Origin of the sequence: Planococcus chinensis (assembly GCF_042681545.1) — a bacterium.
GTDB classification, from domain to species: Bacteria; Bacillota; Bacilli; order Bacillales_A; family Planococcaceae; genus Planococcus; species Planococcus chinensis.
In genome coordinates, this window is the sequence record NZ_JBHUFW010000008.1 from 1 (window position 1) to 114828 (window position 114828).

Consider the following 114828-nt stretch of genomic DNA (forward strand, 5'->3'; position numbering starts at 1 on the left):
CAGAAATTTGTTTCGGCGTCGGAACGCCTCAACAATTTTTGTTGACGTTTTGCTGTTCAGTTTTCAAGGTTCATGTTGTTCGCCGCACTCATTGGCGACTTGATTAATATACCATGCACAAAAGTCTGCGTCAACAGTTTTACGAAAAAACTTCTGCATTTAGAAATTCTTTTTCTCTAAGGAAACTTTTCAGAATTGAACGTCAGCTTGACGAGGGAAAATCTTCTGGCACAGGCAAAATAAAAACCCGCTGATTGTCTCAGCGGGTTGTGTTCTTATTCTTCGTCTTGCTCGTCGTCTTCAATAATTTCTTCGACATGATCGACTTCTTCATTGGCCACGACTTCGTCTTCTGCGAAGACATCGGCTGCAGCACTTTCTTCGATTAAGGCTGTATCCACATCTTCATCCTGCTCTTCAGCATCTTCCGGAATGTCGATGTCTTTTTTCACGCGGGCGACTGTCGCAACCGTCTCGTCTTCTGACAGACGGATCAAGCGGACGCCTTGCGTGCTCCGGCCGGTCGTCGAGATATCATTGACGTCCATACGGATCAAAATGCCGTTGATGGTGATCAGCATGATATCTTCCGATCCATTAACGGTGCGGACTGCCACCAACGGACCGTTCTTATCGGTGATCTGGCATGTCCGGATCCCCATCCCGCCTCTTGACTGGACGCGGTATTCGGATTCCTTCGTCTGTTTGCCGTAGCCTTTTTCGGTGATGACCAAAATGTTATCGTTCGGCTCCAGGATTTCCATGCCGACCACTTTGTCGCCTTCACGCAGACGGATGCCGCGGACACCGCTAGCTGTACGGCCCATGCTGCGGATATCCGTTTCAGGGAAGCGGATCAATGCGCCGTCGCGCGTACCGATGACCATTTCCTGTTTGCCGTCAGTGAGTTTCACCGAAATCAGCTCATCGTCTTCGCGGAGGCTGATGGCAATCAATCCGTTCTGGCGGATATTGGCGTAATTCGATACCGGCGTCCGCTTGCTGATGCCTTCACGCGTCGTAAAGAAGAAGAAATCGTCTTCTCTGAACTCTTCGACGCGGATGACGGCGGTCACTTTTTCGTCCTTGCTGATTTCCAGCAGGTTGACCAATGGAAGGCCTTTGGCGGTGCGGCCGTATTCCGGTATATGGTAGCCTTTTTTGCGGTACACTTTCCCTTTGCTCGTAAAGAACAGGATCGTATCATGTGTAGACGTATATAGAAGGTGTTCAACGAAATCATCGTCGTTCGTGCCCATTCCTTGTACGCCGCGCCCTCCGCGTTTCTGGCTGCGGTACGTGTTCGCCGGCAGGCGTTTCACGTAGCCATTATGCGTCAATGTGATAACGGACGCTTCTCTTGGAATCAAATCTTCATCTTCGAACATTTCAGTTCCGCCGGAAGTGATTTCCGTTCTCCGGTCGTCGCTGAAGCGTTCCTTCACTTCGGTCAATTCTTCACGGATGATTTCAATGATTCGGTATTCGTTGGCCAGAATTTCACAAAGTTCTTCAATAAGTTTGACAAGCCCTTGGTACTCTTCTTCAATCTTGTCGCGTTCGAGGCCCGTCAAGCGCTGGAGGCGCATATCAAGGATCGCCTGCGATTGGCGCTCCGACAAGTTGAAATCTTTCATCAGTCCATTGCGCGCTTCCTCTGTTGTCTGGGAGCCGCGGATCAATGCGATGATGGCATCAATATGGTCGAGCGCGATGCGCAAGCCTTCGAGGATATGTGCGCGGTCTTCCGCTTTCGTCAAATCAAATTGCGTACGGCGTCGGATGACCACTTTTTGGTGTTCTAAGTAATGGTAAAGGACTTCTTTCAATCCCAGTACTTTCGGATGGCCGTCCACGAGTGCCAGCATATTGATGCCGAAGCTCGTCTGCATCGCCGTTTGTTTATAGAGGTTGTTCAATAGCACGCTGGCGCTTGCATCGCGGCGCACTTCAATGACGATGCGCATGCCATTGCGGTCAGACTCATCGCGAAGATCCGTAATGCCGTCGATTTTCTTATCGCGCACAAGTTCAGCGATCTTCTCGATCAGGCGGGCTTTATTGACCTGGTAAGGAAGTTCGTGGACCAAAATGACTTCTTTGCCATTCGGTTTTGTTTCAATTTCGACTACGGAACGGATGAGGATGGATCCTTTGCCGGTTTCGTATGCACGGCGGATGCCGCTCCGGCCCAGAATGATCCCGCCTGTCGGGAAATCAGGGCCCGGGATGAATTCCATCAATTCTTCCGTACTGATTGCCGGGTTTTCCGCTATAGCCAATACGGCATCGATTGTTTCGCCCAGGTGGTGCGGCGGAATATTCGTTGCCATTCCGACCGCAATCCCTGACGTTCCGTTAACCAATAAGTTCGGGAAACGGCTTGGCAGGACAATCGGCTCTTTTTCCTGGCCATCGTAGTTGTCGCGGTAATCAATTGTGTTTTTGTTCAAGTCGCGCAGCAATTCCATGGAAATCTTGGACATTCTGGATTCGGTATAACGCATCGCAGCAGCCGAATCGCCGTCGACGGATCCGAAGTTTCCGTGTCCGTCCACCAGCATGTACCGGTAGCTGAAATCCTGAGCCATGCGGACCATCGTTTCATAAACAGCCACGTCGCCGTGCGGGTGGTATTTACCGATTACATCCCCGACGATACGTGCTGATTTTTTATAGGCCTTGTCCGAAGTGATCCCTAAATCATGCATTGCATATAGGATGCGGCGATGGACAGGCTTTAACCCGTCGCGCACATCCGGTAAGGCACGGGAAACGATGACGCTCATCGCATAATCCAAAAACGATGTGCGCATCTCCGTGCTTATATTTATTTCTTCAACACCACTGCTAGGCCGTTCAGCCATATCCGCAGCCTCCTCTCAACTCTACATCACTTAAACGTCCAGGTTTTTAACGTATTTCGCATTTTCCTCGATAAAGTTGCGGCGCGGTTCGACGTCGTCTCCCATCAGAATATGGAAGGTTTCATCTGCTACCATCGCATCGCTCAATGTCACTTGCAGCAAGGTCCGGACATCCGGATCCATTGTCGTGTCCCAAAGCTGGGTTGCGTTCATTTCCCCTAATCCTTTATAGCGCTGGATATTCGGCTTCGGCGTTGGAGACAATTTCTCAAGCGCTTCTTTCAGTTGCGCATCGGTGTAGACATAATCCACGTGCTTGCCTTGTTTGATCTGGAACAATGGCGGCTGGGCAATGTAAATATAGCCAGCTTCAAGCAGCGGCCGCATGTAGCGGAAGAAGAACGTCAGCAGCAACGTGCGGATATGGGCGCCGTCGACGTCGGCATCGGTCATGATGACGACTTTATGGTAACGGGCTTTTTCCAGGTTAAATTCTTCGCCGATCCCTGTGCCAAGCGCTGTAATGATGTTGCGGATTTCAGCATTTGTCAGGATTCTGTCGAGGCGGGCTTTCTCCACGTTCAGGATTTTGCCGCGCAGCGGCAGAATCGCCTGGAAATGACGGTCACGGCCTGATTTTGCCGAACCACCGGCCGAGTCGCCCTCAACGATGTAGATTTCACTGATTTTCGGATCGCGTGAAGAGCAGTCGGCCAGTTTGCCGGGCAGACTGGAAACTTCCAGCACGGATTTCCGGCGCGTAAATTCACGGGCTTTTTTCGCAGCCATGCGGGCATGCGACGCCATGATGCCTTTTTCGACAATCTTGCGCGAAACCGACGGGTTTTCAAGAAGGAAGCGCTCAAAACCGCCGGAGAACAAGTTGTTGACGATCGGGCTAACTTCCGTATTGCCCAGTTTGGTCTTCGTCTGGCCTTCAAACTGAGGATCCGGGTGCTTGACCGAAATAATGGCCGTCAACCCTTCCCTTACGTCATCGCCTGTCAAATTGGCATCCTGTTCTTTCAGCATGCCGTTTTTGCGGCCGTAATCATTGACGACGCGCGTCAAGGCCGTCTTGAAACCGGACTCGTGCGTCCCGCCTTCATGGGTATTGATATTATTGGCAAACGAAAAAATATTGGCAGCATAGCCGGCATTGTACTGCATGGCCACTTCTACAGAAATGCCGTCTTTTTCAGCCTCGACAAAAATCGCCTCTTCATGAAGCGGATCTTTGGTTTTATTCAAATGTTCGACGTAGGATTTGATTCCGCCCTCGAAATGATAGACCTTCTCTTTTTCTTCGCCTTCGCGCTCATCGCGGACAACGATCCGCAAGCCGCGGTTCAAATAAGCAAGCTCGCGCAGACGGTGGTCAAGAATATCGAATTCGTAGACCGTTGTTTCCTTGAAGATTTCGCCGTCCGCTTTGAACCGGATCGTCGTACCGGTTTTTTCGGCATCGCCGATCACGTGCAGTTCTTCAGTAACCGCTCCGCGTTCGAATTTGATGTAATGGCGTTTGCCGTCGCGGTTGACGAATACTTCCGTAACTTCCGACAATGCGTTCACTACGGAAGCACCAACACCGTGGAGGCCGCCGGACACTTTATAGCCGCCGCCGCCGAATTTACCGCCTGCGTGAAGGACGGTCATGATGACTTCTACGGCCGGACGTCCCATTTTTTCCTGCATGCCGACCGGAATGCCGCGCCCGTTGTCTTCTACACGGATCCAGTCGCCGGATTCAATCGTCACTTGGATTTCATCACAATAGCCTGCCAGTGCTTCATCGATACTATTATCCACAATTTCCCAAACGAGGTGGTGAAGCCCTTTTGAACTCGTTGAACCGATGTACATCCCGGGTCTTTTGCGGACTGCTTCCAATCCTTCCAGAACTTGAATCTGATTTGCGTCATATGATGGTTGAAGATCTTTTTCTTCCATTGCCACTGCGTTCACCTGCTCTTTCCTTACTGCATAATCTATTGACTGAGTTGCTATAGCCTTTGCTCTTGCACTTTTTTCAAGATTGACTGCGCCTTTAAGGGCGTTCCATAAATGAAATCATCCGTAACGACGAATGATTTCACTTTATCTATTGGCACAAGCAGCCGCACGAAAGCGGCGGGGGTGTAGTTTTCATGCGAAATGACAGCGATAATTTCATCGGTCCGGACGGTCTGGTCCGTGCTGATGGAAACGTACATGGAACCTCACTCCTTGACCGCGCCTTTCGATACTTCGAAAAGGCGGGCGTTCTGGATCGTTGCGTGTTCAATGCCGTCCACGCTGGTAGTGGTGACGAACGTCTGGACCGATCCATGGATCGTATTGAGCAGATGCGACTGCCGATAATCATCCAGTTCCGACAAAACATCATCCAACAACAGGACAGGGGCTTCGCCGACTTCCTGCTTGATCAACTCGATTTCCGCCAGTTTCAGCGACAACGCGGTTGTCCGCTGCTGTCCTTGGGAACCGTAGGTCTGGATATCGTATCCGTTGACGTAGAATTGCAGATCGTCCCGATGAGGCCCGACCAGCGTCACACCCCGTTCGATTTCCCGTTTGCGCACTTCCATAAGTTTCTGCTCTAAAAAAGACGCCATCTCGGTCGGCGTCCATTCGGGCTTTAAACCGCTGATTGGCTGGTAGCGGATTTGAAGTTGTTCCAGCCCTCGGGAAATGCCGTGATGGATCGGCTCGGCCCATTTCTGCAAAAGCTCCATGAACTGATAGCGTTTCCGGATGATTTTCACTGCCGCATCGATAAACTGCTCGGTGTAGACATCAAACATGACGTCATTAATCTCTTTTTTGCCGTAATGCTGCTTTAATATATGGTTGCGCTGTTTTAATAGCTTTTGGTAAATCAATAAATCGTGCAAATAAACCGGGGAAATCTGCCCAATCTCCATATCGATAAAGCGCCTGCGCACTTGCGGGCTTCCTTTGACGAGATGGAGGTCTTCCGGTGCAAACATCACCACATTCAGCTGGCCGATATAATCGCTCAGCCGCCGCTGCTCCAGATGGTTGACCTTCGCCTTTTTGCCTTTTTTTGACAAAATGATTTCAAGGGGCAATTTGCCGTATTTACGATGCACATCAGCTTTTATTTTACCATAGTCTGCATCCCAGCGTATCAATTCCTTGTCATTGGTCGTCCGGTGCGATTTAGCCATGGATAAAACATACAGCGATTCCATGATATTGGTTTTCCCCTGCGCATTTTCCCCGATAAAGACGTTGATTTCCGGTGAAAAGTCCAATTTGAGCGTTTCATAATTCCGGTAATCCGTTAACTCGAGATGGTCAATCCACATCGAAGCTCATGCCTTCAGCAACTGCAATGCGGAATTCACCCACTTCTGGAATTGATACCGTGTCGTCCGGGCGAAGCTTGCGGCCTCTGCGATCTTCCGGCTCTCCGTTGACAAAAACTTCATGTTCGCTCAGGAACCATTTGGCCATTCCGCCGGAGCTGATCGTATCGGTCATCTTCAATAATTGGCCAAGGGTAATAAATTCTGTTTCAATCCCTATTTCTCTCAAAATGCACTCATCCTTCAATTCGTAGTCTATCCCTCTATTTTACCTTACCGGGGGTAAAAAGTAAAAAGGATAGCCTTTATGGCTATCCTCGAGGGTCTTTTATGATTTTAATAGGTCCGGACAGGAAGAATCAGCTGCAAAATGGAATCGTCCAGCGCCGATTTCAAAATGAACGGGCGCATCGCTCCTGTGAACTGGATCAGGACGTCCTGGCCGTCAATCGCCTTCAGAGCATCCATCATGAATTTCGCGCTGAATGAAATCTTCAATTCTTCGCCTTCAATGCTTTGGGCCTGAAGCTGCTCTTCCACTTTCCCGACTTCCGGTGAATTGGAAGAAACTTCGATTTCGCTTCCTGAATTTGTGGAGAAGCGCACCACATTATTGCGTTCTTCACGGGCAAGCAAAGAAGCACGGTCGATTGCCTGAAGCAGCGAACGGCCATTGACGACCACTTCCGTTTTGTATTCAGAAGGAATCAGCCGCGACGTATCCGGGTAGTTCCCTTCCAATAGACGGGAGAAAAACAGAATATGCTTCGATTTGAAAAGGACTTGCTGGTTGGTCATGACGATTTCAACCGGATCCGAATTGTCGTCAAGGATTTTGTTCAGTTCATTCAAGCTTTTCCCCGGGATGACGACGCTGTACTCATCTTCCGGAAGCGTTTCAAGCTTCGTTTTGCGGCGTGCCAGGCGGTGGCTGTCTGTAGCGACACAAACCAGCTCTCCGTCTTTGACTTCCCAATGGACGCCCGTCAATACCGGACGCGTTTCCGAACTCGAAACTGCAAACACGGTTTCACGGTTAATAGTTTTCAACAGGTCGGCAGGAATTGAAAACAGCCGATCGTCCTGGATTTCAGGCAATTGTGGATAATCGAGCGCATCAAGGCCGATCAAGTGGAATTCGGATTTCCCTGAACGGATATGCGTCTGGAAATTCCCGGTGATTTCGATTTCGACATCATTTGTCGGCAATTTGCGGATGATTTCCCCAAAAACTTTCGCCTGGAGCACAATGCTTCCGCCTTGAGTGACACGGATGATCTGTTCTCCATCTTCTTCTGCAGGGATGAACGTCTGGATGGTAATATCCGAATCGCTTCCTGTCAGTCTCATGCCTTCTGAAGAAACATCCATTTTAATACCGGTCAAAATCGGAATCGTCGTTTTTGAACTGACCGCTTTCATTACATCATTTAAACCTTCGACTAATCGTTCACGCATTATCTCGAATTTCATTCTCGAACCTCGCTTATATATATATTTTATTTAATGCTTTTAAAGTAATAATAGTAGTAGGGCCTGTGATTATGTGGATAACCCCAATAAAGTGAATAAAAGCAGCTTATCCACATGTAGATAGCCTGTGTATAAACTGCTTGGGAAAATACCGGGTTATCCACATGGGGATCAACCCTTTCCGAGCGTGCTCCGGATGTCTTTGACGTCCTGCTGGAGCTGCTGGTTGTCTTTCAACATCTTCGAAATCTTCTCATGGGCATGGATGACCGTTGTATGGTCCCGGCCTCCGAACTCTTCCCCTATTTTAGGCAAAGAAAAATCCGTCATTTCGCGGGACAGGTACATCGCTACTTGGCGCGGATAGGCGATGTCCTTTGTCCGCCGCTTTGTCTTGAAATCTTCCAATTTTACGTTGAATTGCCCGCCGACCGCGTTCTGGATGTCTAAAATCGTGATGACTTTCGGCTTTGAGTTCGGCATGATGTCTTTCAATGCCTCTGCTGCAAGTTCTGCACTCATATCACGGTTGATCAAAGAGGAATACGCCACTACGCGGATCAAAGCCCCTTCAAGTTCCCGGATATTCGAATCGATCGAATTGGCAATATAGGTCATGACGTCATTCGGGATGTCGAGCCCGTCGGCTTTCGCTTTTTTGCGTAAAATCGCAATCCGCGTCTCCAGATCAGGCGGTGTGATGTCGGTGATCAATCCCCATTCAAAGCGGGAGCGCAAACGGTCTTCCAGTGTCGGAATTTCCTTAGGCGGCCGGTCACTCGAGATGATGATCTGTTTTGACTCTTCATGGAGCGTATTGAATGTATGGAAGAATTCTTCCTGTGTCTGCTCTTTTCCGGCCAAAAATTGAATATCATCTATCAAAAGAATGTCGACGCTGCGGTATTTATTGCGGAAATCGACGGTCTGGTTGTCGCGGATCGAGTTGATGAACTCGTTGGTGAATTTTTCCGAAGACAAATAAACCACTTTGGCATTCGGGTTGTGTTCGAGGACATAATGTCCGATCGCATGCATTAAATGTGTCTTGCCAAGTCCGACTCCCCCGTAGATAAACAGCGGGTTATAAGCTTTTGCAGGTGCTTCTGCCACTGCCAGTGAAGCAGCGTGCGCAAAGCGGTTGCCGGATCCGATAACAAAGGTATCGAATGTGTATTTGGGATTGAGCATCCCCGGCAAAAATTCCTGCTGCTCATTTTGCCCTGGCTTGACGCGCGGGGCCGGAAGTTGAAAATCGTCCATATCCTGATCTTTGGGCACAACAAACTTTATCAGCAGATCGTCACCCGTCAAATCTGAAAGGATCCCAGTAATTAAATGCACGTAATGGTTTTCCAACCAATCACGTGCAAACGAATTCGGCGCTGATATTGTGACTGTATCGTTCTGATAAGATAAAAGTTTTGTTGATTTTAACCACGTTTCAAAACTAGGTTTGGAGATTTTGGTTTCAACTTGGGCTAAGACACTTGACCATAGTTCGTCTAAGTGTTCCAATAGCTCTTCTCCTTTATATGTAAATATTTTTTTAGTATACCATACACAAAACCACAGCCTGTGGATAACGTTTGTAAACAAGCTCGTGAATAACTATCCACACCTTACCCACAATTTGTGGATAAGTTTTTAGAGCTCAAAATTATCAACAAGTGAAAACAAGTTAATGTTATCAGAAAAACTGAGACATTACAAGCGCTTCTTTAAGTTATCCACATTACATTTATTACACACATAAAAACTATCCACAAGGGGTTCTTATGTGCGGAACTTGTAGATAAGAGGTGTGGATAATTTTATTTGAGAAAAAAACGGCACACATCAATTTCTGCTTTTTCTGGAGGGAGTGTGGATAACTCTATAGAAGAAGAATGTCGGCGAAATAGCATCTTTTTTAATAAGGCGTTGACATTTGATGCATAGCGACTATATAATAGTCAAGACTGTCTTTGAGAAATAGTTGACTTATATAATTCAGGAGGTGTCACCATGACATTACGCACATACCAACCAAATAAACGCAAACACAGCAAAGTACACGGCTTCAGAGCACGTATGAGCACGAAAAACGGACGTAGAGTAATTGCTGCACGCCGTCGCAAAGGAAGAAAAGTACTATCAGCTTAAGTCCACTGACCGCATCAGTGGTCTTTTTTTTCTTTTCTGCCGCTTTTTCGGCAGAGATGAACCAACATAAGCAGGTGAAAACATGAACAAGCACCAACGGATCAAGAAGAACAAGGAATTTCAACGCATCTTCAAAAAAGGGAAGTCGTTTGCGAACCGCCAGTTTATCGTCTATGTCTTGAAAAGCGATCAGCCGGAATTTCGCCTGGGCTTGTCCGTCAGCAAGAAAGTGGGAAATGCAGTCACCCGCAACCGCATCAAGCGTTATATCCGCCAGGCCTTTCTTGAATGCAAGGAAGAGCTGATGCAGAATGCGGATTACGTTATCATCGCCCGGCAACAGGCGGCCGACCTCGATTACCATGAAAGCAAGAAAAGTTTGGAGCATGTGCTGAAAATTGCCCGTGCTTTGCCAAAGAAGTAGAAAGTGCCTCAGCGTGAATGTTATTATAGAAGTAATTGAAATCAGTTTGGGGGAAGAAGGTTGAAGAAACGCACAGTATTGCTCCTTTCACTGATAGCGGTTGCATTGCTGCTATCCGGCTGTACCGAGTTCGAACAGCCGATCAGTGAAGACAGTGAAGGATTTTGGAATGAATTCATAGTATGGCCGCTCGTATCGGCTATCACGTATTTCAAGGATCTGCTTGGAACGTACGGACTGGGGATCATCGCAGTGACGGTCCTGATCCGTCTGGCGCTCTTGCCGCTTATGGTCAAACAGACGCGCAGCTCGAAGCGCATGCAGGAACTTCAGCCGGAATTGGCGAAGCTTAAAGAAAAGTACAAATCGAAAGATGCGGTAACGCAGCAGAAGTACCAGCAGGAAATGATGGCGATGTTCTCGGAACGCGGCGTCAATCCGATGGCAGGGTGCTTGCCAGTATTGATCCAAATGCCGGTGCTGATCGGTTTCTATCACGCGATCAGCCGCATGAACAGCACGCCATCGATCGATCTTGGCGCTTTCCTGATTTTCCCGCTCGCTGAACCAAGCATCATCCTTGCGATCATTGCCGGCTTGATGCAATTTGTCGTATTGATGACAGGCCCGGCAATGGACAACCCGCAGATGAAGATCATGATGTACTTTATGCCAGTCATGATCATCGGATTTGGTATCATCCTTCCATCGGCGCTGACCCTGTACTGGGTAGTCGGGAACATCATTTCCCTGATCCAGAACCTGGTCATCTACCGTCCTTGGGAAAAGAAAAAAGTAAAGCCGGCAGCTCCGACACATGAAAAACAGCCGGTGGGACCGAAACAGACGAAACAAGTGAAGCAAACGAAGCAACCTGTTAAAACGAAAGCAGGAGGGGCTAAAAAGTGAAACGGATTACGCAAACGGGACTGACTGTTGAAGACGCGATATCTGCCGCCTTGGAAAAACTCCAGATTTCCCGGGAAGAAGCCACGATCCATGTGATTCAAACTGAGAAAAAAGGATTTTTCGGCTTCGGCGCCAAAGAGGCCGAAGTGGAAGTAACGGTGAACGAAGCGGCCGCTCCGCCGGCCGAAGAGAAAAAGCCGGTTGTTGAAGCGGCTGAAGCCGAACCGACAGCAACCGAGGAGCAGGCTTCCAGCAAGCCGGAAGAAATCCTTGAAGAGCTGGTGGAAGAAGCTTCCGAAGAGGTGAATGAGCGGGCGATCGAAGAGACGAAAAACTACATTCAAACGATTGTCAAAGGCATGAAGATTGATGACTTGCAGATTACGCACCAGCGCAAAGGCAAGCAAGTGAGTTTCTACCTCGAAAGCGAAAAAGTGGCGATGCTGATCGGGAAGCGCGGCAATACGCTGAACTCCCTTCAGCAATTGGCACAGCTTGTCGCCAATAAACACTCGGACCAGTTCATGATTGTTGAGCTGGATGCAGAAAACTACCGTGAACGGCGGCAGGAGACATTGGAGCAGCTGGCTGACCGGATGGCCGACAAAGCGATCCGCACAGGCGGCCGTGTCCAATTCGAACCGATGCCGTCCTACGAACGGAAAGTGATCCATCAGGCGCTTTCACGGCGGCTTGATATCGACACGTATTCAGAAGGAAAAGAACCGAATCGTTATCTGGTCATTGAACCTCTACGATAATCCCGAACAGCCTGCCTACCCGGCAGGCTGTTTTTTTTGTTTTATTTTCTGTAGTTTCTTTCGACTTATCGGGATACGGTGAAGTAGAGATCAGTAGTAGACGATATTCGGCAAAACAGCTGCGCTTGCCGCGGGCTCGCGTCTAAGCCTCCTCAGTCGCTGCGCTCCCTGCGGGGTCTCAGCCGTCTCGCTATCCCGCAGGCGTCTCCGCTGTTTTGCTCCATATCTTAGATAGTACTGCTAACTAGGTAAAGTCATTAGTTTTCAAACAACTATACCAGCGCTGGTGCGCCCATGGGCTAGGCGAAGCTATGAGACGAGCGGTCTTCTCGGCTCATGGCGTAAGCCATGCCCAAAGCGCCAAAGCGGCATATCAACCATCTTTCATTAATTCACCGTATCCCGATACGAAGCAAGATGATGTTCAGAAAAGAGCTTTTCATGTCTCTGAATATGAAAGTGCGCGGCAATGTCAAAAGCTCAAGGTGATGCAGAATAGTGAACAATTTGGTGCAGGAGTAAATTTCAAGTAAAAACCAAGCAGTCTGTCTTTCGGAATAGCGCCATTTGTGCTAATGTAATATGTTAGAAAGTCGTGTGCTTTTGTTGGTTGTCCACATGTGGACAACTTTTTTAAAGGGAAAATCCCTGATTTCAGGAAGAGAAAAGCCTGGGGACAAGTTTTTCGGTCATTTTTTATTACCAAACCACTTGAGCGTTTACGCTTTTTATAATTATTGAAGGAGGAACACCATGGAATTCGATACAATTGCTGCAATCTCCACGCCAAGCGGTGAAGGGGCCATTGCCATTGTCCGTTTAAGCGGACCGGAAGCGATCCCGATTGCGGACAAGCTATTCCGGGCGCCTAGCGGAAAGAAACTGGCCACACAAGCCACCCATACGATCCATTACGGGCATCTGGCAGATCCGTGGACGGAGGAAACAGTGGAAGAAGTCATGGTATCGTTCATGAAAGCTCCAAAAACTTTCACCCGTGAAGACGTCATCGAGATCAATTGCCACGGCGGCATCGTTTCCGTCAACCGGGTGCTCGAACTTGTGCTGCGTGCAGGCGCACGCCTTGCCGAGCCAGGGGAATTCACTAAGCGGGCGTTCCTGAACGGGCGCATCGACCTGTCGCAGGCGGAAGCTGTCATGGATCTGATCCGTGCAAAAACCGACCGTGCGATGGACGTCGCCTTAAACCAGATGGAAGGCCGCCTGTCGAAACTGATCGGTACGCTGCGCCAGGCTTTATTGGAATCCATTGCCCAGATGGAAGTGAACATCGATTACCCGGAATACGACGACGTGGAAGAAATGACGCGTCCGATCATGCTGGAAAAAGCGCAATGGGTGCGCACGGAAATCGAAAAGCTGCTCCAGACATCGTCGCAAGGGAAAATTTTGAGGGAGGGGCTTTCAACGGTCATCGTTGGCCGTCCGAATGTCGGCAAATCCTCTCTTTTGAACAGCCTGGTGCAGGAAAACAAAGCGATTGTCACGGAAATCGCGGGGACAACCCGTGATATAATAGAGGAATATGTCAATGTCCGCGGCGTGCCGCTGCGTTTAGTGGACACGGCCGGGATCCGGGAAACGGAAGATATCGTGGAACGGATTGGCGTTGAACGCTCGCGCAAAGTGCTGAAAGAAGCGGATTTGATCCTTTACGTGCTGAATTACGCCGAGCCGCTGACCGCGGAAGACGCTTTGCTGTTTGAAGCGGTGAAAGGCATGAATTATATTGTGGTGATCAATAAAACCGATCTACCGCAGAAGATAGATTTGGACGAAGTGAAAAAACTCGCCGGCGGCAAACTGCTGGTGACGACTTCTTTAATAGAAGAAGAGGGCATCGACCAATTGGAAAAATCGATTGCCGATTTATTTTTTGAAGGGGAGATCGAAGCGGGGGACATGACGTATGTTTCCAATGCCCGCCACATCGCCTTGCTCCACCAGGCGCATCAAACCATTTCGGATGCCATTGCGGCTGCTGAAATGGACGTGCCGGTGGATATGATACAGATTGATGTCACCCGGACTTGGGAACTGCTTGGCGAAATCATCGGCGATACCGCAGATGACGGATTGCTGAACCAGCTGTTCTCGCAGTTCTGCTTAGGGAAATAAAATTCGAAGGGAATGAACGGACATGCCACAATACGAAGCAGGCACGTTCGATGTCATCGTCGTAGGCGCCGGACATGCCGGAGCGGAAGCTGCTCTTGCATCGGCCCGCATGGGTGCGAAAACACTTGTGTTGACGATGAATCTGGATATGATCGCATTTATGCCATGCAACCCGTCTATCGGCGGACCTGCAAAAGGCATCGTTGTACGTGAAATTGACGCACTTGGAGGCGCCATGGGGCGCGTGATTGATAAAACACACATTCAAATGAGAATGTTGAATACCGCAAAAGGGCCGGCTGTCCGCGCATTGCGCGCTCAGGCTGACAAAGTGCTTTACCAGCAGGAAATGAAACGCCTGATGGAAGAAGAAAAGAATTTGACACTTCACCAGGGGATTGCCGAAAAATTGGTGGTCGAAGACGGCAAAGTGACCGGATTGATCACGCAAGTCGGCGGCATCTACCGGGCGAAATCCGTCGTCATCACGACAGGGACGTTCCTGCGCGGCGAAATCATCATCGGCGATCTGCGCTATTCAAGCGGTCCGAACAACCAGCAGCCGTCGATCAAATTGGCGGAAAACCTGGAAGAGCTCGGCTTTGAGACGGTCCGCTTTAAAACGGGTACGCCGCCGCGCGTCAACAGCAACTCCATCGATTACAGCAAGACCGAAATCCAGCCGGGCGATGATGTGCCGCGGGCATTCAGCCACGAAACGACGGAATTCATCATGGACCAGCTGCCTTGCTGGCTGACCTATACAAACGAAAAAACCCACCAGATCATCGATGACAATCTGCATCTGTCGCCGATGTATTCCGGAATGATCAAAGGCACCGGTCCACGTTATTGCCCGTCGATTGAAGACAAAGTGGTGCGTTTCAACGACAAGCCGCGCCATCAGATCTTCCTGGAGCCGGAAGGCCGCAATACACGCGAGGTTTACGTACAAGGGCTTTCAACGAGCCTGCCTGAACACGTGCAAAGACAGCTCCTGGAATCGATTCCGGGGCTTGAAAAAGCGGAAATGATGCGTGCCGGCTATGCCATCGAATACGATGCCATCGTGCCGACGCAATTATGGCCGACGCTTGAAACAAAACAGCTCGAGAACCTTTATACTGCAGGCCAGATCAACGGGACGTCCGGCTATGAGGAAGCTGCTGGCCAAGGCTTGATGGCGGGCATCAATGCTGCTGCCAAAGTGCTTGGCAAAGAAGAAGTGATCCTCAGCCGTTCAGACGCCTATATCGGCGTACTGATCGATGATCTTGTGACAAAAGGGACCAATGAACCGTATCGTTTGCTGACGTCGCGTGCAGAATACCGTCTATTGTTGCGCCACGACAATGCGGATATGCGGTTGACGGAACTCGGCCACACAATCGGCATGGTCTCCGATGAACGCTACGCAAAATTCCAGGCGAAAAAAGCGCGAATTGAAGAAGAGATCAAGCGCTTGAGAGGCATCATGATCAAGCCGAATGAAGCCACCCAGCAATTGATCAGGGATGCAGGCGGCAGCGAATTGAAAGACGGCATCCGCGGCGCGGACCTATTGAAGCGTCCGGAGATGACCTATGACATGATCGCTCAGCTGACGGCTTCCGAAGTGGATCTGGAAGAAGAAGTGAAAGAACAGGTAGAGATTCATATCAAATATGAAGGCTATATCGAAAAATCGCTTCAGCAAGTGGAAAAACTCAAGAAAATGGAGAACAAAAAGATTCCGGAAGACATCGATTACCATGCAATTTCGGGGATTGCGACCGAAGCGCGCGGCAAATTGGCGGAAGTCCGTCCGCTCTCCATTGCACAGGCTTCCCGGATTTCCGGTGTGAACCCTGCTGACATTTCGATTCTTTTGGTGTATATTGAACAAGGAAGAATCGCGAAAATATCAAGCTAAGCAAGACCGATAAAACGTGGGCTGGTTTGTGCCAGCCCATTTTTACATAGAAGGCGAAATAGAAGAGGGAGGCAGACGGGCATGAACGAACAGCAATTCAAAGAAGCCCTCAGCGCAAAAGGGATCGAGCTGACCGACACACAAATGGCTCAATTCCGCACATATTTCGAAGAGCTGGTCGAATGGAATGAGAAGATGAACCTGACGGCGATTACGGACCAGCCTTCGGTTTACCTGAAGCATTTCTACGATTCGATCACAGCCGCATTTTATCTCGACTTCACCAAGCCGATGAAAGTGTGCGACGTTGGTGCCGGGGCCGGATTTCCGAGCATCCCGCTGAAGATCTGCTTCCCGCAGATTGAAGTGACGATTGTGGATTCCTTGAACAAACGGATTCAGTTCCTGGAGCATCTGAGCAAAAAATTGAATCTTTCCGGCGTGCAGTTTGTCCATGCACGGGCAGAAGATTTCGGCCAGTCGGAACACCGTGAAAAATACGATCTTGTGACCGCCCGGGCAGTTGCCCGCCTTTCCGTGCTGGCTGAATTATGTGTGCCGCTCGTGAAAAAAGATGGTTTGTTTGCAGCGATGAAAGCTGCGTCAGCGCCGGATGAATTGAAAGACGCTGGAGGGGCGCTAGAAAAGCTCGGCGTTAAAAACGAGAACGTATATTCGTTTTTATTGCCGGTCGAAGAAAGCGAACGCCATATCCAAGTGTTCCGCAAATTCAAGACGACCCCGAAGAAGTACCCGAGAAAAGCGGGGACGCCGAACAAATCGCCGCTTGTTTAATCCATGCGGTGCAAGGGATGTTCCACGTGGAACATTGCAAGGAAGGTATCCAGTCATAGGGCAGCGAATACTATACAAGTGAGCTTTTAAAAGGTGGTGCTTGAGGATGAAAAGTCCTTTCTCCCGTTTCTTCGGGGGCAATGAAAAAGCGGATGAACCAGAAGAACAACAGCCAATCGAATCGGTGAAGGACCCTTCGGAAGAAGTCGTCAAATTGCCGATCGATAAAATAAGTGCGAATAAATTCCAGCCGCGGACAGTCTTCGATGAAGAGAAAATCGAAGAACTGGCCCGGACGATTCATATGCACGGCGTAATTCAGCCGATTGTCGTGCGGATGACCAATGAAGAGGGGACCTATGAAATCATTGCCGGGGAGCGGCGCTTCCGGGCAATGTCTTCATTGGGCTGGGCAGAAGTGCCGGCCATCATCCGCAATTTGAGCGACAAAGAAACGGCTTCGATTGCATTGATCGAGAACCTTCAGCGGGAAGAGCTGACGGCCATTGAAGAGGCGAATGCGTATCAGAACTTGTTGGAGATCCATGCGATCACCCAGGAAGCATTGGCGCAGCGCCTTGGAAAAGGGCAGTCGACAGTAGCCAATAAACTGCGTTTATTGAAGCTGCCGGATGAAATCCAGCAAGCGCTGCTGGACCGCCAGATCACTGAGCGGCACGCCCGCGTGCTGCTGCAGCTGAAGGATGCCGCGGTGCAGAAGAAGATGTTTGACGAAACGATTGAGCAGAACCTCAACGTCAAACAGCTGGAACTGAAGGTCGAAAAGCTTTTATCTGTAGAACCGAAGAAACCGAAGCCGCGCCGAAAAGCGTTCAGCCGGGACGTCAGGATTGCCGTCAACACCATCAAGGAATCATTGAACATGGTCAGCAAGAGCGGCATCGATGTTTCGACCGAAGAAGAAGAGCATGATGAGTATTACCAGATCACTGTGAAAATCCCGAAGAAAAAATGATAAAAAAGCCCTTTCCGACCAAGGAAAGGGCTTTTATTATGCGAATGTAACATTCTTTTCTACAAAGATTTGCTACAATGGATAAAGATGTACCAAAAAAATATGCGTTATTGATGGTATTCGTCACGTGAGCGCAGTAAAATGAGAGAAGTATGAAAGAAAGTTGGTGCAAGTGTGGGTAGAATTATTGCGATCGCCAATCAAAAAGGCGGCGTAGGAAAAACGACTTCTTCAGTAAATTTAAGTGCCTGCCTTGCTTATTTGGGCAAGAAGGTCCTGTTAATAGATATCGATCCGCAAGGGAACGCGACGAGCGGAGTCGGCGTCAACAAAGGGGACGTCGACCAGTGCATCTATGAAGTGCTGATTGATGATGTAGATGTCAAAGACACGATCATGGAGACGAAAGTGGAAAATCTTCACGTTGTGCCGGCTACGATTTCACTCGCAGGAGCGGAAATCGAGCTGGTGTCCACGATGTCCCGCGAGGTGCGCTTGAAATCAGCGCTGCAGGAAGTCAAAGAAATATACGATTACATCATCATCGACTGTCCGCCGTCACTGGGGCTATTGACCATCAATTCATTGACGGCTTCAGATGCCATCATTATCCCAGTCCAATGTGAATATTATGCGCTTGAAGGATTGAGCCAGCTGCTCAGTACAGTCCGGCTGGTCCAAAAGCATTTGAACCACGACCTGGAGATCGACGGAGTTCTTCTGACCATGCTCGATGCCCGGACAAACTTGGGTCTGCAAGTCATTGAAGAAGTGAAAAAGTATTTCCAGGACAAGGTATACCGGACGATCATTCCGCGGAATGTCCGCCTGAGTGAAGCACCGAGCCACGGAGAACCGATCATCATATACGATCCAAAATCCAGAGGCGCAGATGTCTACTTAGAATTAGCAAGGGAAGTGATTCGTAATGGCTAAAGGATTAGGTAAAGGGATAAATGCATTATTCCCTGGCGAATCATTGAGCGAAACGGAAAAGATTTCACAGATCAAAATCGGGCAGCTGAAGACCAATCCGTACCAGCCCCGAAAGATTTTCGATGATGCTGCGCTCCAGGAATTGTCAGAATCGATCAAAGAACACGGCATCCTTCAGCCGGTTGTTGTCCGGAAGCACGGACAGCATTTCGAGCTGGTGGTGGGGGAGCGCCGTTTCCGCGCCGCTAAGCTTGCCAAGCTCAAAGAAGTGCCGGCGATCGTCAAGGAATTGACCGATCAGCAGATGATGGAACTGGCGATTCTAGAGAACCTCCAGCGCGAGGATCTGACGCCGATTGAAGAAGCGGAAGCTTATCAAAAGCTGATGGAAGCCCTGAGCCTGACACAGGAGCAGCTGGCGTTCCGCCTCGGCAAGAGCCGTCCGCATATTGCCAACCATGTCCGTCTTTTGGCATTGCCGGAAACCGTGCGGAATATGATTTCGGACAAAAAGCTGACAATGGGCCACGGCCGGACCTTGCTCGGTCTGCGCTCCAAAAAACTCATTCCGGAAACCGCTGAAAAAGTGGCGAAAGAAGGGTTGAACGTCCGCCAGCTGGAAAATCTCGTCCAGAAATTGAATGAAGATGTTCCACGTGAAACAATCGAGAAGAAAAAGGACTTGTTCATCGAAGAAAAGCAGTCTGAACTCCGCGACCGCTTCGGGACGAATGTCCAAATCAAGAAAACAAAAAACAAAGGGAAAATCGAAATCGAATTTTTCTCTGAAGAAGACCTGGAACGCATACTTGAAATCCTAAATTGAGCCGCGCCTATTCCTTGGAAAAGGGATAGGCTCTGTTATGTTGTGGAAATGGGCAAGCAACTTGAATGGCCTTCTAAGCGCTATAAGACTTTTTCGATATATGTTGAAGCAAGGATCTGTAATAACCGATATTCCGCAAAACAGCTGCGCTTGCCGCGGGCTCGCGTCTAAGCCTCCTCAGTCGCTGACGCGACTTGCGGGGTCTCAGCCGTCTCGCTATTCCGCTGGCGTCTCAGCTGTTTTGCTTCATATCTCAGATAGCTCTACTAAAACGGATAAAGTTACCAGCTTTTAAAGGGCGAAACCAGCGCCGGCGCGTCCACGGGCTGGGCGAAGCTATGAGACGAGTGTCCTTCTCGGCTCATGGCGGGAGCCGTGCCCAAAGCGCCGAAGCGGCATATAAAATCTCGCTTCATTAATTCAACCTATACGGACACAAAAGCATATTTCTATCTACATATGCAAAAAGACGTCAAAACTAAATAACGAAACGCTGGCTTCGGGAGTGAGGAAGGGGAAGTACGTAACATGGTTCTCTTAGGAACGTTGATCAATGCGGTTTTAATTGTAGTGGGAACTTTAATCGGACGGGCGCTTCGGAATATTCCTGAAAAGATGAAGGAAACAGTATTGTATGCCATTGGCCTTGCGGTCGTAGTCCTGGGTTTGCAGATGGGCTTTGAAAGCAACAATTTCGTCGTGGTCATCGTCAGTTTAGTGATCGGGACGGTCATCGGCGAATGGATGGACCTGGATAAGATGCTGAACAACTTCGGACATTGGATTGAAGAAAAGCTCGGAGCGAAAGAAAGCAAAGGAAGCATCGCGCAAGGGTTTGTCACGGCAACGCTCATTTTCGTCATTGGCGCCATGGGCATCATCGGAGCGCTGGAAAGCGGCTTGGCCAATGAACATGGCGTATTGATTTCGAAAGGGCTGATTGATGGATTCACTTCCATCATCCTGGCATCGACGCTTGGCATCGGCGTATTGCTGGCAGCGATTCCGGTATTCGTCTACCAAGGATTGATTGCGCTGTTCGCAACACAGATCAGTTTGATCATTCCGGACGCTGCGCTAGATATGTTCATCACGGAAATGACAGCAACGGGCGGCGTCATGATCGTCGCCATCGGTTTGAATATGCTTGGAATCACAAAAATGCGTGTGGCGAATTTCTTGCCGGGCGTAGTCGTAGTAGCATTTATCGTCACGGTCATCTATAAGCTGAATTTGGGGTAAGGCAAGTGAGGAAGGTGAAACAATGAGTGTGAAAACAGGTGCAGAAACAGCCGCAGAGACGGCGAAGAACGTTGAAAAAGCGGCATTGGAATGGAAGAACGTCCTGCTTGATGAAGGCATGTGGCTCAGTATCGGATTCGTGTTGATCAAAGTGCTGATGATCGTCATCGTTGCAGCGATTGTGGTGAAAGTGGCCAAAGCGCTCATTCGGAAGACGTTTTCGGTGCGCATCAAAGGGCCATTGAAATACAACGAGCGGCGCCAGCAGACGATGTCTAAACTGTTGGAGAACGTTGTGGCGTATGTGGTGTATTTTGTCGCCATCATCGCCGTTTTGTCGGCGTTCACGATTGATATTACCGGGTTGATTGCAGGGGCCGGGGTGCTCGGCCTGGCCATCGGTTTTGGTGCACAGAACCTGGTGCGCGACGTCATCACCGGATTCTTCATCATTTTTGAAGACCAGTTCTCGGTGGGGGATTATGTGCGCATCGGACAGGCGGAAGGGACGGTTGAGGAAATCGGCCTCCGGACGACCAAAGTGAAAGGCTTCACCGGGGAGCTGTTCATCTTCCCGAACGGCAATGTCACCGACGTCGTCAACTTCTCGATCCACAACTCGATTGCGGTCGTCGATGTCAACATCTCATATGAATCGGATATGGCGAGAGTCGAGAAATTGATCCAGGAATTCCTGGTGGATATCCAGGATAAGTACGAACAGATCATCAAGCCGCCGGAATTGCTCGGGGTGCAGAACTTGACGACGACAGAAGTGGTCATGCGGGTCATCGCCGAGACGCTGCCGATGCAGCATTTTGCGGTATCGCGCGGCATCCGCCGGGATTTGAAGGAATACCTCGACAAGCAAGGCGTAGAAATCCCATATCCGCGGATGGTTATGGTGCAGCGTTCGCCGGAAGACACGAATCCGTCGGTAATTGCCAAAAAGTGAGTAGGAGGCAGGGCCATGGAAAAGAAAGAATACGGATTGAATGACATTGTGGAAATGAAAAAAGGCCATCCGTGCGGCGCAAATGCCTGGAAAATCATCCGGATGGGCGCCGATATCCGCATCAAATGCGAAGGGTGCCAGCACAGCGTCATGCTGCCGCGTGTAGAGTTCAACAAAAAGATCAAGAAGATCCTGGTGAAAGCCGAAGCGGCGGAATAAAAGCCGCGGCGTATAAGAAGAATATTATATTTGTATAAGTTTTGAAAAATGGACAGATGGCGCTTCTATTCCTATAATGGAGAGGTTGCAAAAAAAATAATTCGTTTCCTATAGAAGAGAGGTTGTGAATCCTATGGCATTGACTGCAGGGATTGTAGGTTTACCAAACGTGGGGAAATCCACTTTATTCAACGCGATCACAAAAGCGGGGGCTGAAGCAGCCAACTACCCGTTCTGTACGATAGACCCGAACGTCGGGATTGTAGAAGTGCCGGACGAGCGACTGGACAAATTGACGGAATTGGTCGAGCCGAAAAAGACCGTTCCGACAGCTTTTGAATTCACCGACATCGCAGGCATCGTCAAAGGCGCCAGCAAAGGTGAAGGGCTTGGAAATAAATTTCTTTCCCACATCCGTGAAGTGGATGCCATCGTTCAGGTGGTCCGCTGCTTCGCTGATGAAAACGTCACGCACGTATCCGGCAAAGTGGATCCGATTTCGGATATCGAAGTCATCAACCTTGAACTGGTTCTTGCGGATATGGAAAGCATCGAAAAACGCATCGCCCGCGCAGCGAAACTCGTCAAACAGAAAGACAAAGATGCCGTTGCTGAAGAGCCGGTATTGATGAAGCTCCGTGAAGCGTTTGAAGCCGGCGACTTGGCCCGTTCGATCGACTTTACAGAAGATGAACTGCGCATCGCGAAAAACCTGAACCTGTTGACGCTGAAGCCGATGCTTTATGTCGCGAACGTGGCAGAAGATGAAATCGCAGATGCCGATGACAACGAATACGTCCAGCAAGTCCGCGATTATGCAGCGAAGCAAAATTCGGAAGTAATCGTCGTTTGTGCGAAGATCGAAGAAGAAATGGCTGAACTGGATGACGAGGAAAAAGAAATGTTCCTGGAAGAGCTGGGCATTGAGGAATCGGGTCTGGATCAATTGATCAAAGCCTCTTATAACCTACTTGGACTGGCGACGTATTTCACTGCCGGCGTGCAGGAAGTGCGCGCATGGACGTTTAAAAAAGGTATGAAAGCTCCGCAATGTGCGGGCGTCATCCACTCCGACTTTGAACGCGGCTTTATCCGCGCAGAAACAGTCGCTTATGAAGACTTGGTTGAAGCGGGTTCTATGGCTGCTGCAAAAGAAGCCGGGAAAGTCCGCCAAGAAGGCAAGGAATACGTCGTGAAAGACGGCGACGTCATGTTGTTCCGCTTTAATGTGTAAGTTTCAGGTTTATGCAAGTGGCGGAACGGCTATGTATGACTCAGTATGAAAACACGCCACGGAATATAACCAAACTGGCTGGATGCGAAGGCATCCAGTCTTTTACAGGAGGATCGAACATGCTTTTATTTGTATATGGAACATTGAAGCAAGGCGGGAAATACCATTGTTATCTGGGGGAAGCCGCTTTAGTCGCAGAACACGCCACGGCAAAAGGGACATTATACGATTCAGGAATGGGCTATCCGGCGATGGCCGTTTCAGATGAAGGCGGGATTCAAGGCGAGGTTTACGATATTCCTGAAGAGCTTTGGCCCGCCATCGATGATCTGGAAGGATATACGGATGGAGCAGCGACCGACCTTTTCGACAAGATTGAAACCACTGTCAACGCTGCAGGCGAAGTGCTGAATACATTCGTCTACGTTGCGAAAGATCCGGCATTGCTTCAAAAGCAAGTGGAGTCAGGCGTCTGGGACGTCCGCATCCCACAAGAACAGGTGTAAAACCAAAGCCCCGATGCTTACGCGTCGGGGCTTTTTAGATTGTTGAGAAAGAGATAAAATACTTGTCTCCTAATCGATATTCCGCAAAACAGCTGCGCTTGCCACGGGCTCGCGTCTAAGCCTCCTCAGTCGCTAACGCGACTTGCGGGGTCTCAGCCGTCTCGCTATCCCGCAGGCAAGTATCGGCCAAACAGCATTTGTCCGGTACTTTGCGACGAAGCGCGTAGCGCTGCAGGAGCAGTACGGTTTTCTCCGCTGTTTTGCTGCATATCTTGGATAGCACTGCTAAATAAGCAAGGTATCAACTTTTAAAGAACTGTACCAGCGCCGGCGCGTCCACGGGCTAGGCGTAGCTATGAGACGGATGTCCTTCCCGGCTCATGGCGGGAGCCAAGGTGGTGCCGGGCACTTTCGGCAGCGCCTTGGCGACGAGCTTGCGCAGGAGCAATGCCCTTCCTGTTTCGAAGCTAGCGTAGCGATGCAGAAACAATCGTCTTTGCTCTGCCCAAAGCGCCAAAGCGGTATAACTACTTTATTCCATTCATTAATCGACCTCTGAGAGGTTTTTCGACAAACTTTAAAGCCCTGATGCTTACGCGTCGGGGCTTTTGCTATGCGGTTTTTCGTCGAAGATGTGCAGGCGCGGCAGTTCCGGGTCATCGAGCACCCAGGCGCTTTTCGGTTCTTTCAGCAACGCTTTGTACATATAGAAGTCGCCGTAGGCACCGGCTGCCAGCATCGCGGCAAGCAGGACCAGCACTTGGTCGCCGATCCAGAAGCCGATGAGCCCCGGAATGGCGGCAGTCATCCAGAAGGGCAGAAGCAGCGCTTTTTTCATCGCTTTGACCGGAATGGGCTCAGTGGTCGTGGCATAGGCGACACCCATATCCAGATTCAATCCGACGTCCAGAGAAGAGAAGGGCACTTTGGCGAACAGGATAAAGCCGATCAAATGGAACGCTTCGTGGATAAAGATCAGAACAACATATCCGATGATAAAATAAAGGATGCCGGGAATCGAAAAAGAGAAATCCAGCGGTTCGGCCAGAAAATGAAAAGCGGCTGCAAATCCAATAAGAAACAGGACGTTTGCCCACAGCGCTTTCGGGGCAACTTTCCGCACTTCCATGGTGATAATGCGGGACCTTTCCACGTCATCACTCCTTTCGGCGTCTTGCTTCAATTATAGCTGAGGAAGGGGTGAAAAACATAGTTGCGGCACATCGACGCTTGTGATACAATACATTGATGTGAGTAATAATATGAATTGCTTGCTCCTTGCCCGCTGGAAACAGCAGGGCCCAAGTCCATGAGGAGGTGACAACACGATGAGAGAGTATGAACTAATGTACATCATGCAGCCTGCAATTGAAGAGGAAGCGAAAAAAGCTCTAGTTGAGCGTTTTAACGATATCCTTACTTCAAACGGTGCTGAAATCATCGAGTCGAAAGAGTGGGGTAAACGTCGTTTAGCTTACGAAATCAACGATTTGCGTGAAGGTTTCTACCAGATCGTAAAAGTAAACGCTGGTTCTGAAGCTATCAACGAATACACACGTCTTGCGAACATTAACGAAGACATTATCCGTCATATCGCAGTACGCAAAGACGCGTAAGGCATATAACGAAAACCATGACTTAAAGGAGGTTGAATTCTGATGATTAACCGAGTTGTTTTAGTCGGAAGACTGACAAAAGATCCTGACCTTCGCTACACTCCAAGCGGAGCGGCGGTTGCCCGTTTTACACTTGCTGTAAACCGGACATTCTCCAATGCGCAAGGCGAGAAGGAAACAGATTTTATCAATTGTACTGTTTGGCGCAAACAAGCTGAAAACACGGCGAACTTCTTGAAAAAAGGAAGCTTGGCTGGTGTGGAAGGCCGCATCCAGACTGGAAGCTACGAAGGACAAGACGGGAAACGCGTCTATACGACGGAAGTCGTGGCAGACAGTGTCCAGTTCCTTGAGCCGAAAAACTCTGGAGCTAATGCAGACCGCTCGCAAGGGCAGCAGCCGTCTTATCAGCAGAACCAATCGCCGAGCCCAAGTCAGCAGAACTATACACGTGTAGACCAGGATCCATTCTCAAGCGGCAGCGGCCCGATCGAAGTATCGGATGACGATTTGCCGTTCTAAGAAGGACCGGAACTCACGATGAACGAAAATCCATTATAAAAAGGAGGTAATTCGATATGGCACCACGTCGCGGAGGAAAGAAACGCAAAAAGGTTTGTTATTTCACTTCAAACAACATTACTTTCATCGACTACAAAGACACTGACTTGTTGAAGAAATTCATTTCTGAACGAGGAAAAATCTTGCCACGTCGTGTTACAGGCACTAGCGCTAAATGGCAACGCAAGTTGACAATCGCTATCAAACGCGCTCGTATCATGGCACTTCTACCGTTTGTTGCGGAAGAAAGATAAGTACGATGAGGAAAGGCCGGGAAACCGGTCTTTTTTTATTGCCCTAAAATCAGGGCAGGCATGCCTGCGAGCCCCCGTTTTTTGTTCACATTCCTTAATCATGATACAATTACAAGGATGAAATCAACCCGAAAGAAGGGGAATCTCACTCGGATGCAAAATCAACAAACACGACAACTTACGAACGGTGCGATGATGGCGGCGATCTTCACAGTCCTGCTGGCAATCACGGTCTACGTGCCCGTTTTGAATTTAGCAGCGCTGCTTCTGCTGAGCCTTCCGGTGGCGTGGTACAGCGCCCGCTTTGGCTGGAAAGCGTCCGCCTTTTTTGCGGCGGTCTGCCTCCTGCTGGCCTTTATTGCCGGCGGCTTGCTGGCGCTGCCGCTCGCGCTCGTCCATGTGCCGCTCGGCCTGGCCATCGGCTTGTCGATCCATTATAAAAAGAGCAAGCTGTACATGTTCATGGGCTCGGGTCTGGTGTTTCTGCTGTCAGCCATGCTGCAGTACCTGGCGCTGATCTTCCTGTTCGGGATCAACATCCTCGAAGAAATGATGAATGAAACCAGACGGTCTGCCGAATGGTCGGCGGCTCTCATGGAAGATTTCGGCACGCAGACAGAAGAGTACAAGGAAACGCTCAATGCATTGATGACCACTTTTGAAATCCTGCTGCCTGCCTTGTTGGTGCTGACAGTATTTTTCATGGTGTGGGTCCTATTAGCGATCCAGCTGCCGATATTGAAGCGCCTGGGCACGGAAGTTCCAAAATTTCCGCCTTTTCGGGATATGAAATTGCCGAAAAGTATATTATGGTATTATCTAATCGTTCTGCTCGCCTCGATGCTGACGGATCTGCAGCCGGGCACCATGGCGTATATGGTGTTCCTGAACGCCTCCGTGCTGCTCCAGTTCCTGCTGTTCCTGCAGGGGATTTCGTTCTACCATTTCTATATCCGCCAAGAAGGCTGGCCGCAATGGGTGACGGTCCTGGTAACGGTGCTGGCGCTGCCGCTGCAGTCGTTTACAAGCATCGTCGGCATCATAGACCTCGGGTTCGATATCCGGGGCTGGGTGAAGCGGGCGCACGAGTTTAAAGGAAAATGAGGAGCTGAAACGGAATGTCGGCTTTTTTTAGACAAAGAAAGCTTCGTTATCCGCTCTTGGCGCTGCTCCTTCTGGGAGTGGCGGCGATTATTTTCATCGCCCTCTGGTCGGAATGGGCAGCCGGGATTTTCACGCTGCTGTTCGGCCTGGCTTTTACAGCCGCCTGGGTGACGGAAAAACGGGTATACGAAGAAACCGAAAAACATATTGAAACGCTCTCCTACCGCATGAAGAAAGTCGGGGAAGAGGCGCTTCTTGAAATGCCGATCGGCATCCTGCTGGTCAATGAGAATTTCGACATCGAATGGGCCAATCCCTATATGACGTCGACGCTGGAATACGATACGCTGATCGGCGAATCGCTTTACAGCTTATCGGATGAATTCCATACATTGGTGAAGTCGGATGAGATCTCAGACATGACCATCACACTCGGCAACCGCAAATACCGGGTTTATTACCGGGCGGATGACCGGTTGTTCTATTTGTTCGACATCACCGAACAAGTGGAGATCGAGACGCTGTATTATGCAGACCGCACCGTCATCGGCATTCTGTTCATCGACAATTACGATGAATTGTCGCAAGGGATGGATGACCAGACGCGGAGCAATCTCAACAGCATCGTGACGTCGCTCATCAATGAATGGGGAGCGAAGCATGGAATTTTCGTCAAACGGGTTTCATCTGACCGCTTTGTGGCCGTTTTCAACGAGTCCATTCTGAAAGAGCTGGAACAATCGAAGTTCGCCATCCTGGACGACCTTCGCGAAGTGACATCGAAAGACAATCTTGCACTGACGTTAAGCATCGGCGTTGGAGCCGGATCGGCTTCGCTTGTCGAACTCGGCAGCATGGCACAGTCCGGCCTGGACCTGGTCCTTGGCCGCGGAGGCGACCAAGTGGCGATCAAGCATCCGAGCGGAAAAGTGAAGTTCTACGGGGGCAAGACGAACCCGGTCGAAAAACGCACACGGGTGCGCGCACGCGTCATTTCACATGCGCTGCGCGATTTGATGCAGGAAAGCGACCAGGTCTTTGTCATGGGCCATAAGATGCCTGATATGGACGCAATCGGTGCGGCGGTCGGCGTGGCCAAAATGGCGGCGATGAACAAAGTCAAAGGGCGCATCGTCCTGGATTTCAACGAATACGACCGCAGCGTCATGCGGCTGATGGAAGAAATCGAAAGGGACGATGAATTGTTCGACCGGTTCATCACGCCGGAAGAAGCGCTGGCCGACATGACCGACAACTCGCTCCTGGTCATCGTGGATACCCATAAACCGTCGATGGTCATCGACGAACGCCTGCTCCAGCGCATGGAACGGGTGGTCTTGATCGACCATCACCGGCGGGGCGAGGAATTCATCACCAATACGATGCTCGTCTACATGGAGCCGTACGCGTCATCGACTGCGGAACTGGTCACCGAATTGCTTGAATACCAGCCGAAGCACGAAAAGCTGTCGATGCTCGAAGCGACGGCGATGCTTGCGGGCATTATCGTTGATACGAAAAGCTTTACGCTGCGGACCGGGTCGAGGACGTTTGAAGCGGCCTCGTATCTGCGCTCAAACGGCGCGGATACCGTACTGGTCCAGCGCTTGCTGAAAGAAGACCTGGAAACATATATGGAACGCGCGAAAATCGTCGAAACCGTCGAATTTGTTGCGAACGGCATCGCGATCGCCAGAGGCGAAGCCGGAAAAATCTACAGTCCTGTGCTCATCGCACAGACGGCTGATATCCTGCTGACGATGAAAGACGTCAATGCCTCGTTCGTGGTAGCGGAACGGTCAGAAGGCGGCGTCGGCATCTCGGCGCGGTCGCTCGGCGAAGTCAACGTCCAGATCATCATGGAAAACATGGGCGGCGGCGGCCATCTGACGAATGCCGCAACCCAGATGCCGGGCACGACAATCGACGAAGCGATCGGCCAATTGAAAACTGTAATAAAGGAACAATACGAGGAGGGCAAATCCGAATGAAAGTTATATTCTTGAAAGACGTAAAAGGCAAAGGCAAAAAAGGCGAAGTGAAAAATGTGGCAGACGGTTATGCACATAACTTTCTGCTGAAAAACAACTTGGCGAGAGAAGCGGACCAGGCGGCGATCAGCCAACTGGCCGGCCAGAAGAAAAAGCAGGAAAAAGAAGCAGCGCAAGAATTGGAAGAAGCGAAAGCGCTGAAAGAGAAGCTCGAAAGCCTAACCATCGAATTGAAAGCGAAATCCGGTGAAGGCGGCCGCCTGTTCGGCTCGATCACCACTAAACAAGTGGCGACGGAATTGGAAAAGGCGCACGGCTTCAAAATCGACAAGCGCAAGATGGAATTGGATGATTCCATCCGTGCACTCGGCTATACCAACGTGCCGGTCAAAGTGCATCCGGAAGTCACGGCGACACTGCGGGTCCATGTAACAGAAGAAGCGTAAGGTGATGAACTCCATGAATGAAACATTGGACCGCACCCCTCCGCATAACCACGAAGCCGAGCAATCGGTCATCGGGGCGATCTTCCTGGAGCCGCAAGCGCTTATCACCGTAGCGGAAATCGTCATGCCGGAAGACTTCTACCGCCTTGCGCACCAGAAGATCTTCCAGACCATGATCGACCTTTCCGACCGCGGCAAAGCGATTGATGTGGTGACTGTAACTGAAGAGTTATCGGTCAAGAAAGAGATTGAAGACGTCGGCGGGCTGTCGTATTTGGCGGAAATCGCCAATTCGGTGCCGACTGCGGCGAACGTCGTGCATTATGCGCGCATCGTCGAAGAGAAAGCGCTGCTGCGCCGTCTGATCCGGGTCGCGACCACGATTGTGGAGGACGGCTTCACCCGCGAAGACGAAGTGGAAGCGTTGCTTGCAGAAGCGGAAAAGAAAATGATGGAAGTGTCGAACCGGAAAAATGCCGGCGACTTCACCCACATCAAAGACGTCCTGGTGAAGACCTATGACAACATTGAACTCTTGCATACCCGCAAAGGCGACGTCACAGGTATCCCTACAGGCTTCCGGGACCTCGACAAGGTCACAGCAGGGTTCCAGCGGAACGACTTGATTATCGTGGCTGCACGGCCTTCTGTCGGTAAGACGGCATTCGCTTTGAACGTTGCGCAGAATGTGGCGACGAAGACCGACGAAAATGTCGCGATCTTCAGTCTGGAGATGGGCGCCGACCAGCTAGTCATGCGGATGCTCTGTGCCGAAGGCAATATCGACGCACAGGTGCTCCGTACGGGAGCCCTTCAGACGGAAGACTGGCGCAAGCTGACAATGGCGATGGGCAGCCTGTCGAATGCCGGCATCTTCATCGACGACACGCCGGGCATTCGGGTCAACGACATTCGGGCGAAATGCCGCCGCCTGAAACAGGAATATGGCCTGGGCATGATCCTTATCGATTATCTGCAGCTGATCCAGGGGCCGGGGCGCGCCGGCGAGAACCGACAGCAGGAAGTATCGGATATTTCCCGTTCGTTGAAAGGCTTGGCGCGTGAACTCGAAGTGCCGGTCATTGCACTTTCCCAGTTGTCCCGTGGCGTAGAGCAGCGGCAGGACAAGCGCCCGATGATGTCGGATTTGCGTGAATCCGGATCGATTGAGCAGGATGCCGATATCGTATCCTTCCTGTACCGCGAAGATTATTACGACAAGGAAACCGAAGACCAGAACATGATTGAAATCATCATCGCCAAGCAGCGTAACGGCCCGACCGGAACGGTGAAACTGGCGTTTGTGAAGGAATACAATAAATTCGTCACCATTGACTGGAGCCAGCACGAATCCGGCGGGGACTTCTAAACACGAACGTTGAATGTTGAGATACATTCATACGTTCGTGTTTTTCTCTGTTTTTGATTGACGAAGCGGCGTTTCGCTGATACAATGAAGACTGTTTGAAACAAGGGCATAAGCCTAACGGAGGTGCGGACGATGACATCAGTCGTAGTAGTAGGAACGCAATGGGGAGACGAAGGAAAAGGCAAAATCACGGATTTTCTATCGGAACACGCAGAAGTGATTGCGCGTTACCAGGGCGGCAACAATGCCGGCCATACCATCATTTTCGGCGGCGAGACGTATAAACTGCATTTGATTCCATCAGGGATTTTCTATAAGGACAAGATTTCGGTAATCGGCAACGGCATGGTCGTGGACCCGAAAGCGCTGGTCACAGAGCTGAAGGCGCTGCACGCACGCGGCGTGACGACGGAAAACCTGCGCATCTCGAACCGCGCACACGTCATCCTGCCATACCACATCAAGCAGGACGAAGTGGAAGAAGCAAGACGCGGAGCCAATAAAATCGGAACGACTGGTAAAGGCATCGGGCCTGCTTATATGGACAAAGCAGCGCGTGTCGGCATCCGCATGGCGGATCTTCTGGACCACGTTGTGTTCGAAGAGAAGCTGCGCATGAACTTGAACGAGAAGAACCGCATGTTCGAGAAGTTTTATGAAACAGAAGGCTTCACTGTGGAAGAAATCATGGAAGAATACTACGAATACGGCCAGGAAATCGCGAAGTACGTAACCGATACGTCGAAAGTGCTCAACGATGCCATCGACGACGGCCGCCGCGTCCTTTTTGAAGGCGCACAAGGCGTCATGCTGGATATCGACCAAGGTACATATCCATTCGTCACGTCCTCCAACCCGGTAGCGGGCGGAGTGACAATCGGTGCCGGCGTCGGCCCGACAACGATCCAGCACGTCATCGGTGTATGTAAAGCTTATACATCACGCGTTGGCGACGGTCCGTTCCCGACGGAATTGTTTGATGAAGTCGGCAACCGCATCCGCGAAGTCGGCAAGGAATACGGCACGACAACAGGCCGCCCGCGCCGCATCGGCTGGTTCGACAGCGTTGTGGTGCGCCATGCACGCCGCGTCAGCGGATTGACGGATCTGACGGTCAACTCGATCGATGTATTGACCGGCCTTGAGACGGTGAAGATCTGTACGGCTTACCGCTACAACGGCGAGCTGATCACCGAGTATCCGGCGAACCTCCGCATGCTTGCGGACTGCGAACCGGTCTACGAAGAGCTGCCAGGCTGGTCGGAAGACGTAACCGGCTGCAAGTCATTGGACGAACTGCCGGCGAACGCACGCCATTACCTCGAGCGCATCGCCCAATTGACAGGCGTCCAGATCTCCATCTTCTCGGTGGGGCCTGACCGCAACCAAACCAACATCGTCACAAGCGTTTGGAGATAAGCTTCAGAACTAATTGAATAAATGCGAAAAGAGCCGGAATACACCTTATTCCGGTTCTTTTTTTGGTTGTGGAGCAATCGATATTCCGCAAAACAGCTGCGAAGCTATTGGCCGAAGGTAGTTCGGCCGATAGCTTTGCGACGAAGCGCAAAGCGCTGCAGGAGCATATATTTTATCTGCGGGCGAGCGCCAAGCCTCCTCAGCCGCGCTGCGGCTTGCGGGGTCTCGGCTGTCTCGCTGTCCCGCAGGAGCAGTACGGTTTTCTCCGCTGTTTTGCTCCATATCTCAGACAGGACTGTTAAATAAGTAAGTTATCAGCTTTCAAAGATCTATACCAGCGCCGGCGCGTCCAGGGGCTAGGCAATAAAATGGCCCAAAAGCAGTTTGGGCCATTTTATTTGCGACGAAGCTAGCGCAGCGATGCAGGAGCAGAAGGGTTTTGCAATGAGACGAGTGGTCTTCTCGGCTCATTGTGGGAGCCATGCCCAAAGCAGCGTAAATAGGTTTTTTCGTTTATTAAATGGTTTATAAAAGATTCTCGATAGCCCAAAAAGAGCTGGAATAAACATTATCCCATCTCTTTTTTGTTGTTTTTTTTGCCCTTTTAACAAAATAGACATATTTAAAATGGGGAATATGGATGTTTATATGACAAATATGACAGGAATACATCGTGTAATTATCGATTTTATTGCATAAAAGGCTCAAACAAAGGCTTTTTCCTTACTGAAAATGCCCGGAAATCTCGGCTCTCTGGCATGTATTGGCAGCAATAAGACAGTTGGGTTACGGGGTCGGCGGCGCTGTCGCAGCCTAGGCGGAATATGCTAGAGTGGGAAAAGTTGAAGGAACAGAAAATGAAAAGCGGCAAGCGCTTTACGATAATTAAAGGAGTAAACGATGAAAAATATCCATACCAAAGGCCTCGCAGCAGGAGGCAGTGCCGCACTCAAGGCAGCTGCCGCGTCTGCCATGCTGCTGACAGGCCTGACGTTCAGCCCTGCATTCGCCAATCCCCTGGAAATGGACGGCCTCAAGCCGGTCTACCATCTGTATGATGGAGAAGAATATCTCGGTGCAGTCACCGATAAAGGCGCCGTCGATTCACTGGTTTCAGCCAAAATCGCCGAAGCCCAGCCCGCATTTGCCGGCATGGAGCTGGAAGCGGACAAAGACTTCCAAGTGATCAAAGAGCAGGTGTTCAAGCCGGCCGTCAATGACGAACAGGAAACTCTTTCGAAAGTGACGGACAGCCTGGAAGTGAAGACGCCGGCCGTCGCCTTGTCGGTCAATGGAGCCGTTGCGGTACACGTCGAAGATGAAGCGGCGTACCACGAAACGCTGCGCGAGCTGAAATTGGCTTATGCGACGCCGGAGGAATTGGCGCAGTGGGAAGAATCCGGGGATGCGGAAGAAGAAGCGGAACTGAAAGCAGGCGAGTCCCGAATCACGGACATTTCCATAAAGGCGAACCTCTCCGGAAAAAGTACACAGGCCGATCCGGAAGCTGTCATGACGGCCAAGGAGGCCGCCCATTACTTGTTGACCGGCGAACGCATCTACACGGCTTCGGACGGAGACAGCGCCCGCAAGATCGCTAAAACGTTCAGCCTGGAATCAGGGCGCCTTGCGGAGTGGAACAACGAAGCGGAATTCTCTAAGATCAAGGAAGGCACCAAGCTCGTTGTGGCAAAAGATGAGCCGCGCGTTGCGGTGGAAATCGAGAAGCTCCAGAACAAGGCAGAGCCCGTTGCGTTCCAGGAGAAGAAAGAGGACGACGCGGCGCTTTTGATCGGCAAGACGAAGGTGAAGCAGCAGGGCAAAAAAGGCGAGAAGCACGTTACGACGGCGATACTTGCCGTCAACGGCAAAGCGGTTTCGGAAGAAGTGGTCGGAGAAGAGACCGTCCGTGAGCCGGTGGACAAGATCATCGCCAAAGGCACGAAGGAACTGCCATCTATCGGCACCGGCCGCTTTGCCTGGCCTGCAGAAGGCGGCTATATTTCAAGCGAGCGCGGCCAGCGCTGGGGACGCCTCCATAACGGCATCGATATCGCCCAGCCGGACGGGCCGGCAATCAAGTCAGCTGACCACGGCGTCGTAAAAGCGGCAGGGGCAGCCGGCACGTTCGGCAACCGCGTTATCGTCGACCACCAGAATGGCTATGAAACGATCTACGCCCATTTGTCCTCGATTGACGTCAGGCCGGGCCAGAAAGTGCCGAAAGGGACCAAGCTTGGAAATATGGGGAACACAGGCCGTTCTACTGGCGTCCACCTCCATTTTGAAGTATCGTTAGATGGTAAAACAAAGAATCCATTAAATTATCTCAAATAAATGCTCAACAGATCGGCCTTCCGCAAAGGCCGGTCTTTTTCGATTCATTGCCGATTATTTCCCGGGAAATAAGGTCCGGGGAATGAGAGGTGCGAAACCTTCTTAACAGTGATAAAGTAATGGTAGAAAAGAATGTGCATCTGAACAATTCCACCGAAAAAAAGCTGGGATATGAAGGGGAGAAAATGATGAGTAAAACGATTTTGGTTGTAGACGATGAGAAGCCGATTGCAGACATTCTGCAATTCAATTTGAAGAAAGAAGGATTCAACGTGGTTTGCGCTTATGACGGCGATGAAGCGGTGAAGATCGCTGAAGAAATCCAGCCGGATCTGATGCTTTTGGACATCATGCTGCCGAACCGCGACGGCATGGAAGTGTGCCGCGAAATCCGCAAGAAATTTGATTTCCCGATCATCATGCTGACGGCGAAAGACTCGGAAATCGATAAAGTGCTCGGACTTGAATTGGGTGCTGACGATTACGTGACAAAACCGTTTTCGACGCGCGAATTGATTGCGCGCGTCAAAGCGAACCTGCGACGCCAGAACGTCGTGCCGCTTGAAGAGGATGGCCCGAATTCGAATGATATCGAAGTCGGTGCTTTGACGATCCAGCCGGACGCCTACCTAGTCCAAAAGCGGGATGAAACGATTGAGCTGACGCACCGCGAGTTCGAGCTTCTCCATTATCTTGGAAAACATATCGGGCAGGTCATGACCCGCGAGCATTTATTGCAGACGGTATGGGGCTATGACTATTTTGGAGACGTCCGCACTGTGGACGTGACCATCCGCCGCCTTCGTGAAAAAATTGAAGACAACCCGAGCCACCCGGCCTGGATTGTCACCCGCAGAGGAGTAGGCTATTACCTGCGGAACCCTGAACAGGAGTAGGTTGAATGCACAAAGTAGGTTTTTTTAAATCGATCCACGTAAAGTTCGTGGTCATTTACATCCTTCTGATCTTGCTGGCGATGCAGATCATCGGGCTGTATTTCGCACAGCAGCTTGAAGATACACTCATCGAGAACTTCACCGGTTCGATTGAAGACCGCATGAATATCGTGGAGTTCAGCGTCAGGGAAGAAATGATCAAAGAACGCACGGAAGACGACTTGACGCTGGAACAAAGCCTGCGCTCGGTCCTTTACGGTTTCCAGTCGGAAGATATCGACGAGATCCGGGTCATCGATTCACGGTACCGGATCCTTGCTTCTTCCGCCGTCGACAACCAGTCGCTCGTCGGCCAGCGTTCGACGGAAGAATTAGTGACGCAGTCCGTGACGAGCGAAACGCCGCTGGACCGGACGAAAGTCAATGCCCAGAAAAACCGGGTATGGGTCCGCACGCAGCCGATCATGGCTGAAGGCGGGGAAGTGCTCGGCACGCTTTATATGGAAGCGGATATCGAAAGCGTCTATAACCAGATGGATGACATCAACTCCATCCTGGCAGGCGGAACCGCCATCGCATTGGCCATCACGGCCATCCTCGGCGTTTTGGTCGCCCAGACCATCTCCAAGCCGATCTCCGATATGCGCCGCCAGGCACAGGCCATGGCCAAAGGGAATTTCTCGCGCAAGGTGCGCGTCTACGGGGACGATGAAATCGGCCAGCTGGCCAAGTCGTTCAACAACTTGACGAACCGCCTGCAGGAATCCCAGCAATCCACGGAAAGCGAACGCCGCAAGCTCGCATCGGTCCTGTCGAACATGACGGACGGCGTGCTGTCGACCGACCGCCGGGGGCGGGTGATCCTGATCAACGATCCGGCGCTCCGGCTGTTGAATGTTTCACGTGAAACGGTCATCAACCGGCCGATCACGTCTGTCCTGAAGCTCGAAAATGAATATACCTTTGAAGATCTGATCCATTTGAAAGAAGCTGTCACGCTTGATTTCAGCAGCTACGACGAAAGTGCGCTCCTGCGCACCAGCTTCTCGGTCATCCAAAAGGAGACCGGCTTTGTCAACGGCGTCATCGCCGTCCTGCACGACAACACGGAGCAGGAGAAGATCGATGCCGAACGCCGCGAATTCGTCGCGAACGTCTCGCATGAACTGCGGACGCCGCTGACGACGATGCGCAGTTATCTAGAAGCGCTCGCAGACGGCGCGTGGGAAGACCCGAACTTGGCGCCGAATTTCCTGAACGTGACACAGACGGAGACCGAGCGCATGATCCGCCTTGTCAACGATTTGCTGAAGCTGTCCAAGATGGACGCCAGCGAAACGGAGATCAACAAGGAGATGGTCGAGTTCAATGTCTTCTTCAATCGCATCATCGACCGCTTCGAAATGTCGAAGTCGCAGAATGTGCGCTTTGAACGCCAGCTGCCGGACGAACCTTATTTCGTGGAAGTCGATCCGGACAAGCTGACCCAAGTTATCGACAACATCATCTCCAATGCCTTGAAGTATTCGCCGGAAGGCGGGAAAGTCCGCTTTACGGTGACGGTCGAAGACGGTTTCCTCTTGATACGCATCAAAGACCAGGGCATGGGGATACCGAAAGAGAACGTCGAGCGCATTTTCGACCGCTTCTACCGGGTCGACCGGGCGCGTTCCCGTGAAATGGGCGGCACCGGACTGGGCCTTGCCATTTCAAAAGAAATGATCAACGCCCATGGCGGCGCCATCTGGGCCGAGAGCGAATACGGCCGCGGCACGACCATTTTCTTCACGCTGCCATTCGAATTGGATGACGGAGGTGAATGGGAATGAAGTATGTTGAACACATCAAAACAATCGCCCTGTTTCTGCTGATTTTCCTCAGCCTGGCACTGACGTTCAGCGTCTGGACATTCACGCCTGACTATGATGAAATCGAGGCCACGCCGGCTGTCGAAGTGGCGCTCGGCGAAAGCAAGTCCGTCGAGCGGGTGGTCAAGCCCCATAAAGTGATTTACCACGGCGAAGAAGAAACCAAAGGCACGATCAACCAAAAGCAAGTGGATCTCCTGCTCAATACTATGAAAGAATGGCAGATCAACGAAATCATGGAAGTTGAGGAAGATGCCTCTCCAGCGCTTCTAAAGTCTTATATGCATGACCCGAACCGCGCGGTCGTCTATTATCCGGCGCCGCTGCCGTTCCCTGTTTTGGGCTCGATCCTGCAAATTACAGACGAAAGCCTGCTCGAGGCCTCGTTCGACCGCATTGTCCTCGTTTGGGGAAAAAGCGAACAGCCGGAGATGACGCTGTATTTCATCAACTCCCGGTCCGGGCGCATCCATAAAGGCAATGTGGTTTCCGCAGAACTGAATCAGTTTATTCCGAGAATCGTCGAACCCGCGCTGTCGGATTTTGACACATACATCACCGAGGAAGGGGTCGGCCAGATGCCGATCTACTTGCCGGAGAACAAATTGACCGTGGATACGTACCGCTACTTGCTGGAAGACATTCCGGACAAGAAATTCGTCGACGGGCTCTTTGAAAACCCAGGGCAGGTGGAATCTTCCGGAGAGCTGACCAACGAGGAGTACAGCGATGCTTCGGAAGCGCTGATGAAGTTCGACGACAGCAAGAAAAGCATCCGCTACGTCCAGCCGCAAGCCCAGACATCGGATCCGGCAATTCCGTCCGAGCTGATTTTCGATACGGCCGATTGGATCAACAGCCATAGCGGCTGGACGAACGATTACCGGTATTTCAGCATGGAACCGCTAAGCCAGCAGATCAACTACCGCCTTTACTTGAACAATCTGCCGGTATTTAGCACAGCGCTGGCCGATAGCCTCGAGTTGACGTGGGGCATCGATGGCGAAATGGAACAGATTTTCCGCTATTACCGCCCGTATTACGTACTGGAATCCCTCGGGGAGCCGCAGCCGATGGAACTGGCTTCCGGCAGCTCTGCGCTCCACGCCGTCTCGCATACGAAAGGCCTCAAACCGGAGGCTGTGACGGACGTGATGCTGGGCTACCAGATGACGCGCGATGAAAAAGATCCGGACCGTCTCGTGGTGCTGGAGCCGACCTGGTTCTATAAAGCCAATGGAAAATGGACGCCGCTTTCAGCAGAAGAGTTAGGGGGCGATCAATTTGGATTGGAATAAAACCAAATCCATTTTCATCATTGTTTTTTCCATCCTGAATGTCTTCCTTTATTCGCTGTATCTGGACCGGTACAACGAGTCGCAGGAATACGATTTTCTGGTGGATCCCACAAACGAAGAAAAACTGAGTGCCGATGACATCACGTACGACGAACTGCCGAAAAATGTGGAAGATCAGCCATACGTGACCGGAAAGGTTAAATCATTTGTCGCAGCGGACGTACCGGGTGTAGACTTGAAAGAGAACATCCAGGAAGAGAGTTTCCTGTCGGTGAAATTCACCGAACCGCTGCCGCTCGACGGCAAAGTGAGCACCGAGACGCTCGAGGAATTTGTCGCGAAAACCGTCTACCAAGGCAAGAACTACAGTGTCTGGAAAATTGACGAGAAAGAGCGGCAAGCGGTGTTCTTCCAGAACATCAACGATAAGCCGCTGTACTACAGCGAGCGCGGTAAGCTGACGCTCTATTGGAACGAAGAGTCTGAAGTCACCAATTACGAACAGACCATTTTTGACGAGATCGAGCTCAGTGAGCAGCAGAAAAAGCTGGTCCCGGCCATCCAGGCCGTGCATACCTTGTACCAGAAGCGGATGCTGCCGACCGGCACGCATATCGATTCTGCGGAAATCGGCTACACCGAATATGTCACGGTATCTGAAGGGACCCAGATGTTTGTGCCGACCTGGCGCATCCAGGCAACACTCGAAGACGGCACAGAAAAGGAATTTTTCGTGAATGCCGTGAAAGGCGACGTCATCGAGCTGAAAGGCAAAACCGAGTCAGAAGTTACACCATAAGGAGTTTTTCACATGCGTTTTAGCGTATTAGCAAGCGGCTCAAGCGGCAATGCGATTTATATAGAAAGCGGGCAGCATTCCTTTCTAGTGGATGCGGGCCTGAGCGGCCGGAAGATGGAGGAGCTGTTCGCCGGCATCGGCAAGAATATGGCGGACCTCGACGGCATCCTGGTAACGCACGAGCACAGCGACCACATCAAAGGGCTCGGCATTGTCGCCCGGAAACACAAGGTGCCGGTCTATGCGAATGCGAAGACGTGGGACGCAATGGACGGCCTCGTCGGGGCGATTCCGGTCGAGCAGCGCTTCCATTTCGACATGGGCACCGTAAAAACGTTCGGCTCGGTAGATATCGAGTCGTTCGCGGTCTCGCATGACGCGGCGGATCCGATGTTCTATGTGTTCCATGAGAACGGGCGCAAGCTTTCGCTCATCACCGATACGGGATATGTCAGCGACCGCATGAAAGGGGTTATCGGAGCTTCGGATGCGTACGTGTTCGAGAGCAACCACGACGTCGGCATGCTGCAGATGGGCAGATACCCTTGGTCGGTCAAACGGCGCATCCTGAGCGACGTGGGACATGTTTCCAACGAAGATGCGGCGGTCGCCATGAGCGAAGTGATGGCGGAGAAGCCGACGCGCATCTATTTGTCGCATTTGAGCAAAGATAATAACATGAAGGCATTGGCGCGCATGAGCGTCGAGCAGACGCTGCAGTCAAAAGGCATCATTGTCGGCGAGTACGTCGACCTGCTCGATACGGACGCCAACGTGCCGACGCCGCTTGTCTTGGTATAAAGAAGAATGAAGGCCGGAAGCTTATGCTTCCGGCTTTTTCTATGTAAAAAAAATGAAGGAGGGATCATGAAACGGGGAAACCTGCCCTAACGGGCGTGACTAAAATAAACCGCTTGGCGCTTAGGGCATAGCTTTCGCAAGAAGCCAGGCAAAGAACGCCAGTCTTCTTGCTTCGCCTAGCCCACGGACGCGCCGGCGCTGGAGAGGTCTTTAGGAGATGATAGTCAACTTCGTCCTCGTTGATAGGGAGGGTAGAATTTGGGATGCTGCTTTGGCGCTTTGGGCATGGCTCCCGCAAGAAGCCAGGCAAAGAACGCCAGTCTTCTTGCTTCGCCTAGCCCACGGACGCGCCGGCGCTGGAGAGGTGTTTAGGAGATGATAGTCAACTTCGTCCTCGTTGATAGGGAGGGTAGAGGTTGGGATACCGCTTTGGCGCTTTGGGCATGGCTTTCGCCATGAGCCGGGAAAAACACCCGTCTCCTGGCTTCGCCCAGCCCGTGGCGCGCCTTCGCTGGAAAGGGGTTATTAGGAGATGATAGTCAACTTCGTCCTTGTTGATAGGGAGGGTAGAAGTTGGGATGTCGCTTTGGCGCTTAAAGAGGTTTGGGATCTGACACAAATCAATTTTTTAGGTAAGAAAGAAAGGGTCTCCTGCTTGCCAATCCTGTTTGAGCTTTTTACACTTAGGCTATAGAGAACTAAAGAGGAAGAGAGGATGAGCGAATTGGGATATTACAATCAACCGCCGGAAGGCCGGCAGCGGCCGAGAAGAGGTAATTCGTTTCTGGCAGGTCTAGCGGGCGTGTTAGTCGGTGCCTTGCTGGTGTGGCTGCTGTTTGAGACAGTGCCGCAGTTGCTGCCGGGTGCCAATAATAGAGCAGAGACGGGCCTCCAAGCGACGGAAGGGAACAGGGAAGGCCAGCAGCAGGAATCGGTGTCGGTCGATGTGACGACGGACGTCACGGCAGCGGTCGATGAAGCAGCAGATGCCGTTGTCGGCGTATCGAATTTGCAGGAGACCTCTGATTTTTGGTCCCAGCCGCAGCAGCAGGAAGCGGGCACCGGTTCCGGCGTCATTTACAAAAATGAGAACGGCCGGGCATTCGTGGTGACGAACCACCATGTAATCGATGGCGCGACTAATATTGAAGTGACTTTGTCGGACGGGACGAAAGTGCCGGCAGAACTCGTCGGTTCGGATATCTGGACCGATTTGGCCGTTGTGGAGATGGATGCCGCGTCGGTCCAGGATGTAGCGGAATTCGGCGATTCGGATGCATTGAAACGTGGGGAAACGGTGATTGCAATCGGCAACCCGCTCGGTCTTGATTTCTCAGGTTCGGTGACGACCGGCGTCGTCTCCGGCAAGGATCGTGCTGTGCCGGTCGACCTTGATGGCAACGGTTCGGAAGACTGGCAGGCGGAAGTCCTCCAGACGGACGCTGCCATCAACCCCGGCAATAGCGGTGGTGCATTGGTCAATCTGGCGGGCCAGCTGATCGGCATCAACTCGATGAAGATCGCCACTTCCAACGTGGAAGGCATCGGATTTGCCATCCCGATCAATTCGGCTATGCCGGTCATCCAGTCGATTGAGGAAAACGGGGAAATGATCCGTCCGGCAATGGGTGTCGCTTTGCTCGATCTTGCCCAAGTCCCGCAGGCGCAGCGCGAAGAGTCGCTGAACCTGCCGGCCGACATTAAAGAAGGCGTTGTCGTCAACTCGGTCGTCGAAGGCTCAGCAGCCGAAAAAGCGGGCATGGAGCAATTCGATGTCATCGTCGAAATGGACGGCCAGCCGATCGGCGACATCATCGACCTCCGCAAGCATTTGTACAACGAGAAGAAAATCGGCGACACGATGGCGGTCAAAGCGTACCGCGACGGAGAACCTTTGGATTTCGAACTCGAGCTTGTGGACAACTCGGCACTATAGAATGGATCCAAAACCGGAGGTATATCGCTTCCGGTTTTATTCGTTGGAGCGGAATAAAACCAGCGCCCTTCTGCAAAAGCGGTCCTGAGGCAGGAAAACGTTCTTATGCGGCGAATAGACCAAAGGAGAAAGAAAATGGAGGGATCGATCGTGTACAGAAAACTGAATGATTTTTTCAAGGATTGGAAGCGTGAAGAAGAAGCCACCCAGAAGATTCTGGATGCGCTGACAGACGAATCACTCAGCCAGCAGGTCACAGATGAACACCGGACGCTTGGTCGGCTGGCATGGCATCTGGTAACCACGCTGGATGAAATGGTCGGACATACCGGGCTGCAGTTTTCAGCAGCTAAATTCGGCAATCCGGTTCCGGATACCGCCGAAGAAATTGCAGAAGCCTACCGGTTTTCCAATCAATCGATGATTACGGCAATGAAAGAAAACTGGACCGATGAAACCTTGGAAGAAGAGCATAATATGTATGGCGAGATGTGGAGCGTGGCGACGCTCCTGCAGGTGCTGATCACCCACCAGGTCCATCACCGGGGCCAGATGACGGTCCTGATGCGCCAGGCTGGATTGAAAGTTCCCGGCGTCTACGGCCCAGCAAAAGAAGAATGGGCAGCAATGGGAGCCCAGCCGCCTGAAATTTAATAAAGTCCGATAGACCGGAATACAGCTGCCCTGTATTCCGGTCTATTTTTATGTAACGCTCCTGTAATTTTTGTAAACAATCTGTCCAAAAATAATAAGCAATGTTCGTGAAAGCAAAAAACTATTATGTGGATAACTTATTTCGATGCAAGAAGGAACAGACTATCCACAGGTCTTCTGAAGCTTGGCTATTCGGGAAGATATTCTTCTGTTAAAATAGGGTGTGGATAAACGTGAACGAAATGTGTATAACTGTGTGGAATATTCGGAAATCGAAAGGAATGAGTATTATGAAAATTTATTGCTGCAAAACCCACGTGGAGCATGCGTTAGACATGTTTGTGGCAGAGGCAAAAACTTATCCGATTCTTACAGAATTGTCAGAGCAAGAAAAGTTATCCACAAAATGCGAGTACTGCGAAGAGGCTGCTTTGTATCTTGTGGCGAACACCTGAGCGGACACAAGATGTAGAAACTTCTGTGGATATGTGTATAACATTTGTGGGTAACTTGTTTGTAAATTTAGCGTAAAGGGGGATAAGGTGTGAATATCTCAATTATCAGTGTCGGTAAACTGAAAGAGAAATACCTGAAGGCGGGTATCGAAGAATACACGAAACGGCTCGGAAGCTATGCGAAAATCACGGAAGTGGAAGTAGCGGATGAAAAAGCGCCGGAGCAATTGAGCGAAGCGGACATGGAAATCGTCAAAAAGAAAGAAGCGGAGCGGATCATGGCCAAGATTTCTCCTGACGCCTACGTCATCGCCCTGGCAATCGACGGCAAGATGAAAACATCCGAAGGGCTGGCAAAAGACATCGAATCCCTCATGACCTACGGCCGCAGCAAAATCGTTTTTGTAATCGGGGGATCATTAGGCCTCCACGACGAGGTATTGAAGCGGGCGGATGAGAAACTGTCGTTCTCGAAGATGACGTTTCCACACCAGTTGATGAAGCTGATCTTGGTGGAGCAGGTATACCGGGCTTTCCGGATAATGAAGGGTGAACCGTACCATAAGTAAATGAGGTTTTTATGGTTATATTTATTGCATTTTATCAAAGGATTTTGAGGAGATAAAAATGAAATTAAAAAATCCATACAGTCGTAATAGATTAAATTTAAAAGAAAAGTTCAATAGAAAGTTTACTGACTTTGTAGTTCCACATATAAAAAAGATATCTTTAGATGAAGATTGGAAAGTAAAGTCGAAATATATCCCCAAGGTATTAGAATCTGCAAGAATTAGTATTAAAGGGTTAGAGAGAGATAAAACTGATACAGTAGAACCTCCTCAAGATATTGATGTAGATTTTCTGTCTATATATGTGGCTGAGTATATACCTATTGAAAATGTTGATAAGCTAAATAAAGGACTAAAAAAATTAGTAAAAAATTATCCATCTCCTTTTAACCATGGACAAACTGAACGAATAGATGAATTTTGCACTAGTGTAAAAAAGAGTATTCGAGCAGGACGTTGGAGTAACTTTGGTTCTATAGATTTTACTAAGGAGAGAGAAATTTCAGGATTTGTAAAAAGCATTACAATACAAGGTACACACTTATCTTCTTCATCAATTATTTTACAATTTGTTATAAATCCTTCTGATAATTTCATAAATAATTATAAGGAGTTAATTAAAAGTGATATAAAGGAAGGATTTTCATTTGACCTAAATTTGAAAAACCTGTTTAAATTTTGGGGAGGCAAGAGTTTATCCTACGATATTGTAAAGAATCAGATGGTAGAAGATTTGATTATGGAATTAAAATGGAGGACAATGAAAGAAATTAATAAATACTTTCCTATGTATTTTACGAAAAATAAACTGATCCCTCCGAGTATTGAAGTATATAAATTGGATCAATCTTCTTGTATTTTTAAATATGACGAAAATGAACTAAGAAGTTCATTCTGGAACTCTGTAGGAATGGATAGCCATCTTAGTGATATTTCTAAGGATGGATACTGGAAACTATTTACTGAAGGAAGAAAACCGTATTTTATTGATAGTTCAATAAAAGTTACTTGTAACTCAGCAATTAAACAAGAACCTATGTTTCATTCGCTTAATTTTCAAATTGTGTATATGACAGAGAGATTTGCGAATTTACTTCTACCAATTATGGTAATGAGGGAATATGCGGTAAATACCAGTGAAAAGGTAGCCATGCAACAAAATAAAACTTTTTTATCAATTCAAAAAGCAAAACCTAAGTACCACAAATTGATTAATATAAGATACGAATTAGAACGCGACCTTCAAATACTTAAAAGATTTAAAAATGAAATAGGCAGTAACTATTTTAATAGAGTAAAATCTGAAATAAAAAAAGTAATGGATTTTGAACCATCAAATCCTAAGTATGTTGATATAAGCGCTGTTGAAATGATTGTCGATAATACTAATTATATTATTGATAAAACATACGATCATTCACAAAATTTCGCAAAAATTATAGATGATACGGTACAGTTACTTGAAATTAAAACAAATAATTCTTTAAGAAGAAGATCTTTTGGACTTACAATTACTACAGTCGGACTTACAATTATTACTGTCACGCTTTCTTTAGCAGCAACTATATTTGCTGGAATGTCATTATTTTATCAGTTAAACGATGATAGAAGAAATGAGATGATGAGTTTATTTAATCCTATTGTAGATATTTGGAAATACTTCTTTTGAAAATATGAAAAAGTGTATAAATAGAGGAACAATTTGTTTTGAGTAGATTCTTTCAACTCTGTTTTTAAGTAAAATAATTTAATTTTTGTAGCCTTATCCTTTATTACTTATGAGTAATAAAGAAGTAGATTGATTATAATATTTCACCTATGAACAACGAAAGCAGCTGTTACATCTATTGATCGACAAAATTACCATTTCAGAAACGCGAAAGATCGATACCATTCAAATAATACTCAATAGAGAAGTCGTCAAACACTTCACTACTAAGGGCCGAGAGAACTCTACTATTGCAGAGTTCTCTCGGCCCTTTTCTGTTCTTATTGAACTGGTAAAGGGACTTGATGAAAGGAGGTAATGAGTATCTACTAAGAATATACAAAACATCTATTTGTTTTTAGATTTTTGTGATAATATCTATTTAGTAATATTTACCTATTAATTCAGAATTTGAAGGGAGCCGATATAATTGACGAGAGATGATTTAGCTAAATATTTAAAAGAGATGTATACAAATGCGAAAGAGGGAGAACAGGTTCTTAATATTCACCTGTTTGGAATCAAGTATGGGCAGTATATTTTGAAGCACAATTACAAACCTAAAGAAATCGTTCAAGCCGCAGGCATGAAGGTTTCTTATGCTACTGAAGTAAATAAAGGTGTCAATCTTTCAAAGTATGTCGCATTAAAAAATGAAGCCAAGCAATGAGTATTTTGAATAACCTTTCTTCAACACATTATGATTATATAAAAGCATTATTATTGGAAGGAAATGAATTTCATATTGTAAGCCCTTTTTTAATGGAGTCTTTTGATGCGTTTATTGCCGAAGCTAAAAAAGCAGATATAAAGTATATTACCTTAACCACTACTTTGAAAGACAATGACCCAGACCTATTCCATAAAGCGAATTCACTATACTCTTTCTGTGTAAATTGTTTGAAAGAAGGAATAGACTATAGTATTTATATCGACAATCAGTTACATGGAAAAATCTATATCTCTTCCACCGATGGGGTACCTACCCAAGGAATAGTTACTTCAGCAAATTTTACAAAGGCAGGCTTAGAAAAAAACCATGAGTGGGGACTTATATTAACCGATCAAGCTCAAGTAGAAAAAATTCAGCAAGAGATTTCCAGTGTGAGAGGCATCCCGCTCACGGCAGAAGATATAGCGAATATAATCATTAAGATTGATGATTATGTAAAACAAGCAGGAATACCTCAAAAAGCAAAAATAGATTTGATGGTTAGCAATATAATTGATTCAGTTGAAAAAGTAGATAAAGCGCACAGAAGTTATTTCATAAAACCTGTTGGCTGGTTAGAAAAACCTTTTTCAACAAGTAGAGTCTTGTCTCATGATATTGAAACTCTCCACTTTTCTAGAAGAAAACCAGCTGCAGTAAAAGCAGGGGATATCATAATCTGCTATGGAGTAGGAACCACCAAACTACTAGGATATTTTGAAACGCTGGAAGATCCGGTACATTCTGGGGTGGAGGGAGCTCGCTGGCCTTGGTCTGTAAAAGCTAAAAATCTTTTGCCGAAATACAGTGGTCAATGGAATAATTACAATAATACAATCTCTAGCATTCAAGCTTCGTATAATTCGCAAACACCAATCACTCACAAAGGTGGAGGAACACTTGGAGCGTTGAACTTTGGCGCAGATAAAATACGGTTAACCAGAGAGTTTGCAAATCATGTAATAGAAACGATGAAAAGTAGCTAAGAGATCGTTTTTAGAGAGGAACATATGCATACTAACGAATCAAACGTCAAACGTATATAGTAAAGGCTATAAAAAGGTAGGAGAATTGAATTAACATAAAAAAAGAAGGAGGAGAACATTATAAAATTACCCTCTTTTACAGAACATTGGTATGAATCAGAAGATAAAGCTGTTTTGAAAGCATATAAAAAGTTTGAAAAGAAACTTCTACAAGGAGAATTTGTAGATGTTAAGGATAATATTGGATATCTATGCATGTATGCAAATAAACGTTCAATTGACTTTCTTGATCATTTGGAAGTTACTCGATTAATCGAAGAGTTAAAACCTGTAACGTCCTATTCTGCAGGAGATGAGTTCTTTTATCCTCATGCATATGCGCAAAACTATATAGAAGACGCGTATTTAATTATTCAGGACTATGATACCTATTGGAAATTAACCTATGGGAAATCTTTAAAAAAAAATGAGTACAAAATTCTTAAAGTTCTTTCCTTCTCAACTATCTTAAACTACTATTTGCCATGTAGTGATTTCAAATTAACAGGCCATCATCTTGCTGCGGTAGTGGGAATTACTGATGCGAAAATCACTAAATTTGGAAAAGAGAATGTAAAAGAATTACTTGAACTTTTTGACTCTTACCTAGAAGATTTTATTGATCGGGAAGGTGTAGATCCTTTTCATTATTTTAAAAGGAAGTATATTTTTCCTGATCTTACAGAGTCGGATTTGCTGGAATTAGAACCTTATATTAAGCCGAAGAGATACATTGCTTTGAGACAAAGTTACAAATCTATAGTGAAAAATTATAAAGAGAAGTTGAGGGAGTTAGAAAGGTATGAAAGTAAAGACCGTTCACTACTATCACTAAAACCCACCGACTTTCCAAGCAAAAAAGACTACAATGAGTATTATAAGAGTTTCCATCAAACAGCAATTGACTTTTTCAATCGAGATTACAAATGTAGAGAATTTGGAGAAAATAGTAAAGGAGAGAAGTTGACTGTTCCTTACGAATTTGTTCCTCAAATAGTCGAAGAAGCATTTGAAGGTTTTTGCAATAATCTATTAAGAGAATGCGAAAATTTATTGAGAGTAAAGAAAAAACTACCTAAGATTGGGGAAGGATGGATAGGAGAAACGCAACTATACTATTTCTTGAAAAATCTTTTTCCAAAAGAAATTATTGTTAATCACGGTCGTCCATTCTGGTTAGGTCGCCAACACTTAGACATATACTTTCCTGAGAGAAATCTTGCTATTGAATACCAAGGACTCCAGCATGACCAACCTATTGCTTTCTTTGGAGGAGAAGAATCATTCCTAGCCCAAAAAGAACGTGATGAAAGAAAAGCACTACTCTGCAAAGAAAATGGATGTAAATTAATATATGTGAGAAGTGGCTACGAAGTAAAAGAACTTGAAATTCAAATCAATGAGTATTTATCTTCTCAATAAGGACATAACCATAAGTAAATTCTAAAGTAATTGAATTTATTAGTAATATGAATAAATGAAACAAAAACCTCATTTAGAGCCATTACGGTGAGCCTTATCATAAGTAAATATGAATAAAAAACCACCTAAAATAATGCTAATACAGCGTTTTAGGTGGTTTAAATTTACCCAAATTCAATAACCTCTGTTTTAATAAAGGACGGCAACCGCTTTTGAACCTCATCTAATTTTGCATATTTCTCCTCGTTTGAAAAAATGTCTGTACCATGAAAGTCATGGCCAAACCAGAAAACAGTAGTCGGCTGATTGAAATTAATGCAAATTGTATCGGAGATTTCTGGGTATTCCTTAGCGTCCCAGATTTTTTTCTCGATCGTAAAAGCATGTTTGTGAGGAGACCAGAAAGTGCTCATATAATCGTTGTGCTGCCAAATTAGCGTAGGTATAAGATGCGCCAGCTCCGAACGATTAAAGACGGTTACCAGCAGGTGGCTGCTTTCCAAAGTGCTGTAAAAAACTTCAAAAGTAAGTTTGTCCTTGCTCAATTGCTGCTCTATTTCTTCAAAAGCACTCTCACGTGCTTCAAATAAATAATAGAGGGGATATTGAGCCAGGCTTTCAGTGAATAAAACAAGCTGCTCGTCAGGAATGCCCGGATAATACATTTCCCCGATGCTCAAAGCATATAGGAGTTTTTCAGATACGAAAAAGGGATAGAGGCCAGTAGAAGGCCCATCTATAAAATATTTTTTTGGTAAAAAACCGATTGTTAAATCCATTTCCGTACGTCCTTTGCATTGGAATTTTCAGTTTGTCTAAACTTCTTTGACTGTATCCACTTTTGGGATAAAGCCTAATGGATAAATATAAAGTTATATCTTTAGAGTTGCTCCGCCAACTGTTCACGCACAAACTGCACTTCTTCGTCCGTTATTTCATGCCCATGGTCAAACAGCTTGAACGTGGTTTGCGGAAAATGCGCGGCGAGGGTTTTGGACAATTTCAAGGATTCACCTGGACTGGAAATGGCATCGCGTGCGCCAGCTGTCAAAATAAGCGCTGTAGTTGAAGTCCCGGAAAACTGGTACGTTAGATTGGAAGGGTGCAGGAGGACGACTGCGTCTGCGAGATTCGGCTCTTTCTCCAGCAGTGCTAGCAGAAAGTTGGCGCCATTTGAATAGCCCAGCATAATCACCTTGCCTTCAGGTTTTTCCAACGGCCAGTCTTTCAAAAACTTTGCTGCTCGCGCATCAAGATCTGCGCGGTCCACTTGGCCGTTTTGCAAAGGGGCGAAAAAGCGGCGCTCTTTTCCTGTGCCGGTGTCCCCGATATAGGCGCGGATACTGGCCGCCGGATCGATATCGCCTACAACTTGCAGCAGGGAATACTCGTTTCCGCCTGTGCCATGGAAGAGAATAAACGATGTATTTGATTTTCCGGCTATGTTAAACTGTTCCATAATTCATTCTCCAATCTGAAGGAAGGTTGTGTGCTATGGCTAGCCCGCTTATTCACCATGTGTCGGTCATCAACCGTGACCGGTATGTGACTTTTGATTTTTATCATAAGCTACTTGGTCTGGAATTTCTATTGAAAACCGTGAACCAGGATGAGGTGGAAATGCTGCATCTGTTCTTCGGCGACAAAACCGGCCGCCCGGGAACCGAATTCAGTGTTTTTGAAATGCAAAATGCCCCGCAAAAGAAATTCGGCACCAACAGCCTGGAACGCACGGTTTTTGCCGTGCCTTCTGAAGCGTCGCTCGAATTCTGGCTGACCCGTTTTGAAGCGTATGGCGTATTTAATTGCGAAATTGAGCATTACCAAGGCCGGAAGTATCTGCATTTTGAAGACCGCGACGGCATCCAGCTGGCATTGACGTCTCTAAGGAAAGGCGATGCATCAGAGCACTCCCCGTATCAGGAAGCTGATATTCCATTGGAGCATGCCATCTTGGGCATCGATTCGTTCCAGTGCCGCGTCCGCTACGCGGAAGCCTCTGCCCGCGCTTTTATGAAAATGCATAGTTTGCAGCAACTAGAGACTTATGAACACAACGGTGAACAGGTGACGGTTTTGGGAGGAGAGGATGTCCTGTTCGGGCAGCAGCTCCATCTCATTGAAGACCGGACGCGCGATATTGAAACACAGGGGATCGGTTCTGTTCAGCATATTGCACTGAATGCCAAAGACCGTGCCGATCTGCAGGAAATCGAGAAAAAGATTTTGGATACCAACTTCAGGTATTCCGGCATCAAACAGCGTGATTTCTTTGAGTCGCTGTATTACCGTGAGCCAAATAATTTATTGATCGAAGTCGCGACGGAGCAAACCAACTTTGTCAAACCGGCAATGGAAACCGACGGCTACGACGCCATTCCGCTGTTCCTGCCGGAGTTTCTGGAAAGCCGGCGCAGCTATATCGAAAATCAGCTCAAGCGTTAAAAAGAAGAGAACCTTAATTATTGTTATAATAAAAGAGCACCAAAAGCTGAACGCTGGCTTTGGATGCTCTTTTTTTGTGCCTTGCACGGATTTTATTTAGCCAGGGAGTTGGAATTGGACATGAACAACAAAGATATAGCAGATATTCGCAAGCGCTTTAAGCTCGATACCGATCTACTCAAGATCGCCGAGATTTACAACGTCTACATACAGCAGGAAAGCACAGAAATCTTCCACGAGGAAAGCCGCCCGTTTTCGATGTTGGACCGGGAGCAGCAGGAGCTGTTCCTCGCCAATTTCAAGAAGGTGCTGGGCGGCAAGATGGACGTAAAGCTGTTTGAGGTGAAGTTCCAGCCGCAGGAAGAAGGGCAGGTGGACCATACACAGCGGCTCTTGTACGAAGGCCTGGAGACAGAGGACGCAGCGGAATGGAAAACGAATATGCAGCGCATCGCCTTGAAGACGGTGGAAGAGAAGCCGTACGAGAAGGATATGGTGATTACGTTCATCCGCGGAACGTATTTCAAAACAACAAAGCGCCAGGCGGATGAAACGGAAATCGACATGCGCGATGAGGTGTACACGACGCCGTTCATCCTTTGCAGCATGAACCAGACCGAGCTGCCGAAAAGTTCGCTGGTGTTTGATTTTGTCGAGAAGGAGTTCAAGTCGAATGTGCTGATGGACCCGGTCATCAAACTGGCATCGCCAATCGGCGGCTTCCTGTTCCCGAGCTTTACGGACAACGCCGCAGACATCCACCACATCGTCTATGCGTCGGGCAAGGCGAATAAACCCGATTTCGGATTTATCGAGAACGTCTTGAACGGCAATGAAATCATGACGGCCGAGGAAGACAAGGCGGTGTTCGAGGAAATCGTCAAAGCGGTGATCGGCGAAGAAGTGAATTCGCGGACGCTTGCCGGTCTCTATGATGAAATCAATATTATGCTCGAAGTGGAAAAAGAAGCCGAGAATGAAGACGCGGAAGCGCCGGTATTGGATACAGTGGAAGTGACCCGTGTGCTGAAGGCGAGCGGCGTCAAAGACGTCAGTGAGGAAAAAGTGGAGCGGGCGTTCCAGCAGGTGGTGGAAGACCGCAACTATGAAATGAAAGCAAGCCACGTCGTCCCGAGCTACGCCTCGAAATCCATCAAAATCAGCACGAAAGTCGCGGACATCAAGATCAGCCCGCAAGACTTACGGTACGTCAAAGAAGTCTATTACAACGGCAAGCGCTGCATTTTGATCGAAGTGGAAGAAGACACGATGATCGAAGGGTTCAAGCTGCTTGCGGAAGAAGAGCTGGAATAGGAGAGCGTCGGAAGGGTCTAATGAACAACACACGAAGGAGGAGCTAATATGATCAGTGAAACAGATTTGAAGCATTTGCAGCGTTGTGTGGAATTGGCGGAAACGGCTTTGGAAAAAGGGGACGAGCCATTCGGGTCGGTCCTGGTTTCGGGGACCGGAGAAGTGCTTTTTGAAGATCATAACCATGTGGCAGGCGGCGACCATACGCAGCATCCGGAGTTTGCTATCGCCAGGTGGGCGGCTAATAACATGGCTCCCGAGGAAAGAAGCCAGGCGACGGTCTATACGTCCGGGGAACATTGCCCGATGTGTTCAGCGGCTCACGGATGGGCTGGCTTGGGGCGGATCGTCTATGCAAGTTCTTCTGAGCAATTGGCAGGGTGGCTGAGTGAACTGGGCGCTCCACCCTCGCGCGTCCGGAATCTGGCCATTGAGGATGTAATCAAGGATACAGAGGTAGACGGCCCTGTCCCGGAACTGGCGGAGCGGGTCCACGAACTCCATCGCCGGCTGCATGAAGCGAAGGGGTAAACAGGCGATATTTTATGTAAGTTGAAATTAAGGAGCAAGCTGTTATAGGCCGCTTCGGCGCTTTGGGCATGGCTCTCGCCATGAGCCCGGAAGGACACCCGTCTCATAGCTTCGCCTAGCCCTTAAACGCGCCGGCGCTGTTTATGCTCATTAACTTTAAGCATCTCCACCTTTTTTTGAAGTGCTATCTAAGATATGGAGCAAAACAGCGGAGACGCCTGCGGGATAGCGAGACAGCCGAGACCCCGCAAGCCGCAACGCGGCTGAGGAGGCTTGGCGCTCGCCCGCGGCAAGCGCAGCTGTTTTGCGGAATATCGACAATACAAGAAGATGAAAGAGCGGGACTTTATTCCAACAAACAAAACAAAAGGACTGTGGAAGAGAGGCAATCTCTTTCCACAGTCCTTTTCATTTTTTATGCCATAACAGGGACTTCGCTTCGGATGAGGTGATCGAACGCACTCAATGAAGCAGTGGCGCCAGATCCCATCGAAATGATGATCTGTTTGTACGGGCTGTTCGTGCAGTCGCCTGCAGCAAAGACGCCCGGGATGTTCGTTGCACCGCGGTTGTCGATGACGATTTCGCCGAATTTATTGCGTTCGACGGTGTCGCCGAGCCAGTCGGTGTTCGGCACAAGGCCGATCTGGACGAAGACGCCGGACAGTTCGACATGCTTTTCTTCGCCTGTTTGCAGGTCGATATAAGAAATGCCGTTCACTTTGTCCGTGCCGGTGATTTCCTGTGTGCGGGCGTTTGTCAGAACCGTAACGTTCGGCAGGCTCTTCAAGCGGTCCTGCAGCACAGAATCTGCTTTCAGTTCGGCATTGTATTCCAGCACGGTCACATGGTTCACGATGTTTGCGAGATCGATGGCCGCTTCGACGCCGGAGTTTCCGCCGCCGACAACTGCCACATCTTTGCCGGCAAACAATGGGCCGTCGCAATGTGGGCAGTAAGCCACGCCTTTGTTTTTGAACTCGGCTTCGCCCGGCACGCCGATGTTGCGCCAGCGCGCACCGGTGGACAGGATGACGGTTTTGCCTTTAAGGACAGCGCCGTTTTCGAGTTCAATCTCGATGAATTCCTTCTTCTCCAAGCGCTTGGCGCGCTGCAAGTTCATGACATCAATGTTGTACTCTTTCACGTGCTCCTCGAGGCTTGCTGCGAATTTCGGCCCTTCCGTGTGCTTGACGCTGATGAAGTTTTCGATGCTCAGTGTATCCAGCACCTGACCGCCAAAACGTTCAGCGACGATGCCTGTGCGGATGCCTTTGCGCGCCGCATAGATGGCTGCACTGGCGCCTGCCGGCCCGCCGCCGACGACAAGGACATCGTACGGGTCTTTGTCCGCGAATTCAGATGCATCCGGTGCACTGCCCAGTTTCGCAAGCAATTCTTCCAGGGACATGCGCCCGCTGGAGAACGGTTCGCCGTTCAGGAAGACCGTCGGGACGGCCATGATGTCTTTGCTTTCGACTTCTTCTTTGAATGCTCCGCCGTCAATCATCGTGTGCGAGATATTCGGATTGAGCACGCTCATCAAGTTCAGGCTCTGGACCACTTCCGGACAGTTCTGGCAGCTTAAGCTGATGTACGAGTCGAAATGGTAGTTGCCTTGGATGCTCTTAATCTGCTCGATGACTTTCGCGTCGGCTTTCGGTGCCCGTCCGCTCACTTGCAGCAAAGCAAGGACCAAGGACGTGAACTCATGGCCGAGGGGAATGCCGGCAAACGTGATGCCGGTGTCTTCGCCGATGCGGTTGACGCTGAAGCTCGGTGTTCTTTCAAGCTGTGCATGTTCCACTTTAATGCGGGCAGACATTGCGGACAATTCTTCTACGAGAGCCGCCATGTCGCGGGAGACGTCGTCCCTACCTGCGCTGACTTTGAGCAGCACGTCGCCTTCCAGCAGCTGCAGGTATTGCTCTAATTGTGCTTTTATATCTGCATCTAATATCATGGTCAGAACTCCTTATATTTTGCCGACAAGGTCGAGGCTCGGCTTCAGTGTCGCGCTGCCTTCTTCCCATTTAGCCGGGCAAACTTCGCCTGGGTTGTTGCGGACATATTGAGCCGCTTTGATTTTGCCTACTAGTGTGCTTGCGTCGCGTCCGATGCCGTCTGCATTGATTTCCGCTGCTTGGACAATGCCGTCCGGGTCAACGATGAACGTACCGCGCTGTGCAAGGCCGGCTTCTTCGTCCAAGACGTCAAAACTGCGTGAAATGCGTTGTGACGGATCGCCGATCATAACGTATTGGAGTGTGCTGATCGCGTCTGAATGGTCGTGCCATGCTTTATGCGTGAAATGAGTATCCGTTGATACAGAATACACTTCAACGCCCAAGCTTTTAAGCGTTGCGTATTGTTTCTGAAGGTCTTCAAGTTCAGTCGGGCAAACGAAAGTAAAGTCAGCTGGGTAGAAGCAAACCACACTCCATTGGCCTTTCATGTTTTGTTCTGATACCTCGATAAAGTCACCGCTTCCCGCGTGGTAAGCAGAAGCTGCGAATGGCTGGATTTCTTTTCCGATCAAAGACATATTAAATTCCTCCTAAATGTTTTTTTAGAATGATCAAAGCCAATAATTCCATAAAAAAATATTAATCAAAGCCGATCACCTCAATTAATATAATTATTTAACTATAATCATTCTAATTCCTACTTCTAATTGTTATATGAAATCGGATATTTGTCAAAGGAAACCCTTGGTTCAAAAGAGTTCTGTATAAAGCGCCAGGATTGAAGGGAGAGTAAGCGTTCTCATAATTTTGGCAAAACCGTTTAGAGGCGAAAGAGAGAGAGTCAGTTGTGAATACATATTTTAGAATAGCAATAATTTTCAAACTACAATCAAGTTTCTCAAGTAAGAAACCGTAATTGATAAGAACGTGCAAGGCAGTGAAGGAAAGCAGCGGCTTCCTGCAGCTAAAAGCCTTAATAATTGCTCAGGCGGCCGTTGTCATTCCACTGGCCGTACATTTTGTTCTCTCGGGTATTGGCGATGAATTTTTCCAATCGCTGCCTGTAAATTTCAGGGTCGTAATCTTTATACCCCTGGATGTTATCAATCCGGATTCTCCGGTACAGCTCGGGGAAATCCAGGAAGTTTTGATAAACCTGCGCATCTTCTTTCAGACGGGCTAAAACCTCCGGATTCACCACAAACGATTCAGGCCGCATATCGGGAAGGGCTTCAAGTCCCTGCGCTGTCATCAACCCAAGTTTTTGCAGCCTTCTCACCCGCTCTTTGTTCAATTCCGTCCAGTTGCTCTTTTTCTGCCTCGGCGAAAGCCTTTGGGCCATCTGGGTGTCCGACAGTTTCTTCTTGGTGCCGTCAATCCAGCCGAAGCACAGGGCCTCTTCCACTGCGTCCAGGTATTGGAGGGCGCCGGGCTGCTTCTTCGTACCAAGAACCACCCAGCAAAATTTCGCACTCGCTGCGTTTTCCTCCAGCCACTCCCTCAATTCCTGCCGGTTTTTGGCATCGAGCAAATTTGTGATTTCCATGCCGGCTCCGTCCTTTCAAAAGAGGATTTTCCTATACTATACCGTTTTTTTCGCAAATGTAACGAACGCTCTTGTAAAACGACAACGGTGTCGATATAATGGGGTTAATTAATAACGACACGTTTGTCGTTTTAGAGAAGAGGGAGATGGATGTAAAGAGTTTGATGAAGAACAGGCCGTATGTGACGTTGATCGGGGCGCAGGCGATTTCAAGCATCGGCGACTGGCTGAGCCTTGTTGCGATTTTTACAGTCGTCGGGCTGAAATGGAATGCGTCGCCCCTGGAAGTTTCGCTGCTTCTGCTATGCCTCGCTGTCCCGATGGCGCTGCTCGGGCCGGTGGCAGGGATTGTAGCGGACCGCTTCAGCCGGAAATCGATCATGATCCTCTCGGATGTTGTCCGGGCGGGGTTGATTCTGGTGCTGGCCGTGGCAAGTTCGCTATGGATGGTGTATGCTGCGCTGTTTGCCATCGGCCTGTTTTCCGCTGTGTTCATCCCGGCGAAAAACGGGAAGTTGAAGGAGATAGTCGGAGAAGGGGATATGAAGGCGGCCATGTCCATCACGTCGATGGTGGACTCCTCGACGAAAATTCTGGGTCCGCTTCTCAGCGGAATCCTCGTAGCGGCAGTCGGGCCGCAGCAGGTGTTCTTGATCGACTCGGCAACGTTTGCGGTCTCCGCAGTTTTGCTGCTGTTTTTGCCTAATGCATTAAAAACAGAAGACGCGCCGGAAAGCGGAAAAGGATCGGAATCGTTCAAACAGGAATTGGCCGCCGGGCTGTCTTTCATTAAATCAAGCCGTTTCATGGTCATCGGCTTGCTGTTGATGGGGAGCAGCCTGCTAATTCTGCAATTGGCAGACACGCAGCTTATCGTGCTGATCCGGGAGCTTACGGATGCTTCTCCTGATTTGTTCGGCTATCTGATTACGGGGTCCGGCCTCGGCATGTTCCTGGCAGGCTTTTTGCTGGCGAAAAAAACCGATTACCGCCCATATCCGATTATGCTGCTGGGCGTTTTCGGAATCGGTCTGAGTTTTGGTATGATGGGGATACTGGCCCATTACGATCTCAGCTATTCCGTAATGTGGCTGCCTGCGCTCGGATTTACAGGCGGATTTTCTGCCAGCTTGATTTTTGTGCCTTATCAGGCTGCTGTTCAGGTCGCGACGCCCGTCCATATGACGGGGCGGGTCTTCGGCGTGATCAATAGTGCCATGACGACAGCGACGATTGTCGGCCCATTGGCCGGCGGGTTGCTGGCTACCGCGATCGGCATTGTGCCAACCTTTATCATTACGTCAGCCTTGCTGGTGCTGGTGTCGATAGGCGGGTATTTGACGAGAAGTAAAGTAGAACGGGGGAAATTGCATGTCTCCACGAGTGAGCGAGGAACATCTGAGGCAGCGGCGGGCTAACATCATGCGCGCCGCCACTGAAGTTTTTATAGAGCAAGGTTATGAACAAACATCGATGAAGCATATCATGGACGCGGCTGGAGTGAGCCGCGGGGGGCTCTATCAGTATTTTTCCAACAAGGAGGATCTGTTCGAAGCGATCCTGGAAGATGTGCTCGATGACGAAGCCGAAACCGTGCAGGAGATGCTTGAAAAAACGGAATCGCATTGGGATCTGCTTATGCAGCTGATGTTTGGCGAGGGAGGCGATCCTGATACCGAAATGGATCCGCTCGCACCCAGCAAATTAGAGTATTTCATCACCGGGAGAAAGAACGGGCGGCGCCTGGAATACGGCAGGAAAAGATATGAAGCCGGCGTCCAGCTATATGCCGGGGTGATCCAAGCGGGACAGGAAGCTGGGGAATTTAGCGGGCGGTTCGACAGTGAGCTGCTTGCCCGTTCCATCATCACGTTCATCGATGGCCTCGCCCTCGAAGATGCCATCCTGCCGAAACAGGCTGTGCAGCTGGAAGCGCAGTCCCGCCTGTTCGTGGACTATTTGAAAATGGCCATGAAGGGAGCTCCTGAGAAGCCGGAGACAATCACCGAGAAACAGCAAAGCGGAACTTAGAAAAAGGACTTCCTAAAACGCCGTTGCTTCAACGTTTTAGGAAGTCCTTTTAGAGGCGTCAAAAACCGAAGCGCTTAAGCGAAAAGATGGAGATGTCGAGTTCACTCTGTCCTTCCAGCGCGAGCTGGCTCAAGACTTCGCCCATGACGCTTCCGAATTTGAAGCCGTGGCCTGAAAAGCCGCAGGCGAAAATGACGTGCTTGTTTTCGGGATGGAAGTCGACGATGAAATCATGGTCGCTTGAAATGGTATAGAGGCAAGTCTTCGCTTCGAGCAGTTCGCCGTTCGCTTCCGGCAGGAAGGTTTGGAGCACGCGCCTAAGGTCGCCTTCATCGGTTTCATACTGCCCGAAGTTCTGTGAATGGACGTCCGGATCAATCGGGTGCCCGCCGTCGGATCTTCCGATTTTCAGGCCGGTGCCGTCCAAGTTCGGGAAGCCGTACGCCTTGTGGTCGTTGTCCTCGATGAAAAAGGACGGAAAGTGAGCGGCATCATAAACGCTGGCAGGAGTTTCAAACCAGCCGACAGCTTTGCGGGTCGGCTGAATCGGCAGGTGCAGCTCCGGCAATAATTTTGCTGCCCATGCGCCGGCCGTGACAATCACTTTCTTCGCATAAAAGTCCGTTGTTCCGGTCGAAATTTTCACGCCTTGCGGATCGTCCGGGTCAATGTGCTGAACCGGTGTATTGGCAGCCAGGTCCGCTCCGTATTTTAAAGCCGTTTCCTTATAGGCCCGAATGGCATTTTGGCTGTAGATGAGCCCTGACGCCGCTTCAAAGCAGCCGATGTACTGGTCCGGCACGGAAAACCCTGGCCATCTTTCGTTGATTTCCCGGCCGCTTAAAATCTCTAACGATAGGTCATGCTTTCGGGCGGAAGCGATTGTTTCCTGAAGAAAAGGGGAGTCTTCCGGGCCGATGCCGAGCACGCCGGTGTTCTCGAAAATTTTATGGCCCGTTTCCTGTTCGAGCTGCTCCCATAAGTGCTGGGCACGCTTCACGAGCGTTACGTATTGCCGGCCTTCGCCGTACGCATGGCGGATCAGGCGGGTGTCGCCGTGGTGGCTCCCTTTAGTATGCGGCGGATCGAAGGCATCGATCAGCAAGGTCTTTGCATTCTGCTTCGCCAAAAAGGCGCCGGCCGCCATTCCCATCGTTCCTGCGCCGATGATTGCGACATCATAAACCTGGTCTTTTGTCATATTCAGTCCGCTCCGCTCTTTGTGGAATTCGAAAGTATGACTAGATGGTATGCAAGATTCGGATCCTTGTCAATTGTCCCAGAGGGCGCTGTAAGCCACGGACTAATGAGCGGTTAGCGCTTGGAATAAACCCTCCAGTCAAGCTGGTAAGAGAAACACTTTCCCTGAATCCCGGACATTTCCCGGGAAATAATTCACCAAAATTCGAAATAGATGAAAAATGTGTTTGACAGAAGCGGTAATCTCAAATACTATCTTAATTATGTAAAAAAATTAAATAACTTATCAAGAGAGACTGAGGGACAGGCCCTGTGACGTCCAGCAACCATCATTTTATGAGAGGTGCTAATTCCTGCAGGGCATTTGCTCTGAGAGATAAGATCTAGATTAAAACCTATTTCCTATCGAAATAGGTTTTTTTGCTTTTTTAGGGATATTCAATCATCTTTTGTTTTTAAAATCTGGAAGAAAGGAATTTTTAAATTTTTGGAGGTGTAATTAAAGATATTCTCACTTTGTTTTCAGATTCAGAACGGAAGGCGGCGACTCCAGCGGGAGAGCGAAGTGCCGAAATCCACTCGGACGCCAGTCCGAGTTAGTTCGGCGCAAGCCCGCGGAAAGCGTCCGCCTGAAGTGGAGAATCTGGACATGCTTTCATAGTGCCTTTATTCATTTAGTCAAAAAAGGTTTATATGTTTATAAGACGGATTATTTACATAAAGAAATTAAACAGCGCAAGGTTTTTCTGCAAGGCAGGAGCTTGCGACTCTCTACCAACGAAGGAGTTTTAACATGAAAAGAAAAAATTATTTAACCCTCTCCCTGGTTTTATTGATCGGCGCAGGCGGCGTGTTAAGCGGCTGTTCGTCAAAAGAAGCGACAGCCACGGGCGACCAAGTGATCCTAGTGGGAACGCAGAATGATTATCCGCCGTTTGCCTTTGCGGACGAGAAAAACGAATTGACCGGCTATGATGTGGAAGTGGTCAAAGCGGTCGATGAGAAACTGGACGGTTACACGTTCGAATTCACCGCCGTTCCTTGGGACAGCATGTTCCTGGCGCTCGAGTCCAATAAAATCCAGGCGATCGCCGACCAAGTCGCGAAAACGCCGGAACGCCAGGAAAAGTATCTGTTCACCGATGAATCCTATTTTGCGGCCGAAACGGTCATTGCCGTGAAGACGGGACGAGAAGATATCCAGACGATTGAAGACCTGGAAGGCAAGAAAGTCGGGGCTTTGGCCGGCGACTCCTATACCTTGCTCTTGGAGGAATATAATAAAGGCGCAGCGACGCCGATCGAGTTGAAATACAGCGAAAGCGGCAACCCTTCCGAGATTCTGCAGGACGTGCAAAACGGCCGAATCGACGCTTATGTCAACGATCCGATCATGATCGATGCAGTGTTAGAGAAAAACGATCTGGGCGTGGAAATTGTCGGGCAGCCATTGGTCAATGACGACATGGGGATCGTATTGAAAAACGGGGAAGAAGGCGAAAAGCTGAAGGCGCTGATCGACCCAGTCCTGGAAGAGCTCAAGCAGGACGGAACGCTCGCGGAACTGTCGAACAAGTGGACCGGCGGAGAGTACATCCCTGAATAGGTTTGTGGAGGGGAAGAGACAATGGAGAATTTACTGGATATCAATTTTTTAATCGAAAGCTTTCCCGCAATCGTTGCGCGGCTGCCTGTCACGATAGGCATCGCAGTGGGTTCGCTGGTTATCAGCTTGTTGATCGGCGTGGTTACCGCCCTTATCAAAATTTATAAAGTCCCGGTCTTGCGGGTGATTTCGTCCATCTACGTATCCTTTATCAGGGGAACGCCTTTACTGGTCCAGATTTACCTGGTGTTTTACGGGATTCCGAAAATCATCTACTTTCTGCAGATCGAATACGGCTGGCTCCAGTCGGCGGACGTCAACAGCATCCCACCTGAAGTCTATGCGCTGGTGGCGTTCTCCGTGAATCTGGGCGCCTATCTTTCCGAGACGATCCGCTCGGCGATTGAATCGGTAGACCGCGGGCAGTTTGAAGCGGCCAAATCGATCGGGATGAGCCCGTCGCAAATGATGATCAAGATCATTTTCCCGCAGGCGCTGGCCACAGCGATACCGAACCTTGGAAATATGTTCATCAGCACAATCAAGGATACATCTTTGGTGTTTATCATCGGGGTCATCGACATCATGGGACAAGCGAAAATTCTCGGTTCCCGCGGCTTGGCGTTTTTTGAAGTGTATATTGCGGTATCGATCGTCTACTGGATCCTTTGCATCGCAGTGGAGCGGCTGCTGGTAAGAGTCGAGAAGCGGGCACGCCGATATGAAAGAAGGATTGCGTGATGATCAAATTGGAAAATATCCATAAGTATTTCGACAGCCAGCACGTGCTGAAAGGAATCGACTTGAACGTCAAGAAAGGCGAAGTGGTTTCGATTTTGGGGCCGAGCGGGTCAGGCAAATCAACACTCCTGCGCTGCATCAATTTCCTGGAGGAGCCGACCCGCGGAACCGTGGAGATCGGCGGCAAACGAGTGGACGCCGAATCAGCCAAAAAAGCGGACATCGTCTCCTTGCGGAATTCGACGGGCATGGTCTTCCAGCAATACAACCTGTTCAAGAATTTCACGGTGCTGCAAAACGTCATGATCGGGTTGACCAGTGTAAAGAAACTACATAAGGAAGAAGCCGAAAAGCGGAGCATGGAAATCCTGGAACGGGTCGGATTGGCGAACCGGTTGGACCATTATCCCGCCCAATTGTCGGGCGGCCAGCAGCAGCGGGTCGGCATTGCGCGGGCACTGGCGTTGGACCCGGAAGTGCTGCTGTTCGATGAACCGACCTCCTCTTTGGATCCGGAGTTGGTGGATGAAGTGCTGGCGACGATCCGAAAAGTGGCGGACGAAGGGAACACGATGCTCATTGTGACCCATGAGCTCCATTTTGCACGTGATATCTCCGACCGCGTCGTTTTTATGGAAGACGGACAGATCATCGAAGAAGGTACCCCTGAACAGCTTTTCAAAGACCCGAAAATGGAACGGACCAAGCAATTCTTAAGCAGAGCAAACAGAAGCAACTAAGGACAGTCCTTTGAAGTTGGACATGGAAAGGATGAGGCTGCATGAACCCGATTGAACAGATTTTAAAGGACTTTCCGGTCCTCATTCTCGACGGCGCGATGGCGACAGAACTTGAGAATTACGGCTGTGATTTGAATGACCGGTTGTGGTCGGCGAAAATCGTCATGGAGAACCCGGAAATGATCAAAAGAGTCCATCTGGATTATTTTGAGGCAGGGGCGGACTGTGCGATCACGGCCAGCTACCAGGCGACGATCCAGGGGTTTCAGGAAAGAGGGCTTACAGAAGAAGAGGCGGCCGGCTTGATCCGGAAGTCGGTCGGGATCGCCGTCGAGGCCCGCGATGAATTCTGGGCAGGCGTTGCAGACAAATCCGCAAGGCCGAAACCGTTAGTGGCGGCTTCCGTCGGACCCTACGGCGCTTTTCTCTCGGACGGCTCCGAGTACCGCGGGAATTATTCGCTGACCGAAGAGGAGCTCGTGGCTTTCCACAAAGACCGCATCCAGGTGCTGGTCGAAGCGGGCGCCGACATCTTAGCGTGTGAGACCCTGCCATGCCTTGCGGAAGCGAAAGCTATTGTGAAGGTGTTGAAGGACTTTCCGGAGGTTTACGCCTGGTTCAGCTTCAGTGCGAAGGACGGGCTCCACATCAGTGACGGAGAAAAGATTTCCGCCTGTGCGGAATGGCTGGACGGCGAAGCGCAGGCAGCAGCCATCGGCATCAATTGTTCAGCACCCGCCTTTATCGAATCATTGATCGAAGAAGTGAAAAGCCGCTCTGCCAAACCGGTCATCGTCTATCCGAATTCAGGCGAAGAATACGATGCCAAAAGCAAGACGTGGAACGAAGAGCCGTCGGCAAACCCGTTCTCTGCTCACACCAAAGGATGGCACGAAGCAGGCGCGCAGGTCATCGGCGGATGCTGCAGGACCACACCGGAAGATATCGCAGCCATTGCGGCATGGGCCCGATAAGCTTACATGGATAGAGGTACAAAATGAATAAGTTGATGTACAATGCCTCTTGAGAGAAGTATCGACGCACGGGACAGAACGTTGAAAAAACAACGTTCTGTCCCGTTATTTCTTTCTTCCGGGCTTTCTGCCTATAACATCAAGTACATTCTGGATCTCCGTTGCAGGACAATTCCTGTGAAAAGAAAATTTTGGATGAAAAATAGAGGATTAAATGCTTTTACTTATTTGATAATTCTGATAACTTACAGTAGAAAAGAACAATGGAGAATAGCAGGTATTTAAAAGAGTTTGTTGCCTGAATGGCAACAGAGAGGAGGGAGAAACCATGGTAAGGGAAGAACGATTGCGCAAAGAACATGAAGTGAACCCATTCACCGCTATTTGGCTGCGCACACGTGAAACGGTCCGCTTTGTAATTGATCGGAAACCCGTCAATTTCATCATTCTGCTCATCGTGTTGACGGGTTTTGCATCCGGTCTGATCGGACTTATGAATACCCGCAGCGCGGACATGGGAGGGTGGAACATCTTTTTTCAGGTGCTGATCGGCGGACCGATCGGCAGTGCTTTCGGCTATTTCATCGGGGCCGCCATCTTGCTGCTGGTCGGCCGGCTGTTCAAGGGAACGGCTTCCTACGCGGATATGTTCAAGGCGCTGGCCACAGCGCAGATACCGCAAATCTGGCTCCTGCCAGTGCTGGTCATCTGGGCGCTGGCAGCACCGGAAACGTTCTTTGCGGACCGCATGGACGTGGAAGGGAATCCGATTGTGGTCATCATGTCGATCGTGATGGCAGTCGTTTCGATTTGGACATTCGTCATCGTCTGCAAAGCGGTAGGCGAAGCGCATCGCGTTTCGTCCTGGAAAGGATTTTTCATCGTCATCATACCGGGCATCATCATTACCATCGTTGTTTTGATAATCGTCTTTGTCCTGTTTGCCTCATTCTTCGGCCAGTTCTGGTAGGAAACTATACGGATTCAACTTAAAAAGCAGATCCTGAAGTGATGCTACCGGGATCTGCTTTTTAACATTCAACGGATTGGATTTCCGTAAATCCCCATATTGGGTGCTGGTCAAAAAATTTGCACTTGTTTGAATTCTTATTACTGTTCAGACGCACACCACTTTAGTACAATTCTAATGTAAGAATTATTATCTGCCTCTGGCAATGGCCATGGATAATAGTTATAAGTAGAAATTCGTTTTTTGCACTTAATTACGCAGGGGGTTAAAAAATGGAGAACAATGTACATGACAACAATGACAAAAAGCGCCACACAGCGGCAGCAGACGCACAATGTCCGGTAACGGGTGCAGGCGGCGGGGAGCTGCGGCACCAAACAGACGGGCACAGGGACAGTGCCATCACAACTTCGAACAAACCGGGCAAAACACAAAATAAAGACTGGTGGCCGAACATGCTGAACGTAGGCATCCTGCATCAGCATGACAAGAAGTCGAATCCGCTAGGGGAAGAGTTTGATTACAAAGCTGAGTTCGAGAAATTGGATTATGAGGCATTAAAGCAAGATCTTCACGCGTTGATGACCGACAGCCAAGACTGGTGGCCAGCGGATTACGGCCATTACGGCGGGTTGTTCATCCGCATGTCCTGGCATGCTGCCGGTACTTACCGGACAACCGACGGACGCGGGGGCGGCGCTACAGGAAACCAGCGATTTGCACCGCTGAACAGCTGGCCGGATAACGTCAACTTAGACAAGGCCCGCCGATTGTTGTGGCCGATCAAGAAAAAATACGGCAACAAAATTTCCTGGGCTGATTTAATTGTCTTGACGGGCAACGTGGCACTTGAATCCATGGGCTTCAAAACGTTCGGATTCGGCGCAGGCCGTGAAGATATTTGGGCACCGGAAGAAGACGTTTATTGGGGTAATGAAAAAGAGTGGTTGGCGGACAACCGTTATTCAGGAGACCGCGAATTAGAAGAACCTCTGGCTGCAGTTGTCATGGGCTTGATCTATGTCGATCCGCAAGGGCCGAACGGCAAACCGGATCCTCTAGCAAGTGCTTACGATATTCGCGAGACCTTCGGCCGTATGGGAATGAATGATGAAGAGACCGTTGCATTGATTGCAGGCGGGCATACATTCGGCAAGGCCCACGGAGCAGGAGACGCTTCTAACGTAGGGGACGATCCGGAAGCCGCTGTTATGGAAAACATGGGGATGGGCTGGAAGAGCAGCTACGGCTCAGGAAAGGGCCGTGATACGATTTCAAGCGGCATCGAAGGCGCATGGACGGCCAACCCGATTAAATGGGACAACGGCTATTACGAGCAATTACTGGGCTACGAGTGGGAATTGACGAAATCTCCTGCCGGTGCCTACCAATGGACGGCAAAAGATCTGCCGGAAGACCATATGGCGCCTGACGCAGAAGATGCATCGATCAAAGTGAAAACGATGATGACGACGGCAGACATGGCGCTGCGCATGGATCCGGAATACGAAAAAATTTCCCGCCGTTATTACGAAAATATGGATGAATTCCAAGATGCTTTTGCCCGTGCGTGGTTCAAGCTTCTCCACCGCGATATGGGGCCGATCGAGCGCTACTGGGGACCAGAAGTTCCAACAGAAGAATTGATCTGGCAAGATCCGGTGCCGGAAGCACCCGGTACGTTAAAAGACAAGGAACTGGATGAGCTGAAAGTGAAGATTCTTGAAAGCGGGCTAAACCCGCAGCAATTGGTCAAAACCGCGTGGGGTTCTGCCAGCACGTACCGTGATTCCGACAAGCGCGGCGGTGCCAACGGAGCACGCATCCGATTTGCTCCTCAACGCGACTGGGAAGTAAATGAGCCGGAAGAATTGGCGAAAGTCCTTTCCTTCTACGAGCAGCTGAAAGCGGAAACCGGTGACAAAATCAGCATCGCGGACTTGATCGTGCTTGGCGGGAATGCTGCCATTGAACAAGCTGCAAAAGCAGCCGGCTTCGACCTTGCCGTTCCTTTCACGCAAGGACGCGGAGATGCACTCGAAGAACAAACGGATGCGGAAAGCTTCAAGGTGCTGGAGCCGATTTCAGACGGTTTCAGAAACTACCAGAAGAAAGAATACGCAACAAGCCCGGAAGAAATGCTGCTTGATAAAGCGAACTTGCTTGGCCTGACTGCGCCCGAAATGACGGCATTGATCGGCGGCATGCGCGCATTCGGTGCAAATCACCAAGGGGCTACAGAAGGGATCTTGACCGACAAAGTCGGCGTGTTGACAAACGATTTCTTCGTCAACTTGCTGGACATGAACATCGAATGGACGCCGGCCAAGTTCAATAAATACGAAGGCAGATACCGCGGCACGGAAGAAGTTGTCCGCACAGCCACACGTTTTGACTTGGTGTTCGGCTCGAACGCGATTCTGCGGGCAATTGCCGAAGTCTACGCACAAGATGACAACAAGGAAAAATTCGTCCGTGACTTCATCAAAGCCTGGAACAAAGTAATGAATGCCGACCGTTTTGATGTTGTAAACTGATCAGGAAAAATCGGAGCTTCCAGAGAGTTAGATGGTATCTATAAATTAAAAAGGCATGAGCCCATGATATTTCCGGGCTCATGTCTTTAATTTTGCCTTCATTCGTTACCGGTGAATGCCCGTGAAAAATGATTCTATCCTAAATTTGGAGAGGGGAAAAAGCGGTCATCTTGAATATCGGCTCACCTGTTAAGTTCTATGTCCATCAATGTTCCGGTCGCTTTCAAGTATGTAGCTTTACACTGGATGTTTTCTTCTAGCAAGAAAGGAAATTCGTCGGCAGCTGCTGTCAGGTTCAGCCCGTTTATGTGCACCGTATAATAGCTTGGATGACCGCCCCGGGCACTGTTATTTTCCTCGAAAAAGACAATTTCACACATCCCTTCTGCGGTATGAAAATTGTTTGTTTTGAAACTAACGATGGCCGCAACTCCAGTAGAAAAAAGATACAAGGACAACAATCCGAAAAAGCCGCAGACAACTACGGTGAGATAAAAATCTTTATGGTATCTGTTTGTGGTCAGGAAATGAAAAATGATTAAAAGTAAAACCACCAGGAAGATGCCGGAAAAAATGGTGTTCGAATAGATTTCATTCAATAGTATTAGCTCCTTTTCTCTTACTCTACAGTAATCCAAGGCATTCACCAATGCCGGGTTCATTGCTTTTTCAGGTTAGACAGAAGCCATACTTCAAAATGGAATACCGGTTCAGGTTGTTGCCAATTAAACAGAGTCCTATTTTTACAAATTATAGTAGATAACTGCATTTTATACTTTATAATTAAGAAAACAGAAATTTCCGGGATGTGGACAGCATGAAGTTTTGGCTAAGGAATACTTATCACTCAGATCATGCGCTTGAAGTCATCTTTTCTTCTCTGCGCTGGTTTTTCCTTGTGATGTCAGTGGTTGTTTTTTACGTGCAGTATATAGAAAAGCCAGATCAGTTCAAACTCGTGTTGTTTTTGTCGCTGGTAGCTTTCGGCATCCTCTATATGGGGGTTTCCGAGTATTATTTGCGGAAGTCCCCTGAAGGGTCGAAGATGTATACGCTTATGACGAAATGCGGACCGTTGTTCGATTTCATTTCTTTTTCTGCCCTAATCCCGTTGACGGGAGGCATCGAGAGCCCGCTGTTTCCGGTGGCATACTTAATCATTCTGCACATTACGGTGTATTGGCGGTTCCTCGGCGGGGTCATTTCAGCCTTCCTGTTTGTCCTGACCTATTCACTCATTTTCTTTATGCAGGTTCCAGATGCAGCAGCAGACACGTATGTCATGTATGCGAGCCGGGTGATCTTCCTGCTGATGATCGGCGGTTTGGGCGGCATCATCGTGTCGAGGGAACGGAAGCACCACACTGAGAAGAACGTCTTGGCCGAAGCCGCAAACCGGGATTACCTGACAAATTTATTGAATCACCGGTCATTTCAGGAATGCCTGCGGAAAGACCTGGAGCGCGGGACCGAATTTTATCTGGTCCTGACGGACATCGACAAGTTCAAGGCGGTCAATGACAAATACGGGCATGTCATGGGAGACGAGGTGCTGCGGGAGATCGGCGCGATCCTCTCGGACATGGTCCCGGCAAAGCAGGGCCGGGTTTTCCGGTATGGAGGGGAAGAATTCGCCCTCATTCTGCATACGGACAACCAAGAGGAAGTGGACAAGCTCTTGATCCAAATCAAACAAGCCGTTGCGGATCATGTGTTTTACAGCAACGGGGAGGCTTTTTCTGTGACGATGAGTTTTGGCAGCTGCCGGCAAAATGGAGAAGCGCCGGACCAGTTGGTGAAAAAAGCCGATAAATTGCTTTACGCAGCTAAAAACATGGGAAGAAACCGGATTGTCTATGCACCGGCAGGGTAAAAGGGAAAACAGGAATTCATGAACCAAAAGCGGTCGTTTATTCACCGAAAAGCCGGCTCCGGAAGCCTTTCCTGCGCCGGCTTTTTCATGCATGAACGAAATAAAAGGGATTTTATGGCGGATGTGGAAATAGGTTATGTAAACGCTGAAACAAAGGGGAGAGGCTGCTTGAAGACAGTAGCTGCTTGGTCGTGTGTGGTGGGCGGAATGTTGTGGGGGCTGAAGCCGTTGTACGACTGGCTGGTATTGGGCAGAAGGGCCAATACCGGCTATATTGCCAGTGATTTCACTGATTGGATCAAGTTCCTGTTCCCGTTTCTTTGCCTCGGAGGGCTGTATGTTCTTTTCGCGCTGTATAAAGGGAAGGTAAGGAAGTCCGTCGTGATCCTTGCGGCTGCGTTGGTTTTCAATGGCTTGTTCCACTTTTTTGAAATTTATTTCACCGGTTCCGGAATTCCGTTCGGCCTTCTGTTCTTGTTTTCCGGGACGCTCCTGCTCTTGGCCGGCGCAGGTTCCTTGATGATCCAGCTGCGTGGCAGCCAGGAGATTCCGCGCGCCTTGGGACGATCGGCCGAAGCCTTGTTCACCGTTACGCTCCTGTTCTGCCTGCTTCCGTTCCTTTCGGGAAGTCTGCCGGAAAGGAACCTGACGCCGGTCATGGTGTTGCTGATGCTCCTCACCGGGTTTATTTGGGCAGCCATGGGCGCTGTGCTTGCCGGTATCGTCAGGAAAGAAGCTTCGGTAAAACTTGGGAAGTCCGAGGTGTAAGCAAGCAGGTTTTTATCCAAGCACAAAGGGGGAAATCAGATGAAACAATTCTACATCAAGCAAAAAGTATTCAGCTTGAGCGGCAAATTCACCGTGAAAGACCAAGAGGAGCAGGATGCCTATTTTGTGGAAGGCAGCTTTATGCAAATCCCGAAGACGTTCACAGTCATGGACGCCGAGCGGAATGAAGTGGCGCTGATTACGAAAAAGACATTCAGTTTTTTGCCGACATTTTTTGTAGAAGTCAACGGACAGGAAGCCGTGACGATCAAGAAGGAGTTCACGTTCCTGAAAGCGCGATATACGATCGAGGCGGCGGGCCTGGATGTGCAGGGCAACTGGTGGGATATGAATTTCCAGATTCTGCGCGGAGGGGAAGTCGTAGGGGAAGTGAGCAAGGAATGGTTCACCTGGGGCGACAGCTACAAAGTTCAGGTATGGAATGAAGAAATGGAGCACCTTATCCTTTCGCTTGTCATTGCGATCGACTGTGTAAAAGCTGACCAGGCAGCGGCTTCTGCGGCCGGTGCGACGTAAAAGGGAACGGCCCATAAAAAGGACGGTTCGGAAGCTGCATGCGCAGTGTGCGAACCGTCCTTTTTGCTTTGGCAGGATTTCTTACCGGTGCTGGTCGAACAAGACCGGGTTTCCGTCCGGATCTTCAATGATGAAGCTCGCTGGCCCTGCGCCGGACTCATCGGCTTCGCTGGCGAATGGGACGCCCGCAGCCTTCAGCGTTTTCTGGAGCTCGCGGATGTCGGTGAACGTGTCCAGGTTCTGTGCATCTTGGTCCCATCCCGGATTGAATGTCAGCATGTTTTTCCCGAACATGCCCTGGAACAGCCCGATAATCGTCGGCCCGTTTTTCATAATAAGCCAGTTTTGCCCGATGTCGCCGCCGAACGCCTTGAATCCGATTTTTTCATAGAAGTCTTTTGATGCGTGAATATCTTTCACGGCGAGGCTGATTGAAAAAGCGCCTAATTGCATCTTGTTGCCTCCATTCATTTTTTACGGTTGGATGGCGTGCATCCGGACTCTCCTAAACCATTCAAGAAGTTGGGGGGGAATTCCTGCATCGACCGGCTGGCCTCCTGTAAGGCGGTGCAAAGCCGGAAAATTGAAATACTGGCTGGGGCCATATCAAAAAATAGAGCAGAAACGCTGGTATTTTAGGGGAAAAGAGGCGCATAGACGGACAATTCCGGCGAAATGGCTTATAATAGAAATGTTTTGAGCTATAATTATCAATCTCACATTATGATATAGTTAGTAGTAACAAGGAAAAGATGGCCTTCCCGGAACGACAGAACGGGAAGCGCGTGCATCCTTTCTCCAAATTTCAGGTTAGAAAAGGAAGGTAATAATGAGCAATAGAGAAGCTGATACAGACGTTATCTTGATAGGTGCCGGAATTATGAGTGCGACATTGGGAATCCTTCTGAAAGAATTAGCGCCGGACTGGAAAATTTCCGTTTATGAAAAACTTTCAAGCGCTGGGCAGGAAAGCTCCAACGAATGGAACAATGCGGGAACCGGGCACGCGGCACTTTGCGAGCTGAATTACACGACCGAAAAATCTGATGGATCTGTTGATATTAGCAAGGCCGTCAAAATCAATGAGCAATTCCAGGTGTCCATGCAATTCTGGTCGCATCTCGTGAACAGACAAGTGGTGCCGAACCCGAAAGATTTCATCGTGCAATTGCCGCATATGAGCATGGTCCGCGGGGAAGACAACGTCCGTTTCTTGAGAAATCGTTTTGAAGCGATGTCGAAAAACCCGTTGTTCGAAGGCATGGAATACTCGGAAGATCCGAAACGTTTGAAAGAATGGATGCCGCTGGTCATGTATAGCCGGAAGCCGGGCGAACCGATTGCGGCCACCAAGATCGACACAGGGACTGACGTCAACTTTGGCGCCTTGACGCGCATCTTGTTCAACCAGTTCCAGCGTGCCAATGTGGACGTCAACTACAACCACAGCGTCGAAGACCTCAAGCGCACGAAAGATGGTCTGTGGGAAGTGAAAGTAAAAGATCAACAAAGCGGCAAAACGAAGCGCCAGACGGCGAAATTCGTCTTTATCGGCGGCGGCGGCGGAAGCATCCACTTGCTGCAGAAATCCGGCATCCCCGAATCGAAGCATATCGGCGGATTCCCGGTAAGCGGCCTGTTCATGGTCTGCAACAACCCGATCGTCATCGACCAGCACAACGCGAAAATCTACGGCAAAGCGGCGATCGGCGCTCCGCCAATGTCCGTTCCGCATTTGGATACCCGCTTCATCGACAACAAGAAATCATTGCTGTTCGGGCCATTTGCCGGCTTTACGCCGAAGTTCCTGAAAACCGGATCGAATCTCGACTTGATCACTTCCGTGAAGCCGAGCAACGTCCTGACAATGCTGTCGGCAGGCGCGAAAGAGATGGCGCTGACCAAATACTTGATTCAGCAAGTCATGCTGACGAAAGAACAGCGCATGGAAGAATTGCGTGACTTTATTCCGGACGCGAAAAGCGAAGATTGGGATCTGATTGTAGCCGGACAGCGTGTCCAGGTCATCAAAGATACGGAATCCGGAAAAGGCACATTGCAATTCGGAACCGAAGTGGTTACGGCTTCGGACGGTTCGATTGCAGCGCTGCTCGGCGCATCTCCTGGTGCATCGACAGCCGTGAACGTCATGCTTGAAGTCATCACGAAGTGCTTCCCGGACCGCATCGTCGAATGGGAATCGAAAATCAAGGAAATGATTCCTTCGTACGGATTGGCATTGATGGACAACCCGGAACTGCTCCGCGAAATCCATGAACATACAGCCCGGACGCTCGGCTTTCCCGAGAAAAAACCTGTAGCCCGCTGATTGAAAGCTGATTAGTGCAATGCTAAAATTTGAACCACCCATCCCGAAACGGATGGGTGGTTCTTTTGCTATCGAGAAATCTTCTTTAGATAAGTTAATAAAAGAAATAAACTTATTATCCCGCTTCGGCCGCTTTGGGAATAGCTCCGCCTAGCCCGTGGTCGCGCCGGCGCTGGTTATGCTCTTTAAAAGCTGATAACTCTATCCGTTTTAGTAGTGCTATCTGAGATATGAAGTGAAACGGCAGTGACGCCCGCGGCTAAAACATATGCTCCTGTCCCTGCATCGCTGCGCTAGCTTCGGGACATGAAAAACCGTTGCAGCGCTACGCGCTTCGTCGCAAAGCTATCGGCCGAACTACCTTCGGCCAATACCTTCGAAGCTGTTTTGCGGAATATCGGTTAAGAGTCAAGAATTTTGTATCTTTCTTAACAAGATAAGAACCGCCCATCGAAAAACGAATGGGCGGTTCTTTTGGATTCGCCAGGGGTTATTGCCATCGAGCGGCTCGGGAGTGGAGGGAGGAGCAGCCATCCAAAAGAGCCTTCTGTCCAGGAATTTCCGGACGGAAGGCTCTTTTTCTAGTGGTCAAAAACCCGAAAGGTTTCGAGCCCCTGACTATTCATGTTTTTTGAAGAACGCCAGCGTTTCATCGATGATGCGCTGCTGGTCATTGTCGAGCGTGGCCACATGGTAGCTTTCTGGCATTTCGATAATGGATTTTTCTTCGGAAGCGATACCGTCATAAATGATCTGCGCATTTTCAGGTGGAACCACATGGTCTTCGGGCGACACGAAAATCAGCGCCGGGCACCGGACATCAGACAAGCCGCCGCGCACTTCATCCATGAACGCGAGGATCTGTTTGACGGAGGCCACCGGCGTCTTTTCGTAGGCCAGTTCCACAATGCCCGGTTTTTTGATATCCGAACCGATGGCATCGAGGAACCGGATATCCGCCTCCATGTCGTGCACCGACTTCATTGCCGGAACGGCTACTGCCGCGTTGATCAGAGAGATGGCGCGAATTTCAGGGTGCTGCTGCGCCATATAGAGGGCGAGCGTTCCCCCCATCGACAGGCCGGCCATGAAAATGGTGTCGCACCGTTCCTTCAGCCAGGCAAACGCCTCTTCAACAGATGCAATCCAGTCCTGGTACGTCGTTCCTTCCATCTCTTCGTGGTGGGTGCCGTGCCCTTTCAGGCGCGGGACCGTCACCGTATAGCCTTCCCGTGCAAATGCTTCGCCAAGCGGCCGCATGCTCTGTACGGTTCCTGTAAAGCCGTGCGAAACGAGTATGCCGGTACGGCCGCCTTCTGCTGTATATGGCTCTGCACCGCTTAATACTTCAAAATCTCTTGTCATGGATTGCCCTCCTTTTCGTCGTCTTGTTTACTTCGATAGAAGCCCGCAGAATCCTTTTTCTCTTTGATACCTGCTACTCCTATGATCTTCTTTGGAGGGCAGAACACAAAAAAACAAGGAGCGGATGGTCCGGTCCTTGTTTTACAGGTGAATAAAATAGGTTATTTCTTATCATTTGAAGAACGGTGTTTTTTTCAAAGCGGCCGCCACTGGAATAGCTACCAGGAGCCCGACGACGTTTTGGACGATATTGCCCGGGATGGAAGCGGCCGGCACCACGAAGTTGCCGAAGATGATCGCTTCGCCGACATAATAGACCGCCAGCATCACCGGAATCGATGCGATGGCTGCGAGGATATTGAAGCTGAAGCTGTTTCCGTTGCGGCCATTCGACCAGGCGATTTTCCCGACGAGGTAGCCCTGCAAACCGCGAGCTACGATGGTGATCGGCGCCCACAATGTCCAGCCGGAGACCAAATCGAACAATCCCATGCCGACAGCGCCGGCAATGGCCGCTTTTTTCGGGCCGAAGACGAGGGCGATGATGAAGAGCATGGCTGTTCCGAGGTGGACCAAGCCGCCGTTTGCCGTGATCGGCAATTTGATGTTCAAGAGGAGTGTGGCCACGAATACGAGTGCGATGGCCATGGACGTCAAAATCAGGTCAAAAGTGCGTTTGTTCGAATATGTCGCAGTAGTTGTTTTTTGCATAGCCAGAACCTGCCTTTTAGTTTATTTTTTTATGGCTAAAGAAAAGCCGGTCGAGAGGGGCCTTCTGCACGCCGTTTATAATTTCTTGCTAATACTAGCAGAGGGGTGGCCTAGTGGAAAGTATCAATAACGAACAATTCTTAAGGGTCAGTTTAGGAAGTACGAGGAGCCTCGGTTCTCTTTCCTAAGCGGCACCCATTGACACAATGGGCGCCATGCCTTATTGTTAAAGACGCGATGAGCTCGTTTGCGTAAGACGGACCAATACCCCTTTAATTAGGAACACGTTGTGAACCGTGATTTGGACGCCGCAATACACAAGACACTTTACCTTCGGGTAAGGTGTTTTTTTTGTTTTCATGGACAGTTCTATCCATTTCGGCAACAGGGCTTCCATCTCCTGAACAACTTCACTTTCCGAAACATTGCCCCTTGCGCTATTAGATTTCCCCTCCGGCATGTAAAATAAAAGGAGACAGGAATTTATTAGAAAAAGCATGCAGGCTTTTCTGCTCGGCCTGGTGATAGGAGACTGCGCGGATGATACAGGAACAAACAAGATATTCTAGGCTAGCCAATATAACAAAAGTCATCAATACGAAACTGGAGCTTCGCGAAGTGCTGCAGCATGTCACGCTGGCCATCTCGGAAGAAATTATGCAATGCAGTTCGGTCGGCATTTTCCTGCCTTACAAAGACGGGAAATACAAAGCGTTTGCCGGAAAGCCGGAAATTCAGAGCGGCCAGTCGCTGGACTCGCAGATTATCGACCCGAAAGTCGATCTGTTGGCACGCGAAGTGATTGAGACGAGAAAAACCATCTACATTCCGGACACGTCAAAAGACAGCCGGCCCGATACCGGACCGGTCAAGTCATTTGAGATCAAGTCGTTGTTGGCCCTGCCCATTTCATTTGAACAGGAGCTGTTCGGGCTCGTTTTCCTGTTTGACTACGGGACGCCGATGAATTTGACAGAATCGGAGATTCAGAGCGTCGAAGCCTATGTCAACATGGCGGCGGTGGCGATCCAAAATGCGAAAAACCTGAAGCAGAAGGAAAACCTCATCGCCCAGAAGCAATTGCTGCTCAATGTGACGCGGGACTTGTCGATGTGCTCGTCAATCGAGGAAAGTCTGGAAAAATGCTTCTACTATCTGGAAAAGATTTTGGAGACGAAAAACCTGGCGGCCCACTTGCTCGACCCGGTCGGAAAAAAAGAGATTCGGCTGACGAAGTTCGGCAAAGAATGCGAATGGGCGGAAGAGGAATGGGGTGTGCCGGAAGGGTGCTTGGAAACTTATGAAGGGCTGATCCAGCAGGTCATCCGCGAAAGGGAGATCCTGTTCATCCCGGATAAAGAACGGACGGACCTGCTCATGATTCCACTGGTTTCCCGTGGCCAGGTGCTGGGCGTTATTACCGCGGCCGGTTTGATCGGAGGAGCACCGAGCTATGAGGACTTCCAGATTCAGCTGGCGCAATCGATTGTCGATGCGACAGCACCGACTTTTTCGAATTTGATGTACATGGATGAGCTGGAAAGCATGGTGGATGAACGGACGAGCGAACTCGCCGCTGCCAACGAACGGGTGACCAGTGTCATTGAGAGCATCACCGACGGATTTTTTGCATTGAACAAAGAATGGCAGTTTATCTACGTCAACAAGCACCAGTATTTGCCGGAGGAAAAAAAGGCGAAAGAAGTATTGGGCAAAAGCTTCTGGGACATCTTCCCGGATACGGCCGGCACCATCATGCAGACGGAGTTCGAGCGCGCTATGGTGGACCGGATTCCGGTGCACTTTGAAATGCCTTCGATTTCCGAGGAGCATTGGCACGAAGTGGTCGCATACCCGTACGACGAAGGCATCTGCTGCCTGTTCAAAAACATTTCCGAGAAAAAGAAATACGAAAAAGAATTGAAAAGGCTGGCGAGTTTGGATTTGATCGGGCAAATGGCGGCCGGCATCAGCCACGAAATCCGGAATCCGATGACCACCGTTCGCGGGTTTCTCCAGATCCTGCAGCAAAAGGACGGGCTGGAAGAGCACAGCGAGCATTTCAAGCTGATGATCGACGAACTGGACCGGGCGAATTCCATCATCACGGAATTCCTTTCCGTGGGGAATACCCGGACATCGCCGCTGCAGATGCTCGATCTGAACTCCATCATCCATGACATCGCTCCGCTCATCAAAATCGATACGTTCAGCCAGGACAAGCTGATTGAATTCGAGACAGCGGATATTCCGGAACTGCTGCTGAACCGCAACGAAATCCGGCAATTGCTCATCAACCTGTACCGCAACGGTTTGGAATCGATGGAAGCAGGGAAGGTCCTGACCATCGGCACTTATACCGAAGGCGACCATTGTGTGGTGTTGGCCGTGAAGGACGAAGGGGAGGGCATCAAGCCTGAAGTGCTGGAAAAGCTCGGTACGCCGTTCTTTACGACAAAAGACAATGGCACCGGACTGGGCCTCGGCATCTGCTATGCCATCGCCGCCCGCCACAATGCTAAAATCGAAATCGACACCAGTCCGAAAGGTACGACATTTTTCATCAAGTTCTATACATGAGGCACGGCGCCGGATGGATAAAATCTTGAAAAAGCTGAAGGGGATTTTATTTTCAAGCGGCGCCGCATCGTTTCAGCGGAAGGAGGGACCGTTTTGTCTTCACTATCCTATTGGTTCAAAGAGAAATTCTGGGTCACGCCTGCAATTTACAGCATTCTAGCTGTGCTGCTGTCGGTCGGTTTTTTCTACGTCGACTTGCTGCTGGTTGAACGCTATAAGGACTTTATCCCGTCGATCCTCCTCACCAAAGTGGATTTGGCGAAAACGATCATGGGTACCTTGTCGGGCGCCCTGCTGACCATGAGCACGTTTACCTTTTCGACAATCCTGGTCGTATTGACGATGTATTCTTCCCAGTTCTCTCCGCGCGCATTGAAGAACTTTGTCCACGATCCGGTGACATGGCGCGTGCTCGGTGTTTTTCTGGGCGGGTTCATCTACAATACCTTGTCGCTGCTGTTCATGCGGGAGCATCTTTATACGCATGACGTGATTTCTACATTTGTCGGCATTTTGATCGCGTTTTTCTGCCTGGCGACATTCGCATTCTTTATCCATAAAATCGCGACGACGGTCCAGGTCGGGAAGCTCGTCGACGAACTGGTCAAAGACACAGAAGAAGTCATTGCCCGCAGCAAGAAGCTGGAGGAAAAAGAAGCGGACGCTCCTGCACCGGGCTCATGGGCTCCCACCGGCATCAAACAGGAGATCAAAGGGGAACGGGACGGGTACCTGCAGTTTGTCTCGCTCGAAAAGGTCAAGCAGTATGCCAAAAAGCACGAGCTCGAAATCGAGATCCTGGTTTCCGTCGGCGATTATATTTACGAAGGCATGCCGATCATGAACGTGTATTCGAAGGAGCAAACGGACTTTTCGTTGAAAGAGTTCTACGCTATCGGAAGCGAGCGGCTGTCGGGGCAGGACATTCCTTACGCACTGCAAAAACTGGTCGAAATCGCGCTCCGCGCCATCTCGCCGGGAATCAACGACCCGAACACCGCAAACGACATCCTCCTGCGTACCGGCAGTCTGCTCGGGAAGATCGGATCCATCCGGACCGGGACGCTGATCCTTGCGGACAAAGAAGGAACGCAGCTGGTCAAATACCAGTTCCCATCCTATCAATCGATTTTGTACAGCGTGTTCTTCCAGCTGTCGCATTACGGAAAAGAGGATATCTCCGTACTGTATTCCATGACGGATTCTTTGAAGGTGGCGGCTAAAATCGCTCCACAACACCAGCACGAAACCATCTGGAACATGCAGCTGTATGTCCTTGAAGTACTGGAAGGGCAGAAGTTGAAATCGTTCGACCACCAAGCGCTCCAGAACAAAATTGACGAACTTGCAGCGGCGACGAATCAGCGCTCCATCGTGCTCGATTCTTTCGAAGCATAAGTTCCACGTGGAACATAAAAAAGCTCCAGCCCTGCAGGCAATGCCGCAGGGCTGGAGCTTTTTTGTCCGTTAGGGGAAAAGTAATTTCGCCGAATAAACGACTACAGTGACCGTCACGATGCTGAAAACGGTCGACATCAACACCGCCTGTGCAGCATAATCGGGATGGTTTCCGTATTCCAGCGCAAAAAGCGAGCTGTTGCGGGAAGTCGGAAACGAACTTGCGATAAAGAGAGCCTGGGCCGTCGTGCCTTCGAGGCTCAGTGCTGTAATCACCAGGATGGCGATGGCCGGAGACACTACCAGCCGGCCGAGGATGCTGAGCGTAAGCGGCAAGGAAAACCGGATCAGTTTGAGGGAAGCGCTTTGTGCGCCGAGCGTGACCAAGGCGACGGCTAAAAAGGCATCGGCCGTATTATCGATGGGCGTCCAGATGGATTGGGGGATATCGACCGACAGCAAGTGGAGAAGCAAACCGGCCACGAACGCATAAATCACCGGATTTCGCAGAAACACTTTCATCGCCTGCAGTCCGCGGTTGTTGACAGAGACGGAATTATACAGGCCGTATGTATAAGTCAACAGGTTCTGAAAAATCATGACGATGATCTGAATCGACAGCCCAAGGGGGTTCTGTTGGAACACCAGCTGGCTCACCGGCAAGCCGAAATTGCCGGAATTGATGAGCACGACGCTGTTCTTGAACGTCGCAGACAAGCCGGGTTCGAACTTGGCCGCCCGGGAAATGGCGGTGCTCACGAGCATGAGCGCAGCGCTTTGGACGACCAGGAAACTCAGGACATGGAGGAGCGTATCGGCGCTCATAGAGCTTTCATACACATTGACGAAGCTCAAAGCGGGCATCAGGAGATAGGTGTTCAGCTTGGCGAGCGTCGTCAGGTCCAGCGCATATTTAAGGTGAAGAACCGCTCCTGCCCCGATCAGCAGGAATACCGGCAAAATGACGTTGAGGATAATGAGGGACAGTACATCCATAAGGGCCAACTCCAATTCGGTAAAAGGCAGCAGGATGGTACCTGCTGTTCCTCCCATCATAGAACAAGCCGCTTCCGGGGTGAAATAGCAATTTTGCATGTCCGGCCATGCCGAAAGCGAATGGCATCAAAAAGAACGCGGGCTCCAACAGAAGCTCGCGTTCTTTCATACGGTAGACAAGATTTGATTTGAATGAACAGAGATGTATAAGCCCGGCCGGGCTGGCCACTTCGCTTTCCGTGGGCTCGGCTTCAGCCGCTTCCCTTGCTCCTGCGATTACTCGTCGCAAATTGAAAAACATTCGCTTCGCTCAGTCCAGGGTCTTCAGCTCGAGTCGCTTCGCTGCTCCCACAGGAGTCTCGTGGCCAACTCGTTCGGGAGCGTCACCTGTATCTAAAATATGAGGTGAAGATATTACTTCTACTTTGACTTGCTAGGAACAAGCCGCTGACTTCAGGATCCGAAACGGAAGGCGGCGAGCAAGTTGGCCGAAGGCAGTTCGGCCGACTTGTTTGCGACGAAGCAGCGAAGCGATGCAACGCCCTTTCATGTCTCGAAGCTAGCGCAGCGATGCAGAGACAGGAGCACCGGTTTTCCCAGTGGGATAGCGAAGTGTCGAAATCCACTCGGACGCTAGTCAATGCTTGACCGAAGCTTGCGAGGGCAAGTATTTGCGACGAGCTTGCGCAGGAGCACAAGTCCTTTGTTAGTTCGGCGCGAGCCCGCGGAAAGCGTCCGCCTGAAGTGGAGGATCCGGTATTTTTTCATTTCATGTATAATTATAAAATTTAAAACTCATTTATTTTTTCTACAAGCTTAAATGCAAACTTATCACTAGCCTGCGTTCTTTTATAATTGATTCTTGAAATCCAGCTCGCCGACGAAATGGACAAATTCTTTGACGGCGCGGGATTCCAGGGAATCTTCCCGGTAGAAAAGCCACGTCCGCCGGACCAGGGGGTCGCCGTTTCCGTCAATCAGCGGGATGAGATGGAGGCCGGGAGCATTTTCAGCGAGGACGCCCGGCAGGATGCCGTACCCTAAGCCGTTTTGCACCATTTCCTTGCACGTGTCGGCTTTATCAACTTCCATTCCGATCCGCGGTGCCTGCGAGAAGGTGCCCGTCCACCAATTGTCGATCATCGTCTTCAGCAAAGCATCTGTCTCGTACTCGATCCGCGGGAGGCGGGGAAGTTCATCCAGTTCGATCGCCTCCTTGGAAGCGATGCACAAATTCTCTTCAAACAATAAAAGCTTCGGCCCGACCCATTGGTAGTCGCCGCGGACGATTCCGACCTGGACTTCCTGGTTATAAGTGAGATGGAAGACGTCGCGGCTCCAGCCGGTTGTCACTTTGAAATTCACTTTCGGGAAGCGGTCCTGGAACAACTTCAGCAGGAGCGGCAGCTTATGGCGGGTGATGAAATTCGAAACCCCGAGCCGGAGCGTACCGGCAGCCTCCTGATCCATATTCTGCACATGGTCTTTGATGTGGTGGAGGCGCTCAAGCATCTCATCTGCGCAGCGGGCCAAATATTCCCCTTCCGGAGTGAAGCGGATGCCTTTGGTTCCGCGCTGTAGAAGAGGGCGCTCGTATTCCTTCTCGATCTGCTGAATCCTTTTCGTCAAGGAAGGTTGCGACAAGTACAAGCTTTCGGCCGCCTTGGTAATATTCTTTTTTTCATAAAGCGTCTTTAAAATGAGCCAGTCGCGTTCGTTCATTGCTTTTCCTCCAGTACCTGAGTAGCGGTGCGGCAAATGCCTATAGCAAAACCTTACCACAGAAAGGAACGGGAAGCCGCAGCCTTACCCCGAAAAAGTGCTGGATTCCATCCGTTCAAATTAGGTATTTCCGCAGATTCTTAGTATATTAAGAGGGAAATCAACAGAACCGGATCTTGCCGGGAAAATATAGGGGATTCCGTGCAATCGGCTGGGAGGAAGAATGATGGAAGCGATCTTGCTGGAATATGCCTGGGTGCTGCTGGTCCTTGTGGGGCTTGAAGGGGTTTTGGCTGCAGACAATGCGGTAGTGATGGCTGTCATGGTCAAGCATTTGCCGAAAGACCAAAAGAAAAAAGCCTTGTTCTACGGGTTGGCGGCTGCGTTTGTCTTCCGGTTTGCCGCACTTTTCATGATCACGCTGTTGGTCAATATCTGGCAGATTCAGGCGCTCGGGGCCGCGTATTTGCTTTTCATCTCGATGAAACACATTCTGGACGGCAATAATACAGTTGAGGAAATCCGCCGGGGCGGATCAGAGAAGGGATCGGGCTTTTGGGTCACGGTGCTGAAAATCGAATTGGCGGACATTGCCTTTGCCGTCGATTCGATGCTCGCTGCCGTCGCGCTGGCTGTAACGTTACCGCCTGTCGGCGATTTCCAAATCGGCGGCATCAACGGCGGACCGTTTTTGGTCATGCTCGCCGGCGGGCTGATCGGGGTGGTGCTGATGCGGTTTGCGGCGCATAAATTCGTCCAGCTGCTGGAGAAATACCCCCATCTGGAGACGACCGCCTTTATCGTCGTCGGCTGGGTAGGCGTCAAGCTCCTCGTGATGACGCTCTCGCATGAAAAAATCCACGTGCTGCCGCATGAATTTCCGCATTCCTTGGAATGGTCAATCGCTTTTTGGGGAGTGCTGATCGCCATCATCGTCACAGGAGCTGCCATCGGATTGAAAAAGAACCGGCAGTAGGACAAGCTGTGGAGCAGCGAAACGGTTCGGATAGAGGCTGGAAACAATCTGCAGGGAGGGAGAGCGATGGATACAGTCTTGCTGGAATATTTATGGGTTCTGCTGGTGCTGATCGGACTGGAAGGCATCCTCGCTGCAGACAACGCGGTGGTGATGGCGGTAATGGTCGACCACTTGCCGAAACATCAAAAGAAAAAAGCCTTGTTCTATGGCTTGGCCGCCGCTTTCGTTTTCCGGTTTGCCGCACTTTTCGTCATTACGCTGCTGGTGGATCTCTGGCAGATCCAAGCATTCGGAGCAGTGTTTGTCCTATTTGTCGCTTTTAGAAACCTTTTTGCCAAAAAACGCAGAGCGAGAGGCCGCAACAAAGCAAAACCGGCGAAGGGCTCGGGTTTTTGGGTCACGGTGCTGAAAATCGAATTGGCCGACATCGCTTTTGCCGTCGATTCGATGTTGGCTGCTTTTGCGCTCGCCTTAACGCTGCCGCCGGTCGGAGATGTTCATCTGGGCGGCCTAAATGGCGCACAGTTTTTAGTCATGCTTGTCGGTGGGTTGACCGGAGTGGTGCTGCTGCGCTTTGCGGCGCATAAATTTGTCGGGCTGTTGGAGAAGTCCCCCTATCTGGAGACCACCGCTTTTGTGATTGTGGGTTGGGTGGGAGTGAAATACGTGGTGATGACACTCTCACATGAGGAAATCCAAGTGCTCCCGCATGTCTTTCCGCATTCCCTGGAATGGACGCTCGTTTTCTGGGGAGGGATGCTGATCTTCGCGTTTACCGGTGTGTTTATCGGTTGGAGGCGGAACCGCCTCTGAAAGAATGGGGAAGCGCATGGGTCTATTTGATCACTTAGACGTTTACAAACGCAAAAGAAAGGAATAGGGGGAGTATAGAACAGTTTGAAAAGAGGCGTTTGTATTGATGACCCACCAAATACTTATTCTTTTGCTTATCGGCTACATCATCTACACTGTGGACCTGAAGAAAAAGTTCTTTCCGGTCCCCGTTATCTTGGTCGTGATCGGGTTGGCGCTATCGTTTGTCCCTTATTTTTCTGAGGTCCACATTTCAAAGGATATGGTTTTCGAGCTGTTCCTGCCCGCGCTCCTATTTACAGCGGCTTACCAATTTCCATTGAAGCAGCTGAAAGAGAACTGGGGCATCATAGCTGTCCTCAGCACACTCGGTTTAATCGTGACAGCGGTGCTGCTGGGAGCTTCCATCTACTGGATCAGCGGATTTTTTGTATCCCTTTCTTTTACCGGCGCCTTGTTGCTGGCCGCCATTCTGATCCCTACAGACCCGGTGTCTGTCACCTCCATCCTGAAAGAAAGCACCGGTGCAGAACAGATCGCTGACGTGGTGGAAGGGGAATCGATGGTGAATGATGGGACCAGCATCGTGCTGTTTACCGTTTTCCTGGCGATGTTCCAGACCGGTAACGGATTTTCCGTCGGGAAGTTTTTGGGTGAATTCCTGCTGGTGTCCGCTGGCGGAGTGGCAATCGGCCTCCTATTTGGCTGGATATTGAGCAAGATCGTCCACATCACGCACCATAAGGAATACCAGGTGATGCTGAGCATCGCCGTCGCTTATGGCGGCTTCTATATTGCCGAAGCCGTCGGTGTATCGGGCGTATTGGCTACGGTCGTGACCGGCATTATGCTGTCTTATGAAATCGAAAAAACAAAGGAAGACCATAATATCCGGGAATACTTGGACGGCTTCTGGGACATCATCACCCCGACGCTCTTGTCGGTCTTGTTCCTCCTGATCGGCATCCAGGCGGCAGGCTACCTGGCGTTTCCGGAGTGGGGCTTCGCAGCAGCCATTTTCGTCCTGTCCCTTGCAGCCCGCTTCGTCATGCTCGGCGGTTTCATCTATGCCGTCCCCGCCTGGCGCAATGAATTCCAGAACGACTTCTCGACCATTTCGCTGATCACCTGGTCCGGCATCAAGGGGTCCATGTCCGTGGCGCTTCTTCTTTGGCTGGAGGAGGCGGCATCCGGCAAAGACCAATTGCTGGTCTCGCTGTCGTTTGCAGTGATTGTGATTTCGCTGATCGTACAGAGCACCGGCATCTATCCATTGACCAAGCTATTGGCAAAAAAGGACGGCAACTAGAATCGGTCTTCCTTGGAATGGAACATGTACCGCTCAAAAAGCCGAAGGGAGGGAATCCCGATGATCGCAAGGAAAACCATGGCTTCTGCCACATTCTTGATCGCCTTCATGGCCGTGATCACTTCTTGGGGCGGCTTGTTCCTTGATGGCCTTTACCGGGATAATGCACTCGTTGTCGCGGCTTGGCAGGGAAATGACATCGTCACCTTGTTCATCGTGGTGCCGCTGCTCCTCGCTTCGCTGGCCTTTTCGCTGCGCGGCTCAAAGAGAGCGCGGCTGTTCTGGATGGGTTCGCTGTGGTATATGGCTTATAACTACATGTTCTACCTTTTCGGCGCGGCCTTCAACGAATTTTTCCTGCTCTATGCCGCGCTGCTCGTGCTATCCATCTATGCATTGATTTTTGCTTTGATCCAAACCGATGCACTTGAATTCAGCCGAAGCTTCGATGAAAAGCTTCCGTATAAACCGGTCAGCGCATTCATGCTGTTTTTCGCCATCCTGCTTGGGGGCATGTGGATCGGCCTGTCACTGCTTTTCGTGTTCACCGACGAGATGCATGAAAGCATCTCGCAAACCGGCCACCCGACCGCCGTTGTGTTTGGGGTTGATCTTTCGCTGCTGATTCCTTCTTTAGTCATCAGCGGCATCCTGTTATGGCGCAAGAAAGTATGGGGGCCGATATTAAGTGCCGTGGTATTAATCAAAGCTACGGCCTACGGATTGGCCTTGATCAATATGACGGTGATCAGCTACCGGGATACGGGGGCGGTGGATCCGTTTCTATCGTTGTGGATTGCACTGACAATAGGGTGTGCCGTTTCGCTGATTTTCTTAGTGCGGAATATTGGGTCTGGTTCCAAAAAAGCGGGCAGCGGCACGGCCTGAAAGCTTCACACCAATAAAAAAGGGAGCCTGCAAATGGATGCAGGGCTCCCCGTACTTCGATTTCGAAGCGAAAGCTTCTTTACGTTCAAAAGCTGTAATAATCTTGAGCATGCATCACTTGAAAACCGACAGCTTCATAAAGGCGCAGCGCATGAGCATTCTTGGTTTCCACTTCCAAGTGGACGGAATGGCCTTTTTCGCTTTCGGTTTTGACCACGTGCTGCAGGACTTTGCGTCCGATCCCTTTCCCTTGGTGTTCAGGAAGAATCGAAAACCCGTAGATCCATGTTTGGCCCGCATCACGCGCCAAGCGGATCTTGCCGATGGTTTCCCCGTCCACATCGATCATCAGCATATCCGTGTCTTCGTCTTGATCGATCCGGCTTTCCGATGCTTGCGCATCTTCAGCCGGCAGGTTGAACGCCTCCACATCAAGCCGTACGCGCATCTTTAAATCAGCTGTCGCCGCTTTGCGCAGCGTGAAGCCGGTTAGGGCATCGAGCGGCTGAGGCTGCCACTGCATCTGATGTTCCGAGAATTTATAAATTGCACCTTGCTCCTTCAGGAATGCTTTCGCTGCAGCAGAACTTGCCGGAGCGTTCAACAGGATGGTCTTGAAGCCGGTTTGCTTAACTGCTGCCATCGCATCGGCAAACAGCCGGGTGAAATGGCCTTTCCGGCGTTCGCTCGGCTTCACCATCCCTGTGGCTTCAACAGTAGAGCCGAATGGATACAGGCCTAAAAATGAGATCAGTTCATCTTTTTCATAGTGGAAAAAATCGAGCCGGTCCGAGGTACGGGAGCGAAGCATATCCCAGTTCAGCTTCAGTTCCAATCCATCGTAGGCCTCCACTTCTTTTTGCAATTTCTCAATATCACCAAGCTGGCTGGTTGTTAGCATATGTATCTCCTTCGTTTTTTGAATATTCACCAATTAAAAGTTTCCCATATTCCATTTTGCGAAGCAAGCACATGTTTTGCGTCTTATCGGGATACGGTGAATTAATGAAGGATGGTTGATATGCCGCTTCGGCGCTTTGGGCATGGCTTTCGCAATGAGCCGGGAAGGACATCCGTCTCATAGCTACGCCTAGCCCGTGGACGCGCCGGCGCTGGTACAGTTCTTTAAAAGTTGATACCTTGCTTATTTAGTAGTGCTATCCAAGATATGCAGCAAAACAGCGGAGAAAACCGTACTGCTCCTGCAGCGCTACGCGCTTCGTCGCAAAGTACCGGACAAATGCTGTTTGGCCGATACTTGCCTGCGGGATAGCGAGACGGCTGAGACCCCGCAAGTCGCGTTAGCGACTGAGGAGGCTTAGACGCGAGCCCGCGGCAAGCGCAGCTGTTTTGCGGAATATCGTCTACTACCGATCTCTACTTCACCGTATCCCGATAAATTGAACTAGTGGAGAGTAAAAAATCCATTCAAAAAGGCAGCCTGCGCGGCTGCCTTTTTTGGATATGATCGTTTAATAGCGATGTCTTTCCTCGGGTACGGATGTTGAATAGTACGCAGCTTCGCGTTTTTCGGGATTCTTCCGGTTTTTCGCCAAATCGAGCAACCCGAACGCCGTGTTGGTCCATTGGTTGACCTGGGCGGTTTTGCTTCTGTCGCGGTCGACTCGTGAGGCAATTCCGCTCGTGATGGCATGGACCGATGCGTTCAAGTCGACGACCGAGTTCTTGGTGCCTTTTGCGGCATCAAGAAAAACGGTGACTTTCTCGGTTTTCTGCTGCATGTCTTCCTTCAATTCGTTTGTATGGTGCTGCAAGCTGGTCGTTTCCAGTTTGAGCTTGTCCATCCGGTCTTTCAGATTGTCTGCAGAGCCCTTGATCTTTTTCATCGGCTCTTTCATGCCCTTGATGAACAGGAAAACGCCGATTCCGGCTACAATTAGCGCCAATACAACGATAGCGAGTGCTATGTAAAGCCACATTGTTGAATCCATTTTGTTTCCTCCTTCGGTTGGTTGACGTGTTGGTATGCTATACCCGTTATGGGGCTTTGATTAACATCATCTGTCCCGGTAAAGTACAACGTTTCCGCCTTTACATAAGAAAGGCAGACTTTCCATATACCTGGATGCGCTTCGGTTGTTATACTTAAGCGGAAGGCAATTATGGTTTTAGCAGCATCCCCGAAGCGGAGCACAACGAATATTGATCGGTTCACCTATATAAGCAATACATACAGATGTACAGAGAATAAGTTTTGGAGGAGGAGCCCGGATGTTGAATTTGAATTACTTGGATTTATTGGCACAGAAATACGATAGTGAAGAAAAAGTGGCGACAGAAATCATCAATCTGGAAGCGATATTGGATCTGCCGAAAGGGACGGAGCATTTTGTCAGCGATCTGCACGGCGAGTATCAGGCATTCCAGCATGTGCTGCGCAACGGGTCGGGAAATGTGAAAGTGAAAATCAGGGATCTTTTCCAGGATGAAATGGAAGAAAAAGAGCTCAATGAATTTGCGACGCTGGTGTATTATCCGGAGGAAAAACTGCAGATGATCAAGAGCCATTTCAGCAGCAAGAAGGAATTGCAGGAATGGTATATCGAAGTGATCGAACGGATGCTGAAGCTGATTTCTTATGCGTCCTCGAAATACACGCGCTCCAAAATCCGCAAAGCCCTGCCCAAGCAATTTGTCTACATCATCGAAGAATTGCTGTACAAGACGGACGAGTTCAAGAACAAGAAGGATTATTACGGGAAAATGCTTGAACAGATCATTTCCTTGGGACAGGCGGACAAGCTGATCATCGGGTTGGCGTATACGACGCAGCGGCTGGTCGTGGACCATCTTCATGTTGTCGGTGATATTTACGATCGGGGCCCGGATCCGCATAAGATCGTCGATACGCTGATCGACTACCATTCGGTCGACATCCAGTGGGGGAACCACGATGTCCTTTGGCTGGGTGCTTTTGCGGGCTCCAAAGTGTGCCTGGCGAATATCGTCCGCATTTGTGCGCGCTACAATAACCTCGACATTATCGAAGATGTCTATGGCATCAACCTGCGCCCGCTTTTGAACCTGGCGGAGAAATACTATGATGACAACCCGGCGTTCCGGCCGAAGCGCATTGCCGATGAACAATTGACCGAGCAGGAGCAGCTGCAGATCACCAAGATCCACCAGGCCATCTCCATCATCCAGTTCAAGCTGGAGAGCCCGATCATCAAACGGCGCCCGTGCTTCGATATGGCGGACCGCCTGCTTTTGGAGAAAGCCGATTATGCCAACAACGAAGTCACGCTCAACGGCAAGACGTACGCACTGGAAAATACGTGTTTTGCGACGGTCAATCCGGAGAAGCCGGAAGAATTGCTGGAAGAGGAGCAGCAAGTGATGGATAAATTGCTGTTCTCGATCCAGCATTCCGAAAAGCTGGCGCGGCATATGAACTTCCTCATGAAAAAAGGAAGCCTTTATTTGAAATACAACGGCAACCTCCTGATCCATGGCTGCATTCCGCTGGACGAGGAAGGCAATATGGAAAGCATGGAGATCGAAGGAAAGACCTATGCAGGGCGTGAACTGCTGGATGTTTTCGAGCATTATCTCCGCTATGCATTCGCACACCCGGAAGAGACGGATGATTTCGCGACCGATATGGTCTGGTACCTATGGACAGGGGAAAAATCGTCCCTCTTCGGCAAACGGGAAATGACCACGTTCGAGCGGTATTTCATCAAGGAAAAAGAGACGCATAAGGAACGGAAGAATCCGTACTATTACTTGCGCGAAGACGAAGACGTGTGCCGCAAAATGCTCGCTGAATTCGATTTGAATCCGGATCATGGCCGCATCATCAACGGCCATACGCCGGTGAAGGAGATCGACGGGGAAAACCCGATCAAAGCGAACGGCAAGATGCTGGTCATCGACGGCGGGTTTTCAAAGGCCTACCAGTCGACGACCGGGATTGCCGGCTACACGCTCCTGTACAATTCCTACGGCATGCAGCTTGTGGCCCATCAGCTTTTCAATTCAAAAGAGGATGTGCTCAGCAAAGAAACCGACGTCTTGTCAGTCAAACGCCTGGTGGATGAGGAACTGGAGCGGAAGAAGGTGCGGGAGACGAATATCGGCGAATCCCTGCTTCGGGAAATCGCAAGTTTAAGAAGTTTGAGGGAACATCGGTATATGGAATAGCTTTCCATAAAAAAACCCCCTGACCGCATCAGGGGGAAGAAGGTTATTGGAGGCGGAGCTGCTCATGGACAGCATGGGCGGCTTCGGCTACTGAGGCAAAGCATTCGACTTCGCCTGTCGTCAAATAAGTCAATTCAAGTGTACTTGTGCTGGGGACGCATCTCACGCTGACCCAATCGATATCTTGCCGGGTAAAAACTTGGGTGATTTTTACGTAATTGAACCGGCATACGGTTTCCAATAGCTTTTCAATACTTTGTAACTTCATCGTAGATTCCTCCTTCCCTTGACTGGAAATTGACTAAGTAAAGTCAGGAAGAATCCACTGATGCTGTAAGTCTTAACCTTAAAACACGTTCAGTTGTATAAGAATTTTATTTCAAAAAGCGGCATACAATGGAGCAGCAAAATGAATATCGGCAATAAATCAGAAGGGAAGAGCTTGGCTTTTCCCTTCTATTGTTTTATTGGGAATAGCGGGCTGGATTTGCCGCAGGATGGTTTCCGCAGCTTCCTTCACCGAGTCGTGAAGTTCTATTTTTTGCTCCTGCAAATAAGTGAGTTCTAAAGTAGATGTTGATGGGATGCACCGGACACTGATCCAGTCAATGGGACCCCGAGTAAAAACCTGGGTGATCCTCACCGTGTTGTATTCACAAACAGTTGTTAAAAGAGTTTCAATGCTTTCCAATTTCATGCGAATCCCTCTTTTCCGTGACTGGAAATTGACTAAGAAAAGTCTCGAAGAATCCAAAGTTTATTACAATCCCCAACATACCATACAACCGGGTATGTCGCAAACGACGCGGGTTAGGCGGAACGGTGGCGAGCAGCGCATTCCCCAGGCGCGCCCCTCTTGCTGGAGGCTTCGCAAGGGTAAAAGCGGGAAAGCCACTTTTCACTTGAAGGATTTAAGCAGAACGCTGCTTGAACATATAAGCATATGCTGATATGCTGTTGTTATATCCAAAAACACTAAAAGCGTCTTTCAATAAATGCAAAACCCATATGGATGAAAGCGAGGTAAAAAAGAGATGGAAGTGAAAACGAAGGAAATCGAAATTGAAAAAGCCAGCATCGTCCTGAAATTGCTGGGGGACAAAACCCGGTTAGCGATGATGAAGCTGCTTGAGAAAAATGAGTGCTGTGTCTGCGAGTTTGTGGAAATCTTCGGCATCACCCAGTCAGCGATCAGCCAGCATTTGCGGAAACTGCGCGATGTCGGGCTGGTGAAGGAAAACCGGAAGGGCCAGTGGATTTTCTATTCCTTGAACAAAAACAGCGATATGTATGAAATGGTGCTGCATATCCTGGAATTCATCCCGAACCAGGACGAGCGGATCCGCGAGCTTGAGAAGCAGGGCCTGCGGATCAGCTGCGGCTCGTAAGGGTTTCAATACAGCGCATTTTTAACTATACAAACGATCAATCGAACCGGAAAAGGAGTTTTAGATTATGACGAAAAAAACATTGTATTTCCTATGCACAGGCAACTCATGCCGCAGCCAGATGGCGGAAGGCTGGGGGAAAGAAATTCTTGGAGACGAGTGGCAAGTGCTGAGTGCCGGCATTGAAGCACATGGGTTGAACCCGAACGCGGTCAAAGCGATGAACGAAGTGGGCATCGACATCTCCAACCAGACATCGGATGTCATCGACACCGGCATCTTGAACAATGCGGACTTTGTCGTAACCCTTTGCGGCGACGCAGCGGACAAATGCCCGATGACGCCGCCTCACGTCAAGCGCGACCACTGGGGCTTTACAGACCCGGCGAAAGCGCAAGGCACGGAAGAGGAAAAGTGGTCCGTCTTCCAGAACGTCCGCGATGAAATCGGTGCACGCATCCGCCAGTTCGCAGAAACAGGCAAGTAATAAAAGAGCCGTGATCTGGTATCGCGGCTTTTTTTCTCAAATGAACATTCTTATATTCTACTATTGTAATGGAGGAGAATTTATCATGAAAAAAGTAGAAATCTTTGATCCGGCGATGTGCTGCTCTACTGGCGTCTGCGGACCCGTTGTAGACCCGGAGTTGACCCGCATTGCTTCTGCTGTTTATTCGCTTGAAAAGAAAGGCTTCACGATCACGCGCTATAACCTGACCAATGACCCGGGGGCGTTTGTCGAAAACGGGACCGTCCACCAAGCGTTGGCAGAAAAGGGGCCGGAAGCGCTTCCTGTGGTCCTGGTCGATGGAGAAATCGTGAAGATGGCGGAGTATCCGACAAATGAAGAGCTGGCGGAATGGTTCGGAACAACGCCGGCCGAATTGCAGGAAAAACCGCGGGTACGTGTGTCCGTCAATTTTGGCAACTAAAGGAGAGACCCATATGTATTCATTGTTCAATCCGAAAAAGATGCCCCTGACACCGTTTCTGTTCTTCACCGGCAAAGGCGGAGTCGGGAAGACTTCGACGGCTTGTGCCACGGCGGTCGCTTTGGCTGATCAAGGAAAAAAAGTGCTGCTGGTCAGCACTGACCCGGCCTCCAACCTGCAGGATGTGCTGGAAGTCGGCTTGACGAACGAGCCGATGGCTATTCCAAGCGTTGCCAATCTTTCAGCATGCAACATCGATCCCGAAGAATCGGCGCGGGCTTACAAGGAAAACGTGGTTGGCCCGTACCGCGGCAAACTGCCGGAGGCGGTCTTGGCCACCATGGAAGAGCAGTTGTCCGGCGCCTGTACGGTAGAAATTGCCGCCTTTGATGAATTCTCGCATTTGCTGGCGGATGAAACCATCTTAGAGCAATTCGATCATGTTTTGTTTGATACGGCACCGACCGGCCACACGCTGCGGCTGCTGCAGCTGCCGACGGCATGGAGCGGATTCCTGGAAGAAAGCACGCACGGCGCTTCTTGCCTCGGGCCGCTCTCAGGCTTGGAAGGGAAAAAAGAGATGTACGCAAAAGCGGTCGCCTCCCTTTCCGACCGGGAAAAGACGGCGCTGCTGCTGATTGCGCGCCCCGACAATTCGTCATTGCTTGAAGCGGAGCGCGCTTCGGCCGAATTGAAAGAAATCGGCATCCGCAACCAATTGCTGATTGTGAACGGACTGCTGCAGACGCACCAGCCGGAAGATGCGGTATCGGCCGCATTCTACAGCCGCCAGCGGCAAGCGCTGCAAGAAACGCCAGAAGCCTTGAAACAGGTCATGACGTTTGCGCTGCCGTTTGTTTCCTATTCTCTGACTGGCGTGGAGAACTTGCGCCACCTGTTCAGCTCGTACGCCATGACGAATTTCGAAGTGGAAGATGCCAGCGAAGAAGCATTGGCCCTTCCGGGGTTGAATCAAGTGATTGAAGATTTCTCTGAAAAGAATATGCGGGTCATCTTCACAATGGGCAAAGGCGGCGTCGGCAAAACCTCGATTGCCTCAGCCATTGCGGTGGGCTTGTCCGAAAAAGGGCATCGTGTCCATTTGACTACGACGGATCCGGCTGCGCATCTGGCCTATACGTTTGCAGGAAGCGAGGCGCGCGATAATTTGTCCATCAGCAGCATCAATCCCCAAATCGAAGTCGCACGGTACAAACAAACCGTTCTTGCCAATGCCGGGAATGGGCTGAGCGAAGAAGAGCTGGCCTATCTCCAGGAAGACCTGGAATCGCCGTGTACGGAAGAAATCGCCCTGTTCCAAGCGTTTGCAGCGGTGGTTGAGAAATCGGAGAACGAGATTGTCGTAATTGACACGGCGCCGACCGGCCATACGCTGCTGCTGCTGGATTCGACCGAAGCCTACCATAAAGAGATGAGCCGTTCGGCCGGTGACGTGCCGGAAAGCGTGAAAAAACTCCTGCCGCGCCTGCGCAATCCGCAGGAAACCGCTGTGGTCATTGTGACGCTGGCGGAAGCGACGCCTGTACTCGAAGCGGCACGGCTGCAGGAGGACTTGAAGCGCGCCCAGATCGAACCGGAATGGTGGGTCATTAACCAAAGCCTGTACGCTACGGACACGGCAGATCCGATATTACGCGGCCGGGCGAATTCCGAGAAGAAATGGATCAAGAAAGTTAACGATGAACTGGCTCCAAAATGCGCCGTGATCCCATGGCTGCAGGAAGAAAAAATCGGCTATACCCAGTTGAAAGAATTCATCCTATAATCCGTTGGAGGGGAGCAGCATGCATAAAGTAGTCATCCTGGGAACCGGCCCTGCCGGTCTCACAGCAGCGATTTACTTGGCAAGAGCGAACATGAATCCACTGATTATTGAAGGGAACGAGCCGGGCGGCCAGTTGACGCTGACGACCGAAGTCGAGAACTTTCCCGGCTTCACCGACGGCATTCTAGGCCCGGAATTGATCGGCAATATGCGCAAGCAGGCTGAACGCTTCGGTGCGGTTTTCAAAAGCGGCTGGGTCACTTCAGTCGATACTTCGCAAAGCCCATTCCTTTTGCAGGTCAATGGCATAGGTGAAGTGGCGGCAGAAGCGCTTATCTTGTCCACCGGCGCTTCCGCCAAACTTTTGCAGATTCCCGGCGAAGCCGAGAACATCGGCACCGGTGTCAGCACGTGTGCAACATGCGATGGTTTTTTCTACCGCGGCAAAAAAATCGTCATTGTGGGAGGTGGGGATTCAGCGATGGAAGAAGCAAGCTTCCTGACGAAGTTTGCAACAGAAGTCGTTATTGTCCATCGCCGGAACGAATTGCGGGCTTCCAAAATCATGCAGGACCGGGCCCGCCAAAACGAAAAGATTTCATGGAAACTGAACCGCATGCCGGTTGAAGTGGTCAGCGACGGCATGAAAGTGACCGGGTTGAAAGTACGCAACGGCGAAACAGGGGAAGAAGAGATCATCGAAACAGACGGCATTTTCGTGGCGATTGGCCATACTCCGAATACGGCTTTCCTGGACGGACAGATTGAGACGGATGAAACGGGCTATATCCAGGTGGTGCCTGGCACTACTGAAACAAACATCCCGGGCATCTTTGCCTGCGGCGATGTGCAGGACAAGCGCTACCGCCAAGCGATTACGGCGGCAGGGTCCGGCTGCATGGCCGCGATGGATACCGAGCGCTACCTGGAAGGCCAGGAAATCATCGACTGGAGCCAGACATTATCAGAAAAGGCGGGACCGAAATGACCAAAAACTATCAAGAACTCGTAAAAGACCGCATTTTCATCGGCGGGGCAGCAGATGCCAAGGATGCAGTCGAAACGGAACAGGTTGACCTAGTAGTCGATTTGCGCGCCGAAGCGGCCGAAGACGATTACGGATATGAACGCATCCACAGCCCGATTGTTGACGATTCCGAAGAACATCAGGATGAATCGGTCAAGAAAGCGATTGAAGAGGTCGTCGATGCCTACAACGATGGCAAGAAAGTTTATTTCCATTGTGCAGGAGGGAGCAACCGCACCGGCACTGTGGCCATCGGCACACTCCTAGCGCTGGGAAAAGCCGGAAGCATCGGGGAAGCGGAAGCCCAGGCAACCGCCGTGCGCCCTAAAATCAGCGTAAAACCGCAAATGAAAGAGTCGCTGCAGCGGATTTTTCCGAACGCCTGACACAAAAATAAAATAAACTTTCACCCAAAAGGAGAGACAGATTCCATGAAAATCACAGATGAAGCAAAACAATACATCCAAACGATCCTCGAAGAGCATAACGCCGAAAGCCTGCGCATCTATGCGACAGCCGGCTGCTGCGGACCGTCGATCGGCTTGTCGCTTGATGCACCGGAAGCAGCGGATGAAGTGGCGGACGTCAACGGAATCCGCACAGCGATTGCCCCGGATGCAAAAGAGGCTGCCGAAAGCCTGACGCTGGATTTCGAGACGCAAGGCGAGCAGTCCGGCCTTGTAATAGTCGGAGCGCCGGCCGGCTGCTAAACAAAGTAAACACTCTATGAATTCAGGATCCAAAGCCCGCAGAGAAAAGCATCGCTTTCTCTGCGGGCTTTTTGAGTTTTATTGACAAATTAGGCTCGTAAAAAGGAATTCGGGCCGGCATATCGAATACTCAGTGGACAGGCAAGAAAAGGAAAGACTTGGTCATCGTAATGCTGGAAACCGCTGGATTCGGACAGTAAAAAGGCGTTGTAAAAGAGGGGATGGATGAAGATGGACGTGATCAGGCATTCGGAATGGGCAGAAACCAAATTCACCTTGCATTTGATCTCGCAGATTCTCGGGAAAATAAAACTGGAAACCGCACAGCAGGAACCGCAATGGGCGCATGTGGCACTCGCCGTTACCCCGGATGGCTTCTCTACCGGACTGTTGTTTTGGAAAGGGAATGTCTTTCAGCTTGATCTGGATATCCGAAACAGCCGGATCCTCGTGCACGCCGATGGGGAGGTTGAAGCGTTTCAATTGGCAGCTTCCAAATCCATCAAGGATTACTATGATGAAGTGTTCGGATCGCTTACTTCCCGCGGCATCGGCGTCGCCATCAACCCAAAGCCGCAGGAGATGGCTTATCAAAAGGGCCTGGACGAAGACCATACACCGTTGGCATTCGACCAGCCGGCGGCAATGAGAGGGCTGCGGCTTTTTCATTTTGCCCTTCAGGAACAGCAGAAATTCCTCGCGCCGCTGCGCTGTAGGAAAATGTTGCCGGCCCTTTTCTGGGGAACGTTCGATGTATCGATGCTCCTCATCAAAAGCAGAATGGAGCCGTTCCCGGAAGACAAAGTAATCGAAAAAGCGGCGTTTGACGAACCCATGATTGAATACGGGTTCTGGCTCGGCGACGGCAATGTGGATGTGCCGTCCTTTTTCGTCCTGCCTTACCCGTTTATCTACAAGGACTTGAATGGCCCTTCGGTGAAGCCCGCGCAGGCCTATTATGACCAGTCGCTCAGCGAGTACTTTTTGGACCTGGAAAGCGCCGCTGCGTCGAATGGCACCGGCAAAGCCGTACAGGAATTTTTCCGTTCCACGTTTGCTGTTTTAGCGCAGGAACTCCAGTGGGAAAACACCTCCCATTTCTTCATTCCGTTGAAAATGAAAAAAACGGAAGGACAAGGCTAAAAAGGCCGATAAAGTTCTCGGCCGTGCTGCATGAGATTCTTCTTTTTGTTAATTTATAAGAATATTCGGTATTTAATTTGAAATCGAGGGATATTTCTCTTATGATGAAAGTGCATCAAGGAGTGAAAGTTCACCGGTATAGACAATCACAAATTGAGGAGGACGATATCGATGACGAAGATTGGCATTATTACAGGAAGCACACGGCCGGGGCGCAAAAGCCCGCAGGTGGCGGAATGGGTCAAAGGCATAGCGGACAAGCGCGGGGATGCGGAATACGAAATCGTGGATCTGGCGGAATTCAATCTGCCGATGTACGCCGAACCGATTTCCGCTGCCTATAGCCAGGACTACCAGACGCCGGAAGCGATTCCATGGTCGAAGAAAGTTGCCGAGCTGGATGGCTATGTCTTTATTTGCCCTGAATACAATAGAGGAGTGACGTCAGCGCTGAAAAATGCCATCGACTATTTGTATATCGAGTGGAACAATAAAGCGGCCGGCATCGTGAGCTACGGCTCGGCAGGCGGGGTCCGGGCAGCTGAATCCTTGCGCATCATCTTGGCAGAGCTGCAGGTGGCTTCCGTGCGCGCCCATCCGGCGATGTCGCTGTTCACGGATTTTGTCAAAATGAAGGAGTTCAAGCCGGCGGAGGTCCATGAAAAGTCCGTAACAGCGATGCTCGATCAGGTCGTTGCCTGGACGAACGCTCTCGAGCCGATGCGGAATAAAGGATAAATACCAGAGGACAAGGGGTTGCCTATGGTGCCTTGAAAATAAGTAGCGGCCGGGGGAAAGCAGGTTCCCGGACGCTTTTCTTTTGCTTCGGGTGAGATGCCGAGTCGTATCGATTGTTTCCCGGAAGCCGAAGCGATAGTCTTATAGGCATACATACCCCGAGGGGTTTAAAAGAAAGGAGGAATTATTCAATGAGCGGAAAACAATTCGATCCAGGAAAAGCGGAAGTGCTGTTCAGTGAAGAGCGCCGGACACTCTTGCCGACAGAAGCTGTGCTGCAGCATCTGAAGCTGAATTCGGCTGATGCCGTAGCGGACTTGGGCGCAGGGAACGGCTATTTCACCATTCCGATGGCCCAAAAAGTGGATGGCCCGGTCTATGCAGTGGACATCGAAACGAAAATGCTGGCGCTGCTGAAAGAGCGGGCGGCAAAAGAAGGGCTTGTGAACGTCGAGTACATTGTCAGCGATTTGGAGAACATCCCGCTGAGTGAAGGATTGGTGGACAAGGTAATGGCTGCATTCGTCATCCATGAAGTGCCGGATGTGGTAATAGCCATCAATGAAGCAAAAAGAATATTAAAGCCCGGCGGTTCCTTGATGATCGTTGAGTGGGAGAAAGTCGCGACTGCCGTCGGCCCGCCGCTGGAACACAAAATCTCTTCGCAAGAAATGGCGGAACTGCTCGGGCAGAACGGGTTTGTTCCGGAAGTGGTGCGCTTGAACGACAGGCATTACGGCATCGTCGCAAAATTCGGTTGATGAAAGGGGCAGAACATGAAAACTTTTTGGAATGCGTTATGACCGTCCCAAAAACTTGCGTTCCTGGGAGGAATCGCTTTTTTATTATTCACTTTAGCCGGGAAGTTCTAAATACGATTTGGCGAAAAAATGTTTTATTCGGATGAATGAGGGAAATTTACCAAAGACCGAGTTTATAAAAAGAGAGGAGCACCAACATGTTCAATTACACTGTAGAAACAACGAAAAGCCGCGAGGAAGCTGTCCGTGCGCTTGAAGAGAACCTGAAGGAAGAAAAGTTCGGGGTCCTATGGAATTTTGATCTAACTGCGAAACTTCAGGAAAAAGGCACCGACTTTGATACACCGTTTACGATACTGGAAGTCTGCAATCCGCAGGAAGCGAACCGGGTTTTGTCCGAAGATTTGCTGGTCGGCTATTTCCTTCCATGTAAAATTGTTGTTTATGAGGAAGACGGTACGACAAAAATCGGAATGCCGAAACCGAGTGCATTGATTGAGATGGTCCAGAAGGATTCGATCAAGGAAATTGCTGTGGACATTGAAGAAAGATTGATCGGGTGCATCGATAAATCTGTCTAACCGCCAATGATTTTTTTTAACCCGTTCTATACCCCGTGCGGTAAAGGTACTGAATGCTAGCAGGAATTCTACATGACGGTAAAATCAATATCGCCAAAGGACGTTGCGGATCAGGTGATCAAGCAGGAGCCAGTATATATCTTGGATGTCCGTGACACTGAGGCTTCAAAGGACTGGAAAATCGAAGGAAGCAATGTGCAGCTTCTGAACATTCCGTTCAAAGAGCTGAAAAGTTCCGGGTCATCGGAGCTTGCGGATCTTCCGAAAGACCGGCCGGTGTATACGGTTTGTGCAAAAGGGAATACGTCGAAGCAAGCGGCGGAGTATCTGACAGAGAGTGGATTTGAGAACATCTACTCCATTGAAGGCGGAATGGCTGCCTGGAGTGAACAGCTGGAACCGGTGAAAATCGGGGATGTGGAAGGCGGAGCCATCTATCAATTTGTCCGCCTCGGAAAAGGATGCCTTTCCTATTTGATCGAATCGGATGGCGAAGCTGCGGTGATCGATGCGAACCGCATGATTGAAAACTATAAGAAGTTTGCTCAGGAAAATGGCTTGACCATTAAATACGTATTGGATACCCATCTGCATGCTGACCATATTTCAGGAGGCAAAGCGCTGGCTGACGATTCGGGGGCTGCATATTATCTGCCGCCGGAGGATGCTGACGAAGTGGTGATTGATTTTGAAGCAGCCACGGACGGGCTGAAGCTGGAGGTCGGCAAAACGGTAATAGAAGCGATATACTCGCCGGGACATACAATCGGCAGTACGACCTTCCTTGTCGATGATCAATACCTTCTGACAGGCGATATCCTTTTTGTCGAATCGATCGGCCGCCCGGATCTGGCCGGGAAAGCGCAAGATTGGGCAGACGATTTGTATGAAACATTGAACAAGCGCTATAAAGAGTTTGCCGGGGACCTGCTCGTCTTGCCGGCCCATTATGCAGAATCCGGCGAGATGAATGAAGACGGCAGCGTCTCGGAAAAATTAAGCGTCCTCTATGAAAAGAATGAAGGGCTGCAGATCAAAGACGAAGCCAGCTTTATCAAGCGGGTGACGGAGGGCCTGAAAGAACAGCCGAACGCCTATGAAGAAATCCAGCAGACCAATATGGGGAAACTCAAGCCGGAACCGGAAAAGGCAAGTGAAATGGAGACAGGCCCGAATAATTGCGCGGTTTGATTGATGAAACGGGCCATCTTTGGCGCGCAGCTGCAGCAAGCAGCTGGCGCTCTAAATGGCCCATTTATTGTGCTGAGCTAATGGGTTGATTTTATACCCTTAAGGGTATATACTAAGGGTAATGAAGTTAAGAATTAAGGAGGCAAACCATAATGGAATACGATAAACAAGTTCAGAACCGCTTGAAGCGGATTGAAGGCCAGCTCAAAGGTGTACTGCGCATGATCGAGAAAAACGATGATTGCCGTGACGTAGTAACTCAATTGTCAGCTGTACGAAGCGCAGTGGACCGCACGATCGGAGTGATTGTCAGCGAAAACCTCGAGCAATGTGTACGGGAAAGCCTTGAAAACGGGGAAAGCACCGACAAATTGGTTAAAGATGCAGTAAGCCTTCTTGTAAAAAGTAGATAAAAAGAAGATAAGAAATCGATTTAAGCTTTCGGGTTGACGCAGGTCATCTCGGATGTTAGGATACCCATGTAGGTATTAAAACTTTGTTGCTCAAGCCGGTGATTTTTTTATTTTGACTTTTAAATACCCCTTAGGGTATATTGGATGGAGGAAACAAGATAGTGGAACAAACAAAATCAACAAACATTATTTTATTCAGCGGGGATTACGACAAAGCGATGGCAGCATATATCATCGCAAACGGTGCAGCAGCTTATGACCACAAGGTGACCATCTTCCATACTTTCTGGGGATTGAATGCATTGCGTAAAGACAATCCACCGGCAGTGAAGAAAACCTTCCTTGAACGGCAGTTCGCGAAAATGATGCCAAGAGGCGCAGACAAGATGGGCTTGTCCAATATGAACATGGTCGGCATGGGGCCGAAAATGATCAAACAAGTCATCAACAAGCACAACGCAATGACAATGCCGCAGCTGATCGAGATGGCGCAGGAACAGGAAATCGATTTGGTGGCCTGCACGATGACGATGGACCTTCTCGGACTGAAACAGGAAGAATTGCTCGACGACGTAACATACGCCGGAGTTGCAGCTTACCTGGCTGGCGCTGAAGACGGCAACGTGAATCTGTTCATCTAAAAAATATCTGTTCAATTAATAAATGGCATAAAACTCGCTCCGGTCGCTTTGGGCATCGGGCTTGCCCGCGGCAAAGACAGGGCGTTTGTTCCCTGTCTTTGCGACGAAGCGCATAGCGCGAAGGAGCAAGCGGTTTTACGTAGCTGTTTCGCGGAATATCGAAAAATAAAATTCATTAGTTCAACTCTAAACTAAATGGAAAAGAGGGGTAGTATGGACACTTGGGTAATGATTTTAATCGGTGCAGTAATCGTCTTTATCGGCTACCGGGCCCTCACTCCGTCAAAAGGGACCAAGTCCATTTCGACAGATGAACTGAAACCTGAACTGAAAGGGAAAGGGAAGCAGTTCATCGATGTCCGGACGCCGGCTGAGTACAAAGCGAACCGGATCAAGGAATTCAAGAACATCCCGCTAAACGAATTGCCCGCGCGCATCGGCGAACTTGATGCAAACAAGGAAACTTATGTGATTTGCCAAAGCGGCATGAGAAGCAGCAAAGCAGCCGCTCTTTTGAAGAAAAAAGGTTTCGACAAAGTGATCAACGTAAGAGGCGGCATGGGCAGTTACCGTCCATAATCCATTCACCATTCAGAGGAGGAAAACCGATGAATCGCATGACAACGCAAGAAGTGGAAAAATACATGAACGCCAATAACAAAGTTTCAATTATAGATGTACGGGAAACAGAAGAAGTGAGAGCCGGGAAGATTCCGGGAGCCGTGAATATTCCGCTCAGCCTTCTGGAGTTCCGTCTTCAGGACATCGACAAGTCCAAAGAGCATGTCCTCGTTTGCCGATCCGGCAACCGGAGCGGTATGGCGGCACAGCTGCTCCAAAGCCGCGGCTATAACGTCATCAACATGGATGGCGGCATGCTCGACTGGGATGGCCCGACCGAATAAATTTTTTTAAAGATTAATATACCCCATGAGGTAATTAGGAGGAATCTTGATGATTAAAACAGACCAAATTCTTGATGCTAAAGGGCTTGCATGCCCGATGCCAATCGTGCGCACGAAAAAAGCGATGAAAGATTTAGAGCCAGGGCAAGTGATTGAAGTGCAGGCGACTGACAAAGGATCGCTCGCAGATATGAAAGCCTGGGCAAAAAGCAGCGGAAACCAGTATCTTGGCACTTCTGAAGAAGGCGACGTGTTGAAGCATTACTTGCGCAAAGCAGACTCATCAGAAGAAAAAGACGAAGCCAAATTCCCGCACACCGTGACGAACAGCGAATTGCAGGAGCAGCTTGGGCGCGACGATGTCATCGTCTTGGACGTCCGCGAACCGGCAGAATATGCATTCGGCCATGTAAAAGGCGCAGTATCGATTCCGCTTGGGGAACTTGAAGGGCGTGCAGGCGAACTGGATTCAGAAAAAGAAGTTTTCGTCATCTGCCGCACAGGCAACCGCAGCGATTTTGCAGCGAAGCAATTGGCTGAAAAAGGCTTCAACCGCGTGAAAAACGTAAATGAAGGCATGTCCGTATGGGACGGCGACATCGAACAGGACAACGCATAAACCAAAAATAAAACACATTATTGGAGGAATTTAAAAATGGCAGCAAAAACAGCAATCATTGCATCAAACGGATCTTTATTCGACGCATACAAAGTGTACAATATAGCAACTGCAGCAGCAGCAAGCGACCACGAAGTGGCAATCTTCTTTACATTTGAAGGGTTGAACCTGATCCACAAAGAAGCATACGGTCAATTGGCATTGCCGGAAGGCAAGGAAGACTTGGCAGAAGGCTTCGAAAAAGCGAACGTACCGGCAATTCCGGAACTTGTGGAAATGGCACAGGAACTTGGCGTGAAATTCATCGGTTGCCAAATGACTATGGACTTGAACGGACTTGAAAAAGAAGCATTTGTAGACGGCATTGATGTCGGCGGAGCGGTAACATTCCTTGATTTCGCTAAAGACGCAGACGTTACATTGACATTCTAATTAAAAAAATTTAAACGATAAAATACACCGGGAGGTATTATAGTGGCAGTAAAAGCATTGACAGCGAAAGAAGTAGCAAGAAAAGTAATCGACAACGAACCATTGTTCATCCTTGATGTGCGCAACGGCGACGCATTCGCCGACTGGAAAATCGAAGGCGGCAATATCCAATATTTGAACACACCTTATTTTGATTTATTGGACGGAGTCGAAGAAGTGGTTTCAGAGCTTCCAAAAGACAGAGACATCCTTGTGGTTTGTGCAAAAGAAGGATCTTCTATCATGGTAGCCGAAATGCTTTCTGAAGAAGGCGTCGACGCGGCGTACTTGGCAGGCGGCATGAAAGCCTGGAGCGAACATTTGGAACCAGTGAAAGTCGGCGATTTGAAAAACGGCGGCGAATTGTACCAGTTCGTCCGTATCGGAAAAGGCTGCTTGTCTTACATGGCCATCTCCGGCGGCGAAGCTGCAATCATCGACGCAACTCGCATGGCTGATGTCTTCTTGGATTTCGCGCAGGAAAAAGGTGCAACGATCAAGCACGTATTCGACACGCATTTGCACGCTGACCATATTTCAGGAGGCCGCACAATTGCAGAAGCGACTGGCGCAACGTATTACTTGCCGCCTGCGGATGCAGAAGAAGTGGTATTCGACTATGCGAAATTGGTCAATGGATTGGAAGTGGCGATCGGCGATGCAAAAATTGAGATTGAAGCATTATACTCACCAGGCCATACAATCGGTTCAACATCCTTTATCGTAGATGACCAGTACTTGATGACAGGCGACATTTTGTTCATCGATTCCATCGGACGCCCTGACCTTGCCGGTCTAGCAGAAGACTGGGTAGGCGACTTGCGTGAATCACTTTATAGCCGCTATGCAGAATTGGCCGATGAGCTGATCGTATTGCCGGCTCACTTCATGATCATCGAAGAGCTTAACGAGGACGGCAGCGTCGCGAAAAAACTAGGCGACCTGTTCAAAGAAAACCACGGCTTGAATATTGAAGACGAGCAGGAGTTCCACGATATGGTAACGAAAAACCTGCCGCCGCAGCCGAATGCTTACCAGGATATCCGCAAGACGAACATGGGGAAAATCATACCGGACGACGAAGTCCAGCGCGAAATGGAAATCGGACCGAACCGCTGTGCAGTGAGATAATTTCTTGAAATAAAAAGCTTAAAAGGCGCTTCTGCGCTAAGAAATATTTTAGATATGCAGCAAAACAGCGAAGACGCCTAGGGGACCAAGCGAAGTGCTGAGATCCACTCGGGCGAAGTGCAACGAGGCCGAGTTAGCTCAGCGCAAGCCCCCTGGCAAGCGAAGCTGTTTTGCGGAGTATCGGTTACCAACACTCTAAAACAACACAACCCAAAAGGAGAGATTTTGATGAACGCAGATAAAGTATTAGACTCAAAAGGCTTGGCTTGCCCAATGCCGATCGTAAAAACAAGAAAAGAAATGAAAGACATGGAATCAGGGCAGGTGCTTGAAATCCTTGCAACAGATAAAGGCGCAAAAGCGGACATGACGGCTTGGGCGAAATCCGGAGGCCATGAACTTTTGGATATCCAAGAAGATGGCGACGTCCTTAAATTCTGGATCCAGAAAGGCTAAAAGCAGGGAAGGGTATCTCCGATGCCCTTTTTCCTTTTAGAAAGGTGGAGTTAGGATGAGTATAGATTTTATTATCGTTATTTTCTTGATCGGTTTTATCGGCTCATTCATCTCGGGAATGGTCGGCATCGGGGGTTCCATCATCAAATACCCTATGCTTCTCTATATACCGGTGATGTTGGGGTATACGGCATTCAGCGCCCATGAAGTATCAGGCATCAGTGCGATCCAGGTGTTCTTCGCGACGATCGCTGGCGTCTGGGCTTACCGTGGCAGCGGCTATATCAATCGGACACTCATTGTTTACATGGGTGGAGCGATTTTGCTGGGCAGTTTCATCGGCGGCTATGGTTCAACCTTGCTGTCGGAAGGGGCCATCAATATCGTCTATGCGATTTTGGCAACCATTGCCGTCATCATGATGTTCATGCCGAAAAAAGGCGTCGATGACATTCCGCTTGATCAAGTCACGTTCAACAAATGGCTGGCTGCCGGTTTGGCATTCATCGTCGGTATTGCGGCAGGCATTGTCGGAGCAGCAGGAGCGTTCATCCTCGTGCCGATCATGCTGGTCGTCCTGAAGATTCCGACGCGCATGACCATTGCAACGTCGCTTGCGATTACGTTCATTTCATCCATCGGTTCGACCGTGGGGAAAATCGTCACCGACCAAATCCTTTACGGGCCTGCAGCAGTGATGATTGTGGCCAGTCTCTTGGCTGCCCCGCTTGGCGCGAAGCTGGGGCAGAAGATGAACACAAAATACCTCCAGTGGATTTTGGCGCTGCTCATCCTGGTCACAGCCATCAAGATCTGGTCAGATATTTTATAAGCATCAAAAAGGAGGCAGCGATTCGCTGCCTCCTTTTTGTGTTGCTTTACGAATAAAAGCCGGTATAGATCTTTTCGATTTTCCGTTTGAATTCGTCTACATGCACAAATCTGGCTTCCCGCAGGATTTCTTTTCCGTCGGCAAACAAGACAAGGACAGGGACAGTGAAAATGGACAAGAAACCGGCGAGTTCCGGGATTTCTTCTGCATTGACTTCCCTTGTTTCGATTCGCGGAAATTCGTTCATCGCTTCCTCAACCTGAGGAAGTAGCCCATGGCAGACGCTTCAACTGGTGGTCAGTACATAAAGGAATTGCAGCCCTGGTTCCTGGAGATAGTTTTCCACTTCTTTCATTGTTAATAGTTCTTTCATTCTGCCTCACTCCTGACATTCGCTTTTTATTCCATACCCTTTTTAGCCCGTTTGAAGCCACTGAATCTAGAGGGAGGCAGCAAGAGACTAAAACGAAATGTCCGGATGCGCCATAATTCAGACAAATTTACTGTGCCGCTCAGCCTTCCGGTATGGTATTCTAATGATACAACTCAAGAGACTTTTGACATTCGTCAAAGGGGAGTAGCTATAGGGAAACCTATTTCACAGTCGTCATTACATGGCTTTGCGCCATCGGTTGTGATAGCAATGAATTTTGCTTAGCAAGACCTTTGCCTTTAATTAGGCATGGGTCTTTTTTGTTGGCCAAAAAGAGGGGGATGGAAGATGGAAGCAATTTTATTGGAGTATTTATGGGTGCTGCTCGTGCTGGTGGCGCTCGAGGGGTTGCTGGCTGCGGATAACGCCGTCGTGATGGCGGTCATGGTCAAGCACTTGCCAAAGGAACAGCAGAAAAAGGCGTTGTTCTACGGATTGGTGGGGGCGTTTGTGTTCCGCTTTGCCGCATTGTTCATGATCACGCTTTTGGTGGACGTTTGGCAGATCCAGGCGCTCGGGGCCGCGTACTTGTTGTTTATCGCATTCAAGCACATTTACGATCAGCGGAAAGGCAAGGAGCATTCCTTGGAGCCTGAAGCGACAAAAGGGTCCGGCTTCTGGATGACCGTCCTGAAAGTGGAACTGGCGGATATCGCATTCGCGGTCGATTCGATGCTCGCTGCCGTGGCACTGGCTATGACCTTGCCGCATCTGGGCGCTATGGAAATCGGCGGCATCAACGGCGGCCAGTTCGGCGTCATGCTGGCAGGCGGTATCGTCGGAATTATCATCATGCGTTTTGCCGCCCATAAATTCGTCAAGCTGCTGGAAAAATATCCGCAGCTCGAAACCACAGCTTTCGTCATTGTCGGTTGGGTGGGCGTGAAGCTGACGGTCCTGACATTAGCGCATAAAGATCTTGGTATACTGCCGTATGACTTCGCCCACTCAGCTGAGTGGAAGTTGATTTTCTGGGCAGTGCTGCTAGGGATTGTGGCAGTTGGCGCATTAATCAGCGTGAAGAAAAACAAAGCGCAGGAAGCGTAAAGCCTTCCCCTGCGTCAAAGGTTCTCAAATTTGGAGATGGTGCCGGAAAACCGGCACCGTCTTTTTGTTTTTAAAATCGCCGCCTTAAAGATCCCCCTTACGTTAGCCTTTCGGTATATGAGTTTTCTTCTGAAGAAACCAAAAGCCCCTCGGACCGTGCTTCAAGCAGCACGGTCCGAGGGGCAGGACTAATGGATATTTATTTTATTCTTGAAGCGCTTTGGCAACCCGGTTGATGCCGTCTTCCAAAACGGTGCGCGGACAGGCGACATTCATCCGCAGGAAGCCGCGGCCGGCCTCGCCGTACTTGCTGCCGGGCTCCAAGGCGACTTTTCCTTCCGAAAGGAGTTTCTCCATCACTTCATCTTCCGATAACCCAAGTGCCCGGTAGTCGATCCACAACAAGTACGTGGACTCCGGCTTCACGATGCGCAGCGCCGGAACTTTCACAGCAAGCGCCTGGACGGCGAAATCCATGTTTTCAGAAATGGTGAAGAGCATTTCCGTAAGCCACTCTTCACTTTCGTTGTAAGCCGCCAACAAAGCGGCAGGGGCAAAAGAGTTCAGCATGCCGTTGCCGTGGGCCGCCGCGTGCTCCTCGAGCTTCAAACGCTTTTCTTCGTCAGTGGCCACAATCATCGCCACTTGGATGCCGGCCAGATTGAATGTTTTGGTGGGCGCCATGCATGTAAAGATCCGGTGGCTTTCTGCACCGGCGATCTTCTCCAGCGGGATGTGGCGGTTTGAGCCCATCATCAAGTCGCCATGGATTTCATCTGAAATGATGAGGACGTCATGCTTGCTGCACAACCGGACGATTTCCTGCAATTCGGCTTGGGTCCATACGCGTCCGCCGGGATTGTGCGGGTTGCAGAAAATGAACAGCGAAGCGCTTTGCAGCTTTTCCTCGAAGTCCCGGAAATCGATCGTGTAGCGGCCGTCCTGTTCGACAAGAGGCGAATACAGGACTTCGCGGCCCTGATTTTCAGCAAGCTGGAAAAACGGAGGGTAGACAGGCGGCGAAACCACTATTTTATCTTCTTTCTCGGTGAACGTTTCGATGATCGAGGCGATTGCCGGGATGATTCCGTGATGGAACAGCAGCCACTCCGGTTTGATGTGCCAATCGTTCCGTTTTGCGTGCCAGTCGATTACAGCTGTGCGGCATTCTTCACACATGAACGAATAGCCGAAAATGCCGTGCTCGAGCCTTTTATGCAAGGCCTCAAGGACAGGCGGCGGGGCAGGGAAGTCCATATCCGCAATCCACATCGGCAGGATATCTGACGGGTCTTCCAGCTTGTAGATGGTTCCGACGGCATCCCATTTAACGGAACGTGTATTTTTTCGGTCGTGTACTTTTGTGAAAGCATTCATTCGTTGCGTGCTCCTTTATGGTCTGAAGTATAGTCTAGCCTAAATCGTTATTAGCATCAGCAATGGTTATTAAAAGCATAGCCCCTTCCCTTGTATCTTTCAAGATTCCTTCAGCCTAGCTCCGGCTCTTGGGCTGAAGGAATCGGAAAGGATCGATTTAAGCAATTGAGGAGAGCGGACTAAACATTCCGATTCAACATCCGCAGCCCGTTCAAGATAACCAGGATCGTACTGCCTTCATGGCCGATCACGCCGTAAGGAATCGTGATGGACTGCATGAAGTTCAGGATCAGCAGGACAATGATGACGCCGACGGAAAAAAACATGTTCTGCTTGATGATCCGTTCCATCTTACGGGCCAGGCGGATCGAATAAATGATGCGGGACAGGTCATTTTTCATCAGGATGACATCGGCTGTTTCGAGCGCCACATCTGTTCCTTCCCCCATAGCGATGCCGGTGGTGGCGATCGCAAGTGCAGGCGCATCGTTGATGCCGTCGCCGGTCATCGCGACGTATTGATACTCAGCGACCAGTTTCTTCAGTTCCTTCACCTTATCGCCAGGCATGCAGCTGCCGACATATGCATCGACCCCGCTTTCTTCAGCGATGATTTTTGCCGTCTTCTGGTTATCGCCGGTCAGCAGGATGCAATAAAGGCCAGCTTCTTGCAGCTCCTTAACCGTGCTCTTTGTATTTTCCCGTATGGTGTCTTTCAAGGCGATGGCTGCGGCAATCCCTTGGCTGTCCCGCACAAAGGTGACAGTTTTCCCTTCATTCGCCAGTCGTGTCAACAATCCGTTTTGAAACGCTTCAGCGTCGGCCTCGTTGACGAAATCCGGCTTGCCGATGCGGATTTCTTCGCCATCGATGACCGTTTTCAATCCATTTCCCGGGACATCCGTGATGTGGAGATTGGCCAATGGAACAATCCCTTGGTTTTGGATGTATTCCGTGATGGCTTTAGCAAGCGGATGGTTGGATTGCATTTCGATGCCGGCAATTTTCTCCATGGTTTCTTCCGGATTCAGTCCTTCGCGCAGTACAAAATCCGTCACTTCCGGACGTCCCCGCGTCAACGTACCCGTCTTATCAAACGCAATCGCCCGGACCGCGCTCAAGTTTTCCAGATGGACGCCGCCTTTGAAGATGATGCCGCTTTTGGCGCCATTGGAAATGGCGGCAAGCGTCGCTGGCATGATCGAGGCAACAAGCGCACAAGGCGATGCGACGACGAGAAGGAGGATCGCCCGGTAGAAAGTGGTGTTCCAATCCCAGCCGACCAGGTAGTGGGGAAGAAAGAGCATCAGCACAAACACGACCAGGACCACTTTTACGTATTTCCCTTCAAAACGTTCGACGAATTGCTGAGAAGGCGGTTTTTCGCTTTGCGCGGACTGCACCAAATCGATGATTTTCTGGACCAGCGTTTCTGAATTCGGCTTGGTCATCTCCATCGTAATCGCGCCGCTTAGATTGACGGTTGAAGCGAACAGCGGATCAGCTTCGTTCTTAGAAACCGGAATCGCTTCCCCGCTGATGGTCGACTCATCGACTACCGTATGGCCGGTCAGCAATTTGCCGTCTGCCGGTATGCGTTCCCCGGGTTTGACGACCAGCGTATCGCCAGGCAGCAAGGTTTCGATCCCCACGCGGGTGGTCACATTGTCTTTCAGCAGCCACGCTTCTTCCGGCTGGATTTTCATCAATGCGGAAAGCTCCTTGCGGCTTTTATTGACGGTATACGTTTCCAGTGCGCCGCTCAGCGAGAAGATGAAGATCAGGATTGCGCCTTCCGTCCAGTAGCCGATGATGGAAGCGCCGATCGCAGCCAAGACCATGAGCAGCTCCACATTGGGTTCCCGGTCCTCAATCGTCTTTTTAAAGCCGTATTTCGCCTTGGCGTAGCCTCCAATTAGAAAAGCGAGCAAGTAAACAAGGACGAACCAGCTGCCCGTTGAAGAAGACTCCAGGAAGTAAGCAATCACAATTAAAATACCCGACACAATGGCGGCAATCAATTCGATGTGGGTTTTCCAGTTGCTCATGAAACCATCCCCCTTGACCTATTCCGGATTCCCGCCGACTGACAGCAGGAGCAAATCATGTTTTTTCTTTGAGGATAAATTTTTGAACATTCGATAAACAAGGGTATATCTCTAGTCTACTACGATTGGCAAGAAAAGATAATCTTTCCTGTCCAAAATTGCATCCTGATTCAGGAGCAGGAAATGAAAAACGGCCCCGGCTTGATGCCGGAACCATTCTTTGGCGTACCACCCACATTCTGTCTTCAAAAGAAGAGCGGCTGGCGTCCATTGTTTAATTGATATAGCGCCTAGCGCCGGCATAGTTCGTGTTGTAGACGCCGGCATTCAAAGCTTCGATGCGCACTTTCGATGAGGAGTTCGGCGCATGGAGCATCTTGCCGGAGCCGATATAGATGCCGACATGATAGATTTTCCCGCGGCCGCCGCTATACGCGAAGAACACAAGGTCGCCGGGCTTCAAGTTCTGCTTGGAGACGGCAGTTCCTTTGGTGGCCTGATAGAACGAGTCGCGCGGGATGAGCATGCCGTAATTCTTGTAGACCGCATAGATGATGCCGGAACAATCAAAGCCGTATGCCGAGGTGCCGGCCCATAAATACGGCAGGCCCAGAAATTTTTTCGCGCTGTTGACGATATCCGCCTGCGTCGGCTTTTTGAAAGCGGCGTAGTTTTTCGCCGTTTTCGCCATCGATTTATGCAATAGCTTGATGCCGTTGGCAGGAGTTTGGACGTGAAGCCATTCGCCTTCGGTTTTGATGACCGGAAGGAGGGTGGAGTAGCTGATGTCCAAAAACTTTTTCTTGTTGTCGGCGTTGTAAAGCGTCGCCATTTTTGCCGTGACGAGGGCTACGGCGCAATCGGAATAATCCTTTGTCACTTTGGTGATGTGTGATTTCGGAATCCAGCCAGGATAGCCTTCTTTCTGGTACGGGACATACTGGTGTTTGGCTGCAATCCGGTACCAGCTGCTTCCGGTTGTCAGCAGGCTCACTTCTTCGCCAAACACCGCTTGGGTATCTGTGCGGTCGGTCAGCCATCTTTTCTGGCTGGTGGTCATGCTGCCGAGCCATTTCGGCATATCGACGGGATATGCGAGGGACGGCCGGTCAAGGGAGCGGGTCTGGTTCGGGTACTTCCACATATTCGTCACCGCCACATTCACTTTATAGGAGGCAGTCTTGGCCGGCTTTTCACAGCTTGCAGGCGGTGTCGGAGCAGGCGGTTTGGCCGCCGGAGGCGGAGGCACCTCTGTCCGGAACTCCGGATTCAGGATGCGGGCAAGAAATACGATGAAATGGGATCGGCTGATGAATTGATTCGGCTTGAATGTGTAATCCTTATAGCCGACGGTGATTTTATTGCCGATTAGGGTCAGGATGTAAGGCGATGCCCAGAACTTTGCCGGCACGTCTTTAAAGGTGGTCGATGAAGTGCCTTTTAGGCCGAAAGCTTTGACGAGGATGACAGCCATCTGGGCGCGTGTCAGTTTGTCATTCGGCCGGAATTCGCCTTCGAGTGTGCCGAGCATGATCTTTTCATCGACAATTGCGGCAATGAGGGGGAGGTTCGGGTCGTCCGGCGAGACATCTGAAAACACCGGAACCGGCCGGTTTTCAACATCGAGCTTCAAAGCAGCCGCTAAAAAAGCAGCCGCTTCAATGCGTGTGATTTCCTCATCCACCCGGAAATCGGCCGCTGCATCAGGGGCAAGTATGCCTTGTTTGGCCAGGAAATCGAATTCGGCCTTGAACCGGTAAGAGTCGGTGACATCTTTGTAGACGGGAGCAGCATATGTAGGGGCGGCGAATGCGAGAAACATTAAAAAAGCCAGTGAAAAAACCAAAACTCTCTTGCCCATCAGAAACCTCCTTTTAAACTATCTTAATTTTCAGTATACAGTAAAAGGAAAGAATGGAAATGGAAAAACAGATTTTTAAGTGCTGATTTTTATTTTTAATAAAAAACAACAACACCGTTTGCTTTCATCTGATTTTCACTTAAACCCCCTATAGTATAGATAGGACAAGAAACGGAAAAATTTTTAAACAGGGGGCTATATACTATGTGGGTAAAAGAGAAAAGTTTGCTGTCAGTAATCGATTGCCGGGACAAAGTGCGCTGGAATGGCATTATAGATGAATTTTCGGAGCAGGACATCTACTTTTCCCACGAGTATTTTACGGGTTCCCTGCTTTTGGATGAAGGGGAGGCGATCCTGTTCTTTTTTAAAAACGGGAACGGGAAAGTCGCCTATCCGGTAATCAAAAGAAAAATCGCAAACAGCGCGAATATGGAGTTGTGGGACATCACAACGCCTTACGGGTACGGAGGTCCGCTGATTTCCGCTAATGGAAACCAGCAGGCGCTGCTTCTGGAATTCCGTGAAGCAGTAGACGAATATTGCAAGGCGAACCGGATCGTTTCGGAGTTCGTGAGGTTCCACCCGCTGCTCGACAACCATAACGGGCTCCAAAGCAGCATGGAGGTCGTCCATGCCAACAACACCGTGAGAATCGGATTGCAGGAAGACGGCGACCTGTTGGGCCGGATTCCTGGAAAAAACCGCAACATGATCCGAAAAGCGATGAAAAATGGCGTGGAGATCAAGAAAATCGGCCTTGAAGAAAACCTCGAAGAGTTCATCTTGATCTATTACGCAACAATGCGCCGGAACGACGCTGCCGCCTTCTACTTTTTCACCGAAGCGTATTTCCGAAAGACCATCGAGCTGTTCGGCGAAGACATCCATTTGTTCGGTGCTTTTGTGGATGGCAAAATGATTTCGGCTACGCTGATCCTGACCCGCGGCAACTACATGCATTACCACCTGTCCGGTTCGCTCGACGGCTACCGGAACCTGGGCGCTAACAACCTGCTGATTTTTAAAATTGCGGAATGGGGACAAGGGAGAGGGATTCAGAACTTTCACCTAGGGGGAGGGTATTCGGGGCAGGAAGACAGCCTTTACCGCTTTAAGAAGACCTTCACTGCGGAAGGACCGTCGGAGTTCTACATCGGCAAGAAAATCCACAACCCGAACCTGTACCAAATGCTTGTCCTGGAAAAAGAGATTCCCGAGGAAAGCAGGTATTTCCCGCTGTACCGCTCGCCGAACTGAATGGAAAGCTCAAGCACACCTTCATGCGGAAGGTGTGCTTTTTTGGGATGTGCAGCAGTTGGTTTACGTGCCCGAGAAAGGTAGAATGGAGGCATATCAGTTCAGAGGAGAGGGTTTTATGGATAGCATCATTTTCGATTTGGACGGCACCTTGTGGGACTCGAGGGAAACCGTTGTTCTGGCATGGAACAAGGCGATCGAGCAGAACGATAAAATAGACCATACGCTGACAAAGCAGCATTTGAAAGAAACAATGGGACTGCAGATGCATGAGATCATGCAGAAGCTGTTCCCGCATTTGAATGCAGAGGTCCATAAGGAACTCATCCAGTCTTGCGGAGAGATCGAAGGCGATTTCTTGAGCGAACGCGGCGGCATCCTTTATGAAAACCTGGAGGAAGTCCTGAAGGCGTTATCGGAGAAATATGAATTATACATCGTCAGCAATTGCCAGGAAGGCTATATTGAAGCCTTCTATGCCTATCATGGCCTGGACAAGTATTTCCGGGATTTCGAAAATCCGGGAAGAACAGGGCTTTCAAAAGGTGAAAACATCAAGCTGCTCATGAAACGCAACGGCTTGGAAGCACCGGTTTATGTAGGGGATACGGCTGGAGACCAAAAAGCGGCAGAAGACGCAGGCATTCCTTTTGTTTATGCCAAATACGGATTCGGCGATGTCGAGAAATACGATTATGCCATCGAACGATTTGATGAGCTGCTGGAGATTTTTTGATCCAAATCTGTATGTTTAATCCGAATAATTAAGTGCAATTTATATCGGTTGAATAAAGAAGCTGGCTTTTGCATGCCGCTTCGGCGCTTTGGGCATAGCTTCCACAATGAGCCGAGAAGACCACTCGTCTCATTGCTCCGCTTAGCCCATGGGCGCGCCGGCACTGGTTTAGCTCATTGAAAACTGGCGGCTTTGTTCGTTTATACAATGCTATCTGAGATATGGAGCAAAACAGCGGAGAAAACCGTACTGCTCCTGTCCCTGCATCGCTGCGCTAGCTTCGGGACATGAAAAACCGTTGCAGCGCTACGCGCTTCGTCGCAAAGTACCGGCCAAATGCTGTTTGGCCGGTACTTGCCTGCGGGATAGCGAGACAGCCGAGACCCCGCAAGCCGCGTAAGCGGCTGAGG

At 49.9% G+C, this 114828-nt stretch carries 111 protein-coding genes and 1 riboswitch; of the genes, 83 read left to right on the top strand and 28 right to left on the bottom strand.

Translation table 11 applies throughout. The features are described from left to right. Positions 1-275 precede the first annotated feature (275 nt). From gyrA to dnaA, 7 genes are all read right to left on the bottom strand, one after another. A complete protein-coding gene (gene gyrA, locus ACFSDB_RS10975) occupies positions 276-2867 on the bottom strand; it encodes a DNA gyrase subunit A (protein ID WP_204893134.1) in 2592 nt (863 codons plus the stop codon). Positions 2868-2897: 30 nt separating this feature from the next. Next, on the bottom strand, positions 2898-4820 hold the full coding sequence (gene gyrB / locus ACFSDB_RS10980) for a DNA topoisomerase (ATP-hydrolyzing) subunit B (protein ID WP_204893277.1): 1923 nt from the start codon (positions 4818-4820) through the stop codon (positions 2898-2900). 53 nt (positions 4821-4873) lie between these two features. Then, positions 4874-5083: a hypothetical protein gene (locus ACFSDB_RS10985; RefSeq protein ID WP_204893135.1), complete on the bottom strand. Its 210-nt coding sequence runs from the start codon at positions 5081-5083 to the stop codon at positions 4874-4876. Positions 5084-5089: 6 nt separating this feature from the next. Further along, on the bottom strand, positions 5090-6202 hold the full coding sequence (gene recF / locus ACFSDB_RS10990) for a DNA replication/repair protein RecF (RefSeq protein WP_204893136.1): 1113 nt from the start codon (positions 6200-6202) through the stop codon (positions 5090-5092). Beyond that, positions 6192-6431: a S4 domain-containing protein YaaA gene (yaaA, locus tag ACFSDB_RS10995; protein WP_377340074.1), complete on the bottom strand. Its 240-nt coding sequence runs from the start codon at positions 6429-6431 to the stop codon at positions 6192-6194. The genes recF and yaaA overlap by 11 nt, the downstream gene beginning before the upstream one ends. Before the next feature lie 107 nt (positions 6432-6538). Beyond that, positions 6539-7675, bottom strand: coding sequence for a DNA polymerase III subunit beta (gene dnaN / locus ACFSDB_RS11000; protein WP_204893137.1), 1137 nt, complete (start codon positions 7673-7675; stop codon positions 6539-6541). A 171-nt stretch (positions 7676-7846) separates the two neighbouring features. Continuing rightward, positions 7847-9193 carry a chromosomal replication initiator protein DnaA gene (dnaA, locus tag ACFSDB_RS11005; protein WP_204893138.1) on the bottom strand — a complete coding sequence of 449 codons (1347 nt, stop codon included), beginning with the start codon at positions 9191-9193 and terminating at the stop codon, positions 7847-7849. Positions 9194-9682: 489 nt separating this feature from the next. On the opposite strand from dnaA, the gene rpmH reads away from it, so the two are divergent. From rpmH to ACFSDB_RS11080, 15 genes are all read left to right on the top strand, one after another. Next, on the top strand, positions 9683-9820 hold the full coding sequence (rpmH, locus tag ACFSDB_RS11010) for a 50S ribosomal protein L34 (RefSeq protein ID WP_033544046.1): 138 nt from the start codon (positions 9683-9685) through the stop codon (positions 9818-9820). Between the two features lie 82 nt (positions 9821-9902). Beyond that, positions 9903-10244 (top strand): ribonuclease P protein component, encoded by a 342-nt coding sequence (gene rnpA, locus ACFSDB_RS11015; protein ID WP_204893139.1) that lies wholly within the window; start codon positions 9903-9905, stop codon positions 10242-10244. A gap of 60 nt (positions 10245-10304) precedes the next feature. Then, entirely contained in the window at positions 10305-11153 is an 849-nt protein-coding gene (gene yidC, locus ACFSDB_RS11020; protein WP_204893140.1) for a membrane protein insertase YidC, read from the top strand. Next, entirely contained in the window at positions 11150-11914 is a 765-nt protein-coding gene (jag, locus tag ACFSDB_RS11025; protein WP_204893141.1) for an RNA-binding cell elongation regulator Jag/EloR, read from the top strand. The genes yidC and jag overlap by 4 nt, the downstream gene beginning before the upstream one ends. A 753-nt stretch (positions 11915-12667) precedes the next feature. Then, entirely contained in the window at positions 12668-14053 is a 1386-nt protein-coding gene (mnmE, locus tag ACFSDB_RS11030; protein ID WP_204893142.1) for a tRNA uridine-5-carboxymethylaminomethyl(34) synthesis GTPase MnmE, read from the top strand. Between the two features lie 22 nt (positions 14054-14075). Further along, a complete protein-coding gene (mnmG, locus tag ACFSDB_RS11035) occupies positions 14076-15965 on the top strand; it encodes a tRNA uridine-5-carboxymethylaminomethyl(34) synthesis enzyme MnmG (RefSeq protein ID WP_204893143.1) in 1890 nt (629 codons plus the stop codon). Positions 15966-16046: 81 nt separating this feature from the next. Then, positions 16047-16760 carry a 16S rRNA (guanine(527)-N(7))-methyltransferase RsmG gene (gene rsmG / locus ACFSDB_RS11040; RefSeq protein WP_204893144.1) on the top strand — a complete coding sequence of 238 codons (714 nt, stop codon included), beginning with the start codon at positions 16047-16049 and terminating at the stop codon, positions 16758-16760. 106 nt (positions 16761-16866) lie between these two features. Then, complete coding sequence (gene noc / locus ACFSDB_RS11045) at positions 16867-17736, top strand: nucleoid occlusion protein (RefSeq protein ID WP_204893145.1); 870 nt, start codon at positions 16867-16869, stop codon at positions 17734-17736. 174 nt (positions 17737-17910) lie between these two features. Next, positions 17911-18672, top strand: a complete 762-nt coding sequence (locus ACFSDB_RS11050; protein WP_204893146.1) for a ParA family protein — start codon at positions 17911-17913, stop codon at positions 18670-18672. Continuing rightward, a complete protein-coding gene (locus ACFSDB_RS11055; protein WP_204893147.1) occupies positions 18665-19498 on the top strand; it encodes a ParB/RepB/Spo0J family partition protein in 834 nt (277 codons plus the stop codon). The genes ACFSDB_RS11050 and ACFSDB_RS11055 overlap by 8 nt, the downstream gene beginning before the upstream one ends. Before the next feature lie 528 nt (positions 19499-20026). Next, positions 20027-20740 carry a DUF554 domain-containing protein gene (locus tag ACFSDB_RS11060; protein ID WP_204893148.1) on the top strand — a complete coding sequence of 238 codons (714 nt, stop codon included), beginning with the start codon at positions 20027-20029 and terminating at the stop codon, positions 20738-20740. Between the two features lie 22 nt (positions 20741-20762). Continuing rightward, positions 20763-21695 (top strand): mechanosensitive ion channel family protein, encoded by a 933-nt coding sequence (locus tag ACFSDB_RS11065; RefSeq protein WP_204893149.1) that lies wholly within the window; start codon positions 20763-20765, stop codon positions 21693-21695. 15 nt (positions 21696-21710) lie between these two features. Beyond that, on the top strand, positions 21711-21914 hold the full coding sequence (locus ACFSDB_RS11070; protein WP_204893150.1) for a DUF951 domain-containing protein: 204 nt from the start codon (positions 21711-21713) through the stop codon (positions 21912-21914). A 133-nt stretch (positions 21915-22047) separates the two neighbouring features. Continuing rightward, positions 22048-23148: a redox-regulated ATPase YchF gene (ychF, locus tag ACFSDB_RS11075; protein WP_204893151.1), complete on the top strand. Its 1101-nt coding sequence runs from the start codon at positions 22048-22050 to the stop codon at positions 23146-23148. 119 nt (positions 23149-23267) lie between these two features. Further along, positions 23268-23654, top strand: coding sequence for a gamma-glutamylcyclotransferase family protein (locus ACFSDB_RS11080; RefSeq protein ID WP_204893152.1), 387 nt, complete (start codon positions 23268-23270; stop codon positions 23652-23654). A 592-nt stretch (positions 23655-24246) separates the two neighbouring features. On the opposite strand, the gene ACFSDB_RS11085 is transcribed toward ACFSDB_RS11080, so the two are convergent. After that, complete coding sequence (locus tag ACFSDB_RS11085; protein ID WP_204893153.1) at positions 24247-24807, bottom strand: DUF3267 domain-containing protein; 561 nt, start codon at positions 24805-24807, stop codon at positions 24247-24249. A 175-nt stretch (positions 24808-24982) separates the two neighbouring features. On the opposite strand from ACFSDB_RS11085, the gene rpsF reads away from it, so the two are divergent. The 22 genes from rpsF (at position 24983) to ACFSDB_RS11195 (ending at position 48894) form a co-directional block, all read left to right on the top strand. After that, positions 24983-25270 (top strand): 30S ribosomal protein S6, encoded by a 288-nt coding sequence (gene rpsF / locus ACFSDB_RS11090; protein ID WP_036810883.1) that lies wholly within the window; start codon positions 24983-24985, stop codon positions 25268-25270. Between the two features lie 42 nt (positions 25271-25312). After that, positions 25313-25792: a single-stranded DNA-binding protein gene (ssb, locus tag ACFSDB_RS11095; RefSeq protein WP_036810886.1), complete on the top strand. Its 480-nt coding sequence runs from the start codon at positions 25313-25315 to the stop codon at positions 25790-25792. A 56-nt stretch (positions 25793-25848) separates the two neighbouring features. Further along, complete coding sequence (rpsR, locus tag ACFSDB_RS11100) at positions 25849-26085, top strand: 30S ribosomal protein S18 (RefSeq protein ID WP_036810891.1); 237 nt, start codon at positions 25849-25851, stop codon at positions 26083-26085. A 153-nt stretch (positions 26086-26238) separates the two neighbouring features. Beyond that, positions 26239-27189 carry a YybS family protein gene (locus ACFSDB_RS11105; protein WP_204893154.1) on the top strand — a complete coding sequence of 317 codons (951 nt, stop codon included), beginning with the start codon at positions 26239-26241 and terminating at the stop codon, positions 27187-27189. 14 nt (positions 27190-27203) lie between these two features. Continuing rightward, the gene (locus tag ACFSDB_RS11110; protein ID WP_204893155.1) at positions 27204-29180 is read left to right on the top strand and encodes a DHH family phosphoesterase; all 1977 of its coding nucleotides are present in this window, start codon (positions 27204-27206) and stop codon (positions 29178-29180) included. Then, on the top strand, positions 29177-29626 hold the full coding sequence (gene rplI / locus ACFSDB_RS11115) for a 50S ribosomal protein L9 (RefSeq protein ID WP_204893156.1): 450 nt from the start codon (positions 29177-29179) through the stop codon (positions 29624-29626). The genes ACFSDB_RS11110 and rplI overlap by 4 nt, the downstream gene beginning before the upstream one ends. A 13-nt stretch (positions 29627-29639) precedes the next feature. Beyond that, entirely contained in the window at positions 29640-30995 is a 1356-nt protein-coding gene (dnaB, locus tag ACFSDB_RS11120; protein ID WP_204893157.1) for a replicative DNA helicase, read from the top strand. A gap of 132 nt (positions 30996-31127) precedes the next feature. Next, entirely contained in the window at positions 31128-32414 is a 1287-nt protein-coding gene (locus ACFSDB_RS11125) for an adenylosuccinate synthase (protein ID WP_204893158.1), read from the top strand. Positions 32415-33314: 900 nt separating this feature from the next. Further along, complete coding sequence (locus ACFSDB_RS11130; RefSeq protein WP_204893159.1) at positions 33315-34751, top strand: peptidoglycan DD-metalloendopeptidase family protein; 1437 nt, start codon at positions 33315-33317, stop codon at positions 34749-34751. Between the two features lie 188 nt (positions 34752-34939). Beyond that, positions 34940-35647, top strand: a complete 708-nt coding sequence (gene yycF / locus ACFSDB_RS11135) for a response regulator YycF (RefSeq protein WP_204893160.1) — start codon at positions 34940-34942, stop codon at positions 35645-35647. A gap of 5 nt (positions 35648-35652) precedes the next feature. Further along, positions 35653-37476 (top strand): cell wall metabolism sensor histidine kinase WalK, encoded by a 1824-nt coding sequence (gene walK / locus ACFSDB_RS11140; RefSeq protein ID WP_204893161.1) that lies wholly within the window; start codon positions 35653-35655, stop codon positions 37474-37476. Continuing rightward, positions 37473-38813: a YycH family regulatory protein gene (locus tag ACFSDB_RS11145; protein WP_204893162.1), complete on the top strand. Its 1341-nt coding sequence runs from the start codon at positions 37473-37475 to the stop codon at positions 38811-38813. The genes walK and ACFSDB_RS11145 overlap by 4 nt, the downstream gene beginning before the upstream one ends. Further along, a complete protein-coding gene (locus ACFSDB_RS11150) occupies positions 38800-39612 on the top strand; it encodes a two-component system regulatory protein YycI (RefSeq protein WP_204893163.1) in 813 nt (270 codons plus the stop codon). Before ACFSDB_RS11145 ends, ACFSDB_RS11150 begins: the two co-directional genes overlap by 14 nt. A 12-nt stretch (positions 39613-39624) precedes the next feature. After that, positions 39625-40413, top strand: a complete 789-nt coding sequence (locus tag ACFSDB_RS11155) for an MBL fold metallo-hydrolase (protein ID WP_204893164.1) — start codon at positions 39625-39627, stop codon at positions 40411-40413. Positions 40414-41137: 724 nt separating this feature from the next. Continuing rightward, on the top strand, positions 41138-42349 hold the full coding sequence (locus tag ACFSDB_RS11160; RefSeq protein ID WP_377340147.1) for a S1C family serine protease: 1212 nt from the start codon (positions 41138-41140) through the stop codon (positions 42347-42349). Between the two features lie 150 nt (positions 42350-42499). After that, positions 42500-43003: a DinB family protein gene (locus tag ACFSDB_RS11165; RefSeq protein ID WP_204893166.1), complete on the top strand. Its 504-nt coding sequence runs from the start codon at positions 42500-42502 to the stop codon at positions 43001-43003. A gap of 290 nt (positions 43004-43293) precedes the next feature. Then, positions 43294-43458 (top strand): CxxH/CxxC protein, encoded by a 165-nt coding sequence (locus ACFSDB_RS11170; RefSeq protein ID WP_204893167.1) that lies wholly within the window; start codon positions 43294-43296, stop codon positions 43456-43458. Positions 43459-43547: 89 nt separating this feature from the next. Next, entirely contained in the window at positions 43548-44027 is a 480-nt protein-coding gene (rlmH, locus tag ACFSDB_RS11175; protein ID WP_204893168.1) for a 23S rRNA (pseudouridine(1915)-N(3))-methyltransferase RlmH, read from the top strand. 58 nt (positions 44028-44085) lie between these two features. Beyond that, a complete protein-coding gene (locus tag ACFSDB_RS11180; protein ID WP_204893169.1) occupies positions 44086-45696 on the top strand; it encodes a hypothetical protein in 1611 nt (536 codons plus the stop codon). Between the two features lie 469 nt (positions 45697-46165). Next, on the top strand, positions 46166-46405 hold the full coding sequence (locus tag ACFSDB_RS11185; RefSeq protein ID WP_204893170.1) for an HTH-like domain-containing protein: 240 nt from the start codon (positions 46166-46168) through the stop codon (positions 46403-46405). Further along, positions 46402-47433, top strand: coding sequence for a phospholipase D-like domain-containing protein (locus ACFSDB_RS11190; protein WP_204893171.1), 1032 nt, complete (start codon positions 46402-46404; stop codon positions 47431-47433). Before ACFSDB_RS11185 ends, ACFSDB_RS11190 begins: the two co-directional genes overlap by 4 nt. A 174-nt stretch (positions 47434-47607) precedes the next feature. Then, positions 47608-48894, top strand: coding sequence for a PDDEXK family nuclease (locus tag ACFSDB_RS11195; protein ID WP_204893172.1), 1287 nt, complete (start codon positions 47608-47610; stop codon positions 48892-48894). Positions 48895-49058: 164 nt separating this feature from the next. On the opposite strand, the gene ACFSDB_RS11200 is transcribed toward ACFSDB_RS11195, so the two are convergent. Continuing rightward, complete coding sequence (locus tag ACFSDB_RS11200) at positions 49059-49673, bottom strand: hypothetical protein (RefSeq protein ID WP_204893173.1); 615 nt, start codon at positions 49671-49673, stop codon at positions 49059-49061. 101 nt (positions 49674-49774) lie between these two features. Next, entirely contained in the window at positions 49775-50353 is a 579-nt protein-coding gene (locus tag ACFSDB_RS11205; RefSeq protein ID WP_204893174.1) for an alpha/beta hydrolase, read from the bottom strand. Between the two features lie 35 nt (positions 50354-50388). Here ACFSDB_RS11205 and ACFSDB_RS11210 point away from each other — a divergent pair, with 35 nt between their 5' ends. From ACFSDB_RS11210 to ACFSDB_RS11220, 3 genes are all read left to right on the top strand, one after another. After that, on the top strand, positions 50389-51339 hold the full coding sequence (locus ACFSDB_RS11210; protein WP_204893175.1) for a VOC family protein: 951 nt from the start codon (positions 50389-50391) through the stop codon (positions 51337-51339). 120 nt (positions 51340-51459) lie between these two features. After that, positions 51460-52653 (top strand): DUF4317 domain-containing protein, encoded by a 1194-nt coding sequence (locus ACFSDB_RS11215; RefSeq protein WP_204893176.1) that lies wholly within the window; start codon positions 51460-51462, stop codon positions 52651-52653. A 48-nt stretch (positions 52654-52701) separates the two neighbouring features. Then, complete coding sequence (locus tag ACFSDB_RS11220; RefSeq protein WP_204893177.1) at positions 52702-53184, top strand: nucleoside deaminase; 483 nt, start codon at positions 52702-52704, stop codon at positions 53182-53184. A gap of 415 nt (positions 53185-53599) precedes the next feature. On the opposite strand, the gene ahpF is transcribed toward ACFSDB_RS11220, so the two are convergent. The 3 genes from ahpF to ACFSDB_RS11235 all read right to left on the bottom strand — a co-directional run bounded on the left by ahpF (position 53600) and on the right by ACFSDB_RS11235 (position 56697). Beyond that, positions 53600-55147 (bottom strand): alkyl hydroperoxide reductase subunit F, encoded by a 1548-nt coding sequence (gene ahpF / locus ACFSDB_RS11225; RefSeq protein ID WP_204893178.1) that lies wholly within the window; start codon positions 55145-55147, stop codon positions 53600-53602. 12 nt (positions 55148-55159) lie between these two features. After that, positions 55160-55729 (bottom strand): alkyl hydroperoxide reductase subunit C, encoded by a 570-nt coding sequence (ahpC, locus tag ACFSDB_RS11230; protein WP_204893179.1) that lies wholly within the window; start codon positions 55727-55729, stop codon positions 55160-55162. A 395-nt stretch (positions 55730-56124) separates the two neighbouring features. Then, entirely contained in the window at positions 56125-56697 is a 573-nt protein-coding gene (locus ACFSDB_RS11235) for a YdeI/OmpD-associated family protein (RefSeq protein WP_204893180.1), read from the bottom strand. Between the two features lie 98 nt (positions 56698-56795). Between ACFSDB_RS11235 and ACFSDB_RS11240 the strand changes: the two genes are divergently transcribed. Continuing rightward, complete coding sequence (locus tag ACFSDB_RS11240) at positions 56796-58115, top strand: MFS transporter (RefSeq protein WP_377340095.1); 1320 nt, start codon at positions 56796-56798, stop codon at positions 58113-58115. After that, the gene (locus ACFSDB_RS11245) at positions 58069-58728 is read left to right on the top strand and encodes a TetR/AcrR family transcriptional regulator (protein ID WP_204893181.1); all 660 of its coding nucleotides are present in this window, start codon (positions 58069-58071) and stop codon (positions 58726-58728) included. Before ACFSDB_RS11240 ends, ACFSDB_RS11245 begins: the two co-directional genes overlap by 47 nt. Before the next feature lie 58 nt (positions 58729-58786). Here ACFSDB_RS11245 and solA read toward each other — a convergent pair whose 3' ends face one another. Beyond that, complete coding sequence (gene solA, locus ACFSDB_RS11250) at positions 58787-59929, bottom strand: N-methyl-L-tryptophan oxidase (protein WP_204893182.1); 1143 nt, start codon at positions 59927-59929, stop codon at positions 58787-58789. A gap of 279 nt (positions 59930-60208) precedes the next feature. Then, positions 60209-60311: riboswitch (SAM riboswitch) on the top strand. 410 nt (positions 60312-60721) lie between these two features. Here solA and ACFSDB_RS11255 point away from each other — a divergent pair. From ACFSDB_RS11255 to katG, 6 genes are all read left to right on the top strand, one after another. Further along, complete coding sequence (locus ACFSDB_RS11255; RefSeq protein WP_204893183.1) at positions 60722-61534, top strand: transporter substrate-binding domain-containing protein; 813 nt, start codon at positions 60722-60724, stop codon at positions 61532-61534. A gap of 21 nt (positions 61535-61555) precedes the next feature. After that, positions 61556-62275, top strand: coding sequence for an amino acid ABC transporter permease (locus tag ACFSDB_RS11260; RefSeq protein WP_204893184.1), 720 nt, complete (start codon positions 61556-61558; stop codon positions 62273-62275). Further along, on the top strand, positions 62275-63015 hold the full coding sequence (locus ACFSDB_RS11265) for an amino acid ABC transporter ATP-binding protein (protein ID WP_204893185.1): 741 nt from the start codon (positions 62275-62277) through the stop codon (positions 63013-63015). Before ACFSDB_RS11260 ends, ACFSDB_RS11265 begins: the two co-directional genes overlap by 1 nt. A gap of 41 nt (positions 63016-63056) precedes the next feature. Next, positions 63057-63989 (top strand): homocysteine S-methyltransferase, encoded by a 933-nt coding sequence (gene mmuM, locus ACFSDB_RS11270; protein WP_204893186.1) that lies wholly within the window; start codon positions 63057-63059, stop codon positions 63987-63989. Positions 63990-64317: 328 nt separating this feature from the next. After that, complete coding sequence (locus ACFSDB_RS11275) at positions 64318-64959, top strand: Yip1 family protein (RefSeq protein ID WP_204893187.1); 642 nt, start codon at positions 64318-64320, stop codon at positions 64957-64959. A 272-nt stretch (positions 64960-65231) separates the two neighbouring features. Then, positions 65232-67496 (top strand): catalase/peroxidase HPI, encoded by a 2265-nt coding sequence (katG, locus tag ACFSDB_RS11280; RefSeq protein WP_204893188.1) that lies wholly within the window; start codon positions 65232-65234, stop codon positions 67494-67496. 182 nt (positions 67497-67678) lie between these two features. Here the strand turns inward: katG and ACFSDB_RS11285 are convergent, their stop codons facing one another. After that, on the bottom strand, positions 67679-68095 hold the full coding sequence (locus tag ACFSDB_RS11285; protein ID WP_204893189.1) for a hypothetical protein: 417 nt from the start codon (positions 68093-68095) through the stop codon (positions 67679-67681). A gap of 218 nt (positions 68096-68313) precedes the next feature. On the opposite strand from ACFSDB_RS11285, the gene ACFSDB_RS11290 reads away from it, so the two are divergent. The 3 genes from ACFSDB_RS11290 to ACFSDB_RS11300 all read left to right on the top strand — a co-directional run bounded on the left by ACFSDB_RS11290 (position 68314) and on the right by ACFSDB_RS11300 (position 70674). Then, positions 68314-69369 carry a GGDEF domain-containing protein gene (locus tag ACFSDB_RS11290; protein WP_204893190.1) on the top strand — a complete coding sequence of 352 codons (1056 nt, stop codon included), beginning with the start codon at positions 68314-68316 and terminating at the stop codon, positions 69367-69369. A 168-nt stretch (positions 69370-69537) separates the two neighbouring features. Then, entirely contained in the window at positions 69538-70137 is a 600-nt protein-coding gene (locus ACFSDB_RS11295) for a hypothetical protein (RefSeq protein ID WP_204893191.1), read from the top strand. Between the two features lie 39 nt (positions 70138-70176). Further along, on the top strand, positions 70177-70674 hold the full coding sequence (locus ACFSDB_RS11300; protein WP_204893192.1) for an LURP-one-related/scramblase family protein: 498 nt from the start codon (positions 70177-70179) through the stop codon (positions 70672-70674). A gap of 81 nt (positions 70675-70755) precedes the next feature. Here ACFSDB_RS11300 and ACFSDB_RS11305 read toward each other — a convergent pair whose 3' ends face one another. Next, positions 70756-71127, bottom strand: a complete 372-nt coding sequence (locus ACFSDB_RS11305) for a VOC family protein (protein ID WP_204893193.1) — start codon at positions 71125-71127, stop codon at positions 70756-70758. A gap of 376 nt (positions 71128-71503) precedes the next feature. Between ACFSDB_RS11305 and ACFSDB_RS11310 the strand changes: the two genes are divergently transcribed. Further along, entirely contained in the window at positions 71504-73003 is a 1500-nt protein-coding gene (locus ACFSDB_RS11310; protein WP_204893194.1) for a malate:quinone oxidoreductase, read from the top strand. Between the two features lie 618 nt (positions 73004-73621). Here the strand turns inward: ACFSDB_RS11310 and ACFSDB_RS11315 are convergent. Both ACFSDB_RS11315 and ACFSDB_RS11320 read right to left on the bottom strand, forming a co-directional pair. Continuing rightward, a complete protein-coding gene (locus ACFSDB_RS11315) occupies positions 73622-74368 on the bottom strand; it encodes an alpha/beta hydrolase (RefSeq protein WP_204893195.1) in 747 nt (248 codons plus the stop codon). A gap of 171 nt (positions 74369-74539) precedes the next feature. Then, the gene (locus tag ACFSDB_RS11320) at positions 74540-75079 is read right to left on the bottom strand and encodes an ECF transporter S component (protein ID WP_204893196.1); all 540 of its coding nucleotides are present in this window, start codon (positions 75077-75079) and stop codon (positions 74540-74542) included. A 540-nt stretch (positions 75080-75619) separates the two neighbouring features. On the opposite strand from ACFSDB_RS11320, the gene ACFSDB_RS11325 reads away from it, so the two are divergent. Beyond that, positions 75620-77659, top strand: a complete 2040-nt coding sequence (locus tag ACFSDB_RS11325; protein ID WP_204893197.1) for a GAF domain-containing protein — start codon at positions 75620-75622, stop codon at positions 77657-77659. A 93-nt stretch (positions 77660-77752) separates the two neighbouring features. Beyond that, on the top strand, positions 77753-79057 hold the full coding sequence (locus ACFSDB_RS11330) for a DUF2254 domain-containing protein (RefSeq protein ID WP_204893198.1): 1305 nt from the start codon (positions 77753-77755) through the stop codon (positions 79055-79057). A gap of 69 nt (positions 79058-79126) precedes the next feature. Here the strand turns inward: ACFSDB_RS11330 and ACFSDB_RS11335 are convergent, their stop codons facing one another. Further along, positions 79127-80053, bottom strand: a complete 927-nt coding sequence (locus tag ACFSDB_RS11335; protein ID WP_204893280.1) for an AEC family transporter — start codon at positions 80051-80053, stop codon at positions 79127-79129. 849 nt (positions 80054-80902) lie between these two features. Further along, positions 80903-81775, bottom strand: a complete 873-nt coding sequence (locus ACFSDB_RS11340) for a LysR family transcriptional regulator (RefSeq protein ID WP_204893199.1) — start codon at positions 81773-81775, stop codon at positions 80903-80905. A 226-nt stretch (positions 81776-82001) separates the two neighbouring features. On the opposite strand from ACFSDB_RS11340, the gene ACFSDB_RS11345 reads away from it, so the two are divergent. The 4 genes from ACFSDB_RS11345 (at position 82002) to ACFSDB_RS11360 (ending at position 85764) form a co-directional block, all read left to right on the top strand. Continuing rightward, on the top strand, positions 82002-82751 hold the full coding sequence (locus ACFSDB_RS11345) for a TerC family protein (RefSeq protein ID WP_204893200.1): 750 nt from the start codon (positions 82002-82004) through the stop codon (positions 82749-82751). Positions 82752-82817: 66 nt separating this feature from the next. Further along, on the top strand, positions 82818-83567 hold the full coding sequence (locus ACFSDB_RS11350) for a TerC family protein (protein ID WP_204893201.1): 750 nt from the start codon (positions 82818-82820) through the stop codon (positions 83565-83567). A gap of 106 nt (positions 83568-83673) precedes the next feature. Further along, positions 83674-84876 carry a cation:proton antiporter gene (locus tag ACFSDB_RS11355; protein ID WP_377340149.1) on the top strand — a complete coding sequence of 401 codons (1203 nt, stop codon included), beginning with the start codon at positions 83674-83676 and terminating at the stop codon, positions 84874-84876. 60 nt (positions 84877-84936) lie between these two features. Then, positions 84937-85764: a hypothetical protein gene (locus tag ACFSDB_RS11360; protein WP_204893203.1), complete on the top strand. Its 828-nt coding sequence runs from the start codon at positions 84937-84939 to the stop codon at positions 85762-85764. An 85-nt stretch (positions 85765-85849) separates the two neighbouring features. Here ACFSDB_RS11360 and ACFSDB_RS11365 read toward each other — a convergent pair whose 3' ends face one another. Together ACFSDB_RS11365 and ACFSDB_RS11370 are read right to left on the bottom strand one after the other, a co-directional pair. Then, complete coding sequence (locus ACFSDB_RS11365; RefSeq protein WP_204893204.1) at positions 85850-86665, bottom strand: GNAT family N-acetyltransferase; 816 nt, start codon at positions 86663-86665, stop codon at positions 85850-85852. A 571-nt stretch (positions 86666-87236) separates the two neighbouring features. Then, on the bottom strand, positions 87237-87716 hold the full coding sequence (locus ACFSDB_RS11370; protein WP_204893205.1) for a DUF948 domain-containing protein: 480 nt from the start codon (positions 87714-87716) through the stop codon (positions 87237-87239). Positions 87717-87999: 283 nt separating this feature from the next. On the opposite strand from ACFSDB_RS11370, the gene ACFSDB_RS11375 reads away from it, so the two are divergent. After that, positions 88000-89931: a fructose-1,6-bisphosphatase gene (locus ACFSDB_RS11375; protein WP_204893281.1), complete on the top strand. Its 1932-nt coding sequence runs from the start codon at positions 88000-88002 to the stop codon at positions 89929-89931. 43 nt (positions 89932-89974) lie between these two features. Here the strand turns inward: ACFSDB_RS11375 and ACFSDB_RS11380 are convergent, their stop codons facing one another. After that, the gene (locus ACFSDB_RS11380; RefSeq protein WP_204893206.1) at positions 89975-90199 is read right to left on the bottom strand and encodes a hypothetical protein; all 225 of its coding nucleotides are present in this window, start codon (positions 90197-90199) and stop codon (positions 89975-89977) included. A gap of 159 nt (positions 90200-90358) precedes the next feature. Then, complete coding sequence (locus tag ACFSDB_RS11385) at positions 90359-90628, bottom strand: hypothetical protein (protein ID WP_204893207.1); 270 nt, start codon at positions 90626-90628, stop codon at positions 90359-90361. Between the two features lie 337 nt (positions 90629-90965). On the opposite strand from ACFSDB_RS11385, the gene ACFSDB_RS11390 reads away from it, so the two are divergent. From ACFSDB_RS11390 to ACFSDB_RS11490, 21 genes are all read left to right on the top strand, one after another. Further along, entirely contained in the window at positions 90966-91319 is a 354-nt protein-coding gene (locus tag ACFSDB_RS11390; protein WP_204893208.1) for an ArsR/SmtB family transcription factor, read from the top strand. 67 nt (positions 91320-91386) lie between these two features. Then, on the top strand, positions 91387-91806 hold the full coding sequence (arsC, locus tag ACFSDB_RS11395) for an arsenate reductase (thioredoxin) (protein ID WP_204893209.1): 420 nt from the start codon (positions 91387-91389) through the stop codon (positions 91804-91806). An 85-nt stretch (positions 91807-91891) separates the two neighbouring features. Beyond that, positions 91892-92251, top strand: coding sequence for an arsenite efflux transporter metallochaperone ArsD (gene arsD / locus ACFSDB_RS11400; RefSeq protein ID WP_204893210.1), 360 nt, complete (start codon positions 91892-91894; stop codon positions 92249-92251). A gap of 13 nt (positions 92252-92264) precedes the next feature. After that, positions 92265-94037 carry an arsenical pump-driving ATPase gene (arsA, locus tag ACFSDB_RS11405; protein WP_204893211.1) on the top strand — a complete coding sequence of 591 codons (1773 nt, stop codon included), beginning with the start codon at positions 92265-92267 and terminating at the stop codon, positions 94035-94037. Between the two features lie 19 nt (positions 94038-94056). After that, positions 94057-95025: a thioredoxin-disulfide reductase gene (gene trxB / locus ACFSDB_RS11410; RefSeq protein WP_204893212.1), complete on the top strand. Its 969-nt coding sequence runs from the start codon at positions 94057-94059 to the stop codon at positions 95023-95025. Continuing rightward, positions 95022-95450: a protein-tyrosine phosphatase family protein gene (locus ACFSDB_RS11415; protein WP_204893213.1), complete on the top strand. Its 429-nt coding sequence runs from the start codon at positions 95022-95024 to the stop codon at positions 95448-95450. Before trxB ends, ACFSDB_RS11415 begins: the two co-directional genes overlap by 4 nt. Positions 95451-95495: 45 nt before the next feature. Beyond that, positions 95496-95774 (top strand): iron-sulfur cluster biosynthesis family protein, encoded by a 279-nt coding sequence (locus ACFSDB_RS11420; protein ID WP_204893214.1) that lies wholly within the window; start codon positions 95496-95498, stop codon positions 95772-95774. A gap of 225 nt (positions 95775-95999) precedes the next feature. Further along, positions 96000-96917 (top strand): DUF5996 family protein, encoded by a 918-nt coding sequence (locus ACFSDB_RS11425; RefSeq protein ID WP_204893215.1) that lies wholly within the window; start codon positions 96000-96002, stop codon positions 96915-96917. A 171-nt stretch (positions 96918-97088) separates the two neighbouring features. Further along, on the top strand, positions 97089-97655 hold the full coding sequence (locus tag ACFSDB_RS11430; RefSeq protein WP_204893216.1) for an NADPH-dependent FMN reductase: 567 nt from the start codon (positions 97089-97091) through the stop codon (positions 97653-97655). A gap of 191 nt (positions 97656-97846) precedes the next feature. Then, positions 97847-98416 (top strand): class I SAM-dependent methyltransferase, encoded by a 570-nt coding sequence (locus ACFSDB_RS11435; RefSeq protein WP_204893217.1) that lies wholly within the window; start codon positions 97847-97849, stop codon positions 98414-98416. A gap of 197 nt (positions 98417-98613) precedes the next feature. Continuing rightward, on the top strand, positions 98614-98997 hold the full coding sequence (locus tag ACFSDB_RS11440; RefSeq protein ID WP_204893218.1) for a DUF302 domain-containing protein: 384 nt from the start codon (positions 98614-98616) through the stop codon (positions 98995-98997). Positions 98998-99069: 72 nt separating this feature from the next. Next, a complete protein-coding gene (locus tag ACFSDB_RS11445; protein WP_204893219.1) occupies positions 99070-100188 on the top strand; it encodes an MBL fold metallo-hydrolase in 1119 nt (372 codons plus the stop codon). A gap of 152 nt (positions 100189-100340) precedes the next feature. Then, complete coding sequence (locus ACFSDB_RS11450) at positions 100341-100601, top strand: metal-sensitive transcriptional regulator (protein ID WP_204893220.1); 261 nt, start codon at positions 100341-100343, stop codon at positions 100599-100601. 158 nt (positions 100602-100759) lie between these two features. After that, on the top strand, positions 100760-101242 hold the full coding sequence (locus tag ACFSDB_RS11455) for a DsrE/DsrF/DrsH-like family protein (protein WP_204893282.1): 483 nt from the start codon (positions 100760-100762) through the stop codon (positions 101240-101242). 213 nt (positions 101243-101455) lie between these two features. Next, positions 101456-101821: a rhodanese-like domain-containing protein gene (locus ACFSDB_RS11460; protein WP_204893221.1), complete on the top strand. Its 366-nt coding sequence runs from the start codon at positions 101456-101458 to the stop codon at positions 101819-101821. A 29-nt stretch (positions 101822-101850) separates the two neighbouring features. Then, complete coding sequence (locus tag ACFSDB_RS11465) at positions 101851-102147, top strand: rhodanese-like domain-containing protein (RefSeq protein ID WP_204893222.1); 297 nt, start codon at positions 101851-101853, stop codon at positions 102145-102147. 49 nt (positions 102148-102196) lie between these two features. Then, entirely contained in the window at positions 102197-102766 is a 570-nt protein-coding gene (locus ACFSDB_RS11470) for a sulfurtransferase TusA family protein (protein WP_204893223.1), read from the top strand. A gap of 36 nt (positions 102767-102802) precedes the next feature. Then, positions 102803-103198, top strand: a complete 396-nt coding sequence (locus ACFSDB_RS11475; protein ID WP_204893224.1) for a DsrE/DsrF/DrsH-like family protein — start codon at positions 102803-102805, stop codon at positions 103196-103198. A gap of 42 nt (positions 103199-103240) precedes the next feature. Further along, positions 103241-104368 carry an MBL fold metallo-hydrolase gene (locus ACFSDB_RS11480; protein WP_204893225.1) on the top strand — a complete coding sequence of 376 codons (1128 nt, stop codon included), beginning with the start codon at positions 103241-103243 and terminating at the stop codon, positions 104366-104368. 228 nt (positions 104369-104596) lie between these two features. Then, positions 104597-104824 (top strand): sulfurtransferase TusA family protein, encoded by a 228-nt coding sequence (locus tag ACFSDB_RS11485; protein ID WP_204893226.1) that lies wholly within the window; start codon positions 104597-104599, stop codon positions 104822-104824. 55 nt (positions 104825-104879) lie between these two features. Next, positions 104880-105656, top strand: coding sequence for a sulfite exporter TauE/SafE family protein (locus ACFSDB_RS11490; protein ID WP_204893227.1), 777 nt, complete (start codon positions 104880-104882; stop codon positions 105654-105656). A gap of 46 nt (positions 105657-105702) precedes the next feature. On the opposite strand, the gene ACFSDB_RS11495 is transcribed toward ACFSDB_RS11490, so the two are convergent. After that, positions 105703-105903, bottom strand: coding sequence for a thioredoxin family protein (locus ACFSDB_RS11495; protein WP_377340116.1), 201 nt, complete (start codon positions 105901-105903; stop codon positions 105703-105705). Positions 105904-106377: 474 nt separating this feature from the next. Between ACFSDB_RS11495 and ACFSDB_RS11500 the strand changes: the two genes are divergently transcribed. Beyond that, a complete protein-coding gene (locus ACFSDB_RS11500; protein ID WP_204893228.1) occupies positions 106378-107136 on the top strand; it encodes a TerC family protein in 759 nt (252 codons plus the stop codon). Positions 107137-107340: 204 nt separating this feature from the next. Here the strand turns inward: ACFSDB_RS11500 and ACFSDB_RS11505 are convergent, their stop codons facing one another. The 3 genes from ACFSDB_RS11505 to ACFSDB_RS11515 all read right to left on the bottom strand — a co-directional run bounded on the left by ACFSDB_RS11505 (position 107341) and on the right by ACFSDB_RS11515 (position 112422). Then, positions 107341-108513, bottom strand: coding sequence for a MalY/PatB family protein (locus ACFSDB_RS11505; RefSeq protein ID WP_204893229.1), 1173 nt, complete (start codon positions 108511-108513; stop codon positions 107341-107343). A 179-nt stretch (positions 108514-108692) separates the two neighbouring features. Further along, complete coding sequence (locus ACFSDB_RS11510; protein WP_204893230.1) at positions 108693-110561, bottom strand: heavy metal translocating P-type ATPase; 1869 nt, start codon at positions 110559-110561, stop codon at positions 108693-108695. 274 nt (positions 110562-110835) lie between these two features. Further along, positions 110836-112422 (bottom strand): NlpC/P60 family protein, encoded by a 1587-nt coding sequence (locus ACFSDB_RS11515; protein WP_204893231.1) that lies wholly within the window; start codon positions 112420-112422, stop codon positions 110836-110838. Positions 112423-112626: 204 nt separating this feature from the next. Between ACFSDB_RS11515 and ACFSDB_RS11520 the strand changes: the two genes are divergently transcribed. Together ACFSDB_RS11520 and ACFSDB_RS11525 are read left to right on the top strand one after the other, a co-directional pair. Continuing rightward, a complete protein-coding gene (locus ACFSDB_RS11520; RefSeq protein WP_204893232.1) occupies positions 112627-113682 on the top strand; it encodes a lipid II:glycine glycyltransferase FemX in 1056 nt (351 codons plus the stop codon). 118 nt (positions 113683-113800) lie between these two features. Beyond that, positions 113801-114418: an HAD family hydrolase gene (locus ACFSDB_RS11525; RefSeq protein WP_204893233.1), complete on the top strand. Its 618-nt coding sequence runs from the start codon at positions 113801-113803 to the stop codon at positions 114416-114418. The last annotated feature ends 410 nt before the right edge of the window (positions 114419-114828 follow it).

What these genes read in the sequence shown, in the direction of transcription:
- ACFSDB_RS11370 (WP_204893205.1), bottom strand. Translation starts at nt 87,716, where the DNA reads ATGGATTCAACAATGTGGCTTTACATAGCACTCGCTATCGTTGTATTG.
- ACFSDB_RS11425 (WP_204893215.1), top strand. Translation starts at nt 96,000, where the DNA reads ATGAAGATGGACGTGATCAGGCATTCGGAATGGGCAGAAACCAAATTC.
- ahpC (WP_204893179.1), bottom strand. Translation starts at nt 55,729, where the DNA reads ATGTCTTTGATCGGAAAAGAAATCCAGCCATTCGCAGCTTCTGCTTAC.
- ACFSDB_RS11490 (WP_204893227.1), top strand. Translation starts at nt 104,880, where the DNA reads ATGAGTATAGATTTTATTATCGTTATTTTCTTGATCGGTTTTATCGGC.
- ACFSDB_RS11240 (WP_377340095.1), top strand. Translation starts at nt 56,796, where the DNA reads ATGGGGTTAATTAATAACGACACGTTTGTCGTTTTAGAGAAGAGGGAG.
- ACFSDB_RS11505 (WP_204893229.1), bottom strand. Translation starts at nt 108,513, where the DNA reads ATGAATGCTTTCACAAAAGTACACGACCGAAAAAATACACGTTCCGTT.
- dnaN (WP_204893137.1), bottom strand. Translation starts at nt 7,675, where the DNA reads ATGAAATTCGAGATAATGCGTGAACGATTAGTCGAAGGTTTAAATGAT.
- ACFSDB_RS11435 (WP_204893217.1), top strand. Translation starts at nt 97,847, where the DNA reads ATGAGCGGAAAACAATTCGATCCAGGAAAAGCGGAAGTGCTGTTCAGT.
- rpmH (WP_033544046.1), top strand. Translation starts at nt 9,683, where the DNA reads ATGACATTACGCACATACCAACCAAATAAACGCAAACACAGCAAAGTA.
- ACFSDB_RS11310 (WP_204893194.1), top strand. Translation starts at nt 71,504, where the DNA reads ATGAGCAATAGAGAAGCTGATACAGACGTTATCTTGATAGGTGCCGGA.
- rpsR (WP_036810891.1), top strand. Translation starts at nt 25,849, where the DNA reads ATGGCACCACGTCGCGGAGGAAAGAAACGCAAAAAGGTTTGTTATTTC.
- dnaB (WP_204893157.1), top strand. Translation starts at nt 29,640, where the DNA reads ATGAATGAAACATTGGACCGCACCCCTCCGCATAACCACGAAGCCGAG.
- ACFSDB_RS11355 (WP_377340149.1), top strand. Translation starts at nt 83,674, where the DNA reads ATGACCCACCAAATACTTATTCTTTTGCTTATCGGCTACATCATCTAC.
- ACFSDB_RS11465 (WP_204893222.1), top strand. Translation starts at nt 101,851, where the DNA reads ATGAATCGCATGACAACGCAAGAAGTGGAAAAATACATGAACGCCAAT.
- noc (WP_204893145.1), top strand. Translation starts at nt 16,867, where the DNA reads ATGAAAAGTCCTTTCTCCCGTTTCTTCGGGGGCAATGAAAAAGCGGAT.
- ACFSDB_RS11430 (WP_204893216.1), top strand. Translation starts at nt 97,089, where the DNA reads ATGACGAAGATTGGCATTATTACAGGAAGCACACGGCCGGGGCGCAAA.
- ACFSDB_RS11320 (WP_204893196.1), bottom strand. Translation starts at nt 75,079, where the DNA reads ATGCAAAAAACAACTACTGCGACATATTCGAACAAACGCACTTTTGAC.
- rpsF (WP_036810883.1), top strand. Translation starts at nt 24,983, where the DNA reads ATGAGAGAGTATGAACTAATGTACATCATGCAGCCTGCAATTGAAGAG.
- ACFSDB_RS11060 (WP_204893148.1), top strand. Translation starts at nt 20,027, where the DNA reads ATGGTTCTCTTAGGAACGTTGATCAATGCGGTTTTAATTGTAGTGGGA.
- ssb (WP_036810886.1), top strand. Translation starts at nt 25,313, where the DNA reads ATGATTAACCGAGTTGTTTTAGTCGGAAGACTGACAAAAGATCCTGAC.
- ACFSDB_RS10985 (WP_204893135.1), bottom strand. Translation starts at nt 5,083, where the DNA reads ATGTACGTTTCCATCAGCACGGACCAGACCGTCCGGACCGATGAAATT.
- arsD (WP_204893210.1), top strand. Translation starts at nt 91,892, where the DNA reads ATGAAAAAAGTAGAAATCTTTGATCCGGCGATGTGCTGCTCTACTGGC.
- ACFSDB_RS11420 (WP_204893214.1), top strand. Translation starts at nt 95,496, where the DNA reads ATGAAAATCACAGATGAAGCAAAACAATACATCCAAACGATCCTCGAA.
- ychF (WP_204893151.1), top strand. Translation starts at nt 22,048, where the DNA reads ATGGCATTGACTGCAGGGATTGTAGGTTTACCAAACGTGGGGAAATCC.
- ACFSDB_RS11475 (WP_204893224.1), top strand. Translation starts at nt 102,803, where the DNA reads ATGGCAGCAAAAACAGCAATCATTGCATCAAACGGATCTTTATTCGAC.
- ACFSDB_RS11415 (WP_204893213.1), top strand. Translation starts at nt 95,022, where the DNA reads ATGACCAAAAACTATCAAGAACTCGTAAAAGACCGCATTTTCATCGGC.
- ACFSDB_RS11205 (WP_204893174.1), bottom strand. Translation starts at nt 50,353, where the DNA reads ATGGAACAGTTTAACATAGCCGGAAAATCAAATACATCGTTTATTCTC.
- ACFSDB_RS11220 (WP_204893177.1), top strand. Translation starts at nt 52,702, where the DNA reads ATGATCAGTGAAACAGATTTGAAGCATTTGCAGCGTTGTGTGGAATTG.
- rsmG (WP_204893144.1), top strand. Translation starts at nt 16,047, where the DNA reads ATGAACGAACAGCAATTCAAAGAAGCCCTCAGCGCAAAAGGGATCGAG.
- mnmG (WP_204893143.1), top strand. Translation starts at nt 14,076, where the DNA reads ATGCCACAATACGAAGCAGGCACGTTCGATGTCATCGTCGTAGGCGCC.
- ACFSDB_RS11190 (WP_204893171.1), top strand. Translation starts at nt 46,402, where the DNA reads ATGAGTATTTTGAATAACCTTTCTTCAACACATTATGATTATATAAAA.
- ACFSDB_RS11235 (WP_204893180.1), bottom strand. Translation starts at nt 56,697, where the DNA reads ATGGAAATCACAAATTTGCTCGATGCCAAAAACCGGCAGGAATTGAGG.
- ACFSDB_RS11065 (WP_204893149.1), top strand. Translation starts at nt 20,763, where the DNA reads ATGAGTGTGAAAACAGGTGCAGAAACAGCCGCAGAGACGGCGAAGAAC.
- katG (WP_204893188.1), top strand. Translation starts at nt 65,232, where the DNA reads ATGGAGAACAATGTACATGACAACAATGACAAAAAGCGCCACACAGCG.
- ACFSDB_RS11500 (WP_204893228.1), top strand. Translation starts at nt 106,378, where the DNA reads ATGGAAGCAATTTTATTGGAGTATTTATGGGTGCTGCTCGTGCTGGTG.
- walK (WP_204893161.1), top strand. Translation starts at nt 35,653, where the DNA reads ATGCACAAAGTAGGTTTTTTTAAATCGATCCACGTAAAGTTCGTGGTC.
- ACFSDB_RS11485 (WP_204893226.1), top strand. Translation starts at nt 104,597, where the DNA reads ATGAACGCAGATAAAGTATTAGACTCAAAAGGCTTGGCTTGCCCAATG.
- mnmE (WP_204893142.1), top strand. Translation starts at nt 12,668, where the DNA reads ATGGAATTCGATACAATTGCTGCAATCTCCACGCCAAGCGGTGAAGGG.
- rnpA (WP_204893139.1), top strand. Translation starts at nt 9,903, where the DNA reads ATGAACAAGCACCAACGGATCAAGAAGAACAAGGAATTTCAACGCATC.
- ACFSDB_RS11440 (WP_204893218.1), top strand. Translation starts at nt 98,614, where the DNA reads ATGTTCAATTACACTGTAGAAACAACGAAAAGCCGCGAGGAAGCTGTC.
- ACFSDB_RS11300 (WP_204893192.1), top strand. Translation starts at nt 70,177, where the DNA reads ATGAAACAATTCTACATCAAGCAAAAAGTATTCAGCTTGAGCGGCAAA.
- ACFSDB_RS11080 (WP_204893152.1), top strand. Translation starts at nt 23,268, where the DNA reads ATGCTTTTATTTGTATATGGAACATTGAAGCAAGGCGGGAAATACCAT.
- ACFSDB_RS11360 (WP_204893203.1), top strand. Translation starts at nt 84,937, where the DNA reads ATGATCGCAAGGAAAACCATGGCTTCTGCCACATTCTTGATCGCCTTC.
- solA (WP_204893182.1), bottom strand. Translation starts at nt 59,929, where the DNA reads ATGACAAAAGACCAGGTTTATGATGTCGCAATCATCGGCGCAGGAACG.
- ACFSDB_RS11145 (WP_204893162.1), top strand. Translation starts at nt 37,473, where the DNA reads ATGAAGTATGTTGAACACATCAAAACAATCGCCCTGTTTCTGCTGATT.
- gyrA (WP_204893134.1), bottom strand. Translation starts at nt 2,867, where the DNA reads ATGGCTGAACGGCCTAGCAGTGGTGTTGAAGAAATAAATATAAGCACG.
- ACFSDB_RS11180 (WP_204893169.1), top strand. Translation starts at nt 44,086, where the DNA reads ATGAAATTAAAAAATCCATACAGTCGTAATAGATTAAATTTAAAAGAA.
- ACFSDB_RS11520 (WP_204893232.1), top strand. Translation starts at nt 112,627, where the DNA reads ATGTGGGTAAAAGAGAAAAGTTTGCTGTCAGTAATCGATTGCCGGGAC.
- ACFSDB_RS11245 (WP_204893181.1), top strand. Translation starts at nt 58,069, where the DNA reads ATGTCTCCACGAGTGAGCGAGGAACATCTGAGGCAGCGGCGGGCTAAC.
- ACFSDB_RS11340 (WP_204893199.1), bottom strand. Translation starts at nt 81,775, where the DNA reads ATGAACGAACGCGACTGGCTCATTTTAAAGACGCTTTATGAAAAAAAG.
- ACFSDB_RS11265 (WP_204893185.1), top strand. Translation starts at nt 62,275, where the DNA reads ATGATCAAATTGGAAAATATCCATAAGTATTTCGACAGCCAGCACGTG.
- ACFSDB_RS11290 (WP_204893190.1), top strand. Translation starts at nt 68,314, where the DNA reads ATGAAGTTTTGGCTAAGGAATACTTATCACTCAGATCATGCGCTTGAA.
- ACFSDB_RS11200 (WP_204893173.1), bottom strand. Translation starts at nt 49,673, where the DNA reads ATGGATTTAACAATCGGTTTTTTACCAAAAAAATATTTTATAGATGGG.
- arsC (WP_204893209.1), top strand. Translation starts at nt 91,387, where the DNA reads ATGACGAAAAAAACATTGTATTTCCTATGCACAGGCAACTCATGCCGC.
- ACFSDB_RS11335 (WP_204893280.1), bottom strand. Translation starts at nt 80,053, where the DNA reads ATGGATGTACTGTCCCTCATTATCCTCAACGTCATTTTGCCGGTATTC.
- ACFSDB_RS11305 (WP_204893193.1), bottom strand. Translation starts at nt 71,127, where the DNA reads ATGCAATTAGGCGCTTTTTCAATCAGCCTCGCCGTGAAAGATATTCAC.
- ACFSDB_RS11525 (WP_204893233.1), top strand. Translation starts at nt 113,801, where the DNA reads ATGGATAGCATCATTTTCGATTTGGACGGCACCTTGTGGGACTCGAGG.
- ACFSDB_RS11390 (WP_204893208.1), top strand. Translation starts at nt 90,966, where the DNA reads ATGGAAGTGAAAACGAAGGAAATCGAAATTGAAAAAGCCAGCATCGTC.
- ACFSDB_RS11460 (WP_204893221.1), top strand. Translation starts at nt 101,456, where the DNA reads ATGGACACTTGGGTAATGATTTTAATCGGTGCAGTAATCGTCTTTATC.
- ACFSDB_RS11515 (WP_204893231.1), bottom strand. Translation starts at nt 112,422, where the DNA reads ATGGGCAAGAGAGTTTTGGTTTTTTCACTGGCTTTTTTAATGTTTCTC.
- ACFSDB_RS11365 (WP_204893204.1), bottom strand. Translation starts at nt 86,665, where the DNA reads ATGCTAACAACCAGCCAGCTTGGTGATATTGAGAAATTGCAAAAAGAA.
- ACFSDB_RS11325 (WP_204893197.1), top strand. Translation starts at nt 75,620, where the DNA reads ATGATACAGGAACAAACAAGATATTCTAGGCTAGCCAATATAACAAAA.
- ACFSDB_RS11275 (WP_204893187.1), top strand. Translation starts at nt 64,318, where the DNA reads ATGGTAAGGGAAGAACGATTGCGCAAAGAACATGAAGTGAACCCATTC.
- mmuM (WP_204893186.1), top strand. Translation starts at nt 63,057, where the DNA reads ATGAACCCGATTGAACAGATTTTAAAGGACTTTCCGGTCCTCATTCTC.
- ACFSDB_RS11105 (WP_204893154.1), top strand. Translation starts at nt 26,239, where the DNA reads ATGCAAAATCAACAAACACGACAACTTACGAACGGTGCGATGATGGCG.
- ACFSDB_RS11255 (WP_204893183.1), top strand. Translation starts at nt 60,722, where the DNA reads ATGAAAAGAAAAAATTATTTAACCCTCTCCCTGGTTTTATTGATCGGC.
- ACFSDB_RS11130 (WP_204893159.1), top strand. Translation starts at nt 33,315, where the DNA reads ATGAAAAATATCCATACCAAAGGCCTCGCAGCAGGAGGCAGTGCCGCA.
- ACFSDB_RS11380 (WP_204893206.1), bottom strand. Translation starts at nt 90,199, where the DNA reads ATGAAGTTACAAAGTATTGAAAAGCTATTGGAAACCGTATGCCGGTTC.
- ACFSDB_RS11055 (WP_204893147.1), top strand. Translation starts at nt 18,665, where the DNA reads ATGGCTAAAGGATTAGGTAAAGGGATAAATGCATTATTCCCTGGCGAA.
- ACFSDB_RS11125 (WP_204893158.1), top strand. Translation starts at nt 31,128, where the DNA reads ATGACATCAGTCGTAGTAGTAGGAACGCAATGGGGAGACGAAGGAAAA.
- ACFSDB_RS11070 (WP_204893150.1), top strand. Translation starts at nt 21,711, where the DNA reads ATGGAAAAGAAAGAATACGGATTGAATGACATTGTGGAAATGAAAAAA.
- ACFSDB_RS11495 (WP_377340116.1), bottom strand. Translation starts at nt 105,903, where the DNA reads ATGAACGAATTTCCGCGAATCGAAACAAGGGAAGTCAATGCAGAAGAA.
- ACFSDB_RS11315 (WP_204893195.1), bottom strand. Translation starts at nt 74,368, where the DNA reads ATGACAAGAGATTTTGAAGTATTAAGCGGTGCAGAGCCATATACAGCA.
- arsA (WP_204893211.1), top strand. Translation starts at nt 92,265, where the DNA reads ATGTATTCATTGTTCAATCCGAAAAAGATGCCCCTGACACCGTTTCTG.
- ACFSDB_RS11170 (WP_204893167.1), top strand. Translation starts at nt 43,294, where the DNA reads ATGAAAATTTATTGCTGCAAAACCCACGTGGAGCATGCGTTAGACATG.
- ACFSDB_RS11155 (WP_204893164.1), top strand. Translation starts at nt 39,625, where the DNA reads ATGCGTTTTAGCGTATTAGCAAGCGGCTCAAGCGGCAATGCGATTTAT.
- ACFSDB_RS11210 (WP_204893175.1), top strand. Translation starts at nt 50,389, where the DNA reads ATGGCTAGCCCGCTTATTCACCATGTGTCGGTCATCAACCGTGACCGG.
- recF (WP_204893136.1), bottom strand. Translation starts at nt 6,202, where the DNA reads ATGTGGATTGACCATCTCGAGTTAACGGATTACCGGAATTATGAAACG.
- ACFSDB_RS11215 (WP_204893176.1), top strand. Translation starts at nt 51,460, where the DNA reads ATGAACAACAAAGATATAGCAGATATTCGCAAGCGCTTTAAGCTCGAT.
- ACFSDB_RS11445 (WP_204893219.1), top strand. Translation starts at nt 99,070, where the DNA reads ATGACGGTAAAATCAATATCGCCAAAGGACGTTGCGGATCAGGTGATC.
- yycF (WP_204893160.1), top strand. Translation starts at nt 34,940, where the DNA reads ATGAGTAAAACGATTTTGGTTGTAGACGATGAGAAGCCGATTGCAGAC.
- ACFSDB_RS11345 (WP_204893200.1), top strand. Translation starts at nt 82,002, where the DNA reads ATGGAAGCGATCTTGCTGGAATATGCCTGGGTGCTGCTGGTCCTTGTG.
- trxB (WP_204893212.1), top strand. Translation starts at nt 94,057, where the DNA reads ATGCATAAAGTAGTCATCCTGGGAACCGGCCCTGCCGGTCTCACAGCA.
- ACFSDB_RS11385 (WP_204893207.1), bottom strand. Translation starts at nt 90,628, where the DNA reads ATGAAATTGGAAAGCATTGAAACTCTTTTAACAACTGTTTGTGAATAC.
- ahpF (WP_204893178.1), bottom strand. Translation starts at nt 55,147, where the DNA reads ATGATATTAGATGCAGATATAAAAGCACAATTAGAGCAATACCTGCAG.
- ACFSDB_RS11450 (WP_204893220.1), top strand. Translation starts at nt 100,341, where the DNA reads ATGGAATACGATAAACAAGTTCAGAACCGCTTGAAGCGGATTGAAGGC.
- ACFSDB_RS11110 (WP_204893155.1), top strand. Translation starts at nt 27,204, where the DNA reads ATGTCGGCTTTTTTTAGACAAAGAAAGCTTCGTTATCCGCTCTTGGCG.
- ACFSDB_RS11350 (WP_204893201.1), top strand. Translation starts at nt 82,818, where the DNA reads ATGGATACAGTCTTGCTGGAATATTTATGGGTTCTGCTGGTGCTGATC.
- ACFSDB_RS11510 (WP_204893230.1), bottom strand. Translation starts at nt 110,561, where the DNA reads ATGAGCAACTGGAAAACCCACATCGAATTGATTGCCGCCATTGTGTCG.
- ACFSDB_RS11470 (WP_204893223.1), top strand. Translation starts at nt 102,197, where the DNA reads ATGATTAAAACAGACCAAATTCTTGATGCTAAAGGGCTTGCATGCCCG.
- gyrB (WP_204893277.1), bottom strand. Translation starts at nt 4,820, where the DNA reads ATGGAAGAAAAAGATCTTCAACCATCATATGACGCAAATCAGATTCAA.
- rplI (WP_204893156.1), top strand. Translation starts at nt 29,177, where the DNA reads ATGAAAGTTATATTCTTGAAAGACGTAAAAGGCAAAGGCAAAAAAGGC.
- ACFSDB_RS11260 (WP_204893184.1), top strand. Translation starts at nt 61,556, where the DNA reads ATGGAGAATTTACTGGATATCAATTTTTTAATCGAAAGCTTTCCCGCA.